100 protein-coding genes, 2 tRNA genes and 1 pseudogene (1 of these 103 running past the window's edge) are annotated in these 114455 nt (G+C 73.0%); 68 read left to right on the top strand and 35 right to left on the bottom strand.

Features of this window, described 5'->3' with window-relative positions:
• Positions 1-200, top strand: the 3' portion of a protein-coding gene (locus ACT3TZ_RS08005; protein WP_444582874.1) for a hypothetical protein. The gene continues 118 nt to the left of window position 1, outside the view; 200 of the gene's 318 nt are visible here — the last part of the coding sequence; the start codon falls outside the window, past its left edge; its stop codon occupies positions 198-200.
• Positions 201-423: 223 nt separating this feature from the next.
• On the opposite strand, the gene ACT3TZ_RS08000 is transcribed toward ACT3TZ_RS08005, so the two are convergent.
• Together ACT3TZ_RS08000 and ACT3TZ_RS07995 are read right to left on the bottom strand one after the other, a co-directional pair.
• Positions 424-1179, bottom strand: coding sequence for an IspD/TarI family cytidylyltransferase (locus tag ACT3TZ_RS08000; RefSeq protein ID WP_444582873.1), 756 nt, complete (start codon positions 1177-1179; stop codon positions 424-426).
• Positions 1180-1224: 45 nt separating this feature from the next.
• Positions 1225-1707, bottom strand: a complete 483-nt coding sequence (locus ACT3TZ_RS07995) for a CarD family transcriptional regulator (protein ID WP_444582872.1) — start codon at positions 1705-1707, stop codon at positions 1225-1227.
• 195 nt (positions 1708-1902) lie between these two features.
• Between ACT3TZ_RS07995 and ACT3TZ_RS07990 the strand changes: the two genes are divergently transcribed.
• Positions 1903-2412 (top strand): hypothetical protein, encoded by a 510-nt coding sequence (locus tag ACT3TZ_RS07990; protein WP_444582871.1) that lies wholly within the window; start codon positions 1903-1905, stop codon positions 2410-2412.
• A gap of 39 nt (positions 2413-2451) precedes the next feature.
• Here the strand turns inward: ACT3TZ_RS07990 and ACT3TZ_RS07985 are convergent, their stop codons facing one another.
• Together ACT3TZ_RS07985 and ACT3TZ_RS07980 are read right to left on the bottom strand one after the other, a co-directional pair.
• On the bottom strand, positions 2452-3144 hold the full coding sequence (locus ACT3TZ_RS07985) for a response regulator (RefSeq protein WP_444582870.1): 693 nt from the start codon (positions 3142-3144) through the stop codon (positions 2452-2454).
• 4 nt (positions 3145-3148) lie between these two features.
• Entirely contained in the window at positions 3149-4360 is a 1212-nt protein-coding gene (locus ACT3TZ_RS07980; RefSeq protein ID WP_444582869.1) for a sensor histidine kinase, read from the bottom strand.
• A gap of 165 nt (positions 4361-4525) precedes the next feature.
• On the opposite strand from ACT3TZ_RS07980, the gene phoU reads away from it, so the two are divergent.
• The 3 genes from phoU (at position 4526) to ACT3TZ_RS07965 (ending at position 6401) form a co-directional block, all read left to right on the top strand.
• Positions 4526-5203, top strand: a complete 678-nt coding sequence (gene phoU, locus ACT3TZ_RS07975) for a phosphate signaling complex protein PhoU (RefSeq protein ID WP_444582868.1) — start codon at positions 4526-4528, stop codon at positions 5201-5203.
• A 74-nt stretch (positions 5204-5277) separates the two neighbouring features.
• On the top strand, positions 5278-5535 hold the full coding sequence (locus tag ACT3TZ_RS07970) for a hypothetical protein (RefSeq protein WP_444582867.1): 258 nt from the start codon (positions 5278-5280) through the stop codon (positions 5533-5535).
• A gap of 8 nt (positions 5536-5543) precedes the next feature.
• Positions 5544-6401: a phosphotransferase gene (locus ACT3TZ_RS07965; protein WP_444582866.1), complete on the top strand. Its 858-nt coding sequence runs from the start codon at positions 5544-5546 to the stop codon at positions 6399-6401.
• Here ACT3TZ_RS07965 and ACT3TZ_RS07960 read toward each other — a convergent pair.
• From ACT3TZ_RS07960 to ACT3TZ_RS07925, 8 genes are all read right to left on the bottom strand, one after another.
• The gene (locus ACT3TZ_RS07960; protein WP_444582865.1) at positions 6367-6750 is read right to left on the bottom strand and encodes a DUF4235 domain-containing protein; all 384 of its coding nucleotides are present in this window, start codon (positions 6748-6750) and stop codon (positions 6367-6369) included. The two genes, ACT3TZ_RS07965 and ACT3TZ_RS07960, sit on opposite strands and share 35 nt — an antisense overlap.
• Before the next feature lie 119 nt (positions 6751-6869).
• Positions 6870-8144: an LCP family protein gene (locus tag ACT3TZ_RS07955; protein WP_444582864.1), complete on the bottom strand. Its 1275-nt coding sequence runs from the start codon at positions 8142-8144 to the stop codon at positions 6870-6872.
• The gene (gene trmB / locus ACT3TZ_RS07950; RefSeq protein WP_444582863.1) at positions 8141-9136 is read right to left on the bottom strand and encodes a tRNA (guanosine(46)-N7)-methyltransferase TrmB; all 996 of its coding nucleotides are present in this window, start codon (positions 9134-9136) and stop codon (positions 8141-8143) included. The genes ACT3TZ_RS07955 and trmB overlap by 4 nt, the downstream gene beginning before the upstream one ends.
• Entirely contained in the window at positions 9126-9554 is a 429-nt protein-coding gene (locus ACT3TZ_RS07945; protein ID WP_444582862.1) for a QcrA and Rieske domain-containing protein, read from the bottom strand. The genes trmB and ACT3TZ_RS07945 overlap by 11 nt, the downstream gene beginning before the upstream one ends.
• A 26-nt stretch (positions 9555-9580) precedes the next feature.
• On the bottom strand, positions 9581-10147 hold the full coding sequence (def, locus tag ACT3TZ_RS07940) for a peptide deformylase (RefSeq protein ID WP_444582861.1): 567 nt from the start codon (positions 10145-10147) through the stop codon (positions 9581-9583).
• Positions 10144-11274, bottom strand: coding sequence for a YihY/virulence factor BrkB family protein (locus tag ACT3TZ_RS07935; protein ID WP_444582860.1), 1131 nt, complete (start codon positions 11272-11274; stop codon positions 10144-10146). The genes def and ACT3TZ_RS07935 overlap by 4 nt, the downstream gene beginning before the upstream one ends.
• 121 nt (positions 11275-11395) lie before the next feature.
• Positions 11396-13948 (bottom strand): glycoside hydrolase family 65 protein, encoded by a 2553-nt coding sequence (locus ACT3TZ_RS07930; protein WP_444582859.1) that lies wholly within the window; start codon positions 13946-13948, stop codon positions 11396-11398.
• Positions 13945-14733: an HAD family hydrolase gene (locus tag ACT3TZ_RS07925; RefSeq protein WP_444582858.1), complete on the bottom strand. Its 789-nt coding sequence runs from the start codon at positions 14731-14733 to the stop codon at positions 13945-13947. The genes ACT3TZ_RS07930 and ACT3TZ_RS07925 overlap by 4 nt, the downstream gene beginning before the upstream one ends.
• 235 nt (positions 14734-14968) lie before the next feature.
• On the opposite strand from ACT3TZ_RS07925, the gene ACT3TZ_RS07920 reads away from it, so the two are divergent.
• From ACT3TZ_RS07920 to ACT3TZ_RS07900, 5 genes are all read left to right on the top strand, one after another.
• The gene (locus ACT3TZ_RS07920) at positions 14969-15676 is read left to right on the top strand and encodes an SRPBCC domain-containing protein (protein ID WP_444582857.1); all 708 of its coding nucleotides are present in this window, start codon (positions 14969-14971) and stop codon (positions 15674-15676) included.
• A gap of 52 nt (positions 15677-15728) precedes the next feature.
• Positions 15729-17207, top strand: a complete 1479-nt coding sequence (locus tag ACT3TZ_RS07915; RefSeq protein WP_444582856.1) for an MFS transporter — start codon at positions 15729-15731, stop codon at positions 17205-17207.
• 88 nt (positions 17208-17295) lie between these two features.
• Positions 17296-18546, top strand: a complete 1251-nt coding sequence (locus ACT3TZ_RS07910; RefSeq protein WP_444582855.1) for an alpha/beta fold hydrolase — start codon at positions 17296-17298, stop codon at positions 18544-18546.
• The gene (locus ACT3TZ_RS07905; RefSeq protein WP_444582854.1) at positions 18543-19262 is read left to right on the top strand and encodes an ABC transporter ATP-binding protein; all 720 of its coding nucleotides are present in this window, start codon (positions 18543-18545) and stop codon (positions 19260-19262) included. Before ACT3TZ_RS07910 ends, ACT3TZ_RS07905 begins: the two co-directional genes overlap by 4 nt.
• Positions 19259-20821 (top strand): hypothetical protein, encoded by a 1563-nt coding sequence (locus ACT3TZ_RS07900; RefSeq protein WP_444582853.1) that lies wholly within the window; start codon positions 19259-19261, stop codon positions 20819-20821. Before ACT3TZ_RS07905 ends, ACT3TZ_RS07900 begins: the two co-directional genes overlap by 4 nt.
• Before the next feature lie 143 nt (positions 20822-20964).
• Here ACT3TZ_RS07900 and ACT3TZ_RS07895 read toward each other — a convergent pair whose 3' ends face one another.
• The 3 genes from ACT3TZ_RS07895 to ACT3TZ_RS07885 all read right to left on the bottom strand — a co-directional run bounded on the left by ACT3TZ_RS07895 (position 20965) and on the right by ACT3TZ_RS07885 (position 24327).
• Complete coding sequence (locus ACT3TZ_RS07895) at positions 20965-22200, bottom strand: aminotransferase-like domain-containing protein (RefSeq protein ID WP_444582852.1); 1236 nt, start codon at positions 22198-22200, stop codon at positions 20965-20967.
• Between the two features lie 61 nt (positions 22201-22261).
• Complete coding sequence (locus ACT3TZ_RS07890; protein WP_444582851.1) at positions 22262-22765, bottom strand: methylated-DNA--[protein]-cysteine S-methyltransferase; 504 nt, start codon at positions 22763-22765, stop codon at positions 22262-22264.
• Positions 22762-24327 (bottom strand): Ada metal-binding domain-containing protein, encoded by a 1566-nt coding sequence (locus ACT3TZ_RS07885; protein ID WP_444582850.1) that lies wholly within the window; start codon positions 24325-24327, stop codon positions 22762-22764. The genes ACT3TZ_RS07890 and ACT3TZ_RS07885 overlap by 4 nt, the downstream gene beginning before the upstream one ends.
• Before the next feature lie 150 nt (positions 24328-24477).
• Between ACT3TZ_RS07885 and ACT3TZ_RS07880 the strand changes: the two genes are divergently transcribed.
• Positions 24478-24615, top strand: a complete 138-nt coding sequence (locus ACT3TZ_RS07880; protein WP_444582849.1) for a hypothetical protein — start codon at positions 24478-24480, stop codon at positions 24613-24615.
• 95 nt (positions 24616-24710) lie between these two features.
• On the opposite strand, the gene ACT3TZ_RS07875 is transcribed toward ACT3TZ_RS07880, so the two are convergent.
• Positions 24711-24784 (bottom strand) — tRNA-Gly (locus tag ACT3TZ_RS07875).
• Positions 24785-25001: 217 nt separating this feature from the next.
• On the opposite strand from ACT3TZ_RS07875, the gene ACT3TZ_RS07870 reads away from it, so the two are divergent.
• The 3 genes from ACT3TZ_RS07870 (at position 25002) to ACT3TZ_RS07860 (ending at position 27500) form a co-directional block, all read left to right on the top strand.
• Positions 25002-25075: transfer RNA gene (locus ACT3TZ_RS07870), tRNA-Pro, on the top strand.
• 87 nt (positions 25076-25162) lie between these two features.
• On the top strand, positions 25163-26797 hold the full coding sequence (tig, locus tag ACT3TZ_RS07865; RefSeq protein ID WP_444582848.1) for a trigger factor: 1635 nt from the start codon (positions 25163-25165) through the stop codon (positions 26795-26797).
• A 157-nt stretch (positions 26798-26954) separates the two neighbouring features.
• A complete protein-coding gene (locus tag ACT3TZ_RS07860; RefSeq protein ID WP_444582847.1) occupies positions 26955-27500 on the top strand; it encodes an AAA family ATPase in 546 nt (181 codons plus the stop codon).
• 154 nt (positions 27501-27654) lie between these two features.
• Here the strand turns inward: ACT3TZ_RS07860 and ACT3TZ_RS07855 are convergent, their stop codons facing one another.
• Positions 27655-28515 carry a C40 family peptidase gene (locus tag ACT3TZ_RS07855; RefSeq protein WP_444582846.1) on the bottom strand — a complete coding sequence of 287 codons (861 nt, stop codon included), beginning with the start codon at positions 28513-28515 and terminating at the stop codon, positions 27655-27657.
• A gap of 609 nt (positions 28516-29124) precedes the next feature.
• Here ACT3TZ_RS07855 and ACT3TZ_RS07850 point away from each other — a divergent pair.
• The 4 genes from ACT3TZ_RS07850 (at position 29125) to ACT3TZ_RS07835 (ending at position 32357) form a co-directional block, all read left to right on the top strand.
• Positions 29125-29772, top strand: a complete 648-nt coding sequence (locus tag ACT3TZ_RS07850) for an ATP-dependent Clp protease proteolytic subunit (protein WP_444582845.1) — start codon at positions 29125-29127, stop codon at positions 29770-29772.
• Between the two features lie 86 nt (positions 29773-29858).
• Entirely contained in the window at positions 29859-30512 is a 654-nt protein-coding gene (locus tag ACT3TZ_RS07845; protein WP_444582903.1) for an ATP-dependent Clp protease proteolytic subunit, read from the top strand.
• 157 nt (positions 30513-30669) lie between these two features.
• Positions 30670-32010, top strand: a complete 1341-nt coding sequence (clpX, locus tag ACT3TZ_RS07840; RefSeq protein ID WP_444582844.1) for an ATP-dependent Clp protease ATP-binding subunit ClpX — start codon at positions 30670-30672, stop codon at positions 32008-32010.
• A complete protein-coding gene (locus ACT3TZ_RS07835) occupies positions 32007-32357 on the top strand; it encodes a chorismate mutase (protein ID WP_444582843.1) in 351 nt (116 codons plus the stop codon). Before clpX ends, ACT3TZ_RS07835 begins: the two co-directional genes overlap by 4 nt.
• A 114-nt stretch (positions 32358-32471) precedes the next feature.
• Here the strand turns inward: ACT3TZ_RS07835 and ACT3TZ_RS07830 are convergent, their stop codons facing one another.
• The 5 genes from ACT3TZ_RS07830 to ACT3TZ_RS07810 form a co-directional block, all read right to left on the bottom strand.
• Positions 32472-33710 (bottom strand): alpha-hydroxy acid oxidase, encoded by a 1239-nt coding sequence (locus tag ACT3TZ_RS07830; RefSeq protein ID WP_444582842.1) that lies wholly within the window; start codon positions 33708-33710, stop codon positions 32472-32474.
• A 137-nt stretch (positions 33711-33847) separates the two neighbouring features.
• On the bottom strand, positions 33848-36511 hold the full coding sequence (gene valS / locus ACT3TZ_RS07825) for a valine--tRNA ligase (protein WP_444582841.1): 2664 nt from the start codon (positions 36509-36511) through the stop codon (positions 33848-33850).
• 52 nt (positions 36512-36563) lie between these two features.
• Positions 36564-37118 (bottom strand): GNAT family N-acetyltransferase, encoded by a 555-nt coding sequence (locus ACT3TZ_RS07820; protein ID WP_444582840.1) that lies wholly within the window; start codon positions 37116-37118, stop codon positions 36564-36566.
• Positions 37115-38569, bottom strand: a complete 1455-nt coding sequence (locus ACT3TZ_RS07815; RefSeq protein ID WP_444582839.1) for a pyridoxal-phosphate dependent enzyme — start codon at positions 38567-38569, stop codon at positions 37115-37117. The genes ACT3TZ_RS07820 and ACT3TZ_RS07815 overlap by 4 nt, the downstream gene beginning before the upstream one ends.
• Before the next feature lie 134 nt (positions 38570-38703).
• Positions 38704-39633: a PLP-dependent cysteine synthase family protein gene (locus tag ACT3TZ_RS07810; RefSeq protein ID WP_444582902.1), complete on the bottom strand. Its 930-nt coding sequence runs from the start codon at positions 39631-39633 to the stop codon at positions 38704-38706.
• Positions 39634-40108: 475 nt separating this feature from the next.
• On the opposite strand from ACT3TZ_RS07810, the gene ACT3TZ_RS07805 reads away from it, so the two are divergent.
• From ACT3TZ_RS07805 to ACT3TZ_RS07785, 5 genes are read left to right on the top strand one after another with little or no spacing between them, the layout of a single operon-like run.
• On the top strand, positions 40109-41563 hold the full coding sequence (locus ACT3TZ_RS07805; RefSeq protein ID WP_444582838.1) for an ABC transporter substrate-binding protein: 1455 nt from the start codon (positions 40109-40111) through the stop codon (positions 41561-41563).
• Between the two features lie 14 nt (positions 41564-41577).
• Positions 41578-42714 carry an ABC transporter permease gene (locus ACT3TZ_RS07800; protein ID WP_444582837.1) on the top strand — a complete coding sequence of 379 codons (1137 nt, stop codon included), beginning with the start codon at positions 41578-41580 and terminating at the stop codon, positions 42712-42714.
• On the top strand, positions 42708-43520 hold the full coding sequence (locus tag ACT3TZ_RS07795) for an ABC transporter ATP-binding protein (protein ID WP_444582836.1): 813 nt from the start codon (positions 42708-42710) through the stop codon (positions 43518-43520). Before ACT3TZ_RS07800 ends, ACT3TZ_RS07795 begins: the two co-directional genes overlap by 7 nt.
• Positions 43517-44290 carry a YcnI family copper-binding membrane protein gene (locus tag ACT3TZ_RS07790; protein ID WP_444582835.1) on the top strand — a complete coding sequence of 258 codons (774 nt, stop codon included), beginning with the start codon at positions 43517-43519 and terminating at the stop codon, positions 44288-44290. The genes ACT3TZ_RS07795 and ACT3TZ_RS07790 overlap by 4 nt, the downstream gene beginning before the upstream one ends.
• On the top strand, positions 44287-45984 hold the full coding sequence (locus ACT3TZ_RS07785) for a copper resistance CopC/CopD family protein (RefSeq protein ID WP_444582834.1): 1698 nt from the start codon (positions 44287-44289) through the stop codon (positions 45982-45984). The genes ACT3TZ_RS07790 and ACT3TZ_RS07785 overlap by 4 nt, the downstream gene beginning before the upstream one ends.
• 27 nt (positions 45985-46011) lie before the next feature.
• Here the strand turns inward: ACT3TZ_RS07785 and ACT3TZ_RS07780 are convergent, their stop codons facing one another.
• From ACT3TZ_RS07780 to ACT3TZ_RS07755, 6 genes are all read right to left on the bottom strand, one after another.
• Entirely contained in the window at positions 46012-47070 is a 1059-nt protein-coding gene (locus ACT3TZ_RS07780; RefSeq protein ID WP_444582833.1) for a lipoyl protein ligase domain-containing protein, read from the bottom strand.
• A gap of 33 nt (positions 47071-47103) precedes the next feature.
• Complete coding sequence (locus ACT3TZ_RS07775) at positions 47104-48366, bottom strand: hypothetical protein (RefSeq protein ID WP_444582832.1); 1263 nt, start codon at positions 48364-48366, stop codon at positions 47104-47106.
• Positions 48367-48607: 241 nt separating this feature from the next.
• On the bottom strand, positions 48608-49618 hold the full coding sequence (locus ACT3TZ_RS07770; protein ID WP_444582831.1) for an ABC transporter ATP-binding protein: 1011 nt from the start codon (positions 49616-49618) through the stop codon (positions 48608-48610).
• Between the two features lie 133 nt (positions 49619-49751).
• The gene (locus tag ACT3TZ_RS07765; RefSeq protein WP_444582830.1) at positions 49752-50573 is read right to left on the bottom strand and encodes an ABC transporter permease; all 822 of its coding nucleotides are present in this window, start codon (positions 50571-50573) and stop codon (positions 49752-49754) included.
• Positions 50566-51360, bottom strand: a complete 795-nt coding sequence (locus ACT3TZ_RS07760; RefSeq protein ID WP_444582829.1) for an ABC transporter permease — start codon at positions 51358-51360, stop codon at positions 50566-50568. The genes ACT3TZ_RS07765 and ACT3TZ_RS07760 overlap by 8 nt, the downstream gene beginning before the upstream one ends.
• 167 nt (positions 51361-51527) lie before the next feature.
• Positions 51528-55724 carry an endo-alpha-N-acetylgalactosaminidase family protein gene (locus ACT3TZ_RS07755; protein WP_444582828.1) on the bottom strand — a complete coding sequence of 1399 codons (4197 nt, stop codon included), beginning with the start codon at positions 55722-55724 and terminating at the stop codon, positions 51528-51530.
• 154 nt (positions 55725-55878) lie between these two features.
• Between ACT3TZ_RS07755 and ACT3TZ_RS07750 the strand changes: the two genes are divergently transcribed.
• The 3 genes from ACT3TZ_RS07750 to ACT3TZ_RS07740 all read left to right on the top strand — a co-directional run bounded on the left by ACT3TZ_RS07750 (position 55879) and on the right by ACT3TZ_RS07740 (position 58956).
• Positions 55879-56670: an SDR family oxidoreductase gene (locus ACT3TZ_RS07750; RefSeq protein ID WP_444582827.1), complete on the top strand. Its 792-nt coding sequence runs from the start codon at positions 55879-55881 to the stop codon at positions 56668-56670.
• 11 nt (positions 56671-56681) lie between these two features.
• The gene (locus ACT3TZ_RS07745) at positions 56682-58586 is read left to right on the top strand and encodes an ABC transporter ATP-binding protein (RefSeq protein ID WP_444582826.1); all 1905 of its coding nucleotides are present in this window, start codon (positions 56682-56684) and stop codon (positions 58584-58586) included.
• Positions 58587-58737: 151 nt separating this feature from the next.
• Positions 58738-58956, top strand: a complete 219-nt coding sequence (locus ACT3TZ_RS07740; protein WP_444582825.1) for a hypothetical protein — start codon at positions 58738-58740, stop codon at positions 58954-58956.
• Between the two features lie 93 nt (positions 58957-59049).
• On the opposite strand, the gene ACT3TZ_RS07735 is transcribed toward ACT3TZ_RS07740, so the two are convergent.
• The gene (locus ACT3TZ_RS07735) at positions 59050-59322 is read right to left on the bottom strand and encodes a 2Fe-2S iron-sulfur cluster-binding protein (protein ID WP_444582824.1); all 273 of its coding nucleotides are present in this window, start codon (positions 59320-59322) and stop codon (positions 59050-59052) included.
• Positions 59323-59649: 327 nt separating this feature from the next.
• Here ACT3TZ_RS07735 and ACT3TZ_RS07730 point away from each other — a divergent pair, with 327 nt between their 5' ends.
• Both ACT3TZ_RS07730 and ACT3TZ_RS07725 read left to right on the top strand, forming a co-directional pair.
• Positions 59650-60393, top strand: a complete 744-nt coding sequence (locus ACT3TZ_RS07730) for a response regulator transcription factor (RefSeq protein WP_444582823.1) — start codon at positions 59650-59652, stop codon at positions 60391-60393.
• A gap of 71 nt (positions 60394-60464) precedes the next feature.
• Positions 60465-62033: an ATP-binding protein gene (locus tag ACT3TZ_RS07725; protein ID WP_444582822.1), complete on the top strand. Its 1569-nt coding sequence runs from the start codon at positions 60465-60467 to the stop codon at positions 62031-62033.
• Positions 62034-62048: 15 nt separating this feature from the next.
• Here ACT3TZ_RS07725 and ACT3TZ_RS07720 read toward each other — a convergent pair whose 3' ends face one another.
• Both ACT3TZ_RS07720 and ACT3TZ_RS07715 read right to left on the bottom strand, forming a co-directional pair.
• A complete protein-coding gene (locus tag ACT3TZ_RS07720; RefSeq protein ID WP_444582821.1) occupies positions 62049-62834 on the bottom strand; it encodes a LuxR C-terminal-related transcriptional regulator in 786 nt (261 codons plus the stop codon).
• Positions 62831-64225, bottom strand: coding sequence for an ATP-binding protein (locus tag ACT3TZ_RS07715; RefSeq protein WP_444582820.1), 1395 nt, complete (start codon positions 64223-64225; stop codon positions 62831-62833). Before ACT3TZ_RS07715 ends, ACT3TZ_RS07720 begins: the two co-directional genes overlap by 4 nt.
• Positions 64226-64339: 114 nt before the next feature.
• Here ACT3TZ_RS07715 and ACT3TZ_RS07710 point away from each other — a divergent pair, with 114 nt between their 5' ends.
• The 4 genes from ACT3TZ_RS07710 (at position 64340) to ACT3TZ_RS07695 (ending at position 70866) form a co-directional block, all read left to right on the top strand.
• Positions 64340-65806 (top strand): PspC domain-containing protein, encoded by a 1467-nt coding sequence (locus ACT3TZ_RS07710; RefSeq protein WP_444582819.1) that lies wholly within the window; start codon positions 64340-64342, stop codon positions 65804-65806.
• A 110-nt stretch (positions 65807-65916) separates the two neighbouring features.
• Complete coding sequence (locus ACT3TZ_RS07705; protein WP_444582818.1) at positions 65917-66231, top strand: hypothetical protein; 315 nt, start codon at positions 65917-65919, stop codon at positions 66229-66231.
• Between the two features lie 174 nt (positions 66232-66405).
• Positions 66406-69702: an isoleucine--tRNA ligase gene (ileS, locus tag ACT3TZ_RS07700; RefSeq protein ID WP_444582817.1), complete on the top strand. Its 3297-nt coding sequence runs from the start codon at positions 66406-66408 to the stop codon at positions 69700-69702.
• A gap of 309 nt (positions 69703-70011) precedes the next feature.
• Complete coding sequence (locus ACT3TZ_RS07695) at positions 70012-70866, top strand: hypothetical protein (RefSeq protein WP_444582816.1); 855 nt, start codon at positions 70012-70014, stop codon at positions 70864-70866.
• A gap of 223 nt (positions 70867-71089) precedes the next feature.
• Here ACT3TZ_RS07695 and ACT3TZ_RS07690 read toward each other — a convergent pair whose 3' ends face one another.
• Entirely contained in the window at positions 71090-72880 is a 1791-nt protein-coding gene (locus tag ACT3TZ_RS07690; RefSeq protein WP_444582815.1) for a WXG100 family type VII secretion target, read from the bottom strand.
• A gap of 321 nt (positions 72881-73201) precedes the next feature.
• On the opposite strand from ACT3TZ_RS07690, the gene ACT3TZ_RS07685 reads away from it, so the two are divergent.
• The 24 genes from ACT3TZ_RS07685 to ACT3TZ_RS07570 all read left to right on the top strand — a co-directional run bounded on the left by ACT3TZ_RS07685 (position 73202) and on the right by ACT3TZ_RS07570 (position 96639).
• On the top strand, positions 73202-74551 hold the full coding sequence (locus tag ACT3TZ_RS07685; RefSeq protein ID WP_444582901.1) for a bifunctional folylpolyglutamate synthase/dihydrofolate synthase: 1350 nt from the start codon (positions 73202-73204) through the stop codon (positions 74549-74551).
• On the top strand, positions 74551-74970 hold the full coding sequence (locus ACT3TZ_RS07680; RefSeq protein ID WP_444582814.1) for a DUF4233 domain-containing protein: 420 nt from the start codon (positions 74551-74553) through the stop codon (positions 74968-74970). The genes ACT3TZ_RS07685 and ACT3TZ_RS07680 overlap by 1 nt, the downstream gene beginning before the upstream one ends.
• Before the next feature lie 147 nt (positions 74971-75117).
• Positions 75118-75543: a nucleoside-diphosphate kinase gene (ndk, locus tag ACT3TZ_RS07675; protein ID WP_444582813.1), complete on the top strand. Its 426-nt coding sequence runs from the start codon at positions 75118-75120 to the stop codon at positions 75541-75543.
• A 125-nt stretch (positions 75544-75668) separates the two neighbouring features.
• Complete coding sequence (locus tag ACT3TZ_RS07670) at positions 75669-75815, top strand: hypothetical protein (protein WP_444582812.1); 147 nt, start codon at positions 75669-75671, stop codon at positions 75813-75815.
• Positions 75816-75975: 160 nt separating this feature from the next.
• A complete protein-coding gene (gene ftsY / locus ACT3TZ_RS07665) occupies positions 75976-77466 on the top strand; it encodes a signal recognition particle-docking protein FtsY (RefSeq protein ID WP_444582811.1) in 1491 nt (496 codons plus the stop codon).
• Between the two features lie 203 nt (positions 77467-77669).
• Positions 77670-79082: an ammonium transporter gene (locus ACT3TZ_RS07660; protein WP_444582810.1), complete on the top strand. Its 1413-nt coding sequence runs from the start codon at positions 77670-77672 to the stop codon at positions 79080-79082.
• Positions 79079-79417, top strand: a complete 339-nt coding sequence (locus tag ACT3TZ_RS07655) for a P-II family nitrogen regulator (RefSeq protein ID WP_444582809.1) — start codon at positions 79079-79081, stop codon at positions 79415-79417. Before ACT3TZ_RS07660 ends, ACT3TZ_RS07655 begins: the two co-directional genes overlap by 4 nt.
• The gene (locus ACT3TZ_RS07650) at positions 79407-81767 is read left to right on the top strand and encodes a [protein-PII] uridylyltransferase (protein ID WP_444582808.1); all 2361 of its coding nucleotides are present in this window, start codon (positions 79407-79409) and stop codon (positions 81765-81767) included. Before ACT3TZ_RS07655 ends, ACT3TZ_RS07650 begins: the two co-directional genes overlap by 11 nt.
• A 156-nt stretch (positions 81768-81923) precedes the next feature.
• Positions 81924-83522: a signal recognition particle protein gene (gene ffh / locus ACT3TZ_RS07645; RefSeq protein ID WP_444582807.1), complete on the top strand. Its 1599-nt coding sequence runs from the start codon at positions 81924-81926 to the stop codon at positions 83520-83522.
• Between the two features lie 8 nt (positions 83523-83530).
• Positions 83531-84655: an amidohydrolase family protein gene (locus ACT3TZ_RS07640; protein WP_444582806.1), complete on the top strand. Its 1125-nt coding sequence runs from the start codon at positions 83531-83533 to the stop codon at positions 84653-84655.
• A gap of 50 nt (positions 84656-84705) precedes the next feature.
• Entirely contained in the window at positions 84706-86109 is a 1404-nt protein-coding gene (locus ACT3TZ_RS07635) for an Nramp family divalent metal transporter (protein ID WP_444582805.1), read from the top strand.
• A 234-nt stretch (positions 86110-86343) separates the two neighbouring features.
• Positions 86344-86817, top strand: coding sequence for a 30S ribosomal protein S16 (gene rpsP / locus ACT3TZ_RS07630; protein ID WP_444582804.1), 474 nt, complete (start codon positions 86344-86346; stop codon positions 86815-86817).
• Position 86818: 1 nt separating this feature from the next.
• The gene (locus ACT3TZ_RS07625; protein WP_444582803.1) at positions 86819-87061 is read left to right on the top strand and encodes an RNA-binding protein; all 243 of its coding nucleotides are present in this window, start codon (positions 86819-86821) and stop codon (positions 87059-87061) included.
• Between the two features lie 139 nt (positions 87062-87200).
• Positions 87201-87779 (top strand): ribosome maturation factor RimM, encoded by a 579-nt coding sequence (rimM, locus tag ACT3TZ_RS07620; protein ID WP_444582802.1) that lies wholly within the window; start codon positions 87201-87203, stop codon positions 87777-87779.
• Between the two features lie 3 nt (positions 87780-87782).
• Positions 87783-88556 (top strand): tRNA (guanosine(37)-N1)-methyltransferase TrmD, encoded by a 774-nt coding sequence (gene trmD / locus ACT3TZ_RS07615; protein ID WP_444582801.1) that lies wholly within the window; start codon positions 87783-87785, stop codon positions 88554-88556.
• Between the two features lie 287 nt (positions 88557-88843).
• A complete protein-coding gene (gene rplS / locus ACT3TZ_RS07610; protein WP_444582800.1) occupies positions 88844-89185 on the top strand; it encodes a 50S ribosomal protein L19 in 342 nt (113 codons plus the stop codon).
• A 34-nt stretch (positions 89186-89219) separates the two neighbouring features.
• The gene (lepB, locus tag ACT3TZ_RS07605) at positions 89220-89807 is read left to right on the top strand and encodes a signal peptidase I (RefSeq protein ID WP_444582799.1); all 588 of its coding nucleotides are present in this window, start codon (positions 89220-89222) and stop codon (positions 89805-89807) included.
• Entirely contained in the window at positions 89807-90574 is a 768-nt protein-coding gene (gene lepB / locus ACT3TZ_RS07600) for a signal peptidase I (protein ID WP_444582798.1), read from the top strand. Before lepB (ACT3TZ_RS07605) ends, lepB (ACT3TZ_RS07600) begins: the two co-directional genes overlap by 1 nt.
• Positions 90575-90584: 10 nt before the next feature.
• Complete coding sequence (locus tag ACT3TZ_RS07595; RefSeq protein ID WP_444582797.1) at positions 90585-91502, top strand: ribonuclease HII; 918 nt, start codon at positions 90585-90587, stop codon at positions 91500-91502.
• Entirely contained in the window at positions 91499-91801 is a 303-nt protein-coding gene (locus tag ACT3TZ_RS07590; protein WP_444582796.1) for a DUF2469 domain-containing protein, read from the top strand. The genes ACT3TZ_RS07595 and ACT3TZ_RS07590 overlap by 4 nt, the downstream gene beginning before the upstream one ends.
• A gap of 351 nt (positions 91802-92152) precedes the next feature.
• Entirely contained in the window at positions 92153-92509 is a 357-nt protein-coding gene (locus ACT3TZ_RS07585) for a YraN family protein (protein WP_444582795.1), read from the top strand.
• Entirely contained in the window at positions 92506-94065 is a 1560-nt protein-coding gene (locus ACT3TZ_RS07580; protein ID WP_444582794.1) for a YifB family Mg chelatase-like AAA ATPase, read from the top strand. Before ACT3TZ_RS07585 ends, ACT3TZ_RS07580 begins: the two co-directional genes overlap by 4 nt.
• Positions 94062-95393 carry a DNA-processing protein DprA gene (gene dprA, locus ACT3TZ_RS07575; RefSeq protein WP_444582793.1) on the top strand — a complete coding sequence of 444 codons (1332 nt, stop codon included), beginning with the start codon at positions 94062-94064 and terminating at the stop codon, positions 95391-95393. The genes ACT3TZ_RS07580 and dprA overlap by 4 nt, the downstream gene beginning before the upstream one ends.
• 160 nt (positions 95394-95553) lie before the next feature.
• A complete protein-coding gene (locus ACT3TZ_RS07570) occupies positions 95554-96639 on the top strand; it encodes a tyrosine-type recombinase/integrase (protein WP_444582792.1) in 1086 nt (361 codons plus the stop codon).
• A gap of 303 nt (positions 96640-96942) precedes the next feature.
• On the opposite strand, the gene ACT3TZ_RS07565 is transcribed toward ACT3TZ_RS07570, so the two are convergent.
• A complete protein-coding gene (locus tag ACT3TZ_RS07565; RefSeq protein WP_444582791.1) occupies positions 96943-97620 on the bottom strand; it encodes a murein hydrolase activator EnvC family protein in 678 nt (225 codons plus the stop codon).
• 968 nt (positions 97621-98588) lie between these two features.
• Here ACT3TZ_RS07565 and rpsB point away from each other — a divergent pair.
• The 6 genes from rpsB to rlmN all read left to right on the top strand — a co-directional run bounded on the left by rpsB (position 98589) and on the right by rlmN (position 104353).
• A complete protein-coding gene (gene rpsB, locus ACT3TZ_RS07560; protein WP_444582790.1) occupies positions 98589-99518 on the top strand; it encodes a 30S ribosomal protein S2 in 930 nt (309 codons plus the stop codon).
• Between the two features lie 90 nt (positions 99519-99608).
• Positions 99609-100433, top strand: coding sequence for a translation elongation factor Ts (tsf, locus tag ACT3TZ_RS07555; protein WP_444582789.1), 825 nt, complete (start codon positions 99609-99611; stop codon positions 100431-100433).
• A 258-nt stretch (positions 100434-100691) separates the two neighbouring features.
• The gene (gene pyrH, locus ACT3TZ_RS07550) at positions 100692-101450 is read left to right on the top strand and encodes a UMP kinase (RefSeq protein ID WP_444582788.1); all 759 of its coding nucleotides are present in this window, start codon (positions 100692-100694) and stop codon (positions 101448-101450) included.
• A gap of 80 nt (positions 101451-101530) precedes the next feature.
• Positions 101531-102097, top strand: coding sequence for a ribosome recycling factor (gene frr, locus ACT3TZ_RS07545; RefSeq protein WP_444582787.1), 567 nt, complete (start codon positions 101531-101533; stop codon positions 102095-102097).
• Between the two features lie 103 nt (positions 102098-102200).
• Positions 102201-103064: a phosphatidate cytidylyltransferase gene (locus tag ACT3TZ_RS07540; RefSeq protein WP_444582786.1), complete on the top strand. Its 864-nt coding sequence runs from the start codon at positions 102201-102203 to the stop codon at positions 103062-103064.
• Positions 103061-104353 (top strand): 23S rRNA (adenine(2503)-C(2))-methyltransferase RlmN, encoded by a 1293-nt coding sequence (gene rlmN, locus ACT3TZ_RS07535; RefSeq protein WP_444582785.1) that lies wholly within the window; start codon positions 103061-103063, stop codon positions 104351-104353. The genes ACT3TZ_RS07540 and rlmN overlap by 4 nt, the downstream gene beginning before the upstream one ends.
• A gap of 560 nt (positions 104354-104913) precedes the next feature.
• On the opposite strand, the pseudogene ACT3TZ_RS07530 reads toward rlmN, so the two are convergent.
• Positions 104914-105513: pseudogene (locus tag ACT3TZ_RS07530) on the bottom strand (phospholipase); the annotation flags it as partial.
• A gap of 926 nt (positions 105514-106439) precedes the next feature.
• Between ACT3TZ_RS07530 and ACT3TZ_RS07525 the strand changes: the two are divergent.
• The 6 genes from ACT3TZ_RS07525 (at position 106440) to ACT3TZ_RS07500 (ending at position 113616) form a co-directional block, all read left to right on the top strand.
• Entirely contained in the window at positions 106440-106988 is a 549-nt protein-coding gene (locus tag ACT3TZ_RS07525) for a DivIVA domain-containing protein (protein ID WP_444582784.1), read from the top strand.
• Complete coding sequence (dxr, locus tag ACT3TZ_RS07520; protein WP_444582783.1) at positions 106985-108211, top strand: 1-deoxy-D-xylulose-5-phosphate reductoisomerase; 1227 nt, start codon at positions 106985-106987, stop codon at positions 108209-108211. Before ACT3TZ_RS07525 ends, dxr begins: the two co-directional genes overlap by 4 nt.
• Positions 108208-109551: a M50 family metallopeptidase gene (locus ACT3TZ_RS07515; RefSeq protein ID WP_444582782.1), complete on the top strand. Its 1344-nt coding sequence runs from the start codon at positions 108208-108210 to the stop codon at positions 109549-109551. Before dxr ends, ACT3TZ_RS07515 begins: the two co-directional genes overlap by 4 nt.
• 126 nt (positions 109552-109677) lie before the next feature.
• Positions 109678-110835, top strand: coding sequence for a flavodoxin-dependent (E)-4-hydroxy-3-methylbut-2-enyl-diphosphate synthase (ispG, locus tag ACT3TZ_RS07510; RefSeq protein WP_444582781.1), 1158 nt, complete (start codon positions 109678-109680; stop codon positions 110833-110835).
• Positions 110836-110840: 5 nt separating this feature from the next.
• A complete protein-coding gene (locus ACT3TZ_RS07505; protein WP_444582780.1) occupies positions 110841-111686 on the top strand; it encodes a GNAT family N-acetyltransferase in 846 nt (281 codons plus the stop codon).
• Between the two features lie 160 nt (positions 111687-111846).
• Positions 111847-113616, top strand: a complete 1770-nt coding sequence (locus tag ACT3TZ_RS07500) for a proline--tRNA ligase (protein WP_444582779.1) — start codon at positions 111847-111849, stop codon at positions 113614-113616.
• Positions 113617-113632: 16 nt separating this feature from the next.
• Here ACT3TZ_RS07500 and ACT3TZ_RS07495 read toward each other — a convergent pair whose 3' ends face one another.
• A complete protein-coding gene (locus tag ACT3TZ_RS07495) occupies positions 113633-114277 on the bottom strand; it encodes a WYL domain-containing protein (RefSeq protein ID WP_444582778.1) in 645 nt (214 codons plus the stop codon).
• Between the last annotated feature and the right edge of the window lie 178 nt (positions 114278-114455).

Below are 114455 nucleotides of genomic sequence, written 5' to 3'. Positions count from 1 at the left end.
TGACCCGGCTCGATGTGAGCGAGGCGTACCTCCCCGACCTCGCCGACCGCATCCAGACCAAGCCGCGCCGGATGGCCGGCGTGTTCCGCGACGACCCGGCCGCCTCGGTCACGAGCTTCCCCGGACGCGTGTTCTCCAAGCCGCTCCGGATGCTGCGCGAGGTGCGGGACGTGCGCCGGAGCCGACGCCGGGACGGCTGAGCCCCGCGGACGGCACGGGAGGCGGTCACCGGCACCGCGCAGGCGGCCGTCCCCGACACGTCCGTTCGGTGCGGGATGCACATGGCCGCGAATCTCGCGATCCGGCAACGCGGAGAGGCGATCTCGCGAGCCCGCAGCGCGCAGGGGTGATTTTCGAGACCCGTCACCGCACGGGGTTGCATCAGGAGACCCCTCAGCGCGAACGGGTGAATGCCGAGACCCGTCAGCGCGGCGTGGTGTCCCGCGCCAGTCCCAGGGCGATCTGCGCACGCCAGAGGCTGAGGCGATCGTCGATCGCTCCTCCGCGGTGGCTCCCGTGCACCACGCGCACGCGATGCCCGAGCTCCTGGGCGCGGAGGATCTCGTCGTCCGGACCGCCGTCGCCGTCGAGATCGGCGTCGCGTCGTCGGCTCGTCCCGGGACGCCCGGCCGCCCCGGACCCCGTGAGCACCTCGCGCAGCACGCCGCGGCGCAGGAGGCGGGGGGACTGCAGGGCCGTGAGACCGTCGCGTCCCACGTTGCGGAGGCCGTGGGTCGGGTCCGTGGAGATGTGCTTGACCGAGTCGGTCACGGCGATCCCGGGCACGACGGCGTCGACGTCCTCCGTCAGGCCCGCCAGCACCTCGCGGACGGTCTCGACCGGCGTCAGCGCCCGCGCGACATCGTGCACCAGGACCGGTGCATCGTCGTCGGTAAGGTACGTCGCCGCACGGCGCAGAGCTGTGAGGCGGGGCAGGGTGGGGGAACCGGGATCCCCGGGGTGGACCACCACGGTCGCGCGATCCCCGACCGCGCGGGTGATCTCCTCGGCGTGCCGCGCGTCGATCAGGACGAGGGGCCGGGCGGTGCCGACCTCCGCGAGCATCCCCAGCAGGCGCTGCAGCAGCGTGGCTCCTCCGAGGGGGAGCACCGCAGGGGCCGGAAGGTCGCCCGCGTCGTCCTCGCCGAGGGCGAGGACGACGGCATGGGGCGTGATCACGCTGGGGTGTCGATCAGCGGGAGGTGGACGGGACGACGTGCCGGATCAGGACGCGAGGACCTCGTCGAGGATGGTCCCGGCGCTGTCCTCGTCGGTCTTCTCCGCGAGCGCGAGCTCGGAGACGAGGATCTGGCGGGCCTTGGCGAGCATCCGCTTCTCCCCGGCCGAGAGGCCGCGGTCCTGATCCCGTCGCCACAGGTCGCGCACGACCTCGGCGACCTTCTTGACGTCGCCCGAGGCCAGCTTCTCGACGTTGGCCTTGTAGCGGCGCGACCAGTTGGTGGGCTCCTCGGTGTACGGCTGGCGCAGGACCTCGAAGACCTCGTCGAGGCCCTCCTTGTCCACGACGTCGCGGACGCCGACGAGGTCGACGTTGTCGGCCGGCACCTCGATGGTCAGATCCCCCTGCGCCACCTTGAGCTTGAGATAGGTGCGTGCCTCGCCCTTGACGGTGCGGGTCTTCACCTCTTCGATGAGGGCGGCTCCGTGGTGCGGGTAGACAACGGTCTCGCCGACGGCAAAAGTCATGTGACTGGTCCCCTTTCGTCCGAGCCAGTCTAGCATCACCGACGTGTGCTAACATGTGCCACCCTCGTGCACCGGGGCGCACGAGCGCCCCTGCGGACGGGTCGTGCGCGGCGCGTGCGCTACCCTGGGGACGGTGCCCCCGGGCACCCCGTCCCGTCCCCGCGACCTCGGTCGCGACCCCGCCAGGAGACCTCGTTGAAGATCGCGCGCCGACCCCGCCTCGCCCTGTCCGTCGCCGCCGTCGGCTTCGCGCTGACCGCCTCCGGATGCGCCTACTTCAACCCCGTCCAGACGCACGGCTTCTACCAGGCGGCCGACGGCACCAACGCGAACCCGACCGGGGTGGGCGTGCGCAACGCCATCCTGATCGTCGACGCGCAGGGCCACGGCAACGTCTGGACCACGGTCACCAACGAGACCTCCGAGACCTCCATCGCCCAGCTCGAGGGCACCTTCGAGGGCTCGGTCGTCTTCTCGGCGAGCGTCGAGGTCCCCGCGGGCGGCGTGACGCCCATCGGCGGCGAGGGCGAGCAGCTCATCACCGCGTCCGAGGTCCCGGCCCCGGCCGGCAGCGTCATGCAGCTGACCGTGACGGCCCCGGGCCAGGAGCCCACGACGATCACCATCCCGGTCCAGGACGATGCGCTCGGCTACTACCCGACCGCGCACACCTCGACCTCGCCCTCCGACGGCGGCCAGGGCTGACCTCGGCGGTCCGCACGGCCCGCCAGAGGGGCTCTGCCCTCAGCGCCCGGCGACCTCGAACTTGTAGCCCAGGCCGCGCACGGTCACGAGGTGCACGGGGTTGCGGGGGTCCTGCTCGATCTTGGCGCGCAGCCGCTTGACGTGCACGTCCAGGGTCTTGGTGTCCCCGACGTAGTTCGAGCCCCACACCCGGTCGATCAGCTGGCCGCGCGTGAGCACCCGGTCGACGTTGCGCAGCAGCATCTCCAGGAGCTCGAACTCCTTGAGCGGCAGGGCGACCTCCTGGCCGCGCACCGTCACGACGTGGCGCTCGACGTCCATCGTGATGTCGCCGGCCACCAGGGTCGTGTCCTCGTCGAGCTCGGCGGTGTCGCTGCGACGACGCAGGACGGCCTTGATCCGCGCCAGCAGCTCCCGTGAGGAATAGGGCTTGGTCACGTAGTCGTCGGCCCCGAGCTCGAGGCCCAGCACCTTGTCGAACTCGTCGTCCTTGGCGGTCAGCATGATGACCGGGACGTTCGAGGTGCGGCGGATCTCGCGGCACACCTCGGTGCCGCTGATGCCGGGGAGCATGAGGTCCAGCAGCACGAGATCGGCGCCGTGGGTGGAGAAGATGCGCAGCCCCTCGGTGCCGTCATCGGCGATCGCGACCTCGTAGCCCTCCTTGCGCAGGGAGTACGACAGCGGGTCGGAGAACGATTCCTCGTCCTCGACGATCAGGATGCGGGTCATGTGCTCAGTCTTCCAGGTCCAGGGCGTCCTGTCGGACGGACGCCGCGTTGTCGGGGGCGATGGCCGGGATCGCCCCGGTCCGGCCCATCTCGGGCAGCCGGAGCGTGAACGTCGAGCCCTCACCCACGTGGGACCAGGCCGTGACCTCCCCGCCGTGGTCGGAGGCGATGTGCTTGACGATCGCCAGACCCAGCCCGGAGCCGCCGGTGGCGCGCGAGCGCGCGCGGTCGACCCGGAAAAAACGCTCGAAGATGCGCTCGAGATCGGTCTGCGAGATGCCCATGCCCTGGTCCTTGACCGCGATCTCCACCATCCCGGCGTCCCGGCGCACCGAGATCCCGATGTGGGTCTCGGGCTCGCAGTACGCGATCGCATTGGAGATGAGGTTGGACAGGGCGGTCGTCAGCCGGTGCCCGGAGCCGAAGACCCGCAGGTCCTCGTCGCCCCCGGTGGTCACCGTGATCCCCGTGCCCAGGGCGAGGTTGCGGTTGGCGGCGACCGCATCGGCCACCACGTCGTCGATCTCGACGGCCTGGGCGTCGGGCAGCGCGGAGGTGGCCTGGACGCGCGAGAGATCGATGATCTCCTGGACCAGCTTGGCCAGGCGCCGGGACTCGCCCTGCATGCGGTCGGCGAAGCGCCGCACGGCATCGGGATCCTCGGCGGCGTCCTCCATCGTCTCGGCCAGCAGCGTGATCGCGCCGACCGGGGTCTTCAGCTCGTGGGACACGTTGGCCACGAAGTCGCGCCGGGTGGCCTCCACGCGCTCGGCGCGGGTGAGGTCGTCGGCCAGCAGCAGGACGCCGCGGGAGCCGAGCGCTCCCATCCGCACGTCCATCACGGCATCGCCGTCGCCGGTGTGCGAGCGGCGCAGGACCATCCGCTCGTCGCGGAAGCCGCCGTTGCGGCCCACGTCGCTCGCCAGCTCCATGAGCTTGGTGTTGGCCAGGCGCGGGTAGTCCGACCCGCTCGCCCGCACGATCCCGTAGGAGTAGGCCAGCGGCGAGGCCCGCAGCACGTCACCGGCGGAGTCCAGGACCACGTAGGCCGAGGACAGGATGGAGAGCACCTCGGCGGCGGGCTCCGGGACGGTCGGTGCCGGCGGCTCCGCGTCCGAGCGCGACCGGCGGTCGGTGCGGAGCCACGCCACGGCGGCGGCCGCTCCGATCACGAGGCCGATGACTCCGGCGAGGAGCAGCAGGACAGGGGTGGGCACCGATACAGCCTAGGCCGATGCCGGCTCGCGGCGAGCGCCGAGGTCATCGCGCCTGTACGGTCGATCCAAGAGTTCACCCGCACTCTCCCGCTCGTTCACGAACCCTTGGGAGACTCTGCGGCGGACCATCCCCCTCCCCTTGTGACGACGGAAGCGAGACCACCCATGCGCGAGGCATTCCACAGCGACCTCCAGGTCATCGACGAGGACCTCCTCGAGATGATCCGACTCGTCGAGGTCGCCCTCCGCGACGCCTCCACCGCCCTGCTCGACGGCGACCTGGGCCTGGCCGAGCGGGTCATCGCCGGCGACGTGCACATCGACGACCTGCAGGTCGACGTCGACGAGCTGGTCGTCGACCTGCTCGCCCGCCAGTCCCCGGTCGCCACGGACCTCCGTCAGCTCGTCGCCGCCCTGCGCATGAGCTCGACCCTCGAGCGGATGGGCGACCTCTCCGAGCACATCGCGCTCGTGGCGCGTCGCCGTCACCCCGATGCGGCGCTGCCCGATGCCGACCGCGCGGACTTCGAGAAGATGGCCCAGCTGGCCGTCGCCGCGATCCACGACACCCAAAAGGTCATCCAGGAGCGCGACCTCGCGCTCGCGGCGGTCGTCGAGGAGCGCGACTCCGAGATCGACGCCCTCATGCACAAGATCTACGCGCGGGTGGCCAAGGACGACCACGGCTACACGACGGCCCAGATCATCGACGTGACCCTGCTGGGCCGCTTCTACGAGCGGATCGGCGACCACGCCGTCTCGCTCGTGCGCCGGATCGGCTTCCTCGTGACCGGCTCGACCGTGGACCCGCGCTCCGCGGCCACCGACGACCAGGTGTTCTGAGCGGACGCCCGGCGGGCGGGGATACCCTCGATCGGGATCGCGGTCGCGATCCTGATCGACCGGAAGGACCCGCCATGCACCTCTTGGACCTCACGATCGCCACGAGCGGGGATCGTCTGCTGCTGAACTCCGCGAGCATCCGGAGCATCGCGGTGGGCCCTGCCGAGCCCAACGCCTACGGCCGGTCCGCGGCGCGGACGCTGTCGGTGACGCTGGTGGGGGAGGAGAGCCCCCTGGTGGTCCTGCCCAAGGGCGCCGACGGTCTGGACGACCTCACGAGCACCGACGAGTCGCTGCTGCTCGAGGCCTTCCGCGCCTACGCCGCCCGCTGAGGCGCGCCGTGGAGCACGCCCGCGCGCACAACGGAACAGGATCGTCCCGTTCCGCGGAGGACGAGCGGGCAGGCGCGGTCACCGCACCGGACTCCACGACCGAGGAACAGCTCGCCAGCGGGAACGCCGGGGGCATCGTCGTCCGGATCGGCGCGACGGTGCGCAAGCGATGGACGGCGTCCACACCGGCGGTCCACGCCTTCATGGACGCGGTCCGCGCCCGCGGGGTCGACCTGCCGCGTCCGCTGGGCCGCGACGAGCGCGGACGGCAGGTCCTCGAGTTCGTCCCGGGGCCCCTGGCGCTGACCGCCCCGCGCCTCACGCGCCCCGAGCTCGCGCGCGTCGGCGCGCTCGTGCGGAGCATCCACGACGCGTCCCGGGACCTCGTGCTGCCGGGCGATCCGGTGTGGGAGACGGTCATCCCTGCGCCCGGCTCCGCGCTGATCTGCCATCAGGACCTCGCGCCCTGGAACCTCGTGCTCGGGGAGCGCTGGGTCTTCATCGACTGGGACGGCGCGGGACCCAGCACCCGGCTGTGGGACCTCGCCTACAGCGCGCAGGCCTTCACGCTGAACCACCCCGATCGTCCCGTCGAGGACAGCGCGCTGGACCTCGCCGCCTTCGCGGACGGGTACGGCGCCTCGGCGCAGCTGCGTCGGGACCTGCCGGAGGCGATGATCGAACGGACCGCGGCCATGCGCGAGCTGCTGCGCTCGGCCCATGACTCCGGGCGAGAGCCCTGGGCGACGATGGAGGTCCAGGGACACGGTGCGCACTGGTCGGCCGTGGTCGACCACGTGCGGCGCCACCGTGGCATCTGGGAGCGGGCGCTCAGCCCCGGTTGGAGCCCGGCCGACGATCGATGAGACGCTCGGCGCCCTTCTGCACGCCCCGCTCCGCCAGCAGCTTGATGCCCTGGATCGCGACCCCGGACAGGACGGTCCACAGCAGGATCTTCCAGACCGGGAGATCATCCATGGGGTCGTGGATCTCGGCGAGCTCGGTGGGCGTCGCGCCGTCCTTCTTGGCCTGCTTGCGCTCCGCCTTGGTGTCCTTGGCCCCGCGCTTGGCCACCTTGTCGGTGGGGGCGTCCTCCTTGAAGATCGCTTCCCAGCCGCGCTCGAGCAGTTGATTGCCGAGGAAGGCGGCGCCGACGCCGGCACCGATCACGGCGAGACGGATGAGGGGCTGGGCGGGGTGCGGCGTTGCGGCCATGTGGTCCTCCTGCGCGAGCGATGGGTGGGGTCGTGGCGGGATCGGGCCGAGGGGCCGATGCCGTGCGGGTGCCCGCGCATCGCGATCACGACGTGCAGGGCAGTTCCGGACGGCGGGCCTCAGCCGCCCGCGTGCTGAGCGTAGTACGTCTGCATGTCGTCGTCCTTCAGCGCGGTGCGCAGGACGTCCATGGCCGGTTCATCGGTCGAGACCACGCTCGCACCGCCGCTGGTGGTGGTGGGGTCGCCGTGCGGCACGGCCAGGTAGTGGATGTCGCCCGACCGCACCTCCCGCAGGTCCCAGGCCAGGCGCGCGATCGCCGAGGGGGTCAGCGAGCTGTCGACCGTGAGGAACGGAGAGACGACGTCGACGATGTCACGGACCTTCCCCGGGGAGGAGAACGTGTCCCCGGAGATGATCTTGCCGAGGATCGCCGAGAGCAGGGCCTGCTGGTGGCGGTTGCGGGCGAAGTCTCCCTCGGCGAGCTGCTTGCGCTGACGGACGAAGGTCAGGGCCGTGGCGCCGTCCATGTGCTGGACGCCCGCGGTGAACTGGATCCCGTCGCCCTCGAAGCTCTGGTCGACGACGACGTCGACCCCGCCGAGGGAGTCGACGAGCCCCTGGATGCCGTCGAAGTCGATGAGCGCGACGTGGTCGATCGGGACGCCCGTGTAGGCCGAGACGGTCTCGGTGGCCAGCGGGACGCCGCCGTATGCGAGCGCCGCGTTGATGCGGTCTCGGCCGTGGCCGGGGATCTCGACGTCCAGGTCGCGCGGGAACGAGATGACGTGCACGGAGCGTCGGTCCTCGCTCACGTGCACCAGCATCATCACGTCCGAGCGCTGGCCGACGACGCCCTCGGCCTGGGCCGCCTCCGGATCGCGCCTGTCCGATCCCAGCAGCAGGTAGTTCGCGCCGCCGCCGCGCGGCAGGGTGCTCGTGGGCACGGCGACGCGGGTGGCCTGCGAGGTGAAGGCGTTCTGGAGCGAATAGATGTACCCCCCGACGGCGACGCACCCCGCCAGGACGAGCGCGCCGACCACCGAGAGGGCGATGAGCGCACGGCGCCGCCGACGCCGCCGACGGGCGGTGATGGCCGCGGGGGAGGAGTCCTCCTCGAAGCCGTCGAGCGGATCGTCGAGCGGATCGTCGTCCTGGTCCTGGTCCTGGTCGTAGTCGTGGCCGCGACCCTCGTCGAGGTGCTGTGCCGGCTCCTCATCGATCGTCGACGTGGAATCCTCAGCAGGGCGTGCCGCGCGGCGGCCATGGCCCGAGGCCGCTGCATCGGAGGGAACCTCGAGCCGCGCCGCGTCGTGCGTCGACGGCTCGGACCCGGTCCCGTCGCCTGCGTTCGGGAGGTCGTCGTCCGCGCCGCGGCGGCGTCGGCCGGTCATGGCCGCTCTCCGTCATCGGGATCCCGGTCCTGGGGGTTCGGATCCCCGGATGTCCGGTGCCCGGGCATCCGGGTCGCAGGTGTCGGGTCCCCGGGCGTCCCGTCGTCCGACGAGCGGCCCGCGGACGCTCCGTCCCCCTGCGTCCCGCGGGCCCGGTACGCGAGGTCCCACACGAGGCGTCCGGCCTCATGCGCCTTGCGCTCGAAGTTCGTGAGCACGCGGCCCTCGAAGCGGGGTGCCCAGCCGGTGCGCGGCTGCCCCTGGGGCACGGGGTCCGAGGCGGTGCCCGCAGGGCGCGGGCCGTCGGGATGGAGGTTCTCCAGGCGCGGGTCGGCGTCGAGGACCGTGCGCATGCGCCCGGCGTACTGCGCCCAGTCGGTGGCCAGCCGCAGCACGGCCCCCGGGGCCAGCAGCGGGGCGACCGCATCCAGCAGCGGCGGGGAGACCAGGCGTCGCTTGTGGTGCTTGTTCTTGTGCCAGGGGTCGGGGAAGAACACCCACAGCTCGTGCACCGAGGCCTCCGGGAGCAGCACGGGCAGTGCACGGAGGGCATCCAGGACGACGAGGCGCACGTTGTCGGGGGCACCGGCCGCCTCGATGCGGGCCAGCGTCTGGGCCAGGCCCGGGACGTAGACCTCGAAGGCGAGGTGGTCGCGCGCAGGGTCCGCGGCCGCGGCCGCGGCGATGTTCTCGCCCTGTCCGCTGCCGATCTCGACGACCAGCGGCGCCCGGCGCCCGAAGACCTCGGCGAGGTCGAGCCGGGAGCCGGGTGCAGGGACGGTGTCGTGGGCGCCCTCGGGCACGTCCAGCACCCAGCGATCGTGTCCGCGGTCCCAGGCGTCCTGACGGCCGGGGCTCAGACGCGATCCACGCCGCACGAAGGAGACGACCTCACGGCGGCTCCGGGCGGGGGAGGTCGTCGGACCCTCGGGGATCGGCGCGGTCGGCGCATCGGCCCGTGCCGCCGTCGCGGACCCTGGCTCAACCGACACGGCGCACGTCCTCCCCGTCGATCTCCACCTCGACGCCCGGCAGGTTCGTCGTGGCCGGACCCTGGAGCACGGCGCCCGTCGTCGCGTCGAACCGCGAGCCGTGGCACGGGCAGTCGAGCTCGTCGCCCTCGTGGGACACGGCGCACCCCTGGTGCGTGCAGTACGCGGAGAACGCGGTGAGATCATCGCCCGCGCCGCGCACGATCGCGACGAAGGGACGCTGGCCGCCGAAGTTCACGAGGGTGGTCGCGTTCTTGGGGAGCTGGTCGAGCGCGACGACGCCCTCGGTGGCCTCGACGCGGTCCGCGGAGCCGAACCCCTCACCGGCCGGCCCGCAGGCGCTCAGGGCGCCTCCGGCCCCGGCTCCGAGGCCGAGCAGGGTGAGGGCGTGGCGGCGGGACAGCGGAGCGGGTTTCACCGCGCCAGGCTACCGCTCCACCCTGATCAGACGGTGTCCTGCGTGAGCTCCCGGGGGTCCCACGTGAGGCGTCCGGCACGGCGCCACCCGCGGTCCCGCACCGCGTCCAGTGCGGCCCGGCGCCGTGCGGGGGTGAGGCGATCGAGATAGAGCCGTCCGTCGAGGTGGTCGACCTCGTGCTGGAGGCAGCGGGCGAGCACGCCGCCCTCGTCGGCGATCTCGACCGGGCGGCCCTCCAGATCCGTGCCGCGCACCCGTGCCCCGCGGTGCCGCGCGGTGGGGAAGCCCTCGCCGGGCAGCGAGAGGCAGCCCTCGATCGTCCCCTCGTCGAGCTCGAGGGCCCCGGCGCGCTCGAGCACGGGGTTCAGGACGTGGCCGCGGCGCATCCGACCCTCGGCATCCGGGCACGCGTACACGAAGACCCGCCACCGCGCGCCGACCTGGGGCGCCGCCAGGCCTGCGCCCTCGGCGGCGTCGTTGGTGTCCAGGAGGTCCTCGACGAGGGCGTGCAGCTCGGGGGTCACCTCGCGGACCCGCCGGGCCCTCTGCTCGAGGGCGCGGTGGCCGATCATCGTGATGGGGCGGACGGTCATGGGGACGTGTGCTCCGGATCCGTGGTGGGAGGTGCGGTGGGCTCGGGCTCGTGCTCGGGGTCGGGGGCGGCGGCGAGGATCGCGCGGCGGCTGCGACGGCCCGGGCTGACGGCCAGCAGGGAGCCCTCCTCGACCACCCAGGGGGATCGCGGTCCCGTGAGCGGCGCACCGGCCCGGGCCGCCTCGGCGACCTCCCGGCCGAGCTGCTCGTCCTGGGCGGTCGCCGCCGCCAGGGCGTCGAGGGCGTGCGTGGTCTGGGGCTCCAGGACGAGGTGGTCCCAGGCGGGCAGCCCCAGCGCGAGCTGCCGGGCCCGGAGGACCTCGGCGTCCAGGGCGGCGCCGGCGAGCACCACGATGTTGGCCAGCCACAGCATGACCAGGATCCCGATCACGCCGTTGAGGGCGGGCAGGATCTCGGCGACGCGGCCGGCGAGCGCCGCCACGCGTCCGATCACGAGGGCCGCGCAGAACAGCACGAGCACGCTGAGCACAGACCCCAGGGTCAGCACCCGGTACCGCGGCAGACGCACGTTGGGGAAGAGGTGGAAGGCCAGGGACACGCACAGCATCAGCAGGGTCAGCAGCACCGGCCATTTGACGACGTTGAAGGTCTGGACCGCGGTGCGGGGGATCCCCACCAGCTCGCCGAGGCGCTCGGACCAGTCGCCGCCGACGGTCACCACGAGCGTCGAGAGGACCACCACCAGCACGAGCACGACCGTCTCGCCGAGCACCACCAGGCGGAAGCGCACGAAGGACCGGCCCTCGCGGGTGTCGTACACCCGGTGCAGGGCCCGGTGGAAGGCGGCGACGCCGTTGGACGCGGAGACGAGCGCACCGATCGTGCCCAGGGCGAAGCCCGGCAGCCCGCCGCCCGTCGAGGCCAGGGACACGATGGTGCGGGCGTACGGTCGCGGGTCCACCGCCGGGAAGATCTCCGAGACCAGCTCGCCGATCGTGTCGACCGTCTGCTCCTGCAGGCCCAGCAGGCTCACCAGCGAGACCATCGCCACGGCCGCCGGGAGCACCGACAGCAGCGTGTAGAAGGTCATGGTCCCCGCGACGTCCCAGACCTGGATGTCGAGCATGCGGGCCGCGACCCGCCGCAGCACCAGCAGGGCGCTCATCCGGGGCCGACGGAGGGTGACCTCCGGCCGGGGTCGGCGAGGGCGCCGGTCACGGCGGCTCAGGAGGGATCGGGGACCGGGCATCGACGGGTGGGCGGGATCGCGGATCGGGGCGGGACGGTCAGGCGGGGGAGCCGGGCGTGACGGGGAACTCCCACGGGGAGTCCGGGTCGGGGACGTCCGAGGTGATGATGGAGCCGTCGGCGCGGTGGGCGCCTACGCCCTGGGGGTCCTCCAGGCGATCGGCGTCCAGGACCGGGCCCTGGTCGGCGAGCGCCACCTCGACGCCCTCGGCGGTCACGCGCACGCGCTCACCGCGGACGCCGACCTCGAGCTCGGCGCCCTTCTCGAGGACCAGCCGGATCGCCGTGCGCCCCAGCGTGACCCGCACGCGGGAGCCGCGGACGGTCAGCGGGAAGACCAGCTCGGTCCAGTCCGCGGGCAGGCGCGGATCGAAGGTGATGTCGCCGTCCTCGTGGCGCATGCCGCCGAAGCCCTCGACGAGGCAGTTCCACACGCCGCCCGCCGAGGCGATGTGCACGCCGTCGGAGGTGTTGTGGTGCAGGTCCGCGAGATCCACGAACAGCCCGTCCAGGAAGTACTCCATGGCCTTGGACTGATGGCCCACCTCGGCCGCGATGATCGACTGCACGACCGCCGAGAGCGTCGAGTCCCCGGTGGTGATCGAGTCGTAGTACTCGAAGTCCTTGAGCTTCTGCTCCTGGGAGAACTCCGATCCCCGCAGGAACAGCGCCAGCACGACGTCGGCCTGCTTGAGGACCTGGAAGCGGTAGATCACCAGCGGATGGAAGTTCAGCAGCAGGGGGAAGGCGTCGTCGGGGGTGTTGGCGAGGTCCCAGACCTCTCGGTCCAAGAAGCGGTCGTCCTGGGGGTTGATGCCCTGGGCCTCGTCGAAGGGGATGTACATCCCCTCGGCGCACGCCTCCCATTCGGCGGGTTCCCGCTCGTGCAGCCCCAGGTCCTCGGCGAGCTCCTGGTACCCCGCGGGATCGCGGCGGCGCAGGTCCTGCACGGCGCGGGCGGCCCGCTGGAGGTTGTAGCGGGCCATGACGTTGGTGAACAGGTTGTTGTTGACGACGGTCGTGTACTCGTCGGGCCCGGTCACCCCGTGGATGTGGAACGAGCGGTGGGCGTTGTGGCGCCAGAACCCCAGGTCCGCCCACAGCCGTGCCGTCTCGACGAGGATCCGCACGCCGTCGCGGTCCTCGAAGCCCTGGTCGCCGGTGACGTCGACGTAGGTGGACACCGCATAGGAGACGTCCGCATCGATGTGGTACTGCGCGGTGCCGGCCGCGTAGTAGGCCGAGGCCTCCTCGCCGTTGATCGTGCGCCAGGGGAACAGCGCGCCGCGCTGGGTCAGCTCGCGGGCCCTCTCGCGGGCCCGCGGCAGCAGGTTCACCCGGAATCTCAGCGCGTTGCGGGCCCACTGGGGGCTGGTGAAGGTGAGGAACGGGACGACGTAGATGTCGGTGTCCCAGAAGTAGTGCCCCTCGTAGCCGGAGCCCGTGAGGCCCTTGGCGGGGATCCCTGCCTGATCGGCCCGGGCGGCCGCCTGCGCGAGCTGGAACAGGCACCAGCGCACGGCCTGCTGGATCGACTCCTGGCCGGGGATCACGACGTCCGTGCGCTCCCAGAACGCGGCGAGCGCGTCGTGCTGCCGCTGCTCGAGCTCGGCGAAGGTCGTCTGGCGCACCCGGTCCAGGGTGCGCCGGCAACGGTCGAACAGCTCCCGGTTGGGCAGCGAGCGTGAGGAGTGGTACGCGACGGCCTTGCGGATCGTCACGGACGAGCCGGCGTGCATGTGGGCCCGCATCACCAGGCGTCCCTGGTCTGCGGTGGTGTGCATCAGCCGCTCGACGTCGAGGTCCGACTCGATCTCGTGCTCGGCGCCGACCGCGAGGGTCATCCGCGAGCGGGCGGTCCGGTAGCCCAGGAGCATCCGGCGCTCGCTGTTCCAGTGGCCCTGGGGCTCGAGCACCCGATGGGTGAACGTCGTGGTGCGGCGCGGATCGGCCTTCTCCCCGGGGGAGGGCTCCGGGGCGGTGGAGGTGTAGTCGGTGGACGCGGAATCCGCGTCGCGGGTCCCGAACTCGTCCGTCATGTCCTGGCGGTTGATGACCTGGGAGGAGACGACGACGGGGGCGCTGCCCTCGAGCATCTCCACCTCCATGGTCATCAGCGCGAGGTGGCGCTCGGTGAGGGAGACCATGCGGCTGGACCGCACCCGCACCCGGCTGCCCGAGGGCGTGCGCCAGATCAGGTCGCGGCGCAGGACGCCCTCGCGGAAGTCGATGTGGCGCTCGTAGGACTCGATGTCGGCGGTGTCCAGCAGCAGCGGCTCGTCGTCGACGTAGAGCTTCATGACGGTCGCATCGGGGACGTTGACGATCGTCTGCCCCGTCTGGGCGAAGCCGAAGGCGGACTCGGCGTGGTTGATCTGCCAGGTCTCGTGGAAGCCGTTGATGAAGGTGCCGTGCTCCTCGGCCGGACGCCCCTCCGGGGGCGTGCCCCGCATGCCGAGGTAGCCGTTGGAGACGGCGAAGATCGACTCGAGCATCCCGCGGTCGGCGCCGGGACGCGCCTCGACGAGGCGCCACGGGTCCACGGGCAGGTGGAGGCGGTCGACGGGATCGGTGCCCGCGTGGACCCTCATGCCTCGGCCCCGGCCTCGTGCGCAGGATCGAGCAGGTCGACGAGGTCATCGACGACGATGCTCGCACCGGCGTCGGCGAGCGCCGCGTGGCCGACCCCGCGGTCCACGCCCACGACGGCCCCGAAGGCTCCCGCGTGTCCCGCGCGCACCCCGGACACGGCGTCCTCGTAGACGACGGCGCGGGCGGCGGGGACGCCGAGGCGCTCGGCGGCGACGAGGAAGGTGTCGGGGGCGGGCTTGCCGGGGATGCCCTGGTCCGCGGCGACGTTGCCGTCCACGATCGTCGCGAAGCGGTCCTGGAGGCCGGCGCCCCGCAGCACCTCCTCGGCGTTGCGGGAGCTCGAGACGACCGCCAGGGCCGCGTCGGGGCCCAGCGCGTCGAGGTAGGCGACGGTGCCGGGGTAGGGAGCGACGCCGTCCTCGCGGATCATCGCCAGCACGAGGTCGTTCTTGCGGTTGCCGAGCCCGCAGACGGTCTCCGTCTCGGGGGAGTCCTCGGGTGCGCCCTCCGCCAGCTCGATGCCGCGGGCCCGGAGGAGCTCGCGCACCCCGTCGTAGCGGGGACGCCCGTCGACGTGCGCGTAGTAGTCGGCATCGGTGTAGGGCTCCTCGACGCCGTGGGCACGGAAGAACGCGGAGAACATCTCGTCCCAGGCACGCATGTGGACCAGGGCGGTGGGGGTGATCACACCGTCGAGGTCGAACAGGTGGGCGTCGAGATCCTGGGGCCGCCGCGGGTCGTGCGGCGTGCGGGAGTCCTGAGGGCGGTGCTGGTTGTCCGTCACGCCCGCCATGGTAGGGGAGACGGTGCCCGACCACGTGCTCGGAGCTGTGGTCGCCGGGCGCGCCCACGGGTAGGCTCGTGCCGATGGCACCGGCGTGGCCCGACAGCACGCACGGACGTGCCGAGACCTCCCACCGCGGATCCCGTGCGGGAACCGCAGACCAGGCTCCGCCCAGGAGCCGGCGAGCCCCATCCCTGCGCGCGAGGCGACCTCGCGGGAACCCCTGAGGAGTCCCATGACCGTGACCACGCCGCCGGTGCGCCCGGTCGCACCGCTCGCCACCCCCGATGGGGTCGACGCCGTCCGGCGCGGCGTCGAGCTCGAGCGGGTCGACGGCGCCGTACGGGTCGAGACCACCCTGACCACGACGCTCGGCGACCAGCCCGCCCGGATCTGGCCGCTCCTGACCCGCGGACCGCGGCTCGCGCGCTGGTACGGCCCGGTCACGGGGCACCTCGTCGAGGGTGGGGACTTCTCCACGATCGCAGGAGCGCACGGGCGGATCCTCGAGGTCGAGGCACCGCACCGGCTGCACCTGACCTGGGAGTACGCGGAGAACGTCGATGATCTCCAGCTCGCCCTGGATCCCCAGGACGACGGCATGAGCGAGTTCCGCCTGGTCCACCGCGGGGACGTCCCGGAGGAGATCTTCGCCCAGTACGGACCTGGCGCGATGGCGATCGGCTGGGACATCGCGGTGCTGGGCCTGGCGGCCTACACCCATGGCTGGGACGGGCTGCGCCTGGAGATCCCCACCCCGGGACCCATCTGGCTGGCCTCGCCCGAGGGTGCGGCATGGGTCCGCGCCTGGTCGATCCGCTGGGCCGCGGCCTCGGTCGCGGCGGGCACGGACGACGAGGAGGCGCGTCGCGCCGAGATCGCGACGACCCGTGCCTACGGCGTTCCCGTCGGCGACGACGCCGACCCGCGCACCACCGTGTGAGCCCCGCCGGGGATCCTTGCCCCGGCTCACGATCCGGTGCCAGGGTTGCCCGGTGACACACACCCCCTCCCGCAGCGCCCCTGCCGGGTCGCTCACAGCAGGACAGATGGTCCGTCGCCTGGCGCCCTCGGTGTACGTCCCCACGGTCCTCGAGTCCGCCGGCGAGATGGCGCTGCTGCCCGTCATCCCCCTGCTCGCCCTGCGCCTGGGGTTCTCCGAGTCCGCGGCGGCGGCCCTCACGATCATCGCCGGGATCGGCGCGGTCCTCGGCCCCGTGCCCGTGGGACGCCTCATGATCGCCGTCGGCGCCCGGCGCGCCATCGTGACCAGCGGCGTGCTGCTGACGCTGGCCAACGTCGCGGCGCTCGTGATCCTGCCCGGAGGGCTCGACGGGAGCCCCGAGCACGTCCACCGGGTCGCCCTCGTGGTGCTGCTCGTGATCATGGCCGCCACCAGCCAGGTCTGGTCGCTGGGACGGCAGTCGTACCTGGGGACCGAGCTGCCCACCCACCTGCGGGCCCGAGGGATGACGACCTTCGGCGGCATGATCCGCGCCGGGCAGGTCGTGGGCCCGCTGCTCGGGGCGATCGTGCTGGCGCTGGGCCACGAGGCCTGGGTGTTCGGCCTGTTCGCCGTGCTCGCGGCGTCGGCGACCCTCATGGTGGCGCTGTTCATGGTGCCCGGGGAGGGATCGGGACGTCCGCTCCCCGGGCACCGGGAGCATCCCGCCACCTCGGCCGAGGCCGAGATCGACGTCGGTGCGGTGACCGGCGGCGACACGCCCGGCGAGTTCGAGGCGGAGGTCGCCCGCACCGCCGCCGCCGCGGCCCCCGAGCTGCCTCCCGATCCGCCCGGGCCCACCGGCCGCGCCGTGCTCGCGAAGATGCTCTCGGTGGGCCTCGGGGTCACGCCGATCGTCATGGGCCGCATCAACCGCCCCGTCATCGTCCCGCTGCTCGGCGCGGCCCTGGGTCTGGACTCGCTCTCGGTGTCGATCGTCTTCGGCATCGCCGCGGTCGTCGAGATCATCATGTTCGTGCCCGCCGGGACCGTGATGGACCGCCGGGGCCGGGCCGCCGTCGCCGTGCCCTGCTCGCTCGTGATGGGCGCGGGCTACGTGCTGCTGGCCGTGCTCGCCCCCACCCTCGGCGGCGGCTCCTACCTCGCGGCGCTCGCGGCGCTCGTCGTGCCCTGCATGCTGATCGCCGTGGGCAACGGCCTGGGCTCGGGGATCGTCATGACGCTGGGCGTCGACGTCTCGCCCGAGCGGGGCCGGACCCGCTACCTCGCCTGGTGGAACACGGTGATCGGCGTGGGGCGCCTGACCGCCCCGCTGCTCGTCTCGGCCATCACGCTCGTGGCGCCCGTCGCCGTCGCCGGCGCCGTCTCCGGCGCGCTGTGCCTCGCGGGCGCCGGCTGGCTGGCGCGGGTGCTGCCGGGACTCACGCCCGAATCCGGCGGACCCGGGGCCGGCACCCGCCCGGGGGCACCATCCCCCGAGGGGTCCTCCCCGCCGGATCCCCGAGGGTGATCTGCCAGGGGACGCGCGTGGACCGCGACGTAGCATGAGCGCGCCGCCCGCCCGGGCGCGCACGTGTCCGACGGGGGAGGAGCAGCCCGTGCACAGCACCCCTGGTCCCGTGCGCCGCATCCGAGCCCATGCTGGCCTGCACCACCTGCGGCGTCCCGCCACCGCGGACGCCCCGGCCTTCGACCTCGCCTATCTGCGGGAGCGCCCCGGGATCGGGCCCGTCGTCCTGATGATCCCCGGTGGCCCGGGCATCGCCGTGCCCCTGCCCTACCGCGGGGTCCGTCGTCGGGCCACCCGCGCGGGCCTGGACGTGATCATGGTCGAGCACCGTGGCGTCGGCCTCTCCCGGCACGACCTCGCGGGGGAGGACCTCCCGGCCGCCGCCGTCACCGTCGCCCAGGTGGTCGAGGACCTGCGCGCCGTGCTCGATGCCGAGGGCATCGACCGGGCCCTCGTCTCCGGCTCCTCCTACGGCGCCTACGTCGCCGCGGCCTTCGCCGTGAGCCACCCGGAGCGGCTGCGCGGCCTCGTGCTGGACGCCCCGGTGCTGGGCGCCCAGGACTTCGCCACGGTGCGCGAGCACGCCCGGGCGCTGCTGTGGTGCGGCGACGCCCCGGGCATCGACGCCGCCACCGCACGGGTCGCCGCCAAGATCAGGACGCTCGTGCAGCGCGATGGGGTCGACCCCCTCCCGCTGGGCGCCGAGGTGCTCCCGCTGTACAACCTGGGCGGCGCGCAGCTGGTCGAGCGCTTCCTCGACCAGCTGGTCGTCGGCCGCGCCCCCCTGACCTCCCGGGCGCTCGGCATGGCCACGGCGGGCGGCAGCGCCGGCACCCGCGTGCCCCACCTGCTGGAGACCGATCTCGTGGCGCCCATCGCCTACGGCGAGCTGCGGTTCGCGTCCCCCGTGGACGGGAAGATCTTCGACCCCGGGCTCACCCTCGGCGCCGACGACGCCCCACCCTTCACCGGCGAGAGCTTCGACCTCGACTCCCAGCTGACGGGCGTGACCTGCCCCGCCGTCGTGCTGTGCGGCGACCAGGATTTCACCACCCCGCTGCCGATCGCCCGCCGGGTCGCCGCGGACCTCCCCGAGGCCACGCTCGTCGTCCTGCCGGGGCACGGGCACTCCGCGCTGGACGCCCGCCCGAACGTCCTGCTGGCCGCGATCCGCGCCCTGGACCGCGGCCGGCAGCGGGAGCTGCCCGCCCGAGCCCGCCGTCTCGTCGCCGAGGGCGGCGGCGGCCCGACCTCCCTGTTCCTGCCCGCCGTCCGCGCCCTCCTGGCGCTGGACCGCCTCCTGCGCCCGCGAGGACGCACCCCGAGAGGACTCCGATGACCCCAGCCGCCGCGAACCGCCGCAGCGCCCGCTCCACCGCACCGCGCACGGAAGGCGGGAGACCCCCGGCCTCCGGGTCCGCACCCGCCATCCGCTTCCGCGACGTCGCCGTCCTGCGGGACGACATCCTCATGCTCGACGGCGCCACCGGCACCGTCGCCGTCGGCGAGATCCTCGCGCTGACCGGCTCCAACGGCTCCGGCAAGACGACGCTGCTGCGTGTCCTGGCGGGGATGCTCGCCCCCAGCGACGGCACGGTGGAGGTGTGCGGGCGCGCCCCGGACGACCGGGACCGTCGGTTCCGGGCGAGCCTGGCGGCGCTGATCGGCCCGCCGCAGACCGCGCGGGACCTCACGATCGACGAGCACCTGCGGTTCATCGCCGCCACCTGGGGGGCGACCTCGGCCGCCGCGACCGAGAAGGCGGAGGGGCTGCTGGAGGCCCTCGACATCGGCCCCCTCGCCCGGCGCTACCCGCACGAGCTCTCGAGCGGCCAGTCGCAGCTGGTCGGGATCGCCCTGACGCTGGCCCGACCGTCCGACGTGCTGCTGCTGGACGAGCCCGAGCAGCGCCTGGACGCCGACCGCCTGGGGCTCGTCATCGAGCTGCTGCGCGAGCGGGCCGCCGGCGGCACCGCGGTCGTCCTGGCCAGCCACAGCCCGCGCCTGGTCGACGAGGTCGCAGGCCGCACGCTGCACCTGACGGGCGAGGTATGACCGCCGACGCGGGCCTCGACCGCGACGGCGCCGCGGGGATCGGCGCGGCCTCGGAGGTCTGGCGCGCCCGATCCGGCGCACGGACCCGGGGCGACCTCGCCTACCTCGTCTACCTCGTCGTCATGGTGGTGCTGATCCTCGGCGCCCCCGTGATCGGCTTCACCTCCGCCTCGCTCGCGCGCCCCGACGTGCTGGTCCACCTGCGCGCCGAGAACGCGGCCCCGATCCTCAGCGGCGCCTGGCTGGCGCTGTGCGCCGCCCTCGTGCTCGCCGGGGCCGTGCGCGGTCCGGCCGTCCTCACGCTGTTCTTCACCGCGACCCTCGCCTCCTCCGCGATGCCGCGCTGGCGCGCGCTCGCACGGCCCTTCGTGCGCTCGGCGCTCGCGACGACCATGGCCGCGGGCGCCCTGGCGGTGCTGGTCGGCGGGACCCTCGAGGCCGCCGGCACCGCGAGCACCGGGGAGGTCGTGCTCCTCGTCGTCGCGGCGCTCGGTGCGGGGCTGCTGGCCGCGGCGGCCTGGCTGATCGGGGAGGCCGCGACCGCCGCGGTGCGACGTCTCGCTGCACTGGGCCTGGTCGCGGCCGGGGTGGCGCTCGCCGGGCTGCCCGCGCTGGGCCTGCCGGTGCTCGGCCCCGGGGCGACCTACCCGCCGCACGCCTCGCCGGCGTGGGCGTTCGGCCTTCTCGGAGCGGGGCTCCTCGCCTCCGTGGCCGCCGTGCGTCTGCTGGACCGGGTGCGCGGGGACGTGCTCCGCGAGCAGGCGGGCCGCTGGGAGAGCGCGACCGTCATGGCCTCGACGGGAGACCTCGCGGGCGCCGCCGGGTCCTTCCGCACCCCGCCGTCGGCGGGTCGATCCCTGCCCGTGGTGCGCGTCCCCGCGCGTCCCGGGTCGTGGTCGACGGTGCGCCTGTACGTGCGCCGGGACCTCCTGGCGCTCGGTCGCAGCCCCGAGCGCACCATCGTGGGGGCCCTCGCCTGCGCGCTCGCCGGTGCGACCCAGGCCGCGGCCTTCGACGTGACCGGCCCGATCAGCTGGGTGCTCGTGGGCGTCGGCTCCCTGGTGCTGTGGGCCGCGAGCGGCGCCGTCACCGAGGGGATCCGGCACGCCGTCGCGACCCTCGGGTCTCCTGGGCTGTTCGGCCAGAGCGCGGAGCGCCAGGTGCTGCTGCACGCGGTGGTGCCGCTGCTCCTGGTCACCGTGGGCACGGGGCTCGGAGCGGTCGCGGTCACGGCATCGGTGGGAGCCGCCGCGACGGCGGCGATGCTCGTGCTGCCGCTGGTCCTCGCGCCGCTGCTGGTGGTCGGTCGGGTCCGCGACGCCGCGAAGGGGCCGATGCCGCTGCGCCTGACCATGCCGATGCCGACCCCCGCCGGGGACTCCTCGGTGTTCCCGATGCTCGCGTGGCAGGCGGACGCGCTGCTGCTCGCGCTCGCCGCGGGCCTGGCCCTGCGGCTGGCCCTGGGCGCGAGCGCCCTCGCCGTCGTCGTGGTGGTGGTGATCGCCGCGGCGGTCTTCGTCCTCGGGGCCCGTTCGCGGTTCGGGGCGCTGCGGCGCTGAGGTGCGACGCCTCGCGCCGTCCCGAGGCCGTCCCGCACCACCTGCGCCTGGGCCGGCGTGGACGACCGCGCGGCCGGACGCGCTCGGATCCGCGCGGCGCGATGCGCCCGGAACCGCGTGGGTGCCCGCGCGGCGCGATGCGCTCAGACCCGCGCGGAGACCCCGTCGGCCCGCTCTGCGTGCGTCGCGATGACCTCCCCGAGGCGCCCCACGGCGTCGGCGATGACCGCGGGCGCGTGGGTGACGTAGGACAGCCGCATCGTCGAGCGGTCCGGGTCCTCCGCGTAGAACGACCAGCCCGGCAGGTACGCGACCCCGGCGGCGACGGCATGAGCCAGCATCGCCTGGGCATCGATGCCGTGGCCCAGCGACGCCCACAGGAACATGCCGCCCTCGGGGCGGGTGACGTGCGCGCCCGCGGGCAGGACCGGCGCGATCGCCGTCGCCATCGCGTCGCGGCGCTCGCGGTAGACGCCGCACACCCGCGCGACGTGCGCGTCGAGGTCCTTGGACGCGAGGTATCGGGCCACCGTCAGCTGGTCCACGACGGAGGACTGCATGGAGATCGCAGCCTTGGCGACCGCGAGGGTCCCCAGCACCGCGCCCTCGCCGCGGATCCAGCCGATCCGCACGCCCGGGCTCATGAGCTTGGACATCGAGTGCAGCAGCAGGGTCTGGGCGGACATGGCGCCCAGCGAGGCGATGGGCGGGCACGGCTCCCCGGAGAAGCGCAGGTCGCCGTACGGGTCGTCCTCGACGAGCACCGTCGCGGTGCGTTCGAGCACGGCGGCCACGGCGCGGCGACGGTCGAGGTCCATCGTGCGGCCGGTGGGGTTCTGGAAGGTCGGGATCAGGTAGACGAGCTTGGGGTGGTGCGTGCGGATCGCCCGGTCGAGCGCGTCGGGCAGGACGCCGCCGTCGTCGGTGTCGACGCCGATCACGCGGGCGCCGTGGACGGCGAAGGCCTGGACGGCCGCGAGATAGGTGGGGGACTCCACGAGCACGACGTCGCCGGGCTCCAGCAGCGCCTCGGCGATCACGAACAGCGCCTCCTGCGACCCGGAGGTGATGCGGATCTGCTCGGCGCTCGTGGGCAGGTGGCGCGCGACGCGCAGGGCCGCCTGCTCACGCAGCTCGGCCTCGCCCTCGCTCACGCCGTACTGGAGGGCGCGGCGGCCCTGGTGGGAGAGCACCCAGTCGTAGCAGTCGCGGACGTCCTCGAGCGCGAAGAGCTCCGGATCCGGGATGCCGCCGGCGAAGGAGACGACGTCGGTGCGGGCGGCGAGGGCGAAGATGTCCTTGAGCGGGGAGGATGCCATGCCCGCGTAGCGGGTGGCGACGGGGAAGCGGAACGGCGGCTGCTCGGGATGCTCGGACATGAGCACCATCGTCCCACGGACCGGGATGATCGGTACGGAGGCCCGGGTCGCGGCCGATCGCTCAGGCGAGGGCGACGCCCTCGAGCACGAGCAGGGCGCGCTTGGTGTCGATTCCTCCCGCATAGCCCGTGAGCTCGCCGGTCGAGGAGACCACGCGATGGCAGGGGACGACGACCGACAGCGGGTTGGTGCCGACCGCCCGGCCCACGGCCTGCGCGCCGCGGGGGCTTCCGAGCTCACGGGCGATCTCGCCGTAGGTGGTGACGGCGCCACGGGGGATCGTGGCCAGGCGCGCCCACACCCGCGCCTGGAAGGCCGTGCCCTCGGGCGCCAGGGGCAGATCGAACTCCTCCCGGCGCCCCGCGAGGTAGTCGACGAGCTGGCATGCGGCCTCGACGAGGACCGGGTGCTCGGGGGCCTCCGCCCCCAGGCGTTCCGCGCGTGGGAAATGGGCCTGGTCGCGGCGCCAGATGCCGGTGAGCGCGTCGCCGCGGGCGGCGATCACGTAGGTCCCGAGCGCGGTCGGGACGGTGGTGTGGACGGGGGCAGGTGCGGGTGCGGTCATCGGGGGTCCTCACGGGGGGTGCTCGGGGCGGTCGTCGTGGGCAGGGTCGAGGTGGATTCGGCGGCTGGGGTGCGCCTGGTGCTCGGAGTGCCGATCGCCGCGGCGTGGTGCCAGAGGTGCATGACGGCGTAGCTGCGCCATGGCGCGGCGGTGCGCAGCAGGCGATCCAGCGCCGGGAGATCGTCGGCGAGTCCGAGGTCCCGTGCGGCGGCCAGCAGGGCGACATCGCGGGAGGGCGCGACGTCGATCGCGCGGGCGCCGCGCAGCAGCGCGTAGTCCGCGGTCCACGGGCCGATACCCGGCAGGGCCAGCAGGGACGCTCGCAGGACATCGACCCCGAGCGCCTCGTCGGGCACGGCCGGCACCGCCGTCGACAGCGCCCGCCGCCGGGCACCGGGTCCGCGGAACCAGTCCTCGGCGTGCTCGGCGGCCGTGAGCGGATCCACCGGGAGCCGTTCGACGCCGTCCGCGACGAGCGCGGCGGGCAGGGCCTCCGAGAGCAGGTCCGTGGCGCGGACGATCTGGTCGCGGGCCTGCAGTGCGGTGATCTGCTGCCCGGTGATCGCCCACAGCAGGGCCTCGGCGAGCGAGGGTGTCCCGGGAAGGCGCACGCCCGGCCGCGCCTGGACCAGCGGCGCCAGCGCGGGCATCACCTCGAGGAGACCCGTGTCGATGCCGAGCGGGTCGGCGTCGAGGTCCAGCAGGCGGCGTGCCAGGGCGACGGCCGCCGGCACGTCCCGCACGTCGGACAGGTGCAGCAGGAGGGGCAACGGCCCTTCGGGGACACCCAGGTCCACCGAGAGGACCCCGGGACCGCGAGGAAGGCGGACGGCGCGGGTCCACCGGGTTCCCCGGAGCTCCTCGACGCCCGGGACGGCGCGGCGTGCGAACCAGTCGACGAGCCCGGCGCCGTCGAAGGGCCGTCGCACTGCCAGGCCCAGCCGCAGCTGCGCCGCATCGGTGTCCGCCCCCAACGGACGCTCGTCCGCCGGGACGGCGCGGCGGCGCGCCCTGACCACCGAGGGGGCATGCCCGTAGGTGCGGACGAAGGTGTCGTGCAGCTGGCGCTCCGAGCCGAAGCCGGCCGCGTACGCCACGACTGACAGCGGCAGGTCCGAGCCGACCACCAGCTCGTGCGCGCGGCGGGCCCGGGCGACCCGGGCGTGGGTGAGCGCGCCGGCCCCCGTCGCGCCGACGAGGGCGCGGTGCAGGGTGCGCGGGGAGACGAGCAGCCGATGGGCGAGCTCGGTCACCCCGGAGCCGTCCAGGGCGCCCGCCTCGATCAGCCGCAGGGCCCGGGCGGCGAGCGATCCCGCGGGGTCGGCATCGGGGGAGCCGGGCGGCGCCGCGGGACCGCAGCGCTTGCATGCCCGGAAGCCCGCCTCGATCGCGGCGGCCGCCGAGGGCGCGAAGTCGACCGAGGACCGCTGCGGGGTTCGGGCCGGGCACGAGGGGCGGCAGAAGATCCCCGTCGTCCGCACGCACGTGAAGAACACGCCGTCGAAGCGGGCATCCCGAGCCCGGATCGCCGCGTAGCGCTCATCGTCCGTGAGAGGTTCCATGGATCCAGTCAAACGCATCCCGACCTGGGGCACCAGCGGGAATCGGCCATCGCGACGGGCGTGGGGCACCTGGAGCGGAGCCGGCTCGCGCAACCCGCCACCGCGGCAGGCGCGACGGAGAGCGGCACGCAGCGCGGACACGCGATCGGCATGGCCGTCCTGGCCGCACGGGTCTCGGACAGCCGGGCCATGCAGGATCCGCCCGCCCGCATCGAGGTCCGGGCCGACTGCCCGGGCTGCGGGAACAACGTCTCCTCCTGGGAGATCGGGCGCTCGCCTCCGGGCTGACCGCAGGCCCTGGGCCGGCGGAGCTTGCGTGCCGCGTGCCTGCGCCGCCGACACGAACGCCCCCGATGCTCTCATCAGGGGCGTACGTGTGTCGGTGGAGCGGATGACGGGAATCGAACCCGCGTGATCAGTTTGGAAGACTGAGGCTCTACCATTGAGCTACATCCGCGTGACCTGCACCGACGGTGCCCAGCACCGTATCGGGGAGAGGTCGCCCGGCCCTGCGGCGCACGGAGCGCCCACCGGTCGAGCAGGTCCATTGAAACAGATGCGCGCGCCGAGGTCCGCATCGGGCGTCTTCCCGGGGCGATGAGCCGGGTCACAGGGGGCCCGGCCGCGATCAGGCGTGCGGGGCGCGACCGGGTAAGCTCGGGAGGGTTGCCCTCCGGGGTGTAGCTCAGGTTGGTAGAGCGCCCGCTTTGGGAGCGGGAGGTCGCAGGTTCAAATCCTGTCATCCCGACCCGTCATCGCCGCGGTGCTCACCGAGCGCCCGGGGTCGGCGACCGAACAGACATCCGACATCAATGTGCACCAGGGAGTCCCGCCCGTGAAGACCACTGCCGAGAAGCTCAGCCCCACCCGGGTCAAGCTCACCGTGGACGTTCCGTTCGAGGAGCTCAAGCCCTCGATCGAGAAGGCCACGAAGAAGCTCGCCGATCAGGTGCAGATCCCCGGCTTCCGCAAGGGGAAGGTGCCCGCGAAGCTCCTCGAGCAGCGCGTGGGCCGACCCACCATCCTCCAGGAGGCCGTCAACGAGGGCCTCCCGGAGTTCTACCAGCAGGCCGCGGCCGAGGCGGAGCTGCGTCCCGTGGGCCGCCCCGAGGTCGAGGTCACCGAGGTCCCCGGACTCGACGGCTCCGAGGATGGCTCGCTCGTCTTCGTCGTCGAGCAGGACGTGCGCCCCGAGTTCGAGCTGCCCGACCTGGCGACCTACGAGGTCGAGATCGAGGAGCCCACCGTCGACGACGACGCCGTGCAGGTGCGCCTCGACGCGCTCCGCGAGCGCTTCGGCACCCTCGTGGGTGTGGACCGCCCCGCCCAGGACGGCGACTTCGTCTCGCTCGACATGGTCGCCACGATCGACGGCGAGGAGATCGAGACCGTCGAGGGCGTCTCCTACCGCATCGGTGAGGGCAACATGCTCGAGGGCCTCGACGAGGCGCTCGACGGGCTCTCTGCCGGTGAGACCACGACGTTCACCTCCAAGCTCGCCGGTGGCGACCGCGCCGGCGAGGAGGCCGAGGTCAAGGCGACCGCGCAGTCCGTCAAGGTGCGCGAGCTGCCCGAGGCCGACGACGAGTTCGCCGAGCTCGCCTCGGAGTTCGACACGATCGAGGAGCTCAGGACCGATCTGCAGGAGCAGGCGCAGAAGGATGCCGAGGGCAACCGTGTGGCCCTGGCCCGCAACGCCTTCCTCGACAAGCTGATCGCCGACCTCGAGATCCCGCTGCCCGAGCAGCTGGTGACCGATGAGATCAACGCCCACCTCGAGAACGAGGGCAAGGCCGAGGGCGACGCCCACGGCGAGGAGATCCGCGAGGACACCGAGCGGGCGATCCGCACGCAGTTCATCCTCGACGCGCTCCTGGAGATCCGTGAGGTCCAGCTCGAGCAGGACGACCTCATGAGCTACATGACCCAGCTCGCGGCGTCCTACAACATGGACCCCAACCAGTTCCTCCAGGTCCTGGCGCAGTCCGGTCAGATCGAGTCCGTGTTCGGCGAGGCGCAGCGCGCGAAGGCCCTCGACGTGGCCCTGGCCGACGTGATCGTCAAGAACGCCGCGGGCGACATCCTGGACCTGGGACTGGCGGCCGAGACCGACGGCGCCGACGAGGCGACCTCCGAGGATGCGGACGCCGAGGCGGCTCCTGCCGTGAAGGCCCCCGCCAAGAAGGCTCCGGCGAAGAAGGCCCCCGCCAAGAAGGCTCCGGCGAAGAAGGCCACGGCCAAGAAGGCTGACGACGCCGAGGCCGCTGAGCCCGCGGCCGACGCCGAGGTGGCTCCTGCGAAGAAGGCGCCGGCCAAGAAGGCTCCGGCCAAGAAGGCTCCCGCCAAGACCGCGGCCGCGGCCGAGGCGGCCGCCGAGACCGAGAAGGCTCCCGCCAAGAAGGCTCCGGCGAAGAAGGCCCCCGCCAAGAAGGCCGCGGCGGCCGAGGAGAAGGTCGCCGACGAGAGCTGATCCCTCCGTTCGCACGCACAGCGGGCCGTCGTCCTCCGGGGCGGCGGCCCGCTGTGCGCCGTGCGGCATGATCCGGTGCTGCCGGATCCTGCCGGACCCTGCCGGGCACCGCGCCGAGCGTCCGGCAGGACCTCCGAACCCCCTCTACTCTGATCCGATGACGAGCGACCCCGGGTGCGGATACGACGCGGTGTGGATCAACGGGAGCGTCGGGGCGGGAAAGAGCACGACCGCCGAGGCGCTGGCGGCGGTGTTGGAGCGGCGCGGCGTCCCCGGAGCGCTGATCGATGTCGACGCGCTCCGTCGGCGCTGGCCCACCTCCCGGGCGGACCCGTTCTCGACGTCGGTCGCGACCCAGAACCTGCGCGCGGTGTCCTCGACCTTCCGCGCCCACGGGGCGGAGGTGATGGTGGTCGCGGGCGTCATCGAGGATCCGGAGGACGTGGCACGCCAGACGGCCGCCCTGTCCGCGCAGCGACTGCTCCTCGTGCGACTCGTCGTCGATCCCGCCGTGGCCGCGCGGCGGCTCGACGCGCGGCATCCCGACGATGCGGAGCGGCGCGCCTGGCATCGTCGCCGCCACCCGGAGCTCGCCGCGGTCCTCGCGGGGGTGGGCTTCGCCGACGAGCTGGTGCTGGACACCACGGTCGAGTCACCGCAGCTCGTCGCCGAACGCATCGCCGAGGCGCTCCGCGCCGCGTGATCGGCACGGCCCGTCAGGCGCGCGGTCGACGTTCCAGGCGCCGGGTGGTGCGCGCCCGGGGTCCAGAGGTGACGTTGCCCCCGGGGGCGGCGAAGGCCCCGATCCCTGTGCGGGGATCGGGGCCTTCGTGCGACAGTCCCTGAGGTGCTCGGCCTCAGCGGAAGGTGCGGAAGCTGGGGCTGCCCCAGATCGAACGCTCGGAGACGGAGCCCTTGGAGCTGCCCGCGTCGACGACCTTGCCGTTGCCGGCGTAGATCGCCACGTGGCCGGGCCACACGACGAGGTCGCCCGGCTGCGCCTCGGACTGCGAGATGCGCTTGCTGGCGGCGGCCTGCGCGCCGGAGGTGCGCGGGATGCTGATGCCGGCCTGGGCGTAGGCCCACTGGGTCAGGCCCGAGCAGTCGAAGCCGCTGCCGGGCTTGCTGCCCCGGTTGACGTAGTTGACGCCGATCTGGGTGCGCGCGGAGCCGAGGATGCCGCTCGTGGAGGAGCCCTCGGAGGAGGAGGACTTCGAGGAACCCTTGGACGAGGACTTCGAGGTGGGGGCCTCGACGGCCTTGCCGCCGCCGCCGTTGAGCGAGCCGCGGGTCTCCGAGCCCACGCGGCCGTCGACCTTGAGGCCGTTGGCGCGCTGGTAGTCGCGGACGGCCGAGGACGTGCGGGGGCCGTAGACGCCGTCGACCGCGAGGCTCGCGCCGTTGGCGTTCAGGGCGCTCTGCGTCGCCGAGACGCGGTCGCCGGCCGAGCCGCGTGCCAGCACCGCACCCGAAGGCACGGCGGTCTTGGCCGTGGTGGGGGCCGCGACGGCGGGGATCGAGACGGCCGGGGCGGCCTGCGCGACGGCGGCCTTGGGGGCGGCCGGGGCGGCGTTGACCGGAGCGGCCTGAGCGGTGGCGAGGCCACCGATCATCACGGAGCCGACGATCGCGGCACCGCCGGCGCCCTTGAGGGCGAGGGTGGGGTTGATCGGGGTGACTGCGCGGCCTGCTGCGCGGTGCGAGTTGTGGTGAGCCATGGTGAGCTTGTGTTCCTTCCGGTCCTCCGGGCCGCGGGGCGGGGTGTCCGGGGACTGTCGCTGTTTCTTCTCGTCTGGGCCGGCGATGCTTCTCGAGCGAGGAGTGTGTCCGAAAGGGCAGCTCAGGCTTCGTCGGTGCATCCACCGTAGGAGGGCGGGGGCGGTGGGCACCAGCCGCTTGGACAGGCCGGGCCGTGGACTTGACCAAAACTTGAGGGAACAACGCCGCAGGTCATGACTGCGAGTCGGGGGTTTACCGTGTAAAGGGGCTTCGGGGTGCCCCACGACACGTCATTCCTCCGCGACCACCCATGGGACGAATTGGACAAGTGGGGCGAAGCGCTTTCCGACCTCGGGGAACGCGCTCTCCCCGGGTCCCGGGCAGATGACCGCCCACCGTTGCGTGCGCCCCGCCCCGCTCCTCCCGCCACGCTCCTCCCGTCACGCCGTCCGGCGATCCGTGCGCCGGGCAGAGGGCAGGGCGTCGCGGTGGGCCCTGCGCTCCGGGCGCCGTGGGGGATGCGCCCGCGGCGAACAGCGCGCCCGGCCGTCGGCGCCACCGCCTAGAGTCGAGGACATCCACGATGACATCTCGAAGGAGCACCTTCCGTGACCTCGCAGACCGACCGGCCGCGCGCCGCCCAGTCCGATTCCCTCATGGGCCTCGATGACAACGTCTACCAGCGCCTCCTGCGGGAGCGGATCGTCTGGCTGGGCAGCGACGTGCGCGATGACAACGCCAATGCCATCTGCGCCAAGCTCCTCCTCCTCGCCGCCGAGGATCCGGAGAAGGACATCTACCTCTACATCAACAGCCCCGGCGGCTCGATCACCGCGGGCATGGCCATCTACGACACGATGCAGTACATCCAGCCCGACGTCGTGACCGTCGCGATGGGCATGGCCGCCTCGATGGGGCAGTTCCTGCTCTCCTCGGGCACCAAGGGCAAGCGGTACGCGACGCCCATGACGCGCGTGCTCATGCACCAGCCCCTCGGCGGGCTGGGCGGCACCGCCTCGGAGATCAAGATCCAGGCGGATCTCATCCTCTCCATGAAGAAGCAGATGGCCGAGCTCACGGCCGAGCAGACCGGCAAGAGCATCGAGCAGATCATCGCCGACGGCGACCGCGACCACTGGTTCACGGCCACCGAGGCGCTCGAGTACGGCTTCATCGACCGGATCGTCACCCGGGCCGACGACGTCTCCGGCGGCGGCGGCACCGAGTCCGGCCCGACCGGCAGCAGCGAGGCCTGAGCGCCCCGCGCGCCAGGCCCCAGCCCCCAGACATCCGAGACCTCCAAGGAGCACCCGTGACCTTCGACCCCCATTCCCTCGGCGCCATGCCCGTAGCGCAGGCGGGCCCCATGCCCACCTCCCGGTACGTCCTCCCGCAGTACGAGGAGCGCACCGCCTACGGCTTCAAGCGCCAGGACCCGTACACCAAGCTGTTCGAGGACCGCATCATCTTCCTCGGCGTGCAGGTGGACGACGCCTCCGCCGACGACGTGATGGCCCAGCTGCTCGTGCTCGAGTCCCAGGACCCGGACCGCGACATCACGCTGTACATCAACAGCCCCGGCGGCTCCTTCACGGCGCTGACGGCCATCTACGACACGATGCAGTACATCAAGCCCGACATCACCACGGTGTGCCTGGGCCAGGCGGCCTCCGCGGCGGCCGTGCTGCTCGCCGCGGGCTCGCCCGGCAAGCGCCTCGCGCTGCCCAACGCCCGGATCCTCATCCACCAGCCCGCCATGGGCGGCGAGGGCGGAGGCGGCCAGGCCTCGGACATCGAGATCCAGGCCAACGAGATCCTCCGCATGCGCGAGTGGCTCGAGGACACCCTGGCCCACCACACCGGCCGCGACAAGGCCGGGATCAGCCGCGACATCGAGCGTGACAAGATCCTGACCGCACAGGGCGCCCTGGACTACGGTCTGGTGGATCAGGTCCTCGCCTCGCGCAAGGAGACCCGTCCGAAGCTCCAGCGCTGAGGGCATCGCCCCGTCGGCGGGAGGGGGCGCGCATCGCACCGGGTGCGGCGCGCGTCCCCTCCTCCCCGCCGCGGGGCGGGTAGGTTGTTCCCCGCGGCACGTGCCGCACCGGCCCACGGGCCGCAGCCCCACCGTCCGTCGACCGGGAGGAACGAGCATGGCGCGCACGAGCGATGGAGCCGACGTGTTCAAGTGCTCCTTCTGCGGGAAGTCGCAGAAGCAGGTCGAACGGCTCATCTCCGGTCCCGGCGTGTATATCTGCGAAGAGTGCATCGAGCTGTGCAACGAGATCATCGCCGAGGAGATCCAGGCCGCGCAGCCCGAGGCCGCCAAGCCCGCGCCGCTGCCCACGCCCCATGAGATCTTCGACGAGCTCGAGGAGTACGTGGTGGGTCAGGTCCCGGCCAAGCGGGCGCTGGCCGTGGCCGTCTACAACCACTACAAGCGCAACCGTCCTGCACCCGCCGAGCCGAAGGCGGGCCCCACACGGGTCGCCGGGGACAAGACCCAGCCGCTGACACCGGCGGCCGAGCCCGCGTCGGAGGACGGCGACGGCGTCGAGGTGGCCAAGTCCAACGTGATGCTCGTGGGCCCCACCGGCTGCGGCAAGACCTACCTCGCCCAGACGCTCGCACGCCTGCTGGACGTCCCCTTCGCCATGGCCGATGCGACGGCCCTGACGGAGGCCGGCTACGTGGGCGAGGACGTCGAGAACATCCTCCTCAAGCTCCTGCAGGCCGCCGACTACGACGTCGAACGGGCCCAGCGCGGCATCATCTACATCGACGAGGTCGACAAGATCGGCCGCAAGGCCGAGAACCCCTCGATCACCCGCGACGTCTCGGGGGAGGGCGTGCAGCAGGCGCTGCTGAAGATCCTCGAGGGCACCGTCGCCGCGGTCCCGCCCCAGGGTGGCCGCAAGCACCCCCACCAGGAGTTCATCCAGCTCGACACCACCAACGTGCTGTTCATCGTCGCGGGCGCCTTCGCCGGCATCGAGGACATCATCGGCGGGCGGATCGGCAAGCGGGGGATCGGCTTCGGCTCGGAGCTGCACACCCCGCTCGAGCAGGAGCAGATCTACTCCAAGATCCTCCCGGAGGACCTCCTGAAGTTCGGGCTGATCCCCGAGTTCATCGGCCGTCTGCCGGTGCTCACGAGCGTCACCAGCCTGGATCGCGACGCGCTCGTCCAGATCCTCACCGAGCCCCGCAACGCCCTGGTCAAGCAGTACCAGAAGATGTTCGAGTTCGACGGTGCCGAGCTCGACCTCGAGCGCTCGGCGCTCGAGGCGATCGCCGATCGCGCCGTCGAGCGCGGCACGGGCGCCCGCGGCCTGCGGGCGATCATGGAGGAGATCCTCCAGCCCGTCATGTTCGACGTCCCCTCGCGCACCGACGTCGCCAAGGTCGTCATCACCGAGGGCGTGGTCACCGAGGGACGCGAGCCGCTCATGCTCACCCGCGCCGAGGCCGACCGTTCGGCGCGCTCGGCATGAGCGCCGCGCACACCCATCGTGCCGAGGACGCCGCGGACGGCGACGGCCACACCACGCGCGCCCGGCAGCTCCTGGCCGAGGAGCGCGCGAGCATCGACAACATCGACGCCGCGCTCGTGAACCTGCTGGCCGAACGCTTCCGCCACACCCAGCGCGTGGGGCGCTTGAAGTCCGAGCACGGCCTGCCGCCCGCGGATCCCGCGCGCGAGGAGCAGCAGATGGCGCGGCTGCGGCGCCTGGCCGACGAGTCCGGGCTCGACCCGGAGTTCGCCGAGAAGTTCCTGCGGTTCATCGTCACCGAGGTGATCCGCCACCACGAGCAGATCCGCGACGCCGACGACGCCTGATCGGCTCGCCGACGACGGTCGAGGCCGTGCCGATGACGCCGGATCACACCGTCAGCGTGACGCGGCCGAGCACCGACGGGGCCTGATCGCCCCGCCGGCAGCGCACCTGCTGGGTCAGTCGATCTGGTACGGCACCAGGCGGGCGAGCGCGGTGACGTGCCGCGGCTCGAGCTCGTCGAGGGTCTGGACGCCCAGCAGCTTCATGGTGCGGACGATCTCGTCGCGGAGGATCTCGATGGTGCGGTCCACGCCCTGGCGGCCGCCGGCCATGAGCCCGTAGAGGTACGCGCGGCCGATCAGCGTGAAGTCCGCACCGAGGGCCACGGAGGCGACGATGTCGGCGCCGTTCATGATCCCGGTGTCGATCATGATCGTGGTGTCCTGGCCGATCTCCCGGACCACGGACGGCAGCAGGTGGAAAGGCACCGGCGCACGGTCGAGCTGGCGGCCGCCGTGGTTGGACAGCACGATCCCGTCGACGCCGTGCTCGACGAGACGCACGGCGTCGGGCACGTTCTGGACGCCCTTGACGACGATCTTCCCGGGCCACAGCTCCCGGATCACCGCGAGGTCGTCGTAGCTGATGGTGGGGTCCATCGCCGCGTCCAGCAGCTCGCCGACGGTGCCGCCGGTGGAGTCCAGGGACGCGAACTCGAGCTTGGGGGTGGTCAGGAAGTCGATCCACCACCAGGGGCGGGTCGCCGCGTCCAGCACGGTGCCGATGCTGACCTGCGGCGGGATCGAGAAGCCGTTGCGCTTGTCCCGGAGGCGGGCACCGGCGACGGGGGTGTCGACGGTGAAGAACAGCGTGTCGAAGCCGGCGGCCGCGGCGCGGCGCGTGAGCTCATAGGAGATCTCGCGGTCGCGCATGACGTAGAGCTGGAACCAGTTGCGGCCGTGGGGGTTGGCGGCCTTGACGTCCTCGATCGACGTGGTGCCCAGCGTGGAGAGGGTGAAGGGGATGCCCGCGGCCCCGGCGGCGCCCGCTCCGGCGATCTCGCCCTCGGTCTGCATGAGCCGGGTGAAGCCGGTGGGGGCGATCCCGAACGGCAGGGCGCTGGGGCCGCCGAGGATCTCGGTGGAGGTGTCCACGTCCACCGCGGGGCGCAGGATGTCGGGGTGGAACTCCACGTCGAGGAACGCCTGGCGCGCGCGGTGGATCGACAGCTCGCCCTCGGCGGCGCCATCGGTGTAGTCGAAGGCGGCGCGCGGGGTGCGGAACTTCGCGATGTGCCGCAGGTCCTCGATCGTCATCGCTCGGCTCAGGCGCCGGTGGCGTCCGTCGAGGTCGGGCGTGCGGAACTTCAGGAGATCGAAGATCTCCGCAGGCTTGGGCAGCTGACGTCGCACCATCGGTGAATCCGTTCGTCGTCGACACGGAGAGGAGGATCCCCGCCCCGGGCATCCCTGGATTATGCAGGAGTCCGGGGGGCGCCGCCACCCGGCGACGTCCCCCGTGGACCCAGCGGGCCACATGGGGCCCTGCGGGCTCAGTGCCGCGGCTGCTTGACCGGCGGCTCGCCCAGCTCGACGTCGGTGACGGAGATGCCGTCCTCGGCGCCGCCCACGATGGTCAGCGCCTCGATCCGCCCGAGCGCCGTGAGGTCCGAGCGGCCGGCCTCGGCGAGCTCCGCGCGTGCCGCCGGAAGCGAGAGCGTCGCCCGCAGGATCGGCGTCTTCTGGGAGACCTTGGCGTCGGACTTGATGCGCCGCACGGCGACCACGAGATCCGAGAGCGTGGACAGCAGCTCGGCGGGCGTGCCGGCCGCGGCCTCGCGTAGCGGAGCCGCGTCGGGCCAGGGCTGCGTGTGCACGCTGCCCTCGCGCCACCACGACCACACCTCCTCGGTCGCGAAGACGACCACGGGAGCGAACAGCCGCAGCAGCACGTCCAGGGTGATGGCCAGCGCAGCCCGGGCTGACGCGGCGCCGGCCTCGCCCACCTGGCCGTGCGCGCGGTCCTTGACCAGCTCGATGTAGTCGTCGCAGAACGCCCAGAAGAAGGGCTCGGTGACCTCGAGGGCACGCGCGTAGTCCATCTCCTCGTAGGCGGCGGTCGCGGCCTCGACCACGGTGGCCAGCGAAGCCAGCAAGGAGCGGTCCACGGCCTCGGTGACGGCCGTCGGATCCGCGGCGAGCAGGCCCGCGGGATCGGCGGGTGCCGTGCCGAAGCCCAGCGCGAACTTCGAGGCGTTGAGGATCTTGATGGCCAGGCGGCGGCCGATCTTCATCTGGCCCTCGTCGAAGGCGGTGTCGACGCCCTGGCGGGCGCGCCCGGCCCAGTAGCGCACGCCGTCGGAGCCGTGCTGGCGCAGCAGGCCGATGGGCGTGACGACGTTGCCCTTGGACTTGGACATCTTCTTGCGGTCCGGATCCAGGATCCAGCCGTTGATGGAGGTGTTGGTCCACGGCAGGGAGTCCTGCTGGAGGTGGGAGCGCACGATCGTCGCGAACAGCCAGGTGCGGATGATGTCGTGGCCCTGGGGTCGCAGGTCCATCGGGTAGACCTTCGCGAACAGCTCCGGGTCCTCGTTCCAGCCGCCCGCGAGCTGCGGGGTCAGCGAGGACGTGGCCCAGGTGTCGAGCACGTCGGGGTCGGCGACGAAGCCGCCCGGCTGGTTGCGCTGGGACTCGTCGTAGCCCTCGGGCGCATCGATCGTCGGGTCGATGGGCAGTCGGGCGAGGTTTGGGGTGAGCACGGTGTCGTGGTCCGTCTCGCCGTGGGCGTCGACCGCGTACCAGAGCGGGAACGGCACGCCGAAGAAGCGCTGGCGGGAAATCAGCCAATCGCCGGACAGACCCTCGACCCAGTTGCGGTAGCGCGACTCCATGTACGCCGGGTGCCAGGTGATCTCGCGACCGCGGGCGATGAGCGCGTCCCGCAGGCCGCCCTCGCTCGTGTCCCGCCCGCCGTTGGTGAGGTACCACTGGCGGCTGGTGACGTACTCCAGCGGCTTGTCGCCGTTCTCGTAGAACTTCACCGGGTGGGTGATGCGACGCGGCTCGCCCACGAGGTCCCCGGACGCGGTGACCAGCTCGACCACACGCTTCTGGGCGCTGAACACCGTCAGCCCCACCAGCTCGGCGTAGTGCGCGCGGCCGGCCTCGGTGGTGATCCAGGGGGCGTCCGGGAGGAAGCGTCCGTCGCGGCCGATGACGCTGCGGGTGGGCAGCTGCAGGTCGCGCCACCAGATGACGTCGGTGGCGTCGCCGAAGGTGCAGATCATCGCGATGCCCGCGCCCTTGTCGGCCTGGGCCAGGGGGTGGGCCAGCACCGGCACCTCGACGTCGAACAGGGGGGAGGTGACCGTGGTGCCCAGCAGGCCCTGGTAGCGCTCGTCGTCGGGGTGGGCGACCAGGGCCACGCACGCCGGCAGCAGCTCGGGGCGGGTGGTCTCGATGAAGACCTTCTCGCCGGTGCCGTCGGTGCGGGAGAAGCCGATGTGGTGGTAGGCGCCGTCGCGCTCCTGGTCGACCTGCTCGGCCTGGGCGACCGCGGTGCGGTAGGTGACGTCCCACATCGTGGGGGCCTCGGACTGGTAGGCCTGGCCGGCCGCGAGGTTCTCGAGGAAGGCCCGCTGGCTGGTGGCGCGCGAGGCGGCGTTGATGGTCTGGTAGCTGTGGTTCCAGTCCACCGAGACGCCGAGGGTGCGGAAGACCTCCTCGAAGGACTTCTCGTCGATCTCGGTGAGGGTCTCGCACAGCTCGATGAAGTTGCGGCGCGAGATGGGCAGCTGGTTGGCAGGCTTGGCGGACCTGTTGTCGCCGCCCTCCTGCGGAGGCGTGAACTCCGGGTCGTACGGCAGCGAGGGATCGCAACGCACCCCGTAGTAGTTCTGCACGCGGCGCTCGGTGGGCAGGCCGTTGTCGTCCCAGCCCAGCGGGTAGAACACGTTCTTGCCGCGCATGCGCTGGTAGCGCACGATCATGTCGGCCTGGGAGTACCCGAACACGTGGCCGATGTGCAGCGAGCCCGAGGCCGTGGGCGGCGGGGTGTCGACGCTGAACACCTGCTCGCGCGTCGTGTCGGGATCGAACGCGTAGACCTGCTGGTCACTCCATACGCGGTCCCAGCGGTCCTCGAGGCCGTCGAGCGAGGGCTTGTCGGGGATCGGGCCGGAAGCGGCCCCGGGGTGCGCAGAGGTATCGGTCATGGGGCCATTGTTCCAAAGGACCGGCACAGGCGTGCAATCGGGGGCGGCGATCTCACGCGTGCTGCGTGACATCCACCGTGTACACCCGCAGGAACCCCCCGAGGGTCGCGGGAGTGTCCTCGCGCTCGGGGTGGCGCACGAACCCCAGCCGCTCGTAGAGGCGGTGCGCGGTGGTGTTCAGCGGGCCCGTGTCCAGGACGAGGGTCCGGCCGCCGTCGCGTCCCACGCGGGCGATCGCATCGCGCATGATCACGGCCGCGAGACCCCGGCCGCGCTGGGAGGCGTCGACGCCCAGAAGGCGCACCTCGCGCTCGTCCCCGGTGGCCTGCCGGCACAGGGCGCTGCCCGCCCGGAGCAGGCTCACCGTCCCGACGATCCGCCCGGTTCCGGGGTCCTCGACGACGAGCAGCTCGCCCTCGGCGGCGCGGAGCTCCGCGCCCAGCAGCAGGCGGCGGCGCTCGGGGCGGATCGGCACGGCCTGGGGCCCCGTGCGCGTGAAGCAGCGCAGGGTCAGCTCCCCGACCTCCTCGTACTCCTCCGGGCGGGCGACTCGGACGCTCGGGGTCCGGGTGTCGGGGGAGTGGTCGACAGGGTGCGAGGTGGTCATCGGGCGGGTGCCTCCTGCGGCTGTGACGGTGTCTGGGCCGTGGCCGTGGCCCGGGCGGCGGCGTCGGCGCCGTCCAGCGCGGCGCGATCCACGATACCGACGATGCGGCCGTCGCCGAGGACGGCCAGATGCCGGGATCCGGCGTCGAGCGTGGCGATCGCCTCGCGCGGGGAGCGGCCGACGCCCACCGTCACCAGGGGCGGGTCCGCGATCTCCTCGATCGGCAGATCCTCCCGCGTCGCCTCGGCGAGCCCAGCGGGCGTGACGACGCCGATCACCTCGCCCGGCGGCACGGGCGCGACGGCGTCGCGGAGCGGGTGGACGACGAGCACCGGGGCATCGGGGGCGAGCCCCTGCGCGACGAAGGCCTCCCGGGCCTCGCGGACGGGGGTGCCGCGGGCGATCCGCGGGGCGGGACGGCTCACGAGATCGCGCACGCGCACCCTGCCCGTGGCGTCCGCCGCGAGGTCCGGGCCGGTGAATCCGCGATCGGCCAGCCACTGGTCGTCGTAGTACGTCGACAGGCCGTTGCGGCCCGTGTCCGGGGCGATCACCACGATCCGGTCGTCGGGCCCCAGGCGCTCGGCGAGGCGGAACGCCGCGGTGAGCGCGGCACCGGCGGAGGTCCCCAGCAGCAGGCCCTCGACGCGGGCCACGCGGCGAGCGGTCGCGATCGCCTCGCGGTCGGTGACCTTCACGAACTCGTCGACCACCGACGGGTCGAAGGACCCGGGCCAGATGTCCTCGGCGGCATCGGGGTGCAGGCGGTGCCCGGACCCCTCGACGAGATGGGCGCTGCCGTCGCCCCCGCTGTACGTCGAGGTCGCGGGGTCCGCGGCGATCACCCGCACCCGGCCGCCGCTGAGTGCTCGCAGCGCCCGCGCGGTGCCGGAGATGGTGCCGCCGGTCCCGGCGGCCGCCACGAAGTGGGTGATGCGGTGATCGGTGGCCTCCCAGATCTCGGGCCCCGTCCCGACCTCGTGCGCCCGCGGGTTGGCGGGGTTGTCGAACTGGTTGGCGTGCCATCCGCCCGGCGTGCTCGCCGCGAGGTCCGCGGCCAGGGAGAACGGGCTCTCGGGATGGTCGCGCGGGAGGTAGCGGTCCAGCAGGCGCACCTCGGCGCCGTAGGCGCGCATGAGCGCGATCTTCTCCGGGGAGATGAGGGCCGAGGCGAAGATGACGGTCCGGTACCCCAGGTGCGCGGCCACGAGCGCGAGGCCCACTCCGGTGTTGCCCGAGGTGGCCTCGATGATCGTGCCGCCCGGGCGCAGCAGACCCCGGGCCTCGGCGTCGCGGACCATCGACAGGGCCGCACGGTCCTTGACGCTGCCGCCGGGGTTCTGCGCCTCGACCTTGACGAGGATCTGCGGGGCCAGGCCCTCGGCGGAGCGGGTCAGACGCACCAGGGGCGTGTGTCCGATCCCCTCGAGCAATGATGCATGGACGGTCATGGTGCCTCGGTCCTGTGACGGTGGTCGGTGATGGTCGACGGTGGCTGGTGATGCTGGTGATGCTGGTGATGCTGGTGATGCTGGTGGTGGCGCGAATGGTGATCGGCGATGGTCGCGGCCGGCGCCGATGGGCGTCACGGCCGAGGGAAGAACACCCCGGCCGAGAGGTAGCGCTCGCCGGAGTCCGGCAGGACCGCGACGATGGTGTGCCCGGCGTGCTCGGGGCGGGCCGCGAGGATCGCCGCCGCGGCGATGATCGCGCCCGAGGACGCGCCGATCAGCAGGCCCTCCTCCCGGAGGAGCTCGCGGGCCGTGGCGTAGGCCGTCGCGGCCTCGATCGGGATGACCTCGTCGGCGATCGTGATGTCGTAGTTGGGCGGCAGCTGCTCGTCCTCGACGTCGACGACCTTGTGCACGCCGTCGATCTCGTCGGGGTAGATCTGCTCCTCCGTGGGCACGGACTCCTCGCCCGGCTCGGCGATGACCACCTGCACGGAGGCCTTCTGATCCTTGAGGAAGCGCCCTGCGCCGGAGGCGGTCCCGCCGGTGCCCACGCCCGCGACGAGCACGTCGACCGCGCCCTCGGTGTCGCGCCAGATCTCCGGCCCGGTGGTCGTGTAGTGCGTGCGGGGGTTGGCGGGGTTGCCCAGCTGGTCGGCCACGAAGGCGCCGGGGTTCTCCTCCTGGGCGCGGGTGAACAGGATCTCGAGGGCCTCGGGGTCCAGGAACAGGCTGTTGGGCACCGTGACGAGCTCGGCGCCGAGCGCCGTGAGCAGGTTGCGCTTGTCCGGGCTGGTGTTGTCCCCGAGGTAGAACTTCGTGCGGTAGCCGCGCCGCGCGGCGATGGAGGCCAGGGCGATCCCGGTGTTGCCGCTGGTGATGTCGACGATGAGGTCCCCGGGGTGCAGCACGCCGCGCTCCTCGGCGTCGCGGATGATCGCCCAGGCGATCCGGTCCTTGACGCTCCCGGCGGGGTTGACCTGCTCGAGCTTGCCCAGGAGGCGTGCACCGAGCCCCCGGCGCTGCGCGAAGGCCGAGAGCTCGATGAGCGGAGTCTCCCCGATGAGGTCGGTGAGGTCCCGGGCGATGGGGCGCGGTGCCGTGGCGGCGGCCGAGGGGGCCCGTCGTCACGCGCGCCTCGGGATCGACGGGCCCTGCCGGGGCGGAGGGCGTCGGGGCGGCTGCGGGATCGACGTCGGTGCGGATCGTCATGGGGTGCTCCTTCGAGGCTGTGCACGGGCCTGCTGATCGGGTGGGACGACACGGTAGGGGCGCGGGCCGACGGTGGGAACGGCGCGCTCACACGGCGTCACATCCGGTCGCCGCAGGCCACGGGGGTCGATGGCGGGGTGTCGACGCCGCCGCACGCGAGGCTCCGGGGTCGCCGCCGCACGGAAGCCCCCGGGACCTGCGCATGTGCTGGCGTGTGAACGTCCGCGACACGGGGTCTTGCTTGGTCTTATGGATCATCTAACCTCAGCTTAGGCGAGCGTGGTGCTCGCCGCTCACGCCAGCAGGCCCACACAGGGGAGATCGACCATGAACCAGACGCCCGACGGACAGGCACCCGACCAGGTGCCCGGCGGCTCAGACCCGAACGGCAGCGGCAGCGGCACCGACCCGAACGGTTCCGCACCCTCGGTCCCCGAGAACACCGGTCCCGCGGCGAACGGCTCGGAGGCCACGGACTCCGGGACCGGAGCTTCCGGGAGCGCCGCCTCCACGACTCCCGGTGCCGGCGCGCCCGGCTCCGAGCCGGCGGGCATCGATCCCGCCGCCGCGCAGTCCCCCGAGGCGACCCCGACCGCGCAGAACCCTGACGCCGGCACGGCCCCGTCCGCGGACGGCGCCGCGCAGCCCGTCGGCGCCGACCCGGTCGTGCTCCCCAGCGGTGCCACGCTCGCCGCCGAGCCCGCCGAGGCCCAGAAGAGCGGCATCCGTCGTCGTCACGTCCTCGCCGGTGCCGGCGTGGGCGCCGCGGCGCTGCTCGCCGGGGGCGTCGGCGCCACCTGGTTCCTCCGGCGGGAGAAGACCGCCTCGACCGCCGCCGCGACCTCGGGCCTGGCCGTGACCAAGTCCTGGGCCGATCGCGAGCTCGCGCTGACCGCCCCCAGCGGCGTCTGCGAGGCGCCGCTGGTGATCGCCTACGAGAACGGTCTGTTCGAGAAGGCCGGCCTGAACGTGACGCTCAAGAAGACGGGCGACGGCGAGAACGTCGTCGAGGCCGTCGGCTCGGGCAAGTACGTCGCCTCCAACGGCATCTTCTTCAACTACCTGGGTCCCATCTACAACGGCACGCCGGTCAAGCTCAGCGGCGGCCTCCACTACGGCTGCCTCGACCTGTACACGCTGACCAATGGAACCGTGGCCAAGGTCGCGGACCTGCGCGGCAAGCGGATCGGTGTGAGCGCCCTGCAGGGCTCGGCCACCAACTTCTTCTCCCTCGACCTGCTCGACGCGGGCATCAACTCCAGCCCCGAGGCCGGGGAGGTCGAGTGGGTCGTCATCGAGCAGCCCCTGCTGCCCGAGGCGCTCCAGAACGGCAAGGTCGACGCGATCGCGACCTCCGGCGGGTACCTGCCGATCATCGAGGGCGTCAAGGCCGGCTGGGCCAAGGTGCTGTCCGACAACCAGTCGCTCTCGGCCAACGCCGACCAGCCGTGCTGCGCCGTGGTCCTGAACAACACCTTCGTGAGCGAGGACCCCGTGACCGCCGGCAAGCTCGTGACCGCCTGGGCCGAGGGCTCGCGCTGGGCGGGCGCCAACCTCGATGCCACGGCCAGGCTCGAGTCGGAGAAGAAGTACGTCGCAGGCACCCCCGAGGAAATCATCCCGGTGCTCGAGACCCTCACCTTCACGCCGTCCTCCAAGGCGCTGCACGAGGTGCTCGAGCCGGGGATCGCCAAGTACATCAAGACCGGGTTCCTGCCCGAGGACACCGATGCCAAGGCCCTGGCGAGCCTCGCCTTCGTCGATCTCGGCCTGACCTTCTGAGAGAGGGACACCATATGTCCAGCACCACCACGGTCGGCACACCGACCGGCCGGCGGGTGACGGCCGAGGGCCTCGGGTTCTCCTCGGAGGACCTCACCGGTGCTCTCATCGAGGACCAGAAGGTGAGCCGTCTCCGGGCGGCCCTCGACGTCGTCACCCGCCCCGCCCGCCCCTCCGCCGCCCTCGTCCTCACCGGGGCCGGCGCCTGGCTCGTCCTCGCGGCGGTCACGGTGCTGGTGCCCGACCATCCGGACCTCCCCTTGCGGGATGCCGGGTACATCGAGCGCGCCGACCCGTTCTTCATCGGCGCGGCGATCGTCGTGGCCCTCGCCTGGCTGGGTCTCTGGGCCCTGACCAAGGCGCCGGGCCGCGCCGGCCGCTGGGCCTACGAGCACGTCGCGCACGATGCCGCATGGGTCGTCGGCGCCGGGGTGTTCCTGCTGTTCTGGGTGTTCACGACCGCCAAGACGCTCATCTTCGCCCCGCCCTACCTCGTCGCACCCCAGGAGATCCTCGAGCGCATGTGGGACTCGCGAGGAACCCTCGCCGCGAGCCTCGGCAGCTCCCTGGGGCTGCTGGCGGTCGGCTTCCTGGTGGGGCTCACGGCCGGGCTCCTGACCGGCGTGACCATCGGCTGGTTCCAGGCCGCCAACTACTGGGTGCACCCGATCCTGGTGTTCATCGGCCCCGTGCCGTCGCTGGCCTGGGTGCCCATCGTCTTCGTGCTGTTCCCGACCTCCTACGCCGGGGCGGTGTTCATGATCGCCCTGAGCGTGTGGTTCCCGATCACGGTGCTCACCCGGGCGGGGGTCCTCGGGGTGCCGCGCTCGTACTTCGACGTGGCCCAGACGCTCGGCGCCAAGGGCTGGTTCCTGGTGCTGCGCGTGAGCCTGCCGGCGGCCCTGCCGTCGATCTTCACCGGCGCCTTCATGGCGCTCGGCTCGGCCTTCGTCTCGCTCACCGTCGCGGAGAACTTCGGTGTCAACGCGGGTCTGGGCTGGTACCTGAGCTGGAAGAAGAGCTGGGGGGACTTCCCCGGCCTGTACGCGGGGATCATCGTCCTCGTGCTCGTGTGCGGCCTCGCACTGACCCTGCTGTTCCGCATCCGCAACCACGTGCTGCGCTGGGAGAGGGAGCTCACCCGATGGTGACCGTCAACGGATCCGCGATCGACATCGTCGACGTGACCATGGGATTCCGGACCAAGAAGGGGGACCTCCCCGTCCTGGACGAGGTGTCGATCTCCGTAAAACCCGGGGAGTTCGTGGCCCTCGTGGGCGCCAGCGGCAGCGGCAAGTCGACCCTGCTGCGGCTGCTCGCGGGCCTGGACCGTCCGCTCGGCGGCGAGGTCTACGTCGACGGGCGGCCCGTGACGGGGCCGGACCCGAGCCGCGCCCTGGTCTTCCAGGACCCGACCCTGCTGCCCTGGCGCACGGTGCGCCAGAACGTCGCGATCGGACCCCAGTCCCGCGGGATCCTCAAGCAGTCCGAGCAGCGCATCGACCAGGCGCTCGAACTGGTCGGACTCACCGAGTTCGCGGACTCGTGGCCCTCGCAGCTCTCGGGCGGCATGGCCCAGCGCACGGCGCTGGCCCGGGCGCTCGTCAATGATCCCTCGGTGCTGCTGCTCGACGAGCCGCTGGGCAAGCTCGACGCGCTGACCCGACGCACCCTCCAGGGGGAGCTGCTGCGCCTGTGGCAGGAGCGCCGCTACACGGCCGTGCTCGTGACGCACGACGTCAGCGAGGCGCTCGTGCTGGCCGATCGGATCGTCGTGTTCTCCCCGCGCCCGGCGCGGGTGCGGGCCGTCATCGAGGTGGACCTCCCGCGTCCCCGCGAGCAGGCGGATCCCCGCTTCGTCCATCAGCGCGAGGAGATCCTCGCGCTGCTGGACGCCGAGGCCGCCGAGGCGGAGCTCGCAGGGTCCGTGGCCCGGTCCGCCGGGGCCGGCGCGTGAGCGCCCCGCTCCACCGCGCCGGGACCTCGCGCCCGGCGCGGCGGGTCCGCGCCCTGGTCCACGGGCTGATCGCCACGGTGCTCGCCTCCGGTCTGGTGCTGGGCATCCAGACGGCCGCCGGGGCGCACGTCACCGCGACGGCGGCCGACGCGTCCCCGGGCGGGTACACGACCCTCACCTTCCGGGTGCCGACGGAGTCGGACGCCGCGAACACGGTGGGCCTCGAGGTGCACCTGCCCCAGGACACGCCGTTCACCGCGGTGCGGGTCAAGCCCGTGCCCGGGTGGACCGCGGAGGTCGTCACCACGACCCTCGACGCCCCCGTCCAGGGGGCCGGCGGCACCACGATCACGCAGGCGCCGACCCTCGTCCGGTGGACGGCCACCGATGGCGGGCTCACCCCCCAGCAGTTCGGGGAGTTCGAGATCTCGGTGGGCCCCCTGCCGGAGAAGGGAACGCTGTTCTTCCCCGCCGTCCAGAGCTACTCCGACGGCACCCAGGTGGACTGGGCGCAGCAGGCCGCCGAGGGCGTCGAGACCGACAACCCCGCTCCGAGCATCACCATCGGTGCGAACGCCGCGGGCGGCGCCGATGCGCACGGCTCGGCCGTCGGCGGTGCCTCCGACGGCGGGACGGACGCCTCGACCGCGGTGGACGATGCACCCGCCTCGGCCGGCGGCGGCGCCGCCCTCCCGGTCGCGATCGTCGCCCTGTTCGTCGCGGCGCTCGCCGCCGTGATCGCCGTCGTCGGCGCGGTCCGACGACGGTGAGCGGTCCCGGCGTCGCCACGCCGGGGCGCGCGATGCTCCTGGCCGTCGTCGCGGTGCTCCTGGCCGCGGCGACGGTCCTCGGTGCGCCCGCCGCCCCGGCGAGCGCCCACGCCACCGTCGTGGCGACCAACCCCGCCCACGGCAGCGAGCTGCAGGAGCTGCCCGCCCACATCGTCGTCACCTTCGACGAGCCCGTGCAGCTGTTCGACGCGACGGGCGGCGGCGCCGTCATCGACGCCGAGGGCGTGCGGGTCGACGCGGGCCCGGCCACGCTCGACGCCGCCCGGACGACGCTGACGATCCCCCTGCGCGCCGACCTGCCCGTCGGGGTCTACATCGCCAGCTGGCGCGTGGTCTCCGCGGACTCCCATCCCGTGGGCGGCTCGATCCAGTTCGGATTCCGGACCCCGGCGCTGGCGGTGTCCGCTCCGCTCGAGGAGGGACCGGACCCGAGCCTCACCCTCGCCGTGGGCGTCACGAAGGGACTGCTGTACGCCAGCCTCGTGCCCGCCTTCGGACTGGTCCCGGCCGCCCTCGTGCTGGGTCTGGGACGCGAGGCCCGCCGCCGGGTGGCGCGCTGGTCGCGCCGCGGGATCCTCGCGGCCGCGGTCGCCTCCATGCTGCAGCTCGGGGCGCAATGGGCCTGGCAGCTGCCGCCCACGGGTCCGGTGGACGTGCCGGGAACGCTCGCCGCCTTCGCCGGGTCCACCTACGCCGTGCACATCGGGGTGCGCCTCGTGCTGCTCGCGGCGGCCTTCGTCATCGTGGGCCGGCTCGCCGCGGCCCCCGCGACGCGCTGGTCGGCGGTCGCGGTGATCGCCCTGGGCCTGGGGACGGTGGTCTCGGTGGTGCTCAACGGCCACGGCGGGGCGGGGCCCTGGGTCTACGCGCTCTCGACGATCGTCCATGCCTCGGCGGCCGTGGCGTGGCTCGGCGGCCTCGCGCTGCTGGGCGCGACGCTGCTGCGGGGCACCGTGGGCGCCGACCTCGTGCGTCGCCTGCCGCGATGGTCGGGGTACGCCGCCGCGTGCGTGCTGGCACTGTCGGCGACCGGGCTGCTGCAGGCCGTCGACCAGGTGGGGTATCTCCCGGCCCTGACCACCACGACGTACGGGATCGTGCTGCTGGCCAAGCTCGCGCTGGCCGGCTCGGCGCTCGTGCTCGGGGCGCTGGGGGCGCTGTGGATCCGTCGCCGACGGACAGCGGGCGGCACGGAGCCCTCCGGGACGTCCGGCCGCGGGTTCGGCACCCGGGTGCGGCTCGAGGCGGGTCTCGTCGTGGCCGTCGTGCTCGTCTCGGGTCTGCTGTCCTCGGTGCCCCCGGCGCGCGATGCGTGGGCACCCGTGGCCACGGCCGCGCAGCAGATCGGGCCCTACGAGGTCACGCTCGAGGCGAACCCGGCGCGCACGGGGCGCCAGTCGCTGCGGGTGACCGTCACGCCGCCGCGAGCGAACTTCGACCAGCCCGAGGACCTGCAGGTGACCCTGCGGACGGCCGACGGCACCGTGCGCTCGCTGCCCGTCGAGCTGCCCTATCGGCTGCCGCTGACCGTGCGCCCGGGGAAGGGGACGGGCTCGACCTGGGTCAGCGAGGCGGTCGAGGTCCTCAGCACGGGGCGCTGGGTCGCCACCGTCACGGTGGTCGTCGAACCGCTCGAGCAGTACACGGGGGAGCTCACGTACGAGGTGCGGTGACGTGCACCGCCATGACGGTGCGGCTCCTCAGGGCACCCGCTCGGTCCACTCCCGGGTCCCGAACTTCGTGGCGACGAGCGCCCGGGCCGCGTCGAGCTCGGCGGTGGTGTACGTCGAGTCGTGGGTCGCGTACCGGCGGCGGAAGTGGTCCAGGAACGCCGCGATGATCGCGTCGCGGGTCATGCCCGTCTGCGACCGCATCGGATCCACCCTCTTGGCGGCGCTGCGCGTGCCCTTGTCCGAGAGCTTCTCGCGGCCGATCCGCAGCACCTCGCCCATCTTCGCGGCGTCGATGTCGTAGCTCATGGTCACGTGGTGCAGCACCACGCCCTCGGCGAAGCGCCGCTGGGCGGCGCCGCCGATCTTCCCGTGCTGCGAGGCGATGTCGTTCAGCGGCACGTAGCGGGCGCGCACGCCGATCTCCGCGAGGGCGCCCATCACCCAGTCGTCGAGGTAGGCGTAGGACTGCTCGAAGCTCAGGCCCTCCACCAGCGAGGCGGGCACCACGAGCGAATAGGTGATGCAGTTGCCCGGCTCCATGAACATCGCGCCGCCGCCGGTGATCCGGCGGACCACGCCGATCCCGTGGCGGGCCGCGCCCTCGGGGTCGATCTCGTTGCGCACGCTCTGGTAAGAGCCGATCACCACGAGCGGTGAGTCCCAGTCCCAGATCCGCAGCAGCGGCGGGCGGCGGCCCGCGGCGACCTCGCGGGGCAGCAGCTCGTCCAGGGCCACGTGGAGGATCGGCGGGAGTGTCACGGGGCCGATCACGTCGAAGGTGAGGTCGTCCCACGCCGAGGCTCTTCCGAGGGCGCGGCGCACGGCGATCGCGACGGCCTCCGCGTCGAAGCCGATCAGCTGGACGGGCTCGGACCGCCGGTCCAGGCGCTCGGTGATCGCCCGGGCCAGCGCCGAGGCGGACTCGTCGACACGACGGCCCACCAGCGCCGCGTCGATGTCCTCGAGGGCGTCGTCGGGTTCGAGGAAGAAGTCCCCGAAGACGTGCGCGGCGGTGATCACCTCGCCGTCCGTCTCGACCTCGGCGGTCACCAGCTTGCCGCCGCGGACCTTGAACTCACCGCGCATCGTGCGCTCCTCCTGCATCCTTGGGGTCCCTCCTCATGGCTTCGTGGCCAGTGACGTCAGCGCCTCGTGGACCTTGCGCACGAGGTCGTCGGCGGTGTCGGACTTCTCGGCCTGGACGACGTACGTCTTGTCGTCGTACTCGCGTGTCACGCGGGGCAGCAGCGTGCGCCAGGTCCGGGCGCCGCCGATCGCGACGAGGAACGTGCCGCCGCGGGGGTCCGCGGGGTAGCGCAGGCGCACCGCGAGGCGGAGCTCGTCGAGGTCGGGCTGGGAGCGGATCGCCATGGGGAAGCCCGCGGCCTCGAGACGCTCGGGGTCGAACACCTCCCACAGCAGGGCGCGTGCGTCCTCGACCCGGGCGTCCGCGGGAGCGCCCAGGAACCCGTCGACGGCGGGCAGGTGCTCGTCGCCGTCGCGCCACGACTCCCCGGCCGCGATCGTGTGCAGGCGCTTCTCGGCGGCCTCGCGGGCGTCATCGTCGGTGAGGGCGCCGATGCCCAGGTTCGCGGTGCGGGCGGGTCGCGATCCGGCCAGCCACACGGGGGTGCCCAGCTCCACGGGGCCGAACTCGATGCCCAGCCGGTCCCCGCCCGCCCCGGCCTGCAACCAGGCGCCGTGGGTCGGGCGTGCGCGGGAAAAGCGCGCGGGAAGGCCCAGGAGGGTCGTCGAGGACAGGCGCAGGGTGTCCAGGTGGGCGCGGAACGCCGCGACGGTGTCCTCGTCCAGGAGGATCCGCGGGGACACCGGCACGTCCACGGGCCGCGCCCCGGCGGCCTCCCCGTACTCGGCGAGCGCGGCCCACAGGGAGGCGGCCCGGTCGTCCTTGTCGGTGAGGCGCTTGGCGAGCTTGGGCCAGGTGATCGCCACGAGGCGCGCGTCCTCCGGGTCCTCGTCCGGCTTGCGCCCCTTGGGGGTGATGACCACCAGGCGGGAGGCGGGGGAGTCGACGAGCTCGGCGAGGCGCTGCGCCAGGACGCCCTCGGCGATGTCCTCCTCGACGCGGGTGATGATCCCGATCCGGGCGTCGGTGCCGTCGATCTCCGCGGTGAGGTCCAGGGCCGGGCCCGTGCGCGTCGCGGAGCGGAAGGCGAGGGCGGTGCCGGAGGTGTCGGCGACGTGCTTGACGAAGGCGCGGCGGGACCGCGGGACCGCCAGGACGTACTCGAGCATGCGCCGTGCCATGGCCTCGGGCCGGCTCGAGCGGAGGCCGGGCGCGGGGCGCTCGGCCGTGGTGCGGGCGATCCGGTCGACCGCGTAGGCGATCATGCGCCCCACGGACGTGTCGGGTGCGGTCATGGCTCCTCCTGGGGGTGGGGGTGCTCGGTCGGGCACGTGCGCGACGTGCTCGGGTCCATCATGGCCCGATCCTGCCCGCGGCGTCGCGGGGGAGTCCCGGTGCGCGGGACGATCCCGGGTGCGGCGACCGCCGCGGAGGGCCGGTCACGGCCGGCCGGCCGCGTCGGCGGCGGGACAGCACGTCCTCGGGCCGATGGCCCGGCCTCGGGCCGACGGCCGCCCTCAGGCGGACGGCCCGGCATCAGGCCGACGACCCGCCCTCGGCGTAGATCCGACGGACCAGGTCCTCGATGGCGGGCTCGGTGAGCGAGAGGTCCGCGACCTCCGCCTGGGCGCCGATGCGGGTCAGCAGTGCGGGCACCGTCAGCTCCGCGCCCGGGAAGCGGATCCGGTGGCGGATCCCGTCGGCCTCGACGGCGACCGTCTCGGCGCCCGGGGGCAACGTGAACGGCACCGGGTGCGGGGCGGTGAGGTCGACCACCAGCTCCCGCGGCGCCCCGAGGGACGCGCGGAATGCCGACAGCGCCCCGTCGTAGGCGACGCTCCCGGCGTTGACCACGACGATCCGCTCGCACAGCCGCTCGACGTCGCTCATGTCGTGCGTGGTCAGGAACAGCGTCGTGCCCCGCTCGGCGCGGTCCTCGCGCAGGAACCGCCGCAGCCCCTCCTTGGAGACCATGTCGAGTCCGATGGTCGGCTCGTCGAGGATCACGAGGTCGGGGGAGTGCAGGAGGGCGGCCGCGACCTCCCCGCGCATCCGCTGACCGAGGGACAGCTGCCGCACGGGACGGTCGAGGAAGGCCGACAGGTCCAGGCCGTCGACCAAACGCGCGAGCCGGGCGTCGCGGTCGGCGTCGGAGAGCCTGTGCATGGCCGCGAGGATCCGGTAGGAGTTCGCCAGGGGGAGGTCCCACCACAGCTGGCTGCGCTGGCCGAACACCACCCCGATCTCGCGGGTCAGCGCGCGACGCTCCGGCACCGGATCACGGCCCAGGACCCGTACGGCGCCTGCAGTGGGCCGGAGGATCCCCGTCATCATCTTGATGGTGGTGGACTTCCCGGCGCCGTTGGCACCGACGAATCCCACGGCCTCCCCCCGCTCGATCGACAGCGTGATCCCGGCGACCGCCTCCACCAGCCGTCGCGCGCGGCGGCGCGAGCCCTCGATGCGTGATCGGACCACGTAGTCGCGGCGCAGGTCCTCCAGCGCCACCGCGGGCACGGCCGTGCGGTCGGTCGGGACAGCGGTCATGACGTGACCTCCAGGAGGGATGGACGGGAGGAGCAGGTGCGGTGCACGGTACGACGGGTGCCGATCGCGAGGCTTCGGAGACGGGCCGGGCGCCCGACGGATCCGCGCGGACCGTGCCGCGGGTCGGGAAGCGTCATCCGCCGGCCCCCGTGTAGCGGCGCACCCCGGCGCGCCACAGCAGCGCGGCGACCGCCCAGACCGCGGCGGCCGCCGGCAGCCCCATCCATCCGCTCCAGGCCGGGATTAGCGCGGGCCCCTCGATCTCCAGCAGCACCAGGGTCGGCGCGTACGCGACCAGGGTCGCCGGGATGACGAAGGTGAAGAAGGCCCGCATCGGCAGGGAGAACACGGCCCCGGGGGTGGTCGAGACGTAGTTTCCGCCGTAGGTGAAGGCATTGGCGAACTCGCGGCCGTCGACCAGCCAGAACTGCATCGCTCCGGCCATCGTCAGCAGTCCCGCGAAGATCGCGGCGCCGGCGATCGGTGCGAGCACGGCGAGCACTACCGTCGCGGGCGTCGGCTCGAAACCGACGACGATGAGGGCGACCACGTACAGCACCAGCCCCGTCAGGATCCGGCCGACACGACGCAGCGACAGGTCCAGGCTGGAGATCTGCAGCAGCAGGGGGACAGGGCGGATCAGCAGGGTCTCGAGCTTGCCGGACCGGATGTAGTCGCTGAGCCCGTCGATCTCCCCGAGGACGAGGTCCGCGATCCCGAACGCCAGGGCGCCGAGCCCGTAGACCACGGTGACCTGGGCCAGCGTCATCCCGCCGAGGACGCCCACCTGGGACAGGATCACCCACAGCTCGATGAACTCCGTGGCGATCACGAGGATCTGTCCCAGGACGTCCGAGACGAAGCTCGTGCGGAACGCGAGCTGGGAGCGGATCCGGGATCCGTACAGGATCCGCAGCATCCGTGGGGTCGTGACGTGCCTGGTCGGGTCAGCCACCCTGGACCTCCAGAGCCCGCACACCCGATCGCAGCATCAGGTGGGCGGCGAGCGCCAGGATCGGCACCCAGAGCAGCTGGACCCCGACCAGCTCCAGCGCCTCGTGGGGGGTGACACGGCCCGAGAGGGTGTCGATCGGTGTCTGGATCATCGCGGGGAACGGGGTGAGGCGGGCGAGGTCACGCAGCCAGTCGGGGAACCACACGATGGGCACGAGGAAGCCCGACAGCAGGCTCAGCAGGGCCATGTACACCGAATGCAGCCCTCGGGTCTCGAGCACCCAGAACGCCAGGAGGTTGACCAGGAGGTCCGCGAGGAAGGACACGGTGATCGCGAGGAGCACCGCGACGGCACCCAGCAGGTAGGACCAGGGGCTGTCCGGGAGGGCGAGTCCGGTCACCAGGCCCCCGATGACCAGCGGCGGGATGCCGCGCCCCAGCAGCAGGAACCCGGATCGCCCGAGCTTCTGCGCGTAGAGCTGGCCCAGCAGCGCGGTGGGGCGCAGGAGATCCACGGCCACGTCGCCCTGATGGATGCGGCGCCCCAGCTCGCGAGTGCCGAACGTCTCGACGGGAGCGAGCAGCGCCTGGCCGAGCCACACGTACGTCGCCGCCTGGAGGGCGTCGTACCCCTCGAGCTCGCCACCGGCCGTGTGGATCGCCGACAGCAGGATGGATGCCCGGATGAATCCGAAGACGGTGTTGGTGAAGACACCGGCGGCCGTCGCCATCCGATACGTCGAGTACTGACGGAACGCGGCAGCGGCGATCCTCCGGTACGCGCCCATTCCGACGACCCTAGCCTTTCTCGCACCCCTCGACAACGAAGCCACGGCGGCCTGCGCATGGGTGCGCCGGGGTCACCTTCCACGAGCAGGTGACCCCGGCGCTCCGGCTGTTCACGAAGCCTTCGTGCGTGTCCCTCCGCTCGTGGCGTCGGGATTCCTGCAGCACGTCATGGACGCCGGCCCGCCGCCTGACGCCGCAACCAGAGTCCGCCGAGGATCAGGCCTGCCGCGAACAGCAGCGGCACGCCGATCGTGATTCCCGTGCGGGGCAGCGATCCGAGACCGGGCCCCTCGCTCGCCGAGCCGGCGGCCGCGGCACCTCCGCCCTTCGAGGACGTCGCGCCGGAGGACTGACCTGCCGACGTGGGTTCCGACGGGTCCGAGTCGCCGGAGGGGTCCGTCGCGGCGTTCGGATCGGTGGACTCCGAGGGGCCCGCCGGGTCCGTCGGTCCCGCCGGGTCCGTCGGTCCCGCCGGGTCCGTCGGTCCCGTCGGGTCCGTGGGTTCGGCGGGGTCCGTGGGATCCGTCGGGTCCACGGCATCCAGATCCTCGACCCGCAGGTCGTCGATCGTGAGGTTCGACTGACGGCCGTCGCCGGACTTCACGATGCCCAGCCAGGTCGTCCCGCCATCGGCACCCGCCGTGAACTCGTGCGTGAAGCGCGCGGTCTCGCGTGCCTCGGGCAGCGGGAGCGACTCCAGGGTCGTGGAGCTGACGGGTGCACCCACGGCATCCTCGCCCACGACGACCGAATACGTCCCCGCGAACGCCGTCTGATGGTCGAACCCGACCCGGTACCGATGGCCAGGGATCAGAGGCAGCGACGACGAGGTGGTCCGCAGGATCAACCCCTCGGTCTCCTCATTGGACATGAGGGACCAGGTGCCGTTCAGCACGTTGTCGGTGAGCTTGCCGCCGGCCACGGCCTTGCCCGAGGCGTCCAGGCCGTACCAGCCGGACTGCGAGTAGGGCTCGTGACGTTCGGCGAGCTGAGTCCGGGCGTCGCCTCCCTGCTTGGCCTCACCGGTCACGAACGGACCGTATCCGGTGTCGATGTGCTCGAAGTCCTCGAACAGGACGGTCCCGTCGGTCGGTGCGGGATCCTGCGGAGCGGTGAAGGGCACCACTCGGACGTCATCGACACGGACCGCGGCCTCACCCTCTGCCGCGGCGACACGGAACGTCACCGGCGAGCCGTCGGAGCTGAACGTGACGCGCACGCGCTGGAAATGCGTTCCGAGCTTCTCGTCGGACGCCGTCGCGTTGACGGCCGTCGACGAGTCGATCGTCGTCGACGCGGCGTCGGTACCTGCCGCACGGGCCTCATGGCCCGCAGCGGCCTGCGCCGACCGTGACGCCGTGGCCCCGACGGGGCGCACCCCGGTGCCTGTCGCGGAGACCGTCACCGCGCGGGTCGCACGCGGGTCGATCTCGACCCACGCCCAGGCCGACCACGTACCGGCAGGAAGGTTCCCCGTCGACGTCGAGGGGTCCCGCAGCACCTGGGAGATCGAGCTCTCAGCGGCGCCCATCCGCGCCTGCTGATTGCGCTTGTCGGTCGTCTCGACCGCGACGTCGCCCTGCGCGGTCCACGCATCGAGCGTCCCGGAGAAGAAGCCGGGGTCGGCCACCGGCGTCCCCTGGCCCCACTGCGGGTCCGAGGCCTCCGGAAGAGCGGACGTCGGGTAGAGGACGTATGCCGTGCCCTGGTCTGCGGTGAGGGTCACGGACCCGTCGACGACAGGGACGCTCACGGGATCGGTGCGTCCGGTGTCGGTCAGGCGGTAGGCCGTCAGGGAGGCCTGGGTCCGCCACGCGTCGGTGAGCTCCCAGGTGCTCGTGCCACCTGCAGGGTTCCAGTGGTAGAGCCGCTGCTGGCCGTCGTCCCACGGCAGGAGGTATGCGCCGTCGGTGTAGACGGTGCGGCCATCGGTGGTGATCGTGCGATCCGTGGGGATCTGATCACCGGCGATCGAGGTCGCCGGGCTCGTGACCACGGTGCCGTCCTGCAGCTCGATCCGGCCGGGATGCGTCGGGTCCGCGGCGGTCCAGGTCATGATGTCGGACTGCTGGAGGTACTTGGTCGGGAGGTTGCGCTCCCAGACCATCGAGAAGAACGCCTGAGCGTCCGACCCCTTGGACCACCCCTCGAACTCGTGGACGTTCGCGTTGGACAGCAGCGGATCGGGGTCCCACACGTCCTTGTTGGCGTTGTCGATGAATCGGAGGACCTGCGAGTTCAGGCCCTTGTTCTCCTGGCCGCCGTAGTTCTCGTCATTGGCCCAGTGCGACCAGGTCGACGAGCGCGGGAACTTGCTGGCCCATTCCGTCGAGACCCGCCAACCCTGGCCCTCGAGCTCGGAGGACAGCCGCTGCCCCTCCCAGCCGTTGGGGTAGTAGACGTCCATGTACAGGAACGTCAGGTTCTCGGGTGATTCGTCGCGCAGGTCCTGGAAGCGGTCCAGCACCGCTCCCGAACCCAGGTCCTTGGGGCCGTCGATCGCGTACGACTGGTTCATCCAGCCCCACCCGGGCGTGATCGGGGAACGCAACAGGTCCTCGCTGAACGCATGGGCCTCGGAGTAGGACTCGGTGGCGTTGACATGCACGCCGAACGTCGCGTTCCAGGCCTCGCCCTCGGTCACGAGCGTGTCGAGGTCCTCCTTGCCGCCGGCGCGCTCGTTGTAGTGCCCCGCGTAGTCCGGGTGGGCGGAGTCGTGCCCTTCGGCCTCGTAGCCCTTGAGCATGACGTTCTGTCCCAGGCCGTCGGTCGCCAGAGAGATCCGCTTGGTGTCGTCCAGGGTCCGCAGGAACGGGTGCGTGGCCTGGGAGACGATGTTGAAGGGGATCCGGGTGATGGGGTGGTCGGGCACGGAGTCGGACCCGGTGATGGGCTGTGCGATGGAACGGGCGGCGATCGCCGCGTCCTGCCAGGTCAGCGTGCCGTCGTCGTTGGCATCCGGCGTCAGGCGGCCCCGCACGTACGGGTCCTCGTCGGGCCCGATGCCCAGGTCGGCCGTCGAGCCGCGGACGACGAACGTGCCGGGGGAGACGGTCCCGTAGCTGGCGCCGTCGCCCTGGGCGATCGTGGCGATGAGGCGCGAGTTGTCGGTGCGCACGCGCTCCGCGGTCGCGCCTCCGGCGGTGTTGTCCTCGACGGCGTTGGTCTCGAACCCGGCGGCGAGCTCGGGTGTGGTCAGCAACGCGAGGTAGGTGAGGTCGCTGACCGCTGTGCCGGGCTGCTGGCTCGCCAGGTCATACGTGCGGTCGCCGCTGGCGCGGCGATCGGTGGTGATGTCGGCGGTGGTGAGCTGCGCTCCCTCCTGGCCGCCGTGGGCGGAGGCCAGGTCCAGGCGCGGCACGGCGATGCGATGCACGAGACCGCGCGGATCCTCGACGTCCGTCAGCGACCAGGTGAAGACGCCGTCACGGACGGACAGGACGGCGTCGAAGGAGACGTCGGACAGCGAGGGGACGGTGATCCGGTAGGTCGCCGAGGCGCCGTCCGCCGCGACCACGGGGGCGGCGACGTCGACCGGCCGGGAGACGTCGTCGATGGTGACCTTCGACAGCGCGGCACCGTACCGCCCGGCCACCGTGGACCCACCGAGGCGATAGTCCACCACCTGGGGGAAATCGGGGTGCAGGCGCACGTGCAGGGAACCGTCGGTGATCTCCACGGTGCCCTCGGGCGGATCGACCGTGATCGGGTCCCCGGGCCCGGGCTCGCCCAGGACGTCGACGTTGAACTCCGCGAGGGAGGCGACCGTCTCGGGCGGCGAGTTCACCGGATCCGAGGAGCGGCCACCCCAGGAGGTCTTCCAGACCACCGTGAGGCAGCGCGCCTGGACGGGCTGGTCCACGGTGATGACCTTCTCCGAGGTCGCGGTCGCCAGAGCACCGTCGAACCCGCCGGAGGTCACCAGCGCGAAGGAGTCCTCGGAGCAGGAGGGGTCGTTCGATGCCAAGAGGTCGTAGTCGCGGATCCGCCCGGATCCGTTGGAGGAGGTGCGGCCCTGGAGTCGCACGGCGGCCACGTCGACGGGCTCGTCCGAGATGCGGATCGTGAGGTGGTGGGGCAAGGGGGCCTTGCCGTTCTGCCACGCGGTGTGCCAGATGGTGTCGACCTCGCCGTCGAGGACGTTCTCCGCCGGGCTGTCCGGCTCCGCGGAATCCGTGTCGAGCACGGTCATGCCGGACTGGTCCAGGGGCACCGTCGACGGGTCGGCTCGTGCGGGCTCCGGTGAGAGCGCCAGAGGAGCGGCCAGCGTTCCCCCTGCGAGGAGCGCGAGGACGGCGGGACCGAGGCGGCGGCCGGGCTCGACGGGGCGGGAGCGGTGCCGGGAGGCGAAGGGACTGCCCATGGAGGGCCTCACGTGGGTTCGGGGAGAGGGGGTATCCGCTGGGGCGAAGGGGAGGGCGCCAGACTGGATAACGATTTACAGTAGTGCATCTCACAGATGGGCACCAGGGGCGCTGTCCGATTCAGGATGCGGTGACCCCGCGTACCCTGGCGCCATGCCACAGGTCGACCCCGCCTCCGCCCCCTCTGCCCCGCTGACCGCCGTCGTCACCGGCGCGTCATCGGGGATCGGGCGCGCCGCGGCCGAGCGCCTCGTCGCGGACGGGTGGCGGGTGCTCGCCGTCGCACGGCGCGCGGACCGCCTCGCCGAGCTCGCCGCCGCGACGGGCTGCCAGACGCTGATGGTCGACGTGACCGACCAGGCGTCGGTCGACGCCCTGGTCGAGCGCGTCGGCGTCGTGTTCGAGGGCGCGGTGAACGCCGTGGTCAACGTGGCCGGCGGTGCCCTCGGCGTCGATCGTGTCGACGCCGCGGACCTGACCGCGTGGGAAGGGATGTACGCCACGAACGTGCTGGGCACGGCCCGTGTGGTCAAAGGGCTGCTCGGAGCGCTCCGGGCCTCCGGGCGCGGGGACGTGCTGGTGCTGTCCTCGACCGCCGCGCAGTCCGCCTACCAGGGAGGTGGCGGCTACAACGCCGCCAAGGCCGGCGAGCACATGGTCGCCGGCGCCCTGCGCCTCGAGCTCAACGGCGAGCCGATCCGCGTCATCGAGATCGCGCCGGGCATGGTCCGCACCGAGGAGTTCTCCCTGGTGCGCCTGGGCGGGGATCGGTCCAAGGCCGATGCGGTCTACGCCGGGGTCCAGCACCCGCTGACCGCCGAGGACATCGCCGACGTCATCTCCTACGCCCTGAACGCCCCCCATCACGTCAACCTCGACCTCGTGACCGTGCGCCCCCTCGCGCAGGCCTCGAACTCGCAGGTGGCCCGGGACCGCGGTCTGTGACCTTCGGGGGGATGGGCAGCGCCCGCGGCGCCACCCGGCTGGACACCGAGGCGCAGAAGCTCGCGCCGGGGCAGAAGGCCGACGTCCGCAGGATCCTGGGGCTGTTCCGCGCCTACCGAGGCACGATCGGGGTGGTCCTCGCGCTCATCGCCGTCGGCGCCGCCGCGGGCGTCGTCTCCCCTTTCCTGGTGCGGGCGATCGTCGACCACGGCCTTCCGGATCGGGACCTGCACCTGCTCGCGTGGTGCGTGGGCGGCCTGATCGCCGTCACCCTCGTCTCGACGGCCCTGAACGTCACCCAGTCGATGCTCTCGACGCGGGTGGGCCAGGCCGTCATGCACGACCTCCGGGTGGCCGTCTACGGGCACCTGCAGCACATGGGCCTGGGGTTCTTCACCCGCACCCGCACCGGCGAGGTGCAGTCCCGCATCTTCAGCGACATCGGCTCGATGCAGGCCGTGGTCACCTCCGTCATGACCCAGATCGTCTCGGCGGTCGCCGGGATCGTGATGGCGATCGTCGCGATGGCGGCCATGGACTGGCGCCTGACCCTGTTCTCGCTGATCGTGACACCTCTGGCGGTGTGGATGAACCGTCGGGTGGGCCGGCGCCGTCGGGAGATCGTCTCGGCCCGCCAGGCGAAGTCCGCGGACCTCGCCGCCGGGATCCAGGAGTCCCTGTCGGTCTCGGGGATCCTGCTGTCGACGACGATGGGCCGCACCGACGCCCTCACCGAGCGCTTCGCCCGCGACTCGCGGGCGCTTGCCGACCTCGAGGTCTCCTCGGAGATGGCCGGGCGCTGGCAGATGGCGCTGTTCACCGCGCTGATGGCCGTGATCCCGGCGCTGACCTATCTCCTGGGCGGCTACCTCCTGGTGGGCGGGGACGGCCAGGTCACCATCGGCACCCTGGTGGCCTTCATCGCCCTGCAGTCCTCCCTGATGCCGCAGCTCAGCAACCTGCTGCGCGTCGCCAACCAGATCAGCGCCTCGCTGGCGCTGTTCACGCGTGTGTTCGAGTACATCGACGCCCCCATCACGATCACGGACGCCCCGGATGCGGTGGCGCTGGCCCCCCGGGAGGTGCGGGGGCACGTGCGCTTCGAGGACGTGTCCTTCACCTACCCGGGCTCGGAGACTCCGACGCTGCGGGACATCTCCCTCGACGCGCCCGCCGCCCGGCACACCGCGCTCGTGGGCTCGACCGGATCGGGCAAGACCACAACGGCCTATCTCATCGCCCGCCTGTACGACCCGAGCGTGGGGCGGGTGACGCTGGACGGCCACGACCTGCGTGAGGTCACGATGTCCTCCCTCGCGGCGTGCGTGGGGCTCGTGAGCCAGGAGACCTATCTGCTGCACGCCTCGATCGCCGAGAACCTGCGCTTCGCCGCCCCGGAGGCGAGCGACGAGGACCTCGTGCGGGCCTGCCGGATCGCGCAGATCCACGACCACATCGCCGCGCTGCCGCAGGGCTACGCGACGCTGGTGGGGGAGCGGGGCTACCGGTTCTCCGGCGGGGAGAAGCAGCGCCTGGCGCTGGCCCGGACGATTCTTCGCGACCCCCCGGTGCTGCTGCTGGACGAGGCCACGAGCGCCCTGGACGTGCGGACCGAGCGCGCCATGAGCGATGCGCTCGAGACCCTGGGGCGCGACCGCACCGTCATCTCCATCGCCCACCGGCTCTCGACCGTGCGCTCGGCCGACCAGATCCTCGTGATGCGCCACGGGCGGATCGTCGAGCGGGGGACGTACGACGGCCTGCTTGCCGCCGGCGGGGAGTTCGCCCAGCTCGTGGCGCAGTCCGGGGACGACGGCGGCCTCGGCGTCCGGACCGTCGCGACGGCGCCGACCGAGGGGCCTGCACCTGTCGCGGAGCCCGGGGCGCCGCCGCAGTCCCTGCGACCTTCGTCGTAGCCCCGGGTCCGCAGATGGGCCCTGGGGCGGAGGGCGACGATGCTCCGGGCTGATCCGCGGCGGCACCCGATCGGCCAGGCTGGTGGTCATCGGGGCACCACGGCTCCGGACCGGGGCCCGGCGGCCCCGTCGACGGGACGGAGCCCCCACGATGACGACGCTCGAGCAGCTGCGCATGGATCGCCGCACGGATCACGGCACGACGGGGCACCCGGTGCTGTTCGGGGCGATGCTCGCGATCGCCGCGCTGGCGGTCCTCACGCTATTGGTCATGGGCCCGTCGCTCCCGGTGGTGGCCAGCGTCGGCATGGCGATCGGGGCGCTCTTGCTGGTGGTCACGGCGTGGCTGGTGGCCGGCCCCCGCTGGTGACGGCGTCGCGGCGACCGGCGTCGACCCGTGGGCCCGGCACCGCCCGGGCGCGGGACACGCCCCTGACGCGGAGCGCGGCCGAGCCGGTGCAGCTCAGACGTCGAGCTCGATCTCGCCGATCCCGCGGGAGACGCACGTGATGATGCTGTGCTCCTTCTCGTCGTCCATGAGGAACTCGTCGAGGTGCTCGACCTCCCCGGACACGAGCGGCACGACGCAGGTGCCGCACACACCGCCTTCGCAGGAGTAGTCCATCGGGACGCCGGCGTCCAGCAGCGCCTGCAGGAGCGACTGGGTCCCCCCGACCTCGACCGTCGTGCCGGACTTCAGGCATTTGGCGGTGAAGGGCTCGCCGAGCAGCGACATCCACGTCCTCCTGGGGGGGGTTCGGGTCGCGCGGGGCACGGCGCGACGATCTCGCCCGCGCGAACGGGCGGCATCCAGCATCCCACGCCTCCCGCGGGGCATCGGCGTGATCCCCGCCTCAGCACACGACCTGTACCCGCGACCTCGACGTCCGAGGCGGCGCGGAGCACCTGTGGGCCTGCTGTGCGGCGCGGATCGGGTCCCTGTGAGCGGGCACGCGGCCCGGTCCCGTCCTGCGGCCCGCGGCTACGCTCGGGATATCGGCAGGCGCGACGCCCGCCCACCCCCGGGCGGCTGCGCGCCGCCCCGTCCTCCCGAGGAGACGTCATGACCGAGCGCAGCGCGACCGTGCTGGCACAGCTGCCACGCCTCGAGCACCCGGACGGCTCCCCGGTGCGCGTGCTGGTGGTCGAGGACGAGCCGACCATCGCCGACCTCGTCCGCTTCCCGCTGCAGATGGTCGGCTGGGACGCCCGGGTCAGCGGCGACGGGCCGGACGCCGTGCGCACCGCCCGCGAGTTCCGCCCCGACGTGATCGTGCTGGACCGCATGCTCCCGGGGATCGACGGCGTCGAGGTGCTGCGGCGCATCCGCGCCCTCCAGCCCGAGGTGCCCGTGCTGCTGCTGACCGCGATGGACGGCGCGGGCGACCGGATCGACGGGCTGGCCGCCGGGGCCGACGACTACGTGACCAAGCCCTTCACCATCGAGGAGGTGCTGCTGCGCCTGCATCGGCTGGTCCAGCGCTCCGGCGTGACCGCCCAGGGCGCGGAGGAGCTCGTGGTCGGGGATCTCGTGATGAACCTCGACACCCACGAGGTCACGCGCGGCGGGGACACGATCCCGGTGACCGCCACCCAGTACCAGCTGCTGCAGTACCTCATGGAGAACCCCCAGAAGGTGCTCTCCAAGGCTCAGATCCTCGACAGCGTGTGGAACTACGACTTCGGCGGGCAGGCCAACATCGTCGAGCTCTACATCTCCTACCTCCGCAAGCGGATCGACGTGGGGCGCGAGCCGATGATCCACACGGTGCGCGGGGCGGGGTACGTGCTGAAGCCCGCGGCATGACGCCGAGCTCGCCGTCCCCGACGCAGCCGCCGAGGTCCACGGCCACGGCGCGGCCGACGTCGACGCTGCAGGTGAGTTCGCCCGCCCGCCCGCGGCGGCGGGCCAGCCTGCGCACCGTCCTGGTGGCCCTGCTGCTGGCGACGGTCGCGGTGATGTGCCTGGTGATCGGCGTGGTCACCCACGTCTCCGTGCGCGATCAGCTCTCCGCGCAGCTCGACGCCCAGCTGTCCCGGGCCTCGGACCGCGCCACCCACGGCACCGCGCCGCAGGGAGGGGAGGACCATCAGAGCTCGCCGCCCCTGGGTGGGGACCCCGGAGGCGGGGAGTTCGAGCTGAGCGCGGTGATCATCGACGGTTCCGCGGGCACCGGCGGCTGGCGGGACGAGGACGGCGACGTCCTGGCGCTGTCCGCCGCGGACCTCACCACGATCCGCGACGCCGTCCAGGCCGACGACCCCGCCGCCGGGACCACCGAGGATCGCACCGCCGCTCCCACCGGCGTGGACGTGCACCTGTCCATCGGCGACTACCGCGTCGTGGCCACCACCAGCTCGGACGGCACGACCCTCGTGACCGGGCTGCCGCTGGCCCAGATGCACTCGACGCTCACCCGGCTGGACCTCACGCTGCTGGGCGCGGGTCTCGGGGCCATGGTGGTCACCGGGGTCGCGGGCTCCCTCATCGTGCGGCGCACCATGCGGCCGCTGGAGGAGGTCTCGCGCCTGGCGAGCCAGGTCGCGGAGATGCCGCTGTCCCGTGGGGCGGTGGCGCTCGACGACCGGATCCCCGCCGACCGCGCCCCGGCGGGCACCGAGGTGGGCGAGGTGGCGCGGGCCCTGAACCACCTGCTGGACAACGTCGAGGGGGCGCTCGAGACCCGGCAGGCCAGCGAGGAGCGCATGCGTCGCTTCGTCGCCGACGCCTCGCACGAGCTGCGCACGCCCCTGACCGCGATCCGCGGCTACACCGAGATGCTGCGGCTGACGGAGGAGCTCTCCGACCGCGGCGAGCAGTCCGTGGACCGCCTCGACGCGCAGTCCCGCCGGATGACCTCCCTCGTCGAGGACCTGCTGCTGCTCGCGCGCCTGGACGACGGCGCCCCGCGTGCCGACGAGGAGGTCGACCTCGGCGAGCTCGTCGTCGAGGCGGTGCTGGATGCCCAGGTCACGGGCCGTGACCACCGGTGGACCCTCGAGGTCCCCGAGGAGCCGGTGCTCGTGCGGGGGGACCCCCGCCAGCTGGCCCAGGTGATCGTCAACCTGCTCTCCAACGCCCGCAAGCACACCCCCGCAGGCACCGCGGTGACGGCGTCCCTGCGGGAGGCCCCCGCCGCCGGAGGCCCCGCGGACGGGCGCGGCCGGGCCGTGATCGAGATCGCCGACGACGGCCCCGGCATCGCCCCCGCGCTGCTCGGCGAGGTGTTCTCCCGCTTCACCCGGGCCGATGCCGCCCGCTCGGGCACCGATGCGACCACGGGGCTCGGGCTGTCGATCGTCCGGGCGATCGTCGTGTCCCACGGCGGGGAGATCGCCGTGACCTCGGCGCCCGGGCGCACCGTGTTCACGGTGCGCCTGCCGCTCGCGGTCGATCCCGGGGCACCGGGCGTCGGCGCGGGACCCGGCGGTCCCGCGGGCGCCTGAGGCGCCGGTGCCCGGTCAGATGACGCGACGGTCCCGCGCCCAGCGCGAGAGCTCGTAGCGGTTGGTCAGCTGCAGCTTGCGCAGAACGCTGGACACGTGCGTCTCGACCGTGCGGTCGGAGATGAACAGGGCGCTCGCGGCCTCGCGGTACGTGTAGCCGCGGGCGATGAGCTTCATGACCTCCTGCTCGCGGGGGGACAGCAGGTCCAGCTCGGTCGAGACCGGGGGAGCGGTGCCGCGGAACGCGTCGAGCACGAATCCCGCCAGGCGCGGCGAGAACACGGCGTCCCCCTCGGCGATCCGGTGCACCGCGTCCACGAGCTCGGTGCCCGTGATCGACTTGGTGACGTAGCCGCGCGCTCCGGCGCGGATCACCGCGAGGACGTCCTCCTCGGCGTCGGAGACCGACAGGCCCAGGCAGCGCACCGGCGTCCCGGCGGGGGTCGTGAGCTCCTCGACCGTGGCGGCGACCTCCGCGCCGCCGCCGCCCTGGCCGCCGGGGAGGTGCACGTCCAGCAGGATCACGTCGGGGCCCAGGCTGCGGGCCGACAGGATCGCTTCCTCGACGTCATGGGCCAGCCCCACGATCTCGATGCCGCACGAGGTGCCCGACAGCTCGGCCGCGACGCCCTGCGCGAAGATCCGGTGGTCGTCGACCACGAGCACCCGGATCCGCGGCCCCGCCGCCCCCGTGCCATCCGTCCCACCGGTGCCGCCGATGCTCCCGGGGCTCCCGGGAGTGCCCGGCGGGCCCGGGGCGGGTGCCGGGGTGCGGGGGTGCTCGCGGGGTGTGCTCGTCATGGTGTGCTCCTGATGGGGGTCTCCAGGGTGAGGGCGACCTCGGTGCCGCCTCCCGGCGCGCTGCGGACCTGCGCGGTGCCGCCCGCGCGCCGCATGCGCCCCAGGATGGATTCGCGGACCCCGAGGCGGTCCTCGGGGACGTCGGCGAGGTCGAAGCCGGGACCGCGGTCGCGGACGTAGGCCTCGAGGCGCTCGGGCGCGACGTCGACGAACACGTCCACGCCCACCCCTCCGTGCCGGCAGGCGTTGACGGTGGACTCGCGCAGGGCTCCCAGCAGGGGCCGCACCGCATCGCTGATGGGCGCATCGCCGATCACGACCACGTGCACGTCGATGCCCTGCTGGTCCTCGATCTCCTCGCACAGGGCGGTGACGGCGCCGCGCACGTCGGTGGGCTGCTCCGGGTCCTCGACGCCCACGTGGTAGAGCCAGCGCCGCAGCTCACGCTCCTGGCGGCGGGCCAGACGCCGCGCCTCCTCGGGGTCGGTCGTGGACTTCTGGAGCAGCGTGAGGGTCTGGAGCACGGAGTCGTGGAGGTGGGCGGTGAACTCGCTGCGCTGCTGGACCAGGGCCCGCTCCTCGGTCTCCTCGCGCATGCCGTTCCACAGGTGCAGCACCCACGGCACGAGCACCACGGCCAGCAGGCCGAGCATGCACACGGTGACGACGAGGGTGATCAGCGCGGCGGTGCTCCCGAACAGCAGCACCACCAGCCACAGCACGCCGATCGCCAGCAGGGTCAGGGCGGTGCCCAGGGCCGCCAGCACCAGGCGGGGCATCGAGCGGACCCGGCCGCCCCAGCGCGCGCGATCCACGGCGTCCAGCGGCAGGATCCCCAGGGCCAGACCCGCCGCGAGGACACCCGTCGCGGCGATCACGAGGCCCCGGTACCCGCCGAGGGAGGAGCCGAAGATGTCGGCGGTCCCGGTCAGCAGGCCCCCGAAGGGCACGATCACGGCGGTCGCGAGCACGATGATCCCCAGACCGATGATCGCCGCGAGGGTCAGCCATCGCGAGAGCTGCCGCGTGGGCGGGGCGGCGGTCGCGATCGCCGCGGACGGCACCCCGCGCACCGCGGACGAGGAGGCGGCGAGCGCCTGACGCCGCTCGCCCTCGCGGTCCAGCGGGAGGGCCCACCACAGGCACAGGTACCCGATCACGAACGGGGCGGCGAGCGTCAGGACGATGCTCCCGGCCGTCGCGTAGACGTCCCAGGCGCCGAGCATCGGGATGGCCGGGATCGACAGGGCCGCCCCGAGCACGAAGGCGATCCGCACCCCGCGCACGGGCAGGCCCAGGACCCGCGCCAGCGCGGCGCACGACCCGGTGAGCACGACCCCGTGGCGTTCGCGGGTCCACGCGGACGCATCGGGGTGCACGGCGCTCGTCATCCCCCCATTGTCACCTGCCCGACGCCCGCGCGCTCGCCCCCACGGGGCCGTCACGGGACCTCCACGTGGTGCGCCGCGGCGCGCCGCACGGCCCGCTCGGGGCAGGATGGGGCCATGACCTCCTCCGGATCCGAGCGCGACGCGGAGCCGCCCGGGGCCGCCGCGACCCCCGGGAGCCCCCCGGACGAGACCATCTGGCGGGCACTGGCGCAGCGACCCGGGCGGGGAGGGGCCATCGCCGAGGCCCTGCGCACCGATGTCCTGCGCCGTCAGGGGGATGGGCACATCGCCGGGGTCTGCGCCGCGCTCGCCCACGCGGGCGGACTGCCCGTCCGCCTGGTCCGGATCGTCGCCGTGGGACTGCTGGGACTGGGCATCGGACTCCCGATCTACCTGGTCCTGGCCCTGACCCTGCCGCGGGAGCGCCGCATCGGCGACGCGCCCGACGAGGTCGTCGTCGTGGACGTCCCGGCGCGGGCGCTGCTGCAGGGGCGTCCCGGACGAGGGGACGTCCTGGTCGCGCTCGGCGTGCTGCCCTCCCTCGTCGCCGCCTATTCCTGGATCGTCCTGTTCATCGCCCAGGACCGCGCGCCGCTGCGAATCCTCGTGCCCGTCGTGGCCGTGCTGCTCACCGTCCTCGCATGGGGTGCTCTGCGGGCGCGGCGCGCACGCTCCGCCTACCTCTTCGCCGAGCTCGGGCACCGCGCGGGGATCCTCGACGACGAGGAGCTGCGCCGGACCCTCGAGGACCTCCGGGCCTACGCCCCGCGCGCCTGGTACGGGGACGGCGCCGAGCGCGCGGCCCGTCCCGGTGGGGCTCTGCACCCCGCGGGCCCGAGGGCGCCGCGTACGGCCCGTGCGGCGCGCCTGTCCCCGCGGCACGCCCTCGCTCTCGTCGCGGGACTGCTGGTGATCGGGACGTGCGCCTTCACGCTCGTCTCGCTCGTCCCGTCCGTGGCTCCCGGGCTGGGGTCGGCGCGCCCGCTGCCGGGCATCGGCCGGGTGGGGGCCGCGGCGGCCGTCGTGAGCGTCTCCGCGGGTCTCCTCCTCGTGGGCATCGGCCTCCTGCGCCGCCGCAGCATCGCGGTCGCGCTCGCCGGACTGCTCGCCATCACGACCTTCGCCGGGAGCGTCGTCTGGGTCCGGATGACCGACTCCTCGAACACCACCCCGATGGTGGTCGAGGTCGAGCGGTACACCCCCGGGGCCGTCGTGGGCTGCACCGAGTCCGACGATCCCGGGAGCTGGGACCGCGACGTCGTCATCGACCTGTCGCGACTGAGCACCCCCGGCGACCAGGCCTCCGTGCGCCGGCTCTGGGAGCAGCAGAACCCCGGGGCCGAGGCGAGCACCGCCAAGCTCGGGATGACCGTCCGCTGCGACCGCCTCGTCGGCGACGTGACGGTGATCCTCCCCGCGGCCGGCAACGGGCTGATGGTCGACTCGGGCCTGACCACGACCCTCGGGGAGGTCGGGGGACCCGAGCCCCCGGTGGCCGTCCCGTGGACGGCGCTGAGCGTGGGCGTGACCGTGCGCGGCCACCTCGGTGCGGGCGACATCACCTTCGAGGAGGCGCGATGAGCGCCGACGCCCCGCGGACGCCGCGCTCCGGCTCGCCCCGACGTCCGGACCGACCTGCTCGTTCCCGGCCTCGCGTCGTCGTGCCACGGACGGCGCGCGGGGACCTCCCGGTGCGCTCGGCCAGCACCATCGCCTGGGGGACCTTCCTGATCCTGGCCTCGGCGACCCTGGTGATCGTCCTCGCCGCCGGCAGCAGGGCGCCTCTGTGGATGGTCGGCGCGTGGCTGCTGCTGGCGCTCGCGATCTCGCTGGTCGTGGGGGCGATGATCCCTGCCGGCGACCCCCGCGAGGTGACGGCGCCCACGGCCCGGACGCCGGCCGCCCCGGACTACACTGGCCCCAACGGCATCGACCCGGCCATCACCGGAGAGCCGCGGGAAGAACAGGAGCCTCCCGGACGCGACGCGCCCGGAGCACCCCAGTAGAACCCGCCGGGACCAGCCCGTCATCGCTGAGGAACAAGGGGAGCCCCTGCCGTCAGGTCGGGGGTCAACCGAGGTGGTACCGCGCCACCGGGACATGCTGCACCGAGACGGTGGCAGCGGCCCGTGGGCGTCCTCGGACAGCATCGTCGCCGTCCGCCCGCCCTGGAGGTCCCCATGGTCTACCCGGTCACCGGGGGAGAACTCTCCCCCTCCCCGAACCTGCCCGCTCTCGAGAACCGCGTCCTGGAGCACTGGCGCCTCGACGACACGTTCCGCGCCTCGATCGCCCAGCGCGACGGCGCCGAGGAGTTCGTGTTCTACGACGGGCCGCCGTTCGCCAATGGCCTCCCGCACTACGGGCACCTGCTCACCGGCTTCGTCAAGGACGTCATCCCGCGCTTCCGCACCATGTGCGGCTACCGCGTGGACCGCCGCTTCGGCTGGGACACCCACGGGCTCCCCGCCGAGCTCGAGGCGATGCGCGAGCTGGGCATGACGGAGAAGTCCGAGATCGAGGCGATGGGCATCGGCCGCTTCAACGCCGCCGCGAAGGCCTCGGTGCTCAAGTACACGAAGGACTGGGAGGAGTACGTCTCCCGCCAGGCCCGCTGGGTCGACTTCGAGAACGACTACAAGACCCTGGACATGCCCTACATGGAGTCCGTGCTGTGGGCGTTCAAGACCCTGTACGACAAGGGCATGGCCTACGAGGGCTACTCGGTCCTCCCGTACTGCTGGAAGGACCAGACGCCGCTGTCGGCGCACGAGCTGCGCATGGACGACGACGTCTACCAGGACCGCCAGGATCCCTCGGTGACCGTCACCTTCCCGCTCGCGGGCGAGAAGGCCGCCGAGCTGGGGCTCGACGGCGTGCGGGCGCTGGCCTGGACGACGACCCCCTGGACCCTGCCCACCAACTTCTCCCTCGCGGTCGGCCCGGAGATCACCTACGTGACCGTCCCGGCAGGCCCCCTCGGCGCGGCCGACGGCGCCGAGCCCGGCGACGCGGTGTACCTGCTGGCCCGTGACCTCGTGGGCGCCCACGCCCGGGAGCTCGGCCACGAGGACGCCGAGGCGGCGCTCGCTGCGGCGGGGGAGCGTGCCTACGCGGGCGCCGAGCTCGAGTACGTCGCCTACACCCCGCTGTGGGACGTCTACGCGGCAGATCCCGAGCCGTGGGGGCTGGAGAACGCCTGGATCGTCACCGTCGCCGACTACGTCTCGACCGGGGACGGCACCGGGATCGTGCACCAGGCCACCGCGTACGGCGAGGAGGACCAGAAGGTGAGCGCCGGCTACGGGATCCCCGTGGTCGTCTCCGTCGACGACGCCGCGCAGTTCCTGCCGATGTTCCGCGGCACAGAGCTCGACGAGATCACGGGCCTGCAGGTCTTCGAGGCCAACCGCCCGATCATCCGCAACCTCCAGCGCGCGCAGCGGCTCTTCAAGGAGACCAGCTACGTGCACTCCTACCCGCACTGCTGGCGCTGCCGCAACCCGCTCATCTACAAGGCCGTCGGCAGCTGGTTCGTGCGGGTCGCCGACATGCGCCCGGCCATGCTGCGCCTGAACGAGCAGATCACCTGGGTGCCCGACAACGTCAAGGAGGGGCAGTTCGGCCAGTGGCTCGCGGGCGCCCGCGACTGGGCGATCTCCCGCAACCGCTACTTCGGCACGCCCATCCCGGTGTGGGTGAGCGACGATCCGCAGCACCCCCGGATCGACGTGTACGGATCCCTCGCCGAGCTCGAGCGCGACTTCGGTCGCCTCCCGCTCGACGAGGAGGGGCAGGTCAACCTGCATCGTCCCTACATCGACGACCTCACCCGACCCAACCCCGACGATCCCACCGGCGCCTCGACCATGCGGCGGATCTCCGACGTGTTCGACGTGTGGTTCGACTCCGGGTCCATGCCGTTCGCGCAGGTCCACTACCCCTTCGAGAACGCCGAGTGGTTCCAGGAGCACAACCCCGCGGACTTCATCGTCGAGTACATCGGGCAGACCCGCGGCTGGTTCTACCTGCTGCACGTCCTGTCCACGGCGCTGTTCGACCGGCCCGCGTTCACGAGCGTGATCTGCCACGGGATCGTGCTGGGAGACGACGGGCAGAAGATGTCCAAGTCCCTGCGCAACTACCCCGACGTCCGCGAGATGTTCGACCTCTACGGCGCCGACGCGATGCGCTGGTTCCTCATGAGCTCGACGATCCTGCGCGGCGGCAACCTCGTCGTCGACGAGCCCAGGATCCGTGACGCCGTGCGCCAGACGGTGCTGCCGCTGTGGAGCGTCTGGTACTTCCTGGCGCTGTACGCCAACGCCGCCGGGCCCAAGGACGACGATGGCCGCCCCGTCGGGCACGCCTACGCCGAGCGCTTCGAGGCCGAGGACGTGCTGGACCGCTACCTGCTCTCGCGCACCGGGGACCTCGTGCGCGATGTCCGCGCCGCGCTCGAGGACCTCGCGATCGCCGATGCCGCCGAGCGCATCCAGGACTACCTGGACATGCTCACCAACTGGTACGTGCGCCGCTCCCGCGACCGCTTCTGGGAGGGCGACGAGCAGGCCATCGACGTGCTCGGCACCTGTCTGGAGACCCTCACCCGGGTCGCGGCGCCGCTGCTGCCGATGGTGACCGAGGAGATCTGGCGGGACCTCACCGGCGGGCGGTCCGTGCACCTGACGGACTGGCCCGACGCCGACCGCTTCGTGCGCGACAGCGAGCTGGTGCGGCGCATGGACGAGGTCCGCAAGGTCGCCAGCGCCGGCCACGCCCTGCGCAAGAGGGCGGGGCTGCGGGCGCGCCTTCCGCTGGCCGCCCTCACCGTCGTCCATCACGAGCCCGCGGTGCTGGAGCCGTTCACGGCGATCCTCGCCGACGAGCTCAACGTCCGCGCGGTCACGCTCCTGGACGTCTCCGGCGAGGAGGCCCGGGGCCTGGGCGTCGAGCAGCGCCTGTCCGTCAACGCCCGCGCCGCCGGGCCACGCCTGGGCAAGCAGGTCCAGCAGGCCATCCGCGGCGCCAAGAGCGGGGACTGGTCCGTGGCCGAGGACGGCACCGTCACCGCCGGCGGCCTGGCCCTCGTCGAGGGCGAGTACGCACTGGACCTCGTGGCCGGGGACGGCGGCGAGGGCGACGGCGTGGCGCTCGGTGTGCTGCCCGGCGGGGACTTCCTCGTGCTGGACACGGTGGTCACTCCCGAGCTCGAGGCCGAGGGCACCGCGCGCGACGTCGTGCGGGCCATCCAGCAGGCGCGTCGCTCGGCAGGGCTGGACGTCTCGGACCGGATCCGGCTGACCGTGGACGGTGACGAGGCCGTGCTCGCCGCGGTGCGGGCGCACGAGGGCCTGGTGGCCTCCGAGGTGCTGGCCGTCGACCTCGGGATCGGGGTCCCGGTCGCGGACGGCGCGCACGCGGCGAGCGAGAAGGTCTCCGGCGGGACGGTCCGGGTGGGGGTCGCGCGCGCCTGATCGCGGGCGGCACCTGCCCGGGAGGACCTGGCCGTCCCGCGCAGGTGCCGCCATCGACCCGCGACCATGCCTCATGGCCGCGATGTTGTCCGTGTCCGTGTCCGTGTCCGTGTCCGTGTCCGTGTCCGTGTCCGTGCCCGTCGACGGTATGGGCCACAGCGCCGAGGACGCCTCCGGGCGCGGCGTGATGTCCCACCGGTGCGTCGGGATCGGTGCACGGCGTGGATTCGCTACGATCCGCGAGCAGGACATCCCATCCCTCCGCCCCCCTCGGGCGACCCCGTGCTCGCAACTCCATCTCGCACCGTCGTGCCACATCGGGCACTGGGACGCCTCCTCCGTGCCCTCGCGGCGATCGTCCTCGCCGTGGCGTTCACCGCCGGCTCGGCGACGACCGCTCAGGCCGTGGACCCGCCCGGCAACACGGGCGGCTTCGACCCGGGGTTCATCTTCCGTGACAAGGTCATGTTCGACGGCCATGCCATGGGAGCCGAGCAGGCCGACGCGAGGATTCGCGAGATCGGGGCGGCATGCGACTCGACGCGCACCGCCGTGCCGTGCCTGAAGGACCAGCGCATCGACACCCCGGCCCGCGCCGCCTCGAAGTACTGCACCGCGATCCCCGCGCGCACGGGTGCGAGCGTGGGCCGGCTGGTCACCGATGTCGGCGCGGCATGCTCGGTGAGCCCCAAGGTCATCATCACCATGCTCCAGAAGGAGCAGGGTCTCGTTACCACCACGGAACCCACCGAGAAGAAGATGGCGCAGGCACTCGGGTTCCGGTGCCCGGACTACCAGACCTGTGACCCGACCTACGCGGGTCTGGCCAACCAGGTCTACTTCGCGGCCTCGCGCCTGCAGCAGTACGGCGATCCGGCGGAGGACTTCACGTACAAGGTCGGTCGCAACCTCGTGGACTTCAGCCCCGTCGCGAACTGCGGCACCGCGATCGTGAAGATCCGCAGCCGCGCCACGGCTGCGCTCTACAACTACACGCCCTTCACCCCCAACCAGGCGTCGCTCGACGCCGGGGCGGGAGTCGTCCCCGGTGACGCGTGCGCGAGCTACGGCAATCGCAACGTCTACCGCATCTACGCCCTGTGGTTCGGCTCGCCCAACGGCGCCCCGACGTCGAACCCGCCGGTGGCGGCGCGTCGGCTGTAGGGGACGTCCTCATGCGCGGCACGGGCGATCATCGCCGCGCCCACGGTCACGCGGTCAGCATCCCCGAGAACATGCGTCTCGATCGGGTCCCGGAGGGGATCTCGTCAGACGCTCCGCTCTGGACTGGCGTGCTCCACAGCGGCTCGGACGTGACGGCCCGGACACACATGCTCGGAGAACCAGCTCGGGCGCACCGAGCCCGTGGACGTCGTCCGCGCTCGGATCACCGACCCACGGTCACCACGCTCGAGGACGTCACCTCGGTGCCCGGACCGATGTAGACGCCCGTGAGTCGACGTTCCAGTGCCAAGAGCGTCGGATCCGATGCCGTGGTGGCCCCCAGCGTCGCCGCGTATCCGCCGTCGGCACGCGGCCCTCCGCTCGCGTCGACGGAGTCGTGGTTCTCCGTGAGCCAGCGCATGCCGATCGGAGCCGAGGGCCCCGACAGGACCACCTCGTGCACGTTCGGCGATCGGAGACGACCGCCGTCCACCTGCAGGCCCTGCACGTCGGCATGGGCGATCGGGTCTCCGGTGGCCTCTCCGGTCACGGGATCGATGGTGACGGGTCCATGGGTGACGTTGACGACGTCCGTTCCCGACTGCGCAGGCACGACAGTCTGCACCGGCGAGCCGACCGAGAAGCTGGTCGTCACGTCGTACGTGCCGGGAGCACCGGAGGTGTTGTTGAAGGCGGGATCCGCGGCGAGATCGGCCGAGACGATCCCACCCTGGGAATGTCCGACGAACATCACCTGAGCGCCGGGCGGCACGAGCGGCCGGCCATCGGGTCCGGGCGCGGCCATCGCGGCTCGCACATCGTCCATCGCGGCCGGGTGCTGTCCCGCGACGAGTCGCACGTTGGAACCCCAGTCCCGGGAGTTGCCCTGTCCGCCGTACGCCGCGGGATCCAGGAGGCCGGCCCCCTCGGTCGGCGGGACCTGCACGATGTACACGGGATCGGTGCCGACCGCGCCCTGCACGGTCCGGATGCCGATCTGGCCTGCCTCGAGGGCTCCCCGTCCGGGGTTGGACAGGCGCAGCGCATCGTTGTCCAGGACGAGGTCCTGCAGCGTGGCGGCCCCCTGCGCCGACACGGTCGTCGTCCGGACGTCGTGGACGACGCCTCCCGGGCGATCGTCGAGGAACAGGGTGTCCCGTCCGGTCAGCGCCTCGTAGGCCGCGACGTGCGCGGATCCCGTGACGAGCGCTCCGCCCGCGAGGAGCTCGGCGACGCTGGGGACGCGTTCCCCGGTGGCGAGGTCGGTCCAGGTCTCGCCCCAGCGCTCGAGATCCCGGTGCAGCTGATCGGAGCCCTCCGTGCGCACGCCCCAGCGCTCCCCGAGCTCGGAGGTCCCTTCGAACCCGAGGTCCACCCCGATGCCGATCCCCTCGGATACGGTGCGGGCGATGTCGGACGCGGCATCCTCGAGGGGCCGCTCGAGCCAGTCGGGGAGGACGGGGTCGTCCCCGGTGCGATACCCGTGCAGGTGGACCGGAGCGTCGCAGGCGGGGTCCCCGCTGGGTCGCAGAGGAGTTTGGCCCTCCGTGTCGGCATCGGGCTCCGAGGCCTGATCCTGCTGCGCGGCGTCGGAGAGGAGGGCGGTGCCGGCCGTGCGGACCGCCGATGCCGCCGACGTCGCCTGCTGGGCGATGCCCTGAGACCAGCGGAGGCGGAAATCCTCGGCGTCCGGCCCGTCCCAGTCGACCGTCCTGATGGCGGCCGACAGCGCCTCGGCCACGTCGTCGACCCGGCGGGCGCATGCGAACATCCGGGTCGCATGCAGGCGGGCCGCTGCCGTGTCGATCCCGAGCACGCCCGTCATCGCGCGCCACCGGCCGCCGCGTTCGACCGTGCTCCCACCTCGATGAGCGTGTCGAGCACGTTCCGTGGCGGGGCCGGGATCGTATGCCGTGCCGAGCGACGCGAGCACCGCCTGGATGCGGTCGCGGGGCAGGCCCGCCCCCGAGGCGATCTGCCACGACGCGTCCGCAGGTCCCCGGAACGTCGCCATCGGATCTCCTCGTGTGGTGCGGTACAGGACTGGACAGGGCAGGAAGGACAGGGCGATCCGGTGCGGACCAATGCCGAGAGGCCGTGCACGACGGGGCGCTGCGCGACGTCGTGGTGCGACGGGTCGGCGGTGGCCCGGTGTCCGTCGAGGCTAGGCCGCCGCCGGGACGGTGGGCGATGGGGGCGCTGTCCTTGGGGACGGACCGTCCCGTGGAGGACTCGGGGCCGGGTCGCTCGCCGCTCGACTCCGTACACTGGCCACGCCGTCCCGTCGTCCTCCGTCCCCTGGAGCTGCTCCGTGCCCCGTCCCGCCCGTGCCGCCATGTCCTCCGAGCTCCGCGAGGTCTACGCGGCCCTTCTCGAGCGGGCACCGGAGAACCGCATCGAACCGGATCTGACACGGATCCGCCGCGTCATGGAGCTGATGGGGGACCCGCAGAACGCCTACCGCTCGATCCGGATCGCCGGCACCAACGGCAAGACCACCACCGCCCGGATCGCCGAGCGGATCCTGCGGGAGACGGGGCTGCGCACCGGCCGCGCCACGAGCCCGCACCTGCACTCCCCGGTCGAGCGGATCGCGATCGACGGCGTCCCGATCTCCGACGCCGACTTCTGCCAGGCCTACCGGGACGTCGAGCCCTTCGCCGCGATCGCCGACGCCGAGTCCCTCGAGCGCGGCGGCCCGCGCCTGACCTTCTTCGAGTACATGGTCGCGATGACCTACCAGGCCTTCGCCACCGCGCCCGTCGACGTGGCCGTCGTCGAGGTGGGTCTCGGCGGCACCTGGGACGCCACCGGCGTCATCGACCCCGACGTCGCGGTGGTCGCCGCGATCGGCTACGACCACCAGGAGTACCTGGGGGACGACATCGAGGACGTCGCGGGGGAGAAGGCGGGCATCCTCACGCCCGACGCCTTCGCGGTCATCGGCCGTCAGCGCTACGAGGACGCCGCCCGGGTGCTCCGCGAGCGCGTCGCCGCTCTCGGTGCCGTCGCGGCCTTCGAGGACGAGCAGATCGCCGTGCTCGACCGGACGCCGGGCGTGGGCGGTCAGCTGCTGAGCCTGCAGGGCATCGCGGCCCGGTACGACGAGGTGTTCCTGGCGCTGCTGGGCGAGCACCAGGCGCACAACGCTCTGCTGGGCGTGGCCGCGTGCGAGGCGCTCCTGGGGGACGGGGAGACGCCGCTGGGTCAGGACGTCGTGCGCGAGGCGCTCGCCGCGGTCACCTCCCCGGGTCGCGCCGAGGTGATCCGCCAGGCGCCCACCGTGCTCGTCGATGCGGCCCACAACCCCGACGGCGCCGCGGTGCTCGTCGACACGGTCCGGGAGAACTTCCGCTTCACCCGCACCGTCGGCGTCGTGGGGATCCTTCAGGAGAAGGACGCCGCGCAGATCCTCGAGGTCCTCGAGCCGCTCCTGGACGTCGTCGTCGTCACGCAGTCCTCCTCGCCGCGCGCGATCCCGACCGACCGCCTCGCGGACATCGCCCGGGACATCTTCGACGACGAGGACCGCGTGACCGAGGCGGCCTCGCTGCCCGATGCGCTGCAGGCCGCCGTGGACCTCGCCGAGCAGGGCGGCGGCGAGTTCGGCGGCGTGGTGGTCGCCGGCTCCGTGACGCTGGCCGCCGAGGTGCGCGACCTCATGGGCCGCGGGGACGAGGCGTGATGGCCGTCCGGATCGCGCCGTCGGCCCGTGCCCACGGCGCCCAGCGGATGCTGTCCATGACGACCCTGACGGTCGAGGCGTTCGTCGTGTTCTTCGCCGCGCTCGTGGCACATCAGCTGATCCCCGAGCACCGCGTGGCCACCTGGACCCTCGCCCTGATCTCGAGCGTGCTGCTGCTCCTGACCGCGGGGATCCTGCGGCGCGGGTCCGTCGGCTACGTCGTGGGCGCCGTGCTGCAGGTGCCGGTGATCCTGATGGGGATCGTGGTCCCGGCGATGTGGGTGATCGGCCCCGCCTTCGCCGCCCTGTACGTCTATGGGGTGGTGCGCGGCAACCGCTGGGACGCCGAGAAGGACGAGATCGACCGTCGCGTCCTCGCCGAGCGGGCCGCGCAGGGCGAGGCGAATCCGACCGACTGAGCTCCGCGCGCCCGGAGCAGGCGCCCCGCCGGTGTCGTGCGGCCGCACCGGCTGCGGCCGCGGCCCCGGACTCACCATCCTTGTGTGCCCGCTCCCGGGGTGACCGCCCGTTCGCCCCGGATGCCGGGCTCCGGATAGGGTCGCGCCATGACCACCGAGCGCACCCTCATCCTGTTGAAGCCCGACGCCGTCCAGCGCAGCCTGCGCGGCGAGATCCTCCGCCGCATCGAGGCCAAGGGCTACGGGATCGTCGCCCTGTCCCAGCGCCTCGCGACCGAGGACGTCCTCGCCGCGCACTACGCCGAGCACGAGGGCAAGCCCTTCTACGCCCCGCTCGTGGAGTACATGGGCTCGGCGCCCGTCGTCGCGATCGTCGCCGAGGGGGAGCGCGTCATCGAGGGCTTCCGCTCGCTCGCGGGCACCACCGACCCCACCGTGGCCGCCCCCGGCACCATCCGCGGTGACCTCGGCCGCCAGTGGGACCTGCCCGTCATCCAGAACCTCGTCCACGGCTCGGACTCGCCGGAGTCCGCGGCCCGCGAGATCGGCATCTGGTTCCCCGAGCTCGGCTGATCGCGGGCCGGCGCTCCGGCGCCGGCCACCCGATCCGATCCCCGCGGACGACGATGTGTCGCACCTCGCGGCGCGTCCCGTCCGGGATGCTCGATTCGTCGGCCCCGGTGGCGCACACTTGTGCCATGGGTGTCGCCGTCTTCTTCCTCGTGCTCGCCGTGCTCGTCGCCGCCGGGCTCCTCCTCGTCGTCGCGCTCCCGCACCTGCGCCGCCAGCGCGAGCAGGTCGCCCCGAGCCGTCACACCTCGCGGACCGCGCGCACGCAGTCCTGACCGGCCCGGTCCGGCCGCGCCACTCCGGCTCGCTCGGCCGGGGCACGGCCGCTTAGACGTGGTCGTGACCCTCGTCTGACCCGGTCGCACCGCGCCCGCGCCCCTACACTGGCCGCTGGCCGCGCGGACCTCGTGGCCGCCCCGAGCCCGGAGGTGAACCGTGGACCCGATATCCCTGCTCGAAGTCCTCGCCGTCGCAGTCGGCGGCGTCGCCGTCGTCGGCGGAGGCGCCTGGGCGGTCCTCCGCGGACGTCGCGGACGCGACCGTGACCGGGACACGCGGGACGGCACCACCCCGGGCGGCTCGGACGCCCCGCGCGGCACGACCGCGACGAAGGAGCGCCCCGCCGCCCCCACCTGGGACGAGTCGTTCACCGCTCCCGCGCCGCCGCGCACCCGACCCGAGGACGGCGCGCCCGGCCCGAGCGGCACCGCCGAGCCGGCCGACGCCGCACCTGCCCCGGCCGACACCGCCGAGCCGGCCGATGCGGCAGCCGGCCCCGCGGGCACGGCCGAGAGCACGGACGCCCCGGCCGTCGGCACCACCGCGCCGACGGCGCCCTCGGACGCCCCGGCCCCTGCCGACACCGGGACGCCCGCCCCGCCGACCCCACCCGACGCGGCGCAGCAGGGCGGGGCCACCGCCCCCGCGACCCCGGACACGGGCGCCCAGCGCCCCGTCGAGCCCCGGCTGGACACGCCCGAGCCGCCGGCCGACCGCCTCGTCCGCCTGCGCGACCGCCTCTCGCGCTCGGGCAGCCTGGGGCGCGGCGTCCTGGGCCTGCTCTCCCGGGAGCGGGTCGACGAGGACACCTGGGACGAGATCGAGGAGACCCTGCTGCTCGCGGATCTGGGCCCCGGCCCCACCGACGAGCTCCTCGAGAACCTGCGCCGCCGCATGCAGGTCCTGGGGCAGCGCGACCCCGAGGCCGTGCGCGAGGTGCTGCGCGAGGAGCTCGTGACGCTGGTGGATCCGACGATGGACCGCCGCCTCGCGGCGACCGCGCTGACCGCCGAGGACGGCACGACCGTCCCCTCGGTCATGCTCATGGTCGGGGTCAACGGCACCGGCAAGACCACCACGGTGGGCAAGCTCGCCCGCGTGCTCGTGGCCCAGGGACGCACCGTGGTCCTCGGGGCCGCGGACACCTTCCGCGCCGCCGCCGCCGATCAGCTCGCCACCTGGGGGTCCCGCGTGGGGGTGCGCACCGTGCGCTCGGACAAGGACGGCGCCGATCCCGCCGCCGTCGCCTTCGACGCGGTCCGCGAGGGCACCGCCGAGGGCGTGGACGTCGTCATCATCGACACCGCGGGGCGCCTGCAGAATAAGAAGGGCCTCATGGACGAGCTCGGCAAGGTGCGCCGGGTCGCGGAGAAGGGACTGCACGGCGTCGGGGTCCAGGAGGTCCTGCTCGTGCTCGACGCGACGACCGGCCAGAACGGCCTCCAGCAGGCCCGCGTGTTCTCCGAGGCCGTGCAGATCACCGGGCTCGTGCTCACCAAGCTCGACGGCACCGCCAAGGGCGGCATCGTCGTCAACGTCCAGCGTGAGCTGGGCGTCCCGGTGAAGATGGTGGGTCTCGGCGAGGGCATGGACGATCTCGCACCCTTCGACGCCCACGGCTTCGTGGACGCCCTGCTCGACGCCTGAGGACGGTCGCCACGGGGCCTCGCGGACAGGCATCGGACCTCTCCGGGGACCGTCCGCCGGATGGGACGGGACGTCACGGATGGGTAACAGGGGCCTCCCAGCGAGCGCGGGGAGGGGCCGACGCGCCACGATGACGGAGCGGTCCCGGTCGGGTCCGCACCGGCGCGCGCGCCGAGTCCCCGCCGATCCCTCAGGAAGCTCCCATGCCTTTCACGCTCGACACCGGCGCGACCGCCTGGCTGCTCACGAGCGCTGCACTCGTGCTGCTCATGACCCCGGCCCTCGCCTTCTTCTACGGAGGCATGGTGCGCGCACGCACCGTCCTCAACATGATGCTCATGTCCTTCACCGCGATCGCGATCGGGGCGATCGTGTGGATCGTCGCCGGCTACTCGATCGCCTTCGGCAGCGACGTGATCGGCGTCTTCGGCAACCCCACCGAGTTCTTCGGCCTCCACGGCGAGGACGCGGACTCGCTGCTCGCGGGCTCCGGCGTCCCGTTCCTGGTCGCCGCCGGCTTCCAGATGACCTTCGCGATCATCTCGGCCGCGCTGATCTCCGGGGCGATCGCCGACCGCGTGCGCCTGAGCCGCTGGATGGTCTTCGTGGCCGTCTGGATCCTCGTCTGCTACGCGCCGCTGGCGCACATGGTCTGGGGCGGCGGGCTCCTCTCGGGCTCGGCCGACTCGATCGCCGCGATGATGTTCGGCACCACCGGCTCCGGTGACGACCTCGCCGCCGCCGTCGCGCCCATCGACTTCGCGGGCGGCACCGTCGTCCACATCAACGCCGGCATGGCCGGCCTGGTCCTGGCTCTCATCGTCGGCCCGCGCCTGGGCTTCGGCAAGGACCCGATGAAGCCCCACAACCTCCCCATCGTCATGCTCGGCGCCGCCCTGCTGTGGTTCGGCTGGTTCGGCTTCAACGCCGGCAGCGCCGGCACCGCCGACGGCACCGCGGGCCTGGCCTGGGTCACCACCACCGTCGCCACCGCGTCGGCGATGCTCGGCTGGGCCCTCGTCGAGCGGATCCGCGACGGACACGTCACCTCGCTGGGCGCCGCCTCGGGCATCGTCGCGGGCCTCGTGGCCATCACGCCGGCCGCGGCCGCCGTCAGCCCGCTGGGCGCGATCGCCCTGGGCCTGATCGCCGGCGCCGTCTGCGCGCTGGCCGTGGGCCTGAAGTACCGCTTCGGCTACGACGACTCGCTCGACGTCGTCGGCGTCCACCTCGTCGGCGGTCTCGTGGGCACCGTCCTCATCGGCTTCCTGTCCACCGAGAGCGGTCTGCTGTACGGCTTCGGCATCCAGCAGCTTGTGGTCCAGGTCGTGATCGCGATCGCCGCCGTCATCTTCTCCGGCGTCGTCACCACGATCATCGCCCTGATCATCAAGGTCACGCTGGGCTGGCGGATCTCCGCCGAGGACGAGCGCGCCGGGATCGACATCACCCACCACGCCGAGTCCGGCTACGATCTGCTCGGAGGCTTCGGCTCCCGCATCGACCGCCGTCCGGTCGAGGCCGCCCACGCCGGCGCGGCCCCGACGGCTCCCACCCCGGTCGCCGACGATGCGTCCGAGTCGACCACCCCCACCACCGCAGGAGATGCCCGATGAGACTGATCACCGCAGTCATCCAGCCGCACGCGCTCGAGGCCGTCACCGACGGGCTCCGCGAGCACGGCGTCACCGGCATCACCATCAGCGAGGTGGCGGGCTACGGCCGCCAGGGCGGACACACCGAGGTCTACCGCGGCGCCGAGTACCGCATCGACACGATCCCCAAGATCAAGCTCGAGATCCTCACCGAGGAGCACGACGAGCCGTCGATCGTCGAGGTCATCGTCCAGGCGGCTCGTTCGGGCCGGATCGGCGACGGCAAGGTCTGGTCCAGCGAGGTGGGAACCGTCGTGCGCGTGCGCACCGGCGAGGAAGGTGCCAGTGCCCTCTGATCCCTCCCAGGCCTCCCTGCCCGCGATGCGGCTCGATCATGTGCTGCACCGCGGGTTCGGGGATCCGGCCGCCGGAAGCGCCCGCAGGTCCCAGCACGCCGATCTCGTGGATCGGTGGCTGCGGGACCTGTGGGCGCAGTCCGGTGCCCCGGCCTCCGGCGCCGCCCTGGCGGCCGTCGGCTCCCTGGGCCGCAGGGATCTGGGCCCCGCGAGCGACCTCGACCTGATCCTCGTGATCGACCCCGAGGTGGTCGACGAGGAGCAGGCGACGACGCTCGCCAGCGCCCTGTGGTACCCGATCTGGAACTCCGGCAGCTCGCTGGACCACGCCGTCCGCACCCCCGCCGAGAGCGAGGCCATCGCGGGCGAGGACCTCCGGGCGGCGATCTCGCTGCTGGACCTGCGGACCATCGACGGCGACGACGCGCTGGTCCAGGACACCGCGGCGCGCGTGCGCCGCGTGTGGAGGGTCCAGGCGCGCACCCGCCGCGAGGAGCTCATCGACCTCGCCGAGGACCGCGGCGCCCGCTACGGCGTGCTGGCCCATTCCTCCGAGCCCAATCTCAAGTCCGACCGCGGCGGACTGCGGGACGTCACCGTGATCCGCGCCTTCGCCGGCGCCTGGCTCGCCGATCACGACCACGTGGCCGTGGATCGCGCGGCCGACGTCCTGCTGGACGCCCGCGACGCCCTCCAGGCCGTCACCGGACGTTCGGGCACCCGCCTGGGCCGCTCCGATCAGGACGCCGTGGCCGCCCTGTGCGGCAGGGACACCGCCGACGATCTCCTCGCCGACCTCGCCCAGGCCGCCCGGACCGTCGCCTGGGAGCTGCACCGCGTGGTCCGCGCCGCCCAGGCCGCGGCCGCCCCCGGCGGCAAGGGGACCACCGGCTCCGGGACCGACCGCCGCCCGGCGCTGTCCCGTTTCGACCACGGCGTCGTCGTGCAGTCGGGGCAGGTCTCCGTGGACCTCACGATCGAGGACCCGCTGCGGGACCTCGCCGCGGTGCGCCACGCCGCGGCGACGGGGCTGCCGCTGACCGACGCCACCCTGAACCGGCTCCGCGAGCGCCCCGTCCACCTCCCCCTGGGCCCCGCCCAGCGGGACGTCCTCGTCGATGCGCTCGCGGGCGCGCACGTCACCGACACCTACGAGGCGCTCGACGTCCACGGCATCGTCTCCCGCTGGATCCCCGAGTGGGAGGGCGTGCGCAACCGGCCCCAGCGCTCGGCCGTGCACCGCTTCACCGTGGACCGCCATCAGATCGAGACGGTGCGCGAGGTCCAGCGCTTCCTCGGGCACGTCGACCGACCCGACATCCTGCTGGTCGCCGCGCTCCTGCACGACATCGGCAAGCGCGCGGGCGCCCGCGACCACGCCCGCGAGGGAGCCCCGCTGGCGCGCAGCGCGGCCCTGGGCCTCGGGTTCAGCGAGGACGACGCCGAGGCGGTCGAGCGCCTGGTCGCCGAGCACCTCACCCTCGTCGAGCTCGCCACCAGCCGCGACCCCTCGGACCCGACGACGCTCGGCGCCCTCCTGGACGCCGTCGACCACGATCCCGGCCAGCTGGAGATGCTGCGAGCCCTCACCGAGGCCGATGCGAAGGCCGCAGGCCCCGCCGCATGGTCCAGCTGGCGCGCCTCCCTCATCGACCACCTCACCGAGCGGGCCCGCGCCGCCCTGTCGGGCTCCCTGCGCGGCCCCCGCGAGTTCCTCGCCCCCCAGCGCGGCGTCGAGCGTGCGGTGCTGGACTCCGTGCACCGCACCAAGGCGCCGCAGGTGCTGTACCCGGCGTCGACGTCGGACGAGGACGTCAGCCAGATCTGCCTCGGCGCGCCGGATGCCCCCGGGGTGTTCGCCGCCATGGCCCGCGTGCTCGCGCGGCTGCGGATCGACGTGCGCAGCGCGGTCGTCTCCACCCAAGAGGGTGTCGCGGTCGACACCTGGTGGGTCAGCGGCCGCCAGAGCGACCTCCCGCATCCCACGGCCCTGCGCAGCGCGCTGGTCCGCGAGCTCGACCGGCGCCATGACCCCGCGGCGCGGGTGCTCGACGTCCCGCCGGGCATCCCGGCGCGCACCGCCGAGGACATGCCGGTGGTCACGTTGCTCCCGGAGGCCTCCGATGGTGCGACGGTCATCCAGGTCAACGCCGCCAACCGCCCGAGCCTCCTCGCGGACGTCGCGGAGATGATCACCCTGCACCAGCTCGACGTGCGCAGCGCGCACGTGGTGACGCTGGGCCTGCGGGCCGTCGACGTGCTGTACCTGACCGATCAGCGCGGGCGCCCCCTCGAGGCCCCGATGGTCGGCCGGATCATCGCCGCGATCATGGACGCCGCCGCGGCCTGACGCCGGCCGGGCCCCGGCCCCGTCCGCGCCCCGGCCCCGTCCGCCGCCGCTGCGGTGGGCGCCCGTTGGCGCCCCGGCGGGCTCCCGGGGGCCGCCGTTAGACTGTGGGCGCTCTGCCGCCGTCAGCCCCCGTCCGCAGCGAAGGACCACGCCTCCGTGTTCAACAACCTCTCCGACCGCATCACAGCCTCCCTCAAGGGGCTGCGCGGGCACGGCCGCCTGTCCGAGGCCGATGTCGACCGGACCATCCGCGAGATCCGACGCGCCCTGCTGGACGCCGACGTCGCCGTGTCCGTCGTGCGCGAGTTCACCGGGACCGTGCGCGAGCGAGCCCTCGGCGAGGAGGTCTCCAAGGCGCTGAACCCCGCCCAGCAGGTCGTCAAGATCGTCCAGGACGAGCTGGTGACGATCCTCGGCGGCGCCGCGGGCGAGCTCACCTGGGCCAAGAACCCGCCCACGGTCATCATGCTCGCGGGCCTCCAGGGCGCGGGCAAGACCACGCTGGCCGGCAAGCTCGCGAAGTGGATGAAGGACCAGGGGCACACGCCGATCCTCGTCGCCGCGGACCTCCAGCGGCCCAACGCCGTCACCCAGCTGCAGATCGTCGGCGAGCGCGCCGGCGTGCCCGTGTTCGCCCCCGAGCCCGGCAACGGCGTGGGCGACCCGGTGCTCGTGGCGATGAACGGCGTCTCCACCGCCCAGTTCCAGCAGCACGACGTCGTGATCGTCGACACCGCCGGCCGCCTGGGCGTCGACGAGGAGATGATGCAGCAGGCGCGGGACATCCGCGACGCCATCCATCCCGATGACACGCTCTTCGTGGTCGACGCGATGATCGGCCAGGACGCGGCCCGCGTGGCGGAGGCGTTCCGCGACGGCGTGGGCTTCACGGGCGTGGTGCTCTCCAAGCTCGACGGAGACGCCCGCGGCGGTGCGGCCCTGTCGATCACCGGCGTCACCCACCGCCCCATCCTCTTCGCCTCCACCGGTGAGCAGCTCGGGGACTTCGAGCGCTTCCACCCCGACCGCATGGCCGGGCGGATCCTGGACATGGGCGACGTCATGTCGCTCATCGAGCAGGCCGAGAAGGCCTTCGACCAGGCCGAGGCCGAGAAGATGGCCGGGAAGCTGCAGTCCGGCCAGGACTTCACCCTCGACGACTTCCTGCACCAGATGCAGCAGCTCAAGAACATGGGCAGCATCAAGAAGATGCTCGGGATGCTCCCCAACATGGGCCAGTTCCGCGAGCAGCTCGACAACTTCGACGAGAAGGACATCACCCGGATCGAGGCGATCATCCAGTCGATGACGCCCGCCGAGCGCAACGATCCCAAGGTGCTCAACGGCTCGCGCCGTGCCCGCATCGCCCGCGGTTCCGGCACGTCGGTCTCGGAGATCAACCAGCTGCTCGAGCGCTTCAAGCAGGCCCAGCAGATGATGCGCTCGATGGGCGGCGGCGGGGGAGTCCCCGGCATGCCCGGGGCGCCCGGTCAGGGCTTCGGCAAGAAGAGCCGCGGGCGCATGCAGCCCCAGGCCTCCGGGCGCGGCAAGGGGGGCAAGGGCGGCAAGAAGCTCTCCTCCAACCCGGCCAAGCGTGCCCAGCAGGAGCGGGAGGCCGCGGCCAAGGCCGCCCAGGGCGACGGCGGCGGCTCCGCCTTCGGGGGCGGCCCCACCCAGGCGACCCCCGATCTCGCGGACCTGGATCCCTCGCAGCTGCCGCCCGAGCTGCAGAATCTGTTCGGCAAGAAGCGCTGAGACCCGTCGTGGCCGATGAGGTGGTCCTGCACCTGCGGGGCCCCGTGCTCCTGGGCCCGGACCGGGAGATCTCCGAGGCGTGGGTCGCCGGGGGCCGGATCCTCCACACCCGCCCCGAGGTGCCGCGCGGGACCGAGATCCTCGAGCTCGACGGCGTCGTGGTGCCCGGCCTCGCCGATCTGCACTGCCACCTCGGCATCGGGAACGGCGGCGGGGGCACGAGCCTGGCCGAGGCGCGCGCCCAGGCGCTCGTGGACCGCGACACCGGCGTGCTGCTGATCCGCGACGCGGGCTCGATCATCGACACCCGACCCCTCCAGGACGAGGCCCCGGGAGCGCTCGGGGAGGGCCTGCCCCGTCTGATCCGCTGCGGCCGGCACATCGCCCGCACCCGCCGCTACCTGATCGGCTACGCCCACGAGGTCGAGCCCCATGACCTGCCTGCCACCGTCGCCGCCGAGGCGCGGCGGTCCGACGGCTGGGTCAAGCTCGTGGGCGACTGGATCGACCGCGACGCGGGGGACCTGACCACCACCTGGTCCGGGGAGGACTTCGCCGCCGCGGCGGACGCCGCGCACGCCGAGGGCGCGCGGATCACCACCCACACCTTCGACGAGGAGACGCTGCCGCTGGCCCTGGACGCCGGCTTCGACTGCCTCGAGCACGCGACCGGGCTGACCGCCGAGACGACAGCACGGGCCGCCGAAGCAGGGGTTCCCGTCGTCACCACCCTGGTCAACGTCGAGCACTTCCGCGAGTACGCCGAGCAGGGACAGCGGAAGTTCCCCGCCTACGCCGCCCACATGCGGCGACTGCGGGAGAGCCGCTACACCCGCACCCGCGACGCGCTCGATGCGGGCGTGCAGCTCCTCGTGGGCACCGACGCCGGCGGCGTGCTGGGCCACGGGATCATCCACGACGAGCTCGACGAGCTCGCGCGGGCCGGCCTCGACGGCACCGAGATCCTCACCGCCGCGGCATGGGCGCCCCGCGCCTTCCTGGGAGTGCCCGGGCTCGAGGACGGGGATCCCGCGGACCTCCTGGTGGTCCCGCGCGACCCCCGCGCCGACCACCGTGCGCTCCGCGAGCTCGAGGCCGTGGTGCTGCGCGGTTCGGTGGTCCACCGCTCCTGAGGTTCACAGAAAGTGCCCCGGACGTGCAGGGATTCTCGTAGCATCGGTGCATGGGCGACACCAGGAGACCGGACGACGGAGCCCGGGGCCCCCGGCCCGACCCCAGCGCGCACGACGCCCCGACGGGGGCGGGCGAGCCCGGAGGATCCACGGCGCACGCCCCACCCTCCGCGGAGGCGCACGCCCCGCCCCGCTGGAAGCTCATCGGCCCCGGACTCGTCGTCGCGGCCACCGGCATCGGCGCCGGTGACCTCGTCGCCACCCTCGTGGCAGGGTCCCGCTTCGGCTACACGCTGCTGTGGGCCGCCGTCGCGGGCGTCATCATCAAGATCTTCCTCGTCGAGGGCGCCGGGCGCTGGACCCTCGCGACGGGCCACACCATCTTCGAGGGCTGGAAGCGGCTGGGCCGCTGGACCACCTGGTACTTCGGCCCCTACATCATGCTCTGGGGCTTCATGTACGGGGCCACCGCGATGTCGGCCTCGGCGCTGCCGCTGATCGCCCTGGTCCCGCAGCTGCCCGTGCTCGAGGACATCCCCGCGGTCGCCGGGATCCCCTTCATCGCCTACGCCATCGCCTCCGGGCTGCTGGGCGCGGCGCTCGTGTGGCTGGGCCACTACCGCCGACTCGAGAAGCTCATCGCAGTGTTCGTGGGCATCATGTTCGTGACGGTCGTCGGCGCCGCCGTCGTCACCCTTCCCCACCTCGCCGACATCGCCACCGGGCTGATCCCGCGGATTCCCGAGGGCGGCCTCATGTACACCCTGAGCATCGCCGGCGGCGTGGGCGGCACGATCACCCTCGCCGCCTACGGGTACTGGCTGGCCGAGAAGGGCTGGTCCACACCGACGTGGATGAGGGTGATGCGCATCGACAACACGATGGCGTACGTCATCTCCGGGATCTTCGTCGTCGCGATGCTCGTCGTCGGGGCGGAGCTGCTGTACAGCGCCGGGATCGCCGTGGAACAGGGGGACCGGGGCCTCGTGGACCTCGCGGGCGTTCTCGAGGAGCGCTACGGCAGGCTCATGAGCTGGGTGTTCCTCATCGGCTTCTGGGCCTCGTCGTTCTCGTCGGTCCTCGGTGTGTGGAACGGCGTCTCGATCATGTTCGCGGACTTCTGGGGCAGCGTGCGCAAGGTCCCCGAGGGGGACCCCCGTCGCCGGATCGGCGGTCGCTACTTCCGCTTCTACATCCTGTGGCTGACCTTCCCGCCGATCCTGCTGCTGCTCCTGGGGCGCCCGGTCGAGATCATCATCGCCTACGGCGTGCTCGGGGCGTTCTTCATGCCGTTCCTGGCGCTGACCCTGCTGTTCCTGCTGAACTCCCGGCACGTGCCGCCACGGTGGCGCAACGGCTGGGTGCTCAACGGGATCCTCGGGATCGTCGCGCTGATCTTCGTGGCCCTCGGCGCCAACGAGCTGTACGGCGTGGTCTCGGGGCTGTTCGGCTGAGGCGGGCGCCCGCCGGACGCGCGGCCCCGATCGGCTGTGGGCCCGGGCACATCGCACCTGCGCCGTGCCCGGGCACCTGGCACGCCTGCCCTGCCGCTGGCATACTGGTCCGCTGTATGCGTCGGAGTCGGCCCTCTACCCGCCCGGACGCGTCCACCCGAGTCCGGTCCGCGCCCGCATCACCCCACAGGCAGCGTCCGCCTCACCCGATCATCCCGAAGGAGCGTCACTCTCGTGGCCGTCAAGATCCGTCTCAAGCGCATGGGCAAGATCCGTGCACCGTTCTACCGCATCGTCGTGGCCGATTCGCGCAAGAAGCGCGACGGTGCCGTGATCGAGGAGATCGGCAAGTACCACCCCACCGAGGAGCCCTCGTTCATCGAGGTCGACTCCGAGCGCGCCCGCTACTGGCTCGGCGTGGGCGCACAGCCCACCGAGCAGGTCACCGCGATCCTCAAGATCACCGGCGACTGGGCCGCGCACACCGGTGAGGGCGACACTGCCGGCACCCTGCGCACCGCCGAGTCCAAGGTCTCCGCGGACGACGCGATCGCCGCCGCCGACAAGGCCGCCAAGGAGTCCCGCGACAAGGCCGCCAAGGCCAAGGAGAAGGCCGCGGAGCCCGCCGCCGAGCCGGGCGCCGAGGAGGAGCCCGCCGAGGGCGAGACCACGGAGGAGGCCGCCGAGGCGACCTCCGACGAGGCCTGACATGAGCGCACGCGCCGAAGCGCTCGAGCACCTGGTGCGCGGGATCGTCGACAGCCCCGATGACGTCCGCGTCACCGAGAAGTCGACGCGCCGCGGCCCGCTGCTCGAGGTCCGCGTCGGCACGGAGGACCTGGGGCGCGTGATCGGCCGCAGCGGCCGCACCGCCCGAGCCCTGCGCACGGTCACCTCGGCGCTGTCCGAGGACGCGGTCCGCGTCGACATCGTCGACGTCGACCGTCGCTGAGGACCACGTCAGCATCATCGCGTCCGTGAGGGGCGGCACCGGCTCCCGGTGCCGCCCCTCACGGCGTGCAGGGACGACGAGCCACCCCGGGCGCCGCACGCGCCGTCGCCCGGGGCCACGACGAACAGGATGTGACGGCATGACGCTGCGGGACGTGGTCATCGCGACCATCGGCAAGGCGCACGGGCTGCGGGGCGAGGTCGCCCTGAACCTGCGCACGGATCAGCCCGTCGAGCGCCTCGCGCCCGGCACGGAGTTCCGCGCGGGGGTGCGCACGCTCACCGTCGCGGGGACCCGCGACCAGCAGGACCGCTGGTACGTGCGCTTCGCCGAGGTGGGGGACCGGACCGGTGCCGAGGAGCTGCGGGGCATCGAGCTGCACCTCGAGATCGACACCGAGGACGAGGCCCGGGAGGACCCCGAGGGCTGGTACCCCGAGGACCTCGTGGGTCTGGCGGTGCGCCACGTCGACGGCACCGAGCTGGGCACCGTCGCGGACCTCGAGGTGCGGCCGGCCCAGGACCTCCTCATCGTCCGCACCGCCGACGGCCGCCGCGTGATGCTGCCGTTCGTCGAGCAGCTGGTCCCCGAGATCGACCTCGAGCAGAAGGTCGTCCTCGCCGATCCGCCCGGTGGGCTGTTCGGTCCGGCCGAGGACGACGACAACGGCACGGACGCCGAAACCGTCGCCACCGACCCTCGGACCGGAACGGCCTGAGCCGTGCGCCTCGACGTCCTCACGATCTTCCCGGATTACCTCGCGCCGCTGGACCTGTCCCTCATCGGCCGGGCCCGACGCGACGGGCTGCTGGATCTGCGGGTCCACGACCTGCGGGACTTCACCCACGACCGCCACCGGACGGTGGACGACACCCCCTTGGGCGGCGGCGCCGGGATGGTCATGAAGCCCGAGCCCTGGGCGGAGGCCTTCGCGTCGGTCGTCGCCGCGGGGCGCGCCGAGCTCGGCGGGGATGCCGAACCCCTGGTCGTCTTCCCCAACCCCGCGGGCGCCCCCTTCGCCCAGGCCACGGCGCAGGCCTGGTCCGAGCGGCCGTGGCTGGTGCTGGCGTGCGGGCGCTACGAGGGGATCGACGAACGGGTCTACGAGCACCTCGCCGACGCCGGGCTCGAGGTGGCCCTGGCGTCCCTCGGCGACTACGTGCTCAACGGCGGCGAGGTCGCGGTCCTCGCGATCACCGAGGCCGTCGTGCGCCTGGTCCCGGGCGTCGTGGGCAATGCCGCGTCCCTCGTCGAGGAGTCCCATTCCGACGGGCTGCTCGAGTACCCGCTGTACACCCGCCCCGCCACCTGGACGGACCCGGCCGGCGCGGTGCGGGAGGCCCCGGCCATCCTGCTGTCCGGGGACCACGGGAAGATCGCCGCCTGGCGCGCGGAGCGGTCCCGGGAGCGCACCGCCGAGCGTCGCCCCGACCTCCTCGCACGGCGGGAGGCCCCTGCGGCAGGTGACGCACCCGACACCGGGCACGGCCGCTGACCAGCACGATCGCGCGGCCGCGGCCTTGCCGGGGCGCCCGGGTGCTGGCAGAATGACTCCTCGTGCACGCCGCACGCGCCCCTGCCTCGGGGGGAGCGCGGACGACGCGGCCGGGCAGATCCGTCGCGATGGGAATCGCGGCCAGAGGCTCAGCACACCGGCACGATCCTCGTCCGTCCGCGGTCGGGATCGCCGGATCGACGGTTCATCACGGGCGGTCGCGACCTGCGTCGCATCGCCCCCACGAACACGCTGTCCGTCCCGAGGCGGAGGGCTGGAGAAGAGACATGCAGAAGCTCGACGAGCTCGACAAGGCGCAGCAGCGCGACGACGTCCCCGACTTCCGTCCCGGCGACAACGTGAAGGTCCACGTGAAGGTCGTCGAGGGCAACCGCTCGCGCGTCCAGGTCTTCCAGGGCTACGTGATCGCCCGTCAGGGCGACGGGATCCGCGAGACGTTCCGCGTCCGCAAGATCTCCTTCGGCGTCGGCGTGGAGCGCGTGTTCCCCGTGCACGCCCCGACGATCGACAAGATCGAGGTCGTCACCCGTGGCGACGTGCGCCGCGCCAAGCTGTACTACCTGCGCAACCTGACGGGCAAGAAGGCCCGCATCAAGGAGAAGCGCTGATCCTCACCGTTCGCGCGCTCACCGCGTCGCGACCGTGACGGACACGCCACCACGACGGCGGCGACCCCTGCTGGGGGTCGCCGCCGTCGTGCTCGTCGCCCTCCTCGTCGGGGCCCTGCTCGTGCGCCACTACGCCGTCCAGACGTTCTGGGTGCCCAGCGGGTCGATGCGGCCGGTCCTGGAGGACGGCGACGTGCTGCTCGTGGACCGCCAGCAGCGCCAGGAGGCGCACCGCGGCGAGATCGTCGTCTTCGACGGCACCGGGTACTTCGCGCCGAGCGAGGACGGGCGCCGCTACTGGGTCAAGCGCGTGATCGGCGTGGGCGGGGACCGCGTGCGCTGCTGCGACGACGCCGGGCGCATCACGATCGACGGCGAGCCGCTGGAGGAGCCCTACCTGGCTGCGGGTGTCGCGCCGAGCGACGTGCCCTTCGACGTGCAGGTGCCCGAGGGCGCGATGTTCGTCCTGGGGGACGACCGCGGGGACTCCGCGGACTCCCGCGACCACCTGGGCTCGCCGGGCGGCGGGATGATCCCGACCGATCGGGTCGTCGGTGAGGTCCGCCGCATCGTGTGGCCGCTCGCACGCGCCGGAGATGTCCCGCGGCTAGGATCGCCGTGATGAACGAGACTGCGCCTGCCGAGGACCTGCCCCCCGACTCGCCCGAGGGCGACGCGGTGGCTCCCGCGCCCGTCGAGGGGCGGCGCGCCCGGCGGCGGCGGTCCCGCGGCGGCGGCTGGCTCGACTACGTCGTGACCATGGTGGTCGCGCTCGTGATCGCCGTGCTGGTCAAGACGTTCCTCATCCAGCCGTTCTTCATCCCCTCGGAATCGATGGTCCCGACCCTGGAGATCGACGACAAGATCCTCGTCTCCAAGCTGACGCCGGGGGTCTTCGACCTGCATCGCGGCGACGTCATCGTCTTCGAGGACCCGGACAACTGGGTCGACGCGGGCGATACCCGTCAGGGCGCCCGCTACCAGGTGCTCAAGGTCCTCAGCTACGTGGGCCTGGCGCCGGATCCCGCCCAGGACCACCTCGTCAAGCGGCTCATCGGCATGCCGGGGGACCATGTGGTCTGCGCCCAGCAGGGCGGTGACCTGCAGGTCAACGGCGTCACGATCGACGAGCCCTACATCAACCAGGGGGCAACCCCCTGCCAGGCTGCCTTCGACATCACCGTGCCGGCCGGGAACGTGTGGGTGATGGGAGACAACCGCGAGGCCTCCGCCGACAGCGCCAACCACTACACGGTCAAGGATCACTCCCCGTACGTGCCGGAATCCAAGATCACCGGCAAGGCCGAGGTCATCATGTGGCCCGCCTCCCGCTGGACCGTCCTGGACGACGGCGAGAAGGCCTTCGCCGACGTCCCCGACCCGTCCTGATCGCCGCTCCGTGACACCCCGCAGGGCCGGGGCCTCCGCACGCCCGATCCCGACCGCCGAGGCCGAGCGCGCGATTGCGGCGGCCCTCGGCGGGAGCGCGACCGTCGTCGGCATCGACGAGGTCGGTCGCGGCGCCATCGCCGGGCCCGTCGTGGTCGGCGCCTGCGCGCTGCGCATCGAGGACGGCCGGGTGACCACGCCGCTGCCCGAGGGAGTCCGCGACTCCAAGGCCCTCACCGCGCGCCGTCGCGAGGCCCTCGTGGACCCGATCCGGGAGGCGGCGCCCGGAACCGCGCTCGGCTGGGCCTCGGCCGCCGAGATCGACGCCCACGGCATCCTCGCGGCGCTCACGCTCGCCGCTGTCCGGGCCGTGGATGCGCTCGAGGTCCCGGTGGACGCGGTCCTGCTGGACGGGAACGTGGACGTCCTCGGCGCCCACCTGATGCCGGGTGCGGACGGCGGGGTCCCGGCGGTGACCCTCCGCGTGGGCGCCGATCGCGACTGCGTGTCCGTCGCCGCCGCGAGCGTCCTGGCCAAGGTCGCCCGCGATGCCCACATGGTGGCGCTCGCGGATGAGGCCCCCGTGTACGGCTGGGCCTCGAACAAGGGCTACGGCGCCGCCGCGCATCGTGATGCCCTCGCGCGGGTCGGGGCCCACAGCGAGCACCGACGGTCCTGGAACCTCGGCACTCCGGGCACCGCGGGAGGTGCCGTCCCGGCGCCCGGCGCGGTGACGCCGCCCGAGGCGACGGTGACCGCGGCGGTCGAGGCGACGCCCGGCGCGGGCGGGACGTCCGATGCGGGGGTGACCTCGGTGACGGCGGCCGCGGGGCCGTCCGCGGACGAGGGCGCTGACGTACTGTGGACGGACGACATGACCGGCCGGCACGACCGGATCGTCGACGGCCAGCAGGAGGACCCACGGTGAGCACGCAGGATCTCGAGAACTACGAGTCCGACATGGAGCTGCAGCTCTACCGCGAGTACCGCGACGTGGTGGGCCTGTTCACCTACGTCGTCGAGACCGAGCGCCGGTTCTACCTCGCCAACCAGGTGGACCTGCAGGTCCGCAGCGCCGGCGGCGAGGTGTTCTACGAGCTGACGCTCGCCGACGCCTGGGTGTGGGACGTGTACCGCTCGAGCCGCTTCGTGCGCTCGGTGCGCGTGGTGACCTTCAAGGACGTCAACGTCGAGGAGCTCGCGAAGCCGGACATCGCGCTGCCCTGAGAGGTGGGGTGAGGGGGCGCCTGCTGTGCGTCCTCCGACGAGCTTCCCCCTGGGCTCCTCCGCGGACGTCCGGGAGAGACGTCGTGCGAGGCGGTCCGGCGCGCCCCATCCCTGCAGCGCCGGACAGCGCCTCCGCTGGCCGCGGCACGGGCCACCACCCGTTCCACCCCACAGCGCCGTCGACAGCCTCTCCTCCCCACAGCGCCTTCGTACACAACGGCGGGTGCGCCCGAGCGCGCCGTGGCTGCTGCCCCGCACAGTGGGCGCATGAACCCCACCGCCACCCCCGGTCCCGCTCCGGCACCCTCGACATCACGTGCGCGTGCTGCGGAGCCCCCGACGATCCGCGCGATGTCGCGTCCGCAGATCGGGCGGCTGGGCGAGGACATCGCGGCGGCGCATCTCGCGGCGCGGGGCTGGTACATCCTGCAGCGGAACTTCCGGGTGGCCCGCGGCGAGCTGGACATCATCGCCCTGGACGGCTCGACCCTCGTGTTCGTCGAGGTCAAGACGCGCCGCACCATCTTGTCGGGGGTCCCGCAGGCGGCCGTCGACCAGCGCAAGCTGCGGCGCATCCGCCACCTCGCCGGGTACTACCTGATGGAGCACTCGCCGCCCCACCGCGATCTCCGGGTCGACGTCCTCGCGGTGATGGTCGCCGATGACCTCCCGCCCGAGATCGAGCACGTCGTCGGGGTGGGGTCATGAGCCTGGGGCGGACGCTGTCGGTCGCGCTGACGGGTCTGCAGGGCACGGCGGTCGAGGTCGAGGCGGACGTCTCGGCGGGGTTGCCAAGCTTCACCGTCGTCGGTCTCCCGGATTCCTCGATGCTGCAGGCCCGAGAGCGGGTGCGCACGGCGTGCGGGCGGATCGGCAGCCCGGTCGCGGCGCGCCGGATCACGGTGAACCTGGTTCCTGCCTACCTGCCCAAGTCCGGGTCGGGCTTCGATCTGGCGATCGCTGTGGCCGTGCTCGCGGCGCACGAGGTGGTGCGGACGGAGCAGGTGGCGCGGGTGATCCATCTCGGGGAGCTGGGGCTGGACGGCAGGCTCCGGCCGGTGCCGGGGATCCTGCCTGCGCTCCTGGCCGCTCGGGACGCCGGGCACGAGCGCGCGGTGGTGCCGGGAGCCAATGCGGACGAGGCCCGCCTGGTCCCGGGGATCGAGGTGCTCGTCGCCGAGGACCTCGCCGAGGTGGTCCGGCACCACGGTGGCCAGGCCCGACTCCGCCTGGAGCTGCCCGACCCCACCGGCCCGAGCCCCGAGCGCACCCGGCCCTCGGGCCCGCCGGTCGTTTCGAGGCCTGTCCGCATCGACTTCGCGGACGTGATCGGCCAGGCGCAGGCCCGCAGGGCCGCCGAGGTCGCCGCCGCCGGGGGCCACCACCTGCTGCTCACCGGACCACCCGGGGCGGGCAAGACGATGATCGCCACCCGCATCCCCTCGATCCTGCCCGACCTCTCCGCCGAGGACGCCCTGGCGGCCAGCGCCATCCACTCGGTCGCAGGACGCTTCGACGCCGCCCAGGGTCTGCTGCGGCGACCGCCGTTCGAGAACCCCCACCACACCGCCACTCCCGCTTCTGTGGTCGGCGGGGGAGCGGGCCTCGCCCTGCCCGGTGCGATCTCCCGCGCGCACGGCGGGGTGCTGTTCCTCGACGAGGCCCCGGAGTTCTCGGCCCGCGTGCTCGAAGCGCTCCGCGAACCCCTCGAGTCCGGGGACATCACCCTGCACCGGGCTCGGGGCGTCACCCGCTACCCCGCGCGCTTCCAGCTGGTCCTCGCCGCCAACCCCTGCCCGTGCGGCAACGCCTGGGGCACGGGTGCCGACTGCAGCTGCACCCCCCTGGCCCGACGCCGCTACCTGACGCGCCTGTCCGGCCCGGTGCTGGACCGCATCGACATGCGCGTGCCGGTCGGCCCGGTGGACGTGCACCGGGACGCCCACGGTGACCCCGCGGAGTCGAGCGCCGAGGTCTCCACGCGCGTCGCGACGGCCCGGGCCCGCCAGCGCGCCCGGTTCCAGGACGCTCCGTGGTCCCTGAACGCCCAGATCCCGGGGCCGTTGCTGCGGCGCGAGTTCGCACCTCGTGCGGAGGACGCGCGGCTCCTGGACCGCGCCGTGGAGGCAGGGCGGCTCACGCTGAGGGGTCACGACCGCGTGCTGCGCCTGGCCTGGACGCTGGCCGACCTCGATGCCACGGATCGGCCGTCGGCCGAGCACATCGGGCACGCCCTGGCCCTGCGCGGAGGGGGTGCCCGATGAGCGCCGTCGACCCCACGATTCCGCAGACCCGGCACGCCGGCGAATGGGCGCAGCACCATCGAGAAGACACGGGGCAGGAGCACCTCGCCGCCTCGGAGCAGGAGCGCCGCGCACGCATCGTGTGGTCCCACGTCGCCGAGCCCGAGGACCCCGTCGCTCTGCTGGCACGGGCGGTGCTCGGGCCGGTCGGCGCGCTGACCATGCTCGAGGAGGCCACACCTGCGGAGGCCCTCGCAGCGCTGACCCCCGAGGTATCCCGGTGCGGCACGGGCGGTGGGATCCCCGATGAGGCGTCCCCATGGGCACCGGGCCGCGGCACGTACGCCGCGGACCTCCGACGCGTCGACGCCGCCCTCGAGCGATGGCGCGTGCGTCACGCCGCGCTCGACCTCCCGGCCGTGGTCTCCCTGGCCGCACGCCGTGGCCTGCGGGTGCTCATCCCGGGGGACCTGGCGTGGCCGGACTCGATGGCCGACCTCGGCGTGACCGCCCCGCACTGCCTGTGGGTGGCCGGCCCGGGCCGCCTCCCTGGGTCCTCCGCCCAGGCTCCGGCCATCGCCTTCGTCGGCTCGCGTGCCTCGACGGCCTATGGCGAGGATGCCGCGAGCTCGCTCGCCGCGGGGATCGCGGGCCGGGGAGGCTGCGTGGTCTCCGGCGGCGCGTACGGCATCGATGCCGCCGCGCACCGAGGGGCGCTCGCCGCCGGCGCAGGATCGACCGTCGCCGTGCTGGCCGGTGGGCTGGACCTGCTGTACCCGCGGGGGAACACCCGCCTGCTCGAGGCGATCGGCACACGGCACGCTCTGGTCTCGGAGGCCCCACCGGGGACAGCTCCCACCCGCTGGAGATTCCTGGCCAGGAACCGGCTGATCGCGGCCCTGGCCCAGGTCACCGTGGTGGTCGAGGCGTCCTGGCGCTCGGGCGCGCTGTCCACCGCCCGCCACGCCGACGACCTGTCGCGTCCGGTCGGTGCCGTGCCCGGGCCGATCACGTCGGCGGCCTCTGCGGGGTGCCATCGACTGATCCGCGACCGTGGCGCGGTGCTCGTCACGGAGGTGACGCACGTCCTGGACCTCGTGCGAGGCGGCGCGGCAGCAGGGGAGGGGCAGAGCGAGCATGCACGTCAGGACGAGCTCGACCTGCTGAGCTCCTCGGACCGGCGGGTCCTCGACGGGATCCCGCCCCGCTCCGGGATCGACGTGGAGCGCCTCGCGGTCCTGTGCGCGGTCCCGGAGAGCACCGTCCGCGCAGGCATCGCGCGACTCGAGCTGCTGGGTCTCGTCCACACGATGGGCGACCGTGTCGGACGCGCGCGAGAGCGACGCTGACCGGAAGCGGCACAGCGGGAGAGCAATGCTGACCGCGCGCGACGCAGTGCGGCAGCGACTCCGATCGGCTGGGGCACCCGGCGAGCACGACGCTGACCGGGACCCGCCGTCGTCGCGGATGGCGAGGGGATGCCCTGCTCGCAGTGGCAGACTCGAGGTCATGACGACGCAGGAGGCCGAGCGTGCGGAGCGGGGGAGCCAGCGCGCGACGCGGGGCACCGCACAGCGCGCGGGCGGCCGCGCGGCACCGGTGCCCCCGAGGGTTCTCGATCCTCGGGACGAGGTCGTGATCGAGGAGTACCGCCGGCACCTGGACCTCGAACGCGGCCGCTCCCCGCACACCGTCAGCGGCTACGTCCGCGAGGCCACGACGCTCCTCCTCCACCTCCGCACGACGGAGCGCCTGGAGCTCCCCGAGCTGGACATCGCGGCACTGAGATCGTGGCTCGCCTCCCGCGCGGACGGCGGAGCCGGGACCGCGACGCTCGCACGCTCGGCCGCCGCCGCCCGGACGTTCACGGCCTGGCTGACCGCGACCGAGCGGATCCCTCACGACGCCGGTCGCCGCCTGCGTCCCCCGAAGCGCGGGCGTCACCTCCCAGGCGTGCTCACGGTCGATCAGACCGCCCACCTCGTCGATGCTCCGACCGAGCGCGCCGCGGGGGGCGCGGGAACCGAACAGGTCCAGAGCACCACCGGAACCGCGGAGGTCGACGAGCCCGGCAACCGTCGCGCCCGCGCTCTCGCCCTGCGGGACGCCGCGGTCCTGGAGATCCTCTACTCCAGCGGGCTGCGGGTCTCGGAGCTGGTCGCGCTGGACCTCACGAGCATCGATCCCGAGCAGCGGACCCTGCGGGTCACGGGCAAGGGGGACAAGGAACGCGTGGTCCCCATCGGCATCCCCGCCCTGCGTGCCGTGCGGGCCTGGACGGATTCCGGGCGTGACGTGCTGGCCCGTCCCGAGGCGGGCCGTGCACTGCTCATCGGTGCCCGCGGCGGACGTCTCGGGGTCCGGGCGGTGCGGGACATCGTCGACGCCTCGGCGCGCGACGCCGGGATCGCGCGCCACGTCACCCCGCACACCCTGCGCCACAGCGCGGCGACACACCTCGTCGAGGGCGGCGCCGACCTCCGCAGCGTCCAGGACTACCTGGGGCACTCCTCGCTCGCGACGACGCAGATCTACACGCACGTCTCCGCCGAACGGCTCCGCAGCACTTTCGAGCAGGCGCACCCACGGGCTTGACCTGGGACGGCAGACCTCGGCGAGCCTGACACGATCCGTCGGAATGCGGAACGCGGAACGCGGGACACGGGACACGGAAAGCAGAAGTCAGAAGTCAGAAGTCAGAAGTCGGAACGCAGAACTCAGAACGCGGAAGGCGGGCGGCGGACGGCGCAAACCGGAGTGCGTCCCGAACCCGGTGCGATGGATGTGCCCAGCGCACCGGCCGCCCCTGCCTCCGCGCGCTCGGAGCCCTGGGCCAGCTGTCCCGAGTGCGGGCGCCGTGCGCCGCCCGCGGTGGGTCACCGTGAGAGGCCCGTCCGGTCATCCACCCCGCTCGACACCCTCGACGGCGCGCAACATCTCCGCGACCGCGGCGATCGCGGCGATCGCGGCGACGGACTCGGCGTGCCCGCGCGCGTCGGCCTCCGTCGCGACGGGCCCGGGTCCCTCTCCTTCCCCACCCGGTTCCGCTCGGACCCCCGCGCTCGGACCGCCCCCGCCGCCGCCCGCGCCAGCAGCGCCCGCTCGGGCACCTCCGAGGGGCAACAGCACGCTCGGCCCGCGCATCCCGAGCAGCAGCATCGGATCGAGGTAGTCGTCGCCGCGACGTGCACCGAGGTGCAGGCATGCCGCCTCGGCGCAATGGCTCCCCGCGCCGACGAGCTCGCCCAGCACCGCCCCTGTGGACACCACGTCACCGGCCGTGACCGTCGCCGTGACCGGCTCGTACGTCGAGATGAGCCCGTCGGCGTGCAGCACCGAGACCACCCCGCGCCCGGCGACCGGCCCGGCGAAGCGCACCACCCCGCCCTCGACGGCGAGCACGCGGGTGCCGCCGCCTGCGAGATCCACCCCACGGTGCCCCGGGCCGTACGCGTGGGCGGGGGCCTCGAAGGGGCGCACCACCCGATACGGAGGATCCACCGGCCACGACCAGCGGGGTGCCGGGGGAGCGGCCTCGACGCCGCCCGCACCCAGCACCGAGCCGAGCGCGACCACGAGGACGACGAGGACATGCCCGAGGGCCCCGGGCCGCCAGGAGCCACGGGACCGCCGATCGGCACCGGACCCTTCCCCGTCGCCGGGCAGCTCCCGGTGGCCGGACCGCTCCCCGCGATCGGACCGCGACCCGCGATCGGACGACTCCCCGTGTCCAGATCGTTCCCCGTGGCCGAATCCCTCTGCGGAACATGACACGCCCTCGGCACGAGCATCCCGGGTGCGCGCCCGATGCGGCGACGAGGTGCCGCCCGCGCCCCCGCGGGGCGGCTCACCCCCGAGCGGGTGCGGTGGTGCGACGGTGGTCATGCCCCGACCCTGCGGGATGTCCCCGCGCCCGGCACCCCCCGAACCGGAGATGACGATGACCGGCACCTGGGGAGGGAACCCGGCAGCGTCATCCCAGCACCCAGCACCCAGCACCCAGCACCCAGCACCCAGCACCCAGCACCCAGCCCCGGCGCCTGCCCCCGGCACCCGGCCACACCCTCTCGCACCTCACACTCCGCCGCACCTCACACCCCGCGGCCCCGATTCCGGGATGCCCCGCACGCCGGCCTCGGATAGACTGCCGTCAGCATCCGGTGTGTCCGGATGACTTCGCGTGCCCCGCACGGGAAGCCCGGGATCCTTGTCCCGCGACGCACGACCGCCTCAGAACGTCATCGGGTCCGCCCCGGTGCCGTGCACGGCCCGCAGCATTCCTCGGAGTGCGGCAGGCCCTCCCGGCGGCCCCGCATCGCGACGGCACGGATCCCGGAGCCCACCGCGCATCTCGCACCATCGGTCCTCGTGATCGGCCCGGAGCTTTCGCCCCGGCTCGTCACGCGGGCGGTCGGATCGGGGGCACCAGGCTCCGTCGCCGTCCGGCGTCGGAGGAACAACCGAGAACACAGGTCCTGCGCGAGGACCGCGGACGCCCGAGCGGGCGCGTCGCGCGAGCCCAGGACCCGAGAAAGAGGACCCTCATGGCAGTCGTCACCATGCGCCAGCTCCTGGAGAGCGGCGTCCACTTCGGTCACCAGACCCGTCGCTGGAACCCGAAGATGAAGCGCTACATCTTCACCGAGCGCAACGGCATCTACGTCATCGACCTGATGCAGACGCTCACCTACATCGATGCGGCGTACGAGTTCGTCAAGCAGACCGTGGCCCACGGCGGCTCGATCCTGTTCGTCGGCACCAAGAAGCAGGCCCAGGAGTCCATCCGCGAGCAGGCCACCCGCGTGGGCATGCCCTACGTGAACCAGCGCTGGCTCGGCGGCATGCTCACCAACCTGCAGACCGTCTCCTCGCGCGTGAACCGCCTCAAAGAGCTCGAGCAGATCGACTTCGACGACGTGGCTGGCTCCGGCTTCACGAAGAAGGAGCTGCTCATCATGCGCCGCGAGAAGGACAAGCTCGAGCGCACCCTGGGCGGCATCCGCGACATGGCCCGCACCCCCAGCGCGGTCTGGATCGTGGACACCAACAAGGAGCACCTCGCGGTCGACGAGGCCCAGAAGCTCAACATCCCCGTCGTCGCGATCCTCGACACCAACTGCGATCCCGACGAGGTCAACTACCCGATCCCGGGCAACGACGACGCGATCCGCGCCGTCACGCTGCTGACCCGCGTGGTGGCCGACGCCGTCGCCGCGGGCCTCCAGGCGCGCCACGACCGGTCCGAGAAGGGCGAGCGCAACGTCTCGGCCGTCGACGCCGAGCCGCTGGCCGAGTGGGAGCAGGAGCTCCTCAAGCAGTCCGAGGTGCAGCAGGAGCAGGCCGCCGCCGAGGCGACCCCGACCGTCCCGGCCCCCGAGGCCTCGGACGTCGAGGCCGAGACCATCGTCGACGCCGAGGAGGACGCGAAGGCGTCCGCCGGCGAGACCGAGGTCCAGACCGAGCCCTCCGCGTGAGGTCCCCGTCCGGGCGCCCCTCCGCGGGCGCCCGGACGGCCCCACCACCATCTTCGTATCCGTACCTCTCCCATCAGGAAGAAGGACCACATGGCCAACTACACGGCTGCTGACATCAAGGAGATCCGCGAGTCCACCGGCGCGGGCATGCTGGACGTCAAGAAGGCTCTCGACGAGGCCGAGGGCGACAAGACCAAGGCCGTCGAGCTGATCCGCGTCAAGGGCCTCAAGGGCATCGCCAAGCGCGAGGGCCGCAGCGCGTCCGAGGGCCTCGTGGCCGTCGACGTGCGGGACACCGACGGCGGCCAGACCGGCACGCTCGTCGAGCTCAACTGCGAGACCGACTTCGTGGCCAAGAACGACAAGTTCGTGGCCCTGGGCGACGAGGCCGTCGCCGCCGCCGTCGCCAGCGGCGCCACCGAGCCCGAGCAGCTCGCGGGCACCCCGTTCGGCGAGGCCCTGACCAACGCCGGCGCGACCATGGGCGAGAAGATCCTCGTCCGTCGCATCGGCCGCGCCTCCGGCGAGAAGGTCACCTCGTACATGCACCGCACCAACAAGGACCTGCCCCCGCAGGTCGGCGTCCTCGTCGCGAGCGACGAGGCCGGTGCGACCGTGGCGCGCGACGTCGCGATGCACATCGCGGCGTTCTCCCCGAAGTACCTCACGCGCGAGGAGGTCCCCGCCGAGATCGTCGCCGACGAGCGCCGCATCGCCGAGGAGACCGCGAAGAACGAGGGCAAGCCCGAGAAGGCCCTGCCCAAGATCGTCGAGGGGCGCCTCAACGGCTTCTTCAAGGAGAACGTGCTGCTGGACCAGCCGTTCGCCAAGGAGCCCAAGAAGTCCGTGGGCGCGATCGTCCAGGAGGCGGGCGGCACCCTCACCGGGTTCGTGCGCTTCCGCGTCGGCAACTGATCACGCCGCAGAGTCCGGGACCGATCCGGTCCTGAGCATCGAAGGCCCCCTCCGTGAGGAGGGGGCCTTCGCGCGTCCCGGCCCACCCGACGCACGCCGAGGGATGCAGAGGGGCGCCCCGCCACGTGATGCCCGGGCGCAGCGCGACCGCGGCACGTCTCACCCCTGTGTCCTACCTCCCGCGCATCCTCTCCAGCACCCGTGGCGCGAGGGGTCATCGGTATCATCTCCGTCGAGCCCCGTCCCGGAAGGACCCCCATGCCCCAGGCAAGCATCACCTCGCAGATCCCCGTCCTCCCCAAGAGCACCGAGGGGCGCCGGGTCCTGCTGAAGCTCTCGGGAGAGGCGTTCGGCGGCGGCAAGGTCGGCGTCGACCCCGACGTCGTGTCCCGGATCGCCGGCGAGATCGCCGAGGGCGTCGCCTCGGGCGTCGAATGCGCGATCGTCGTGGGCGGCGGCAACTTCTTCCGCGGCGCCGAGCTCTCCCAGCGCGGCATGGACCGTCGTCGCGCCGACTACATGGGCATGCTCGGCACCGTGATGAACTGCCTCGCGCTCCAGGACTTCCTCGAGCAGAAGGGCGTCTCGACCCGCGTCCAGACCGCCATCAGCATGGGCCAGGTCGCCGAGCCCTACCTCCCGCTGCGGGCCGTCCGCCACCTCGAGAAGGGCCGCGTCGTGATCTTCGGCGCCGGCGCCGGGATGCCGTACTTCTCCACCGACACCGTCGCCGTCCAGCGGGCGCTGGAGATCGGCTGCCACGAGGTGCTCATGGCCAAGAACGGCGTGGACGGCGTCTACACCGCCGACCCCCGCATCGACCCCGAGGCCACCAAGCTCGCCCACGTCACCTACGCCGACGCGCTGCGCGAGGGACTGCGGGTGGTCGACGCGACCGCCTTCAGTCTCTGCATGGACAACTCCCAGCCGATGATGGTGTTCGGCCTGGACGCGCCCGGCAGCATCACCCGGGCGATGCGCGGGGAGCGCATCGGCACCGTCGTCACCGGCGGCTGACGCGCATCCCCGCGCTCCGCGCGGGACAATGGACCACCGCACGCACTGACCTGCACGTACCGAGACATGAGGAGCACCCCGTGAGCGATGACATCTCCGGCATCCTGAAGGACGCCCAGTCCAAGATGACCAAGACCGTCGAGGTCACCAAGGAGGACTTCGCCGCGATCCGCACCGGCCGGGCCAACGCCGCGATGTTCGACAGCATCACCGTGGACTACTACGGGGCGCCGACGCCGCTGAACCAGCTGGCCGGCCTGCAGTTCCCCGAGGCACGCACGATCATCGTCACGCCGTACGACCGCACCGCGACCACCGCGATCGAGACCTCGCTGCGCGAGTCCGACCTGGGCGTCAACCCCACCAACAACGGCGACAACCTGCGCCTGGTGCTGCCGGCGCTGACCGAGGAGCGTCGCCGCGACTACGTCAAGCTCGCCAAGAACAAGGCCGAGGACGGCCGGATCGCGGTGCGAGGCACCCGCGGAAACGCCAAGAAGGCCATCGAGAAGCTGGTCAAGGACAAGGAGATCGGCGAGGACGAGGGCACCCGCGCCGAGAAGGACCTCGAGGGCGTGACCAAGAAGTACATCGAGAAGATCGATGCCGCGCTGACCGCCAAGGAGACCGAGCTCGAGACGGTCTGACCGCCTCCGTTCGTCCCACCCCGTGTCCCACGCAGCCCCGTCCGGCAGGACCGCACCGACCGCCCCGGCGCATGCCGGGGCGGCACCGGTCGACGCCACGACGATGCCCTCGGACCCCGGGGCGGCACCGGTGGATCCCGAGGCCTCGCCTCCGCGCCGCCGCGGTGCCGGCCGCAACCTGCCCGCCGCGATCGGGGTGGGCCTGGGACTGGGCGCCCTGCTGCTCCTGAGCCTGTTCGTCGTCCCGATCGCGATCGTGCCGCTCGTGGGCCTGGGCCTCGTGCTGGGGACCTTCGAGTGCGTCCGCGCCCTCGACAACGGCGGCCTGCGGGTCCCGCTCGTGCCGGTCCTCGTGGGCGCCGTCGGCATGGTCGTGTCCACGGAGGTCTTCGGCGTCGACGGTCTGGTCGTCTCGATGGCCGTCTCCATCAGCGTGGTCCTGGTCTGGCGGGTGCTCGAGGCCACGGGCCTGGCGACCGCCCGGGACGTCGCCGCCGGGGTGTTCACCCTGGCCTGGGTGCCGTTCCTCGGCTGCTTCGTCCTGCTCCTGCACTCCCAGCCCAACGGCGCCTTCCTCGTGCTGCTGGCGCTCGTCGTGCCGATCATGAACGACATCGGCGGCTACATCGCCGGCGTCCTGTTCGGCGCGCACCCGATGGCGCCCCGGATCAGCCCCAAGAAGAGCTGGGAGGGCTTCTTCGGCTCGATGCTCTTCGGCACCGGATCGGCCGTCGCGATCATCACGCTGTGGATCGACCACCCCTGGTGGATCGGCCTCGTGATCGGCCCCGTCCTGGTGCTGCTGTCCACCTGCGGCGACCTCGCCGAGTCCCTGCTCAAGCGGGACCTCGGCATCAAGGACATGGGCACGCTGCTCCCCGGCCACGGCGGCGTGCTCGACCGGATCGACTCGATGCTGCTCGCGGCCCCCGCGACGTTCATCCTCCTGGAGGTGCTGACCCCGTGACCACCCACGACCTGCCCGACCCCACCGTCTCGGCGGGAGCTCCCCGCGCGGTGCCCGACCTCTCCCGCGAGATCGTCCCCGACCAGCCCGTGGCGCTGGCCCCCGGCCAGCTGCAGCTGCGTCCCGCGCGCCGCGGCAAGGCCCCCGCCCACCTCGTGGACCTCTCCCTCGACCAGCGCGTCGACGCGGTCAAGGAGCTGGGGCTGCCGGGCTTCCGCGCCAAGCAGCTCTCGCTGCACTACTTCGAGCACGCCACCACCGACCCCGCGGCGATGACGGACCTCCCGCAGGACGGACGCGAGGAGCTCGTCGCCCGGTTCTTCCCGCAGCTGCTGACGCTCGTGTCCCGGCAGAGCGCGGACCACGGCGCGACCCAGAAGCTCCTGTGGCGCCTGTTCGACGGCTCGCTCGTGGAGTCCGTGCTCATGCGCTACCCGGGCCGGATCACGCTGTGCATCTCCTCCGAGGCCGGCTGTGGGATGAACTGCCCCTTCTGCGCGACCGGGCAGATGGGCCTGACCCGCAACCTCTCGGCCGCCGAGATCGTCGAGCAGGTGCGCGTGGCCAACCGCATGCTGGCCGACGGCGACCTGCCCGGCGGAGGCGGCCGCGTCTCCAACATCGTCTTCATGGGCATGGGGGAGCCGCTGGCCAATTACCGGGCCGTCGCGACCGCCTGCAAGCGACTGCACGAGCCCTCCCCGGAGGGCTTCGGGATCTCCGCCCGCAACATCACGGTCTCGACGGTGGGCCTGGCGCCGGCCGTGCGCAAGCTCCTGGCCGAGAAGATCCCCGTGACCCTCGCGGTCTCCCTCCATGCCCCGGACGACGAGCTGCGCAACGAGCTGGTGCCGATCAACACCCGCTTCGACGTCGACGACATCCTCTCGGCCGCCCACGAGTACTTCGAGGCCACGGGGCGACGCGTCAGCATCGAGTACGCCCTGATCCGCGACATCAACGACCAGGCGCATCGGGCCGATCTCCTGGGCCGCAAGCTCGTGGCCAAGGGCGGAACCCGCTGGGTGCACGTCAACCCCATCCCGCTGAACCCCGTCAAGGGCTCGAAGTGGACCGCCTCGGACCCGTACGTGGAGAAGGAGTTCGTCGAGACGCTGCGCTCCCACGGGATCTCCACCACGATCCGCGACACCCGCGGCTCCGACATCGACGGCGCCTGCGGGCAGCTGGCCGCCGAGGTGCTCGAGACCGACGCCCACCGGGCGGATCGCGAGGCACGCGTGGCCCGCGTCGAGGCCGTCGCAGGCCGGGACGACAGCGGGGACTGACGACGTCCGTGCCGTCGCCGGACGGGATGAGGGCGGGGACTGACGACGCCCGTGCCATCGCCGGACGGGACGACGCCGGGGACTGACGACGCCCGCGCCGTCTCCGCCGACCGTGGGGCCCCATCCGCGGAGACGCGGACGGTGGATCCATGGCCCTCAGAAGGTGTCGGTGCCCCGCAGTCCCCGCGGCCGTCCGTCGGGATCATCGGCCAGGTGGTACACGAGGCGCCCCGCGGGCAGGTCGCGCCGCGGGATCGGGAGCGCCCGATAGGTGCGCAGCTGCCCCGGGGCCGCGCCCCCACCCTGCCGCCGTCGTGCCAGGCGTCGAGCGCCCCGGCCGCGTCACGGAAGGCCCCGAACACCTCGACGGGGTCCACCAGCCCGGTGTCGTCCGCGCGGCCCAGGTGCTCCCGGGCCAGCTCCAGGCGCACCTCCCGCGGCAGCCTGCGGGCCGGATCGGCGTCGTCCCGGACGCACAGGGGCTCGCGCGCGTCCGCCGTCGCGTCGACGACCGCGCACGTCAGCTCCGTGTCGAAGGTCCACGAGCGCAGGTTCACGTTGTCCGAGCCGATGGTCATCCACACGTCGTCGACCATGCAGGTCTTGGTGTGCACGTAGATCGGGGTCCCCGCGGCGTTCTCGATCCCGTAGACCCCCACCCGGTCGCCGCCGGCGGCCCGCAGGGCATCGAGCGCCGCGGCCCGGGCGCTCATGGCGCTCGCATCGGCGATCGGCGTGTCCGCGGTCGTGTAGGTCGACAGGACGATGATCAGGCGCAGCGCGGGGCTGCGCCGCAGCGCATCGGCGAAGCACGAGACGACCTCCGCGTTCCACACGTACTGGTCCTCGAGGTAGACGAGGGACTGGGCTCGCGACAGCGCCTTGACGTAGCCGTGGGCGACGCTGCGCTCGCCCTGGGGGGCGAAGGGGAAGCGGGGGATCTTGGGCGGGAAGGTGCGCAGGACCTGCACGTCGTGCGTGCCGCCGGCGGCGACCGGATCGGGCAGCTGGGGCGGGAGCGGCCGGGGATGCAGCACATCGCGGTGCAGCACGGCGTCCAGGCGGTTGATCGGGTCCGGGGCAGGGGAGGAGGGATCCTCCCAGCGCTCGCGGAAGTTGGCCTCGACGTCGCCGACCGCGGGACCCTGCACCTGGATCATGAGGTCGTGCCAGGCGGGAGGGTCGCCCCAGATCGCGCCCATCGCGACCTTCTGCGGATCGCCGTGGTGCGCGGCGTCGTCGCGACGCGTGTGGCACAGGTCCTGGCCGCCGACGAAGGCCACGTCGCGCTCGGGACGGCCCGGATGCCGGGCGACGACGAACTTCTGGTGGTGGCATCCCATCGGCGGGACCCTCTGGTCCAGCACCACCTCGCCGCCGGCGCGGCGCACGGTGTCCGCGAGGTCCCGGTTGTTGCGCTCGGAGTAGTGCAGGAGGTCGAGATGGGAGCGCCAGAACAGGCCGCGCACGTCGACGCCCCGGGTCGCGGCCGCGACCAGCAGCGCGGAGACGGTGGGGCCCTCGGGGGTCAGGAGCTCGTCGCCGTCGCCGCGCCAGTCGGTGAACAGGAGCAGGTCACCTGCCCGCATCCCCTCGACCACCTCCACCAGGCGCCGGAAGTACGCGACCCCGTGGACGAGCGCCGATGTGGCGTTGCCGTGCGAGAAGGCCGCCCCGTCGCGACGGTAGGTCAGGCGCGTGAAGGGGTTGCCGCGCTCCTCGGCGGTCAGGAACCACGCCTCGGCTCCGGCCCCAGGAGTGCCGTCCGGACCGGTGCCGTACGCACCAGTTCCGCTCGGATCTCCGCCGTCCGGACCGCTGCCGGTCGCGGGGCCGCCGGACGCTTCGGTGCTCTCCGATGCCGTGCTCTCCGATGCCGTGCTGTGCGGGGCGGTGCTCATGGGAGCATTCTGGCCCCCGACATGGCCGCACGGGAGTCCCCGCCGCGTCGTGCGGCGCCCTCCCATCCCCGGGACACTAGAGTGGGGGCGCCCCCGGGCGCGCTCGTCGGCCCTGCACCGGCATGGTGCAGCCCCAGCGCGCACTCCGCGGGCCGTTCCCGTCTCCCGCCCGTGGAAGGTCCATCGTGAGCACATCGTTCGAGCGCGTCTCGCGCTTCAGCACCGGCTACGACGTCCGCGAGGTCGACGAGTTCCTGGCCCGGGCGCGCGCCGCCTACGAGGGCCAGGACACGGGATTCTCCCCGACGGACATCACCACGGTGAGCTTCTCGACCGAGCGCGGCGGCTACGCCATGCGCGTGGTCGACGAGGCGCTGGACCGGCTCTCGGACGCCTTCTCCCTGCGCGCGCGCGATGCGGCGATCGCCTCCCGCGGCGAGGACGCCTGGATCCGCGACCTCACCCGTCGCGCCGAGGTGCTCAAGGAGCGTCTCGAGCGCCCCGCCGGGGAGCGTTTCGCGCCGGCCCCTGACGGCCACTCCGCGTACGACCGCAGCGACGTCGACGGCCTGTGCGACGAGCTCGTCGCCTACTTCGCCGAGGGCCATCCCATGAGCGTCGACGATGTCCGGCGCGCCGCCTTCCGCCGCAAGAAGGGCGCCGACGGGTACTCCGAGGCCGTCGTCGACGTGTACCTCGATCACGTCGCGGACGTGATGGCCTCCGTCCCGTGACCGACCTCGGACCCGCCGCCCGCGCGCGGGACCGACGCGTCGTCGTCCTGGGTTCGACCGGGTCGATCGGCACCCAGACCCTCGACGTCCTGGAGCGCTACCCGGACGTCGCGACGCTCACGGGGCTCGCCGTCTCCGGCTCCCGCCCGGAGCTCGTGGCCCGCCAGGTCCTCGCGCACCGCCCCGAGGTCGTCGCCGTCTCGGACCCCGAGCACGCCGAGGCGGTGGCCGCCGCGATCCGCACGGCCCTGGCCCCCGAGCACCGGGAGGCCCCTGCCCTGCGCGTCGGGGAGGAGGCCGTCGTCGAGCTCGCCGGGTCCCTGGGGCCCGGCGACGTCGTCGTCAACGCCGTCACGGGGTCCATCGGCCTGGCGCCCACCCTCGCGGTGCTCGCCTCCGGCGCCCGTCTGGCGCTGGCCAACAAGGAATCCCTCGTCGCTGGCGGCGCCCTCGTCACCCGCGCCGCCGCCCCCGGGCAGTTCCTGCCCGTGGACTCCGAGCACACCGCGATCGCCCAGGCCCTCGCGGGGGTGCGTCCCGACCAGGTCGCCCGCCTCGTCGTGACGGCCTCCGGAGGCCCCTTCCGCGGACGCACCCGGGCCGAGCTCGGGGACGTCACGCCCGAGCAGGCGCTGGCCCATCCCACCTGGCAGATGGGCCGCGTGATCACCACCAACTCCGCGACCCTCGTCAACAAGGCGCTCGAGGTCATCGAGGCCTGCTGGCTGTTCGGGCTGCCCGAGGACCGTGTCGACGTCGTCGTGCACCCCCAGTCGATCGTCCACTCGATGGCCACGCTCGTCGACGGCTCGACGATCGCCCAGGCCAGCCCCCCGGACATGCGCCATGCGATCGGCTGGGCGCTGGCCCACCCCGAGAAGCTGCCCGGGCTCGCCCGGCCCCTGGACTTCACCCGGCCCGCGACCTGGACCTTCGAGCCGGTCGACGAGGGCACCTTCGGGGCCATCGCCCTGGCACGTGCCGCCCACCGGCGCGGCGGCGGCGCGATGGCCGCCTACAACGCCGCGAACGAGGAGGCCGTCGACGCCTTCTTCGCCGGGCGCCTCACCTTCTGGGGGATCGTCGACCTCATCGGATGCGTCCTCGAGGACCCCGCCCTGCCGCACGCGGATCCCGCAGGCGGCCTCGCGGCGATCCTCGCCGTCGAGGAGCACGCACGGCGCCGGGCCCGGGAGCTCGTGGCCGCGGGGGAGGGCGCATGACCATCGCGCTGTACGCGCTCGGCGTCCTGCTCGTCGCCATCGGGATCGGCATCTCGATCGCCCTGCACGAGCTGGGCCACCTCACCGCCGCCAAGGCCTTCGGGGTCCGCGTCACCCAGTACATGATCGGCTTCGGGCCCACCGTGTGGTCCCGGCGTCGCGGCGAGACGGAGTACGGCGTCAAGCTGCTGCCGCTGGGCGGATACGTGCGGATGATCGGCATGTACCCGCCGCACAAGGGGGAGGCCCCCGGCACGATCCGCGAGGACTCCACGGGGCTCTTCCAGCAGATGGCGCACGACGCCAAGGAGTTCGAGGCCTCGCAGTACGGCCCCGAGGAGCAGTCGCGCACCTTCGTGGCGCTGTCGGTGCCCAGGAAGCTCGTCGTGATGCTCGCCGGCCCTGTCATGAACCTCCTGATCGCCGTGGTCCTGCTCGCCGTGCTGCTGTGCGGCTTCGGGCTGCCTGCGGTCACCAACCAGGTCTCGAGCGTCTCGCAGTGCGTGCTGCCGGCCGATGCTCCCGAGGGCACCGCCTGCGAGGGCCGCCCCGAGGCGCCTGCGCTCGCCGCCGGCATCCGTCCCGACGACGTCATCGTCTCGATCGACGGTACCGAGAACCCCACCTGGGAGGCCGTCTCGACCGCGATCCGGGGGGCGGGGGACCGCACCGTCCCGGTCGTCCTCGAGCGCGACGGGCAGCGGCTCACCGTCCAGGCCACCCCGATCGTCGACGCGCGCCCCGTGTACGGGGCCGACGGCGAGGTCGAGCGGGAGGCCGACGGCTCGGTGCGCACCGAGCAGGTGGGCTTCCTGGGCGTCTCCGGCACCCGGGACCTCGTGCCCCGGCCCGTGACGGAGGTGCCCGGTGCGGTGTGGGACACGTTCGTGGGCACGGCGAAGATCGTCGTCACCCTGCCCGTGCGCCTCGTGGACGTCGCCGTGGCTGCCTTCGGCGACGCACCCCGCGACCCGAACGGGCCCATCGGCGTGGTGGGCGTCTCGCGGCTGGCCGGGGAGGTCGTCTCCGCCGACCAGCCCGGCTTCGAGGTCAAGGAGAAGCTGTTCACGCTCGTGTCGATGCTCGCCTCGCTGAACATGGCGCTGTTCGTGTTCAACCTGATCCCGCTCATGCCGCTGGACGGCGGGCACGTCGCCGGCGCCCTCCTGGAGGGCGCGCGCCGGCGGATCGCCCGCTGGCGCGGCCGGCCCGACCCGGGTCCGGTGGACATGTCCAGGATGCTCCCGGTCACCAACGTCGTCGCGATCGCCTTCTTGGCCATGACCCTGCTGCTGGTCTACGCCGACATCGTCCGGCCGGTCACCCTGTTCGGCCCCTGACGCGGCACGGGACCGGAGGACCGGCCGTGGCGGCGCTCACGCCCCCTGTGGAGGAGACGTGCAGGTGATGTCCCCGACGCGGCGGACCGCTCCCGGTTCCGGGCGCGCGGTGGAATCATGGGGGGCGTGACTTCCGTGAGCCTCGGCATCCCCACCCTCAAGGAGCAGCCGCGCGTCCTCGCCCCGCGCCGCGCCTCCCGCAAGGTCAAGCTCGGCGACATCGCGGTGGGTGGCGACGCCCCCGTCACGGTGCAGTCGATGACCACGACCCCCACCCACGACATCAACGCCACGCTCCAGCAGATCGCGGAGCTGACGGCGTCCGGCTGCGACATCGTGCGGGTGGCGTGCCCCCGTCAGGAGGACGCCGACGCGCTCGTCGCGATCGCCGCGAAGTCGCCGATCCCCGTGATCGCCGACATCCACTTCCAGCCCAAGTACGTGTTCGCCGCGATCGAGGCCGGCTGCGCGGGGGTGCGCGTGAACCCCGGCAACATCCGGCGCTTCGACGACCAGATCAAGGACATCGCCCAGGCCGCCAAGGACCACGGCACGGCCCTGCGGATCGGCGTCAACGCCGGCAGCATCGACCAGCGCATGATGAAGGACCGCGCTCGCGTGACCCCCGAGGCGCTCGTCGAGTCCGCCGTGTGGGAGGCCTCCCTGTTCGAGGAGCACGACTTCCACGAGTTCGGGATCTCCGTCAAGCACAACGACCCCGTGATCATGGTCGAGGCCTACCGCCAGCTCGCCGCGCGCGGCGACTGGCCGCTGCACCTGGGCGTCACCGAGGCCGGTCCCGCCTTCCAGGGCACCATCAAGTCCTCCGTCGCCTTCGGGATCCTGCTGGCCGAGGGGATCGGCGACACGATCCGCGTGTCCCTGTCGGCGCCTCCCGTCGAGGAGGTCAAGGTCGGCATCCAGCTGCTCCAGTCGCTGAACCTGCGCCCCCGCAAGCTCGACATCGTCTCGTGCCCCTCCTGCGGCCGCGCCCAGGTGGACGTCTACACCCTCGCCGAGAAGGTCACCGAGGGCCTCAAGCACCTCGAGGTCCCGCTGCGCGTGGCCGTCATGGGCTGCGTCGTCAACGGTCCCGGCGAGGCCCGCGAGGCGGACCTCGGCGTGGCCTCCGGCAACGGCAAGGGTCAGATCTTCGTCAAGGGCGAGGTCATCAAGACCGTCCCCGAGGCCGACATCGTCGAGGTCCTCCTCGAGGAGGCCAACCGCATCGCCGCGACCATGGAGGAGTCCGAGGATTCCTCCCCGACGGTCTCGGTGAGCTGACCCCCATGTTCCGACGCGCAGATCGGCTGCGGCCGCTGCGGGTCGGGACGCTCGAGCTCGCCGCCCGCCTGGCCGCGACCGATCCGCTGGTCAACACCCTCGTGGGGTTCCGCCTGCGGGAGCTCTCGCACTCCGCCCCGGCGCTGTCCGAGGAGTTCTGCGTCGCGGGGCCCGAGGACGACCCCACGGCGCTGCTGTGGCACGGCGCCAACGTCTCCACGGTGTGCGCCGACGAGGCCACCGTGACCCTGTTCGCGGACCGCCTCGCCTCCCAGCGGCGCCGCGCGGGCTCGATCGTGGGCGTGCGCGAGGACGTCGAGCTGCTCTGGGCTCGTCTGGCCCCGGCCTGGGGTCCCGCCCGGGAGCTGCGCTGGTCCCAGCCGCTCCTGGAGGCGACCGCGGAGCCGACGGTGGCCCCCGACCCCGAGCTGCGGCCCGCCGTCCCCGGCGAGGAGCCCCTCGTCTTCCCCGCGAGCGTCGCGATGTTCCACGAGGAGGTCGGCATCGACCCGACCGCGTACGACGGCGGTCGCTCCTATCTGCGCCGCGTCGGCGAGCTCATCGCCGCGCAGCGCACCTACGTCGTCGTCCGCGACGGTCGCGTCGCCTTCAAGGCCGATGTCGGGGCGGTCTTCGGGGGCGTCGCGCAGATCCACGGCGTGTGGGTGGACCCGGGGCTGCGCGGCGAGGGCCTGGCACGTCGCGCCATGGTCGCCGCCACCCGTCACATCCGTGCCACCACGGCCCCCCGGGTGTCGCTGTACGTCAACAGCTTCAACCTCCCGGCACGCCGCGCCTACGCCGCCGCCGGCTTCCGCGAGCACGGGCAGCTCTCGACGATCCTGTTCTGAGCCTCGCCGGACGCCCGGGGCAGGGCCCGGGAGCGGTGGGCTCGAGCGGGCAGGGCCCGAGGGTGCCAGGGTCCGGCGTGCTCGCGCCGGGTGGGGCCGCCGCTCCCCGTACGATGGTCCCGGCGCCGAGCGCCCCTGCACGCCCCGAGAAAGGCACCCCATGATCCGCATGTCCTCCTCGTTCATCCGCACGCTGCGGGAGGACCCCTCGGACGCCGAGGCCGCGAGCCACCGCCTGCTCGTGCGCGCCGGGTACATCCGCCGCAGCGCACCGGGCATCTACACCTGGTTGCCGCTGGGGCTGCGCGTCCTGCGTCGCGTCGAGCAGATCGTGCGCGAGGAGCAGGAGCGGATCGGCGGCCAGGAGGTGCTGTTCTCCGCGCTCCAGCCGCGCGCGCCCTACGAGGCGACCGGCCGGTGGGACGAGTACGGCCCCGCCCTGTTCCGCCTCCAGGACCGCCGCCGCGACGACTACCTCCTGGCGCCCACCCACGAGGAGATGTTCACCCTCATCGTCAAGGACCTGTACTCCTCGTACAAGGACCTCCCGGCGATGCTGTTCCAGATCCAGACGAAGTTCCGCGACGAGGCGCGGCCGCGCGGCGGCCTGCTGCGCGTGCGCGAGTTCGTCATGAAGGACGCCTACTCCTTCGACGTCGACGATGCCGGGCTCGACGCCTCCTACGAGCTGCAGCGCACCGCCTACGCCCGGACCTTCGCCCGCCTGGGCCTGGAGACCGTCATCTGCCAGGCCGACGCCGGCGCCATGGGGGGATCCCGCTCCGAGGAGTTCCTCCACCCCACGCCCGTGGGGGAGGACACCTTCGTGCTGTCCGAGGGCGGCTACGCCGCCAACGTCGAGGCCGTCACGACCGTCGCCCCGCCCGCCCTGGACGAGGCGGCCATCGCCGCGCTGCCCGCCGCCCACGTCGAGGCGACCCCGGGCGCGAGCACCATCGCCGCCCTCACCGACTTCTCGAACGAGGCGTTCCCCCGCGAGGCGGGGGAGTGGACCCGCTACGAGATGCTCAAGCACCTCGTCTACCTCCTGCACCACCCCGACGGCACCGCCGAGCCGCTCGTGATCGCGCTGCCCGGGGACCGCGAGGTCGGCGAGAAGCGCCTCGAGGTGGCCGTGGCCCCCGCGGTCGCCGTGCCCTTCACCGCGGAGGACTTCGCCGCGCACCCGGTGCTGGCCAAGGGGTACATCGGCCCCGAGGGCCTGGGCGCCGACGCCCCGGCGGGCATCCGCTACCTCGTGGACCCCCGCGTCGTGCCCGGCACCGCCTGGGTCGCGGGCGCGGGCCGCGAGGGCCACCACGTCTACGACCTGGTCTTCGGACGCGACTTCACCGCCGACGGCACGATCGAGGCCGCCGAGGTGCGCGACGGCGATCCGGCGCCCGACGGCTCCGGCCCGCTGCGGCTGACGCGCGGCATGGAGATGGGCCACATCTTCCAGCTCGGACGCAAGTACGCCCAGGCGCTGGGCCTGACCGTCCTCGACGAGAACGGCAAGCAGGTGGTCGTGACGATGGGCTCCTACGGGATCGGGGTCACGCGCGCCGTCGCTGCCATCGCCGAGTCCTGCCACGACGACAAGGGCCTGACCTGGCCACGCGCGATCGCCCCCGCCGACGTGCACGTCCTGGCCACCGGCAAGGACGCCGCTGTGTTCGACGAGGCCGAGCGGATCGCCGGCGAGCTCGAGGCCCAGGGCCTCACGGTGCTCTACGACGACCGCCCCAAGGTGTCCCCGGGTGTGAAGTTCAAGGACTCCGAGCTGCTGGGCGTGCCCACCATCGTCGTGGTCGGCCGGGGCCTGGCCTCGGGAGTCGTCGAGCTTCGCGACCGCGTCTCCGGCACGGCCGTCGAGGTCGCCCCGGGCGAGGTCGTGGCACGCACCCTCGCGGACGTCCGGGCCGGCTGAGCCGGGCCCCCGCCCGTCACACGGCGGGCGCTCCGTGTCGGCGTGCGAGGTCGCGGGCGAGCGCTCCGAAGCGCGCCCGGGCCTCGGGCGGCGCCAGGACCTCGATGTGGTCCCCGAACTGGAGCAGCTGGCGCACCGACTCGACCTCGGTGCACAGCACGCGGATCGAGCACCAGCCGTCCTGTGCCGCGGAGACCTCCGTGAGGCGACCGCCGAGGATCCGCCGCGCGCGATCGACCGCGGCGTCGCGGAGGAGGGCGCTCACCCGGATCCGACCGGGTTCCTCGGTGCGCACCCGCAGCTCGTCCCACACGGTGCGCAGCGTGCGGCCCGGCCGGAGGACGGCCGGGGCCTCGAGCGCCTCGGCCCCCGAGAGCCGCGCGAGGGCGAACAGCCGGGCGGTCCCCTCGGCGTCGGCGACGAGGTACCAGCGGCCCGCCTTCACCACGAGACCGTAGGGGTCGACCACCAGGGTCGCGGGCCCGGTCTCCGCGCTGCGGCGGTAGCGGATCCGCATCCGGCGTCGGTGGCGAAGCGTCGCGGCCAGGTCCGCGACGTCCGTCTCCGCGCCGTCGGCCTCCGCCCTCGGCGCCGTGAAACAGGCGGTGCCGTCGACAAGGACGAGGTCTGCCAGGGGCGGCAGGTCCGGGGTGCCGGGCACCGACGCGCGGCGGAATCCCGGGCCTCCGCCAGGCCCAGACGCTGCAGGTGACCGCCGTCGGCGCCTGCGACCTCGAGCGCCTCCCGCTCCGGGGGATCCAGGTGCGAGACGTTCAGCCGTGCCCCGGGCAGCAGCATGATCCCCCCGCTGCGGCCCCGCTGGGCGTAGACCGGCACCC

The sequence above is a fragment of the Brachybacterium sp. AOP25-B2-12 genome, from assembly GCF_052378625.1.
Lineage (GTDB): Bacteria > Actinomycetota > Actinomycetes > Actinomycetales > Dermabacteraceae > Brachybacterium.
This window is presented reverse-complemented; position numbering and strand designations above follow the sequence as displayed.

Bases quoted from the DNA above. Each gene is read 5' to 3' on its own strand.
- ACT3TZ_RS07720 (WP_444582821.1), bottom strand. From the start codon at position 62,834: ATGACGAGCACACCCCGCGAGCACCCCCGCACCCCGGCACCCGCCCCG.
- ACT3TZ_RS07585 (WP_444582795.1), top strand. From the start codon at position 92,153: ATGTCGCGTCCGCAGATCGGGCGGCTGGGCGAGGACATCGCGGCGGCG.
- ACT3TZ_RS07570 (WP_444582792.1), top strand. From the start codon at position 95,554: ATGACGACGCAGGAGGCCGAGCGTGCGGAGCGGGGGAGCCAGCGCGCG.
- ACT3TZ_RS07905 (WP_444582854.1), top strand. From the start codon at position 18,543: ATGACCCCAGCCGCCGCGAACCGCCGCAGCGCCCGCTCCACCGCACCG.
- ACT3TZ_RS07715 (WP_444582820.1), bottom strand. From the start codon at position 64,225: ATGACGAGCGCCGTGCACCCCGATGCGTCCGCGTGGACCCGCGAACGC.
- ACT3TZ_RS07710 (WP_444582819.1), top strand. From the start codon at position 64,340: ATGACCTCCTCCGGATCCGAGCGCGACGCGGAGCCGCCCGGGGCCGCC.
- ACT3TZ_RS07745 (WP_444582826.1), top strand. From the start codon at position 56,682: ATGGGCAGCGCCCGCGGCGCCACCCGGCTGGACACCGAGGCGCAGAAG.
- ACT3TZ_RS07930 (WP_444582859.1), bottom strand. From the start codon at position 13,948: ATGAGGGTCCACGCGGGCACCGATCCCGTCGACCGCCTCCACCTGCCC.
- ACT3TZ_RS07960 (WP_444582865.1), bottom strand. From the start codon at position 6,750: ATGGCCGCAACGCCGCACCCCGCCCAGCCCCTCATCCGTCTCGCCGTG.
- valS (WP_444582841.1), bottom strand. From the start codon at position 36,511: ATGACCGATACCTCTGCGCACCCCGGGGCCGCTTCCGGCCCGATCCCC.
- ACT3TZ_RS07505 (WP_444582780.1), top strand. From the start codon at position 110,841: ATGTTCCGACGCGCAGATCGGCTGCGGCCGCTGCGGGTCGGGACGCTC.
- ACT3TZ_RS07995 (WP_444582872.1), bottom strand. From the start codon at position 1,707: ATGACTTTTGCCGTCGGCGAGACCGTTGTCTACCCGCACCACGGAGCC.
- ACT3TZ_RS07970 (WP_444582867.1), top strand. From the start codon at position 5,278: ATGCACCTCTTGGACCTCACGATCGCCACGAGCGGGGATCGTCTGCTG.
- rimM (WP_444582802.1), top strand. From the start codon at position 87,201: ATGACGCTGCGGGACGTGGTCATCGCGACCATCGGCAAGGCGCACGGG.
- tsf (WP_444582789.1), top strand. From the start codon at position 99,609: ATGGCCAACTACACGGCTGCTGACATCAAGGAGATCCGCGAGTCCACC.
- ACT3TZ_RS07985 (WP_444582870.1), bottom strand. From the start codon at position 3,144: ATGACCCGCATCCTGATCGTCGAGGACGAGGAATCGTTCTCCGACCCG.
- pyrH (WP_444582788.1), top strand. From the start codon at position 100,692: ATGCCCCAGGCAAGCATCACCTCGCAGATCCCCGTCCTCCCCAAGAGC.
- ACT3TZ_RS07750 (WP_444582827.1), top strand. From the start codon at position 55,879: ATGCCACAGGTCGACCCCGCCTCCGCCCCCTCTGCCCCGCTGACCGCC.
- ACT3TZ_RS07895 (WP_444582852.1), bottom strand. From the start codon at position 22,200: ATGTCCGAGCATCCCGAGCAGCCGCCGTTCCGCTTCCCCGTCGCCACC.
- ACT3TZ_RS07775 (WP_444582832.1), bottom strand. From the start codon at position 48,366: ATGACCGCACCCGACACGTCCGTGGGGCGCATGATCGCCTACGCGGTC.
- ACT3TZ_RS07835 (WP_444582843.1), top strand. From the start codon at position 32,007: ATGAGCGCCGCGCACACCCATCGTGCCGAGGACGCCGCGGACGGCGAC.
- ACT3TZ_RS07500 (WP_444582779.1), top strand. From the start codon at position 111,847: ATGATCCGCATGTCCTCCTCGTTCATCCGCACGCTGCGGGAGGACCCC.
- ileS (WP_444582817.1), top strand. From the start codon at position 66,406: ATGGTCTACCCGGTCACCGGGGGAGAACTCTCCCCCTCCCCGAACCTG.
- ACT3TZ_RS07760 (WP_444582829.1), bottom strand. From the start codon at position 51,360: ATGGGCGCGTACCGGAGGATCGCCGCTGCCGCGTTCCGTCAGTACTCG.
- ACT3TZ_RS07900 (WP_444582853.1), top strand. From the start codon at position 19,259: ATGACCGCCGACGCGGGCCTCGACCGCGACGGCGCCGCGGGGATCGGC.
- ACT3TZ_RS07780 (WP_444582833.1), bottom strand. From the start codon at position 47,070: ATGCGCGGTGAGTTCAAGGTCCGCGGCGGCAAGCTGGTGACCGCCGAG.
- ACT3TZ_RS07830 (WP_444582842.1), bottom strand. From the start codon at position 33,710: ATGGTGCGACGTCAGCTGCCCAAGCCTGCGGAGATCTTCGATCTCCTG.
- ACT3TZ_RS07580 (WP_444582794.1), top strand. From the start codon at position 92,506: ATGAGCCTGGGGCGGACGCTGTCGGTCGCGCTGACGGGTCTGCAGGGC.
- ACT3TZ_RS07955 (WP_444582864.1), bottom strand. From the start codon at position 8,144: ATGACCGGCCGACGCCGCCGCGGCGCGGACGACGACCTCCCGAACGCA.
- ndk (WP_444582813.1), top strand. From the start codon at position 75,118: ATGACCACCGAGCGCACCCTCATCCTGTTGAAGCCCGACGCCGTCCAG.
- ACT3TZ_RS07730 (WP_444582823.1), top strand. From the start codon at position 59,650: ATGACCGAGCGCAGCGCGACCGTGCTGGCACAGCTGCCACGCCTCGAG.
- dprA (WP_444582793.1), top strand. From the start codon at position 94,062: ATGAGCGCCGTCGACCCCACGATTCCGCAGACCCGGCACGCCGGCGAA.
- ACT3TZ_RS07625 (WP_444582803.1), top strand. From the start codon at position 86,819: ATGAGCGCACGCGCCGAAGCGCTCGAGCACCTGGTGCGCGGGATCGTC.
- ACT3TZ_RS07690 (WP_444582815.1), bottom strand. From the start codon at position 72,880: ATGGCGACGTTCCGGGGACCTGCGGACGCGTCGTGGCAGATCGCCTCG.
- ACT3TZ_RS07685 (WP_444582901.1), top strand. From the start codon at position 73,202: ATGTCCTCCGAGCTCCGCGAGGTCTACGCGGCCCTTCTCGAGCGGGCA.
- ACT3TZ_RS07740 (WP_444582825.1), top strand. From the start codon at position 58,738: ATGACGACGCTCGAGCAGCTGCGCATGGATCGCCGCACGGATCACGGC.
- ACT3TZ_RS07890 (WP_444582851.1), bottom strand. From the start codon at position 22,765: ATGACCGCACCCGCACCTGCCCCCGTCCACACCACCGTCCCGACCGCG.
- ACT3TZ_RS07880 (WP_444582849.1), top strand. From the start codon at position 24,478: ATGGCCGTCCTGGCCGCACGGGTCTCGGACAGCCGGGCCATGCAGGAT.
- ACT3TZ_RS07660 (WP_444582810.1), top strand. From the start codon at position 77,670: ATGCCTTTCACGCTCGACACCGGCGCGACCGCCTGGCTGCTCACGAGC.
- clpX (WP_444582844.1), top strand. From the start codon at position 30,670: ATGGCGCGCACGAGCGATGGAGCCGACGTGTTCAAGTGCTCCTTCTGC.
- ACT3TZ_RS07805 (WP_444582838.1), top strand. From the start codon at position 40,109: ATGAACCAGACGCCCGACGGACAGGCACCCGACCAGGTGCCCGGCGGC.
- rplS (WP_444582800.1), top strand. From the start codon at position 88,844: ATGCAGAAGCTCGACGAGCTCGACAAGGCGCAGCAGCGCGACGACGTC.
- ACT3TZ_RS07885 (WP_444582850.1), bottom strand. From the start codon at position 24,327: ATGGAACCTCTCACGGACGATGAGCGCTACGCGGCGATCCGGGCTCGG.
- rpsB (WP_444582790.1), top strand. From the start codon at position 98,589: ATGGCAGTCGTCACCATGCGCCAGCTCCTGGAGAGCGGCGTCCACTTC.
- def (WP_444582861.1), bottom strand. From the start codon at position 10,147: ATGACCGTCCGCCCCATCACGATGATCGGCCACCGCGCCCTCGAGCAG.
- ACT3TZ_RS07540 (WP_444582786.1), top strand. From the start codon at position 102,201: ATGCCCTCGGACCCCGGGGCGGCACCGGTGGATCCCGAGGCCTCGCCT.
- ACT3TZ_RS07655 (WP_444582809.1), top strand. From the start codon at position 79,079: ATGAGACTGATCACCGCAGTCATCCAGCCGCACGCGCTCGAGGCCGTC.
- ACT3TZ_RS07515 (WP_444582782.1), top strand. From the start codon at position 108,208: ATGACCATCGCGCTGTACGCGCTCGGCGTCCTGCTCGTCGCCATCGGG.
- lepB (WP_444582798.1), top strand. From the start codon at position 89,807: ATGAACGAGACTGCGCCTGCCGAGGACCTGCCCCCCGACTCGCCCGAG.
- ACT3TZ_RS07860 (WP_444582847.1), top strand. From the start codon at position 26,955: ATGACGAGCGACCCCGGGTGCGGATACGACGCGGTGTGGATCAACGGG.
- ACT3TZ_RS07635 (WP_444582805.1), top strand. From the start codon at position 84,706: ATGGGCGACACCAGGAGACCGGACGACGGAGCCCGGGGCCCCCGGCCC.
- phoU (WP_444582868.1), top strand. From the start codon at position 4,526: ATGCGCGAGGCATTCCACAGCGACCTCCAGGTCATCGACGAGGACCTC.
- ACT3TZ_RS07680 (WP_444582814.1), top strand. From the start codon at position 74,551: ATGGCCGTCCGGATCGCGCCGTCGGCCCGTGCCCACGGCGCCCAGCGG.
- ACT3TZ_RS07795 (WP_444582836.1), top strand. From the start codon at position 42,708: ATGGTGACCGTCAACGGATCCGCGATCGACATCGTCGACGTGACCATG.
- ACT3TZ_RS07815 (WP_444582839.1), bottom strand. From the start codon at position 38,569: ATGACCGTCCATGCATCATTGCTCGAGGGGATCGGACACACGCCCCTG.
- ACT3TZ_RS07920 (WP_444582857.1), top strand. From the start codon at position 14,969: ATGACCGTGACCACGCCGCCGGTGCGCCCGGTCGCACCGCTCGCCACC.
- ACT3TZ_RS07735 (WP_444582824.1), bottom strand. From the start codon at position 59,322: ATGTCGCTGCTCGGCGAGCCCTTCACCGCCAAATGCCTGAAGTCCGGC.
- ACT3TZ_RS07935 (WP_444582860.1), bottom strand. From the start codon at position 11,274: ATGAGCGCCCTGCTGGTGCTGCGGCGGGTCGCGGCCCGCATGCTCGAC.
- ACT3TZ_RS07670 (WP_444582812.1), top strand. From the start codon at position 75,669: ATGGGTGTCGCCGTCTTCTTCCTCGTGCTCGCCGTGCTCGTCGCCGCC.
- ACT3TZ_RS07800 (WP_444582837.1), top strand. From the start codon at position 41,578: ATGTCCAGCACCACCACGGTCGGCACACCGACCGGCCGGCGGGTGACG.
- ACT3TZ_RS07820 (WP_444582840.1), bottom strand. From the start codon at position 37,118: ATGACCACCTCGCACCCTGTCGACCACTCCCCCGACACCCGGACCCCG.
- ACT3TZ_RS07845 (WP_444582903.1), top strand. From the start codon at position 29,859: ATGCCCGTAGCGCAGGCGGGCCCCATGCCCACCTCCCGGTACGTCCTC.
- ACT3TZ_RS07770 (WP_444582831.1), bottom strand. From the start codon at position 49,618: ATGACCGCTGTCCCGACCGACCGCACGGCCGTGCCCGCGGTGGCGCTG.
- ACT3TZ_RS07755 (WP_444582828.1), bottom strand. From the start codon at position 55,724: ATGGGCAGTCCCTTCGCCTCCCGGCACCGCTCCCGCCCCGTCGAGCCC.
- ACT3TZ_RS07855 (WP_444582846.1), bottom strand. From the start codon at position 28,515: ATGGCTCACCACAACTCGCACCGCGCAGCAGGCCGCGCAGTCACCCCG.